Raw genomic sequence first — 115,343 nt, forward strand, 5'->3', positions numbered from 1 at the left:
ATACCCCGCGTCATCAAGCCCGTATTCAGCTGCCCGATCTGTAAACGTGAGGTTATGGTTGTTGATAAACAACTGATTTCGACGTAATGGATCAGATCTTAATCCAGAATAGCATACGTAAATATCAAGCCAGCCATCGGCATTCACATCAGCTAACGTAACGCCCGTTTTCCAGCCACCACTCCGGCCCGACACACCAGCCTTTACGGTTATATCGTCAAAAGTAAAATTGCCTTTATTGATAAATAATTTATTATCGACCTGATTTCCAGTAAAATATAAATCGACACGACCATCATTATTTAAGTCACCAGCCGCGACTCCTGCGCCATTGTAGAAATATTCAAACGCCAGTACATTCTCTTGCTCTGTTTCGTGTAACTGGTTAACAAACGTAACACCTGTAGCTTTTGAATCCGTTTTTTCAAAGAGCGTATCTGTTTTGGTACAGGCAGTCAATGCCAGCAGACTACTTAAAATAAACCACGTTTTCATTAGTATTATCAACGAAAAACAATCACTACAAGTGCTGATTCTAAGTAGGATTACGTATTTTTAATAACTTCTTTAAAAACAAACAGCAGTCCAATCTGGGCTGCTGTTTGTTTTTAAAGAAGTCTACAAGAATTTAGTAGCCAGCGTTCTGTTTCAGATTCGGGTTACTGTCCACACCCTGTTGTGGGATGGGAAACAATACAGCCGTAGCAGGCGATTTGTTCGGGCGCTGATCAACAGGATCAAGGAACGTACCAAAGCGAATCTGGTCGTTCCGACGCCAGCCTTCCCAATACAGTTCATGGCCGCGTTCGGCTAGTAATGTCGTAAGATCAACAGTTGACGCAGCCGAAACACCACGAGTTGCACGCAGATTATTTACAATCTGGGCAGCTGTTTGACCTGATGCGTCGGTACCTCCACGTAGTATTGCTTCGGCTTTCATTAGTAGGACGTCGGCATACCGCAGAAAAACGTAGTCATTAGCTGGATTGTCCACTGCACCTGGCTGAGGTAGGTATTTAATAACACGAATACCTTTGTTCTCCAGGGCATAAGCAATGTTTACGTCAGGAGTAAACTGAAGCGGTTTACCACTGCGATCCAACACTTGGGTAGCCGTTGTAGAGCCAGGTTTAACTACGTACTGTTGACCTACAAGGAAACCAGCGTTTAATCCGGTTGGTGACGTCAAGTCTGCTATCGTACCACCCCGTCGTTCATCTTTAGCATCAAAGCTATTGTAGAAATCAGCCAGAGTTGTAAAACCATTCCAGGCATTTACGTACTGATTGTAGTGGAGTGTCATGTAATAACGATTCCGTACGTTCCCAGGCTGGCTCGCAGCTGTGTTAACAATCGTAAAGATCAGTTCTTTCGACCGCGTATCATTTTCCCAGTGGAAATTGTCGAAATATTTACCCGCTGCCGTTAACGCAAACTTACCTGTGTTAATAACAGCGTTGCTAAAGTAGATAGACGAGTCCATATCTGCTTTAGCAAATGTGAACGGTCCTGCTGGGCTTCCTGGGTCTTGATTGTAAACGGCCCGGTTCAGATACATCTTCGCTAGCATAGTAGCCGCAGCTTCTTTCGTAGCTACGTTTGGAGCGCCTGCTGCTAGGTTATTATAAGCGTAACGCAAATCGCTGATAACATAATTCGATGCGTCTTTGCGGCTGAACACTTTTGGATTGGCATCAGCATCGTCTGTTACTAAGCGAAAAGGTACCTGCCCAAACATATCCACTAAGTAGAACATATAGAACGCTCGAAGAAAGCTAGCTTCTGCTTTCTGTTGCGTAGTGGCTGTTGCTACTGAGATGGTCTGAGTTGCCCGGAAAATACCACTATTTAGGTCATTCCAGGTACCAATGATCAATGGATGGGACGGATCCCAAGTATGCTGGTGCATTTTTCTCCACTGCCCAAAGTCATCCCAGTCTGTACCTCGTGTCGGACCCATCATTTCATCGGATGGGTGTTCTTCCATTGCATAGGTGTTTCCCTGGTTAGTAGCAATCGTATTTAACTGAGAATATACGCCTTGCAATGAACTAACGGGATCGAGTGGAACGGCACTTGACGATGCACTGGTTGCCGATAATTTACCATAAACGGTATCATCGAGATCAGAGCAACCGGCCATACCAAGCAGCATTGCTATGCCGAGTACACCAATTATCTGGTATTTTGAGAAATTCATTTGAATAAAGATGTTAAGTGAACCACTAAATTGTTGTTTACATTTTGCCTTTAGCTAAATAGCTAAAATAGGTATATAGCTATACGAAATATAAACGTTCTTGGTTGCTTAGAAACCAACATTTAATCCTAGCGTGAATGTTCTTGGCGTAGGATAAGGTGTATAATCAATACCCAGCGACGGAATATTATTATACGTCTTCACCGTATTAACATCGGGATTAAGACCAGTATAGCCGGTAAGGAGCAATAGGTTTTGACCACTTACGGAAACAGAAAGCGATTTAGCAAATCCACCCTGTGGCAACTCGAACCGATAGCCAACCGACGCGTTTGTCAACCGAATGTAATCACTCTTTTCTAAGAATCGCGTTGAAACTGAGCCGGAATTTAAGCCACTTTCTGGGCTATTCAGTGCCTCGTATGTCACGTTCTTACCGCTTTTCAGAGGGGCTTTCAGGAAGAGAGCATTGTTCGTGTTATTATAGATATAACCTCCAAACTGACCATTGAAGAACAGACTGGCATTGAATTTGCCAAACGTGAAGTTGTTCGTTAAACCCAGCCGAATCTTTGGCAGTGGACTACCCTGAAAAGACGAAGCTCCGCCGTTTGCATAAGTACCTAGGCCTTCTGTATCATATCCCGTGAAGGTTGGCATGTAGAAGGTAAAAATTGGGTAACCACTAGTAATAACCTGTGCGTAAGCCCCTGATAAGCCCTGCCCACTGATTGTACCGGTCGGAACCGTCGTGCCCAAATCTTTTACCGTGTTGTTTAGGAAGGTCATGTTGTAGAGCACCTCCCATCCAAACTTCTTCTGTTGAACTGCCTGAAAATTCAATGATAGTTCAACCCCCCGGTTAATAATTTCTCCGGGTAAGTTAACCCATCTATACTGCACTGGAGCAGGTTGTGCGTAGAATACCTGGAACAGCGTATTGGTAGACGATTTGTGGAAATAATCAACCGAACCGCCTAACCGGCCCTTCAAAATAGTGAAGTCAATACCGGCACCGACTGTCGTATTTTGCTCCCATTTCAAATTGGGATTGGGGTTGTTCTGTTGCGTTGTAGAACCATCGGCGTTAATGTTAAAAATAATTTTTGAGGCACCACCCGCAAAATCCTGATTACCCGTAACACCGTAGTTAACGCGTAGTTTCAGATCGTCAAAAATATTTTTGGGGATAAATGCTTCTTCTGACAGACGCCAGGCGGCTGCTAATGAAGGGAAATATCCATATTTATTGTTTACCCCGAAACGCGACGAACCATCTACCCGCAACGTACCAGTAAGGATATATTTTTCATTGATGTTGTAGATCGCGCGGCCAAAATACGATTGTAGATCATTACGACCGTTGTCAGATCCTCCACCATACGATGTTCGGTTATTCGCATTAGCAGACCCGATTGCATCAATATAGCTAATTTGACTCTCATCGAATGGGAAATTAGCAGCAGCCAGGTAATTGCCCTGATTCTGGAAAACCTGGTATGAAAAACCAACCAATGCTTCTAAATTACCAATACCAACCTTTTTGTTGTAGTTGGCAGTATACTCGATCAGTTGAGAACTGCGGTAGCGATTCTGAATGTAGGCAAGTCCTCCAAGTTTTGTGTTAGCATCCTGAGGAATACTAACCGTAACCAGGTTTGGGATAAGGGCAAACGTGAAGCCACTATTATTCAATCGAGAATCCAGAGCTGTCCGTCGAACTGCCGTTGAATTATCAATACCAAAATTTGCTTTTACAGATAGGCCATCAAGTATCTTCCAGGTAACGCTGGCGTTGGCCAGTGTCCGGTTTGTCTGTCCCTTATCGTTATCATATGCCAGAATAGCGGCTACGTTACGGTAATCACCGCCGGGCTGATAAAAAGTACCATCTGCATTATAAACAGGGTAAGTCGGGTTAGCCTGAAGCGCAGCGCCAATTAAGCTCCCTTGCGCACCAGCATTGTCACCATTCAACACGTACGTATCCGTTACACCTGAGGTAGTAGCATTTAGATCAATAACTACTTTATCATTGAACAATTCATGCGACGCATTTACCCGACCAGTCAGACGTTTCTGACCTGAGTTTTTGATGATACCTTCCTGATCTTGGTAACCTAGCGAAAAAAAGTAACGTGTATTTTCATTACCCCCTCCAAAACCGAGGTTATACGTCTGTGTAATGCCTGTTCGTAGGATTTGATCCTGCCAGTTTGTATTAGCTCCTTTATTCACTACGCTTGCATCACCACCCGCAGCGGTAACACCAGTCAAAAAATCTGATGCAGTCAATAAGTTATACCGCTTTAAAGGGGTTGCCACACTACCTGATGCCGAAAAAGTCAAACTTTGCTGACCTGCTTTACCTTTACGAGTCGTAATCAAAACAACGCCGTTAGCACCGCGCGAGCCATAAATAGCAGCTGCCGATGCGTCCTTCAATACGGAGATGTTTTCAATATCAGCCGGGTTTAAAAAAGAAAGCGGGTTACGAGCTGACGTAGTACCACCCCCAAAATCAGGGTTGCCATCACTGGTACTACCTCCATCAAGAGGAACACCGTCAATAACAAATAAAGGATTGTTACCACCACGCAATGAAGATGTACCCCGAATCTGCACGTTGATACCAGCACCCGGCTCTCCGCTCGACGGTGTAATCTGAACGCCCGCTACACGCCCTTGCAACATTTGCTCCGGCGACGAGATGACCCCTTTGTTGAAGTCTTTAGTTCCTAAAGACGATACAGATCCAGTAGCATCTTTTACTCGCTGCGTGCCATAACCAACGACTACTACTTCCTGTAAAGCTTTGGTGTCGTCGACTAACTGTACATCTACCGTTGCGCGATTACCCACTGGTACTTCCTGCGTTGCATAGCCAATAAAACTCATTACCAGCGTAGCGCCATCAGGTACATTAGCTATTGTATACGCACCGTTAGCATCCGTATTCGTCCCACGTTGTGTACCTTTAACCTGAACACTTACTCCTGGTAAGCCAAAACCCGTTGGGTCAGTTACTTTCCCCGTCACGGTACGTCCTTGCGCCCATGCTACTGAATTGCCCAGTAGCAGTACCATAGCCAGTATAGACAGAAAGCTAACTAGTGCTTTCCGTCCGAGTGGCTGAGGTTGGATAACTCCAACCTGACCTACGAAACCATTGAAGCGGTTCATTTTGTAGGATTTGTCCATCATAGGTTTACAGTAAAAATTAAACATTTAGTTGTTTTACGGTTAAAGTTTATAATCTATGCCTTCCATAAACTGTATTTTTTAAACTATGTTTTCTCTCAGTTAAATCCTAATTTAGGGTAACCAGAAAACGGTATAATCCTAAATTGTATCAACATGGAGAGAATTTATAGAATGTAAACTTGAACCATTCGGCGAATTACATCATGTTACAATCAAAATACAAATGCTGACAGGTTAAAAATCGGTTATTTACTATCAATATCGTATCATAATATTTCTTAAATAAATACTACCTATTTGTATTATATTAAGTCATAAACAGAGTACTATACCTTGTTATTAATTAATTATCAATTTATTAACTTATAGATATTTATCAGCAAAATGTAACTTTTCCATCAAATGAGTTATTTCATTTTTTACTGTACTAATCTAAAAAAATGTGGTAATTACATCTAATTTTGCTAACTATTTTACAGGCTGAAGATCCATGAACGGCCTATAGGTTTGTATGCGCGCAGAATCTCTTAAAAACTTAGCTAGTCAGTTAACGGGTGACCTTTTCAACGATAGTACGTATCGAACCTTATATGCAACGGATGCGTCGGCATATCGTGAGATGCCAGCTGCCGTTGCTATTCCAAAAACAATTGATGATTTAAAAACGCTGATCGCCTTTGCCAGACAACATAAAACATCTCTGATTCCTCGTACCGCCGGGACCTCTTTAGCCGGTCAGGTGGTAGGCAGCGGCATTGTCGTAGACGTTTCCAAACATTTTACAAAGATTCTGGAGGTCAATCAGGAAGAACGTTGGGTCCGTGTGCAACCAGGCGTTGTACGCGATGAATTGAACCAGCATCTGAAGCCTTACGGTCTCTATTTTGGTCCTGAGACCTCTACGGCCAATCGGGCTATGATCGGCGGGATGGTTGGGAATAACTCCTGCGGCTCCAACTCCGTTGTGTATCGAGCGACGCGTGAACATACGCTCTCCGTAAAAGCGCTTCTGGCAGACGGCTCAGAGGTTGAATTTGGCTCTATGAGCGGTTGGAACTTCACGAAATCAGTTAGCGAAGCCAGCCGAAAAAACGGTTCTGCCACGTTAGCCGATAAGATTCTCCTTAAGACAAATGCCATTCTGTCTAACTCAGCAAATCAGGAAGAAATCCGGCGGAATTTTCCAAAAAAAACCATTGAGCGACGTAACACGGGCTATGCGTTAGATGCACTGCTTGATATGGAACCGTTTACAGCAGATGGAGAGCCTTTCAACCTATCAAAGTTCATCGCCGGTTCAGAAGGTACGCTTTGCTTTCTGACCGAGATAAAGTTAAACCTAGTGCCTTTGCCTCCCAAAGAGAGCGGGTTAATCTGCGTCCATTGCCATTCCATTGACGAAGCGCTTCGTGCTACGCTGGTGGCGTTAACTTACAAGCCCTATGCCGTCGAATTAATTGACGATATTATTCTCGAGCGGGCAGATTCGAATCCAGAACAGAAGAAAAATAGTTTTTTCGTCCAAAAAACACCAACCGACCATTTTCCAATTATTCTGGTTGTCGATCTTTCACGCGATACACGAGCCGAAATTGAGCAACTCTCATCAGCGATGATTGGTGACATGCAACAAGCGGCTCTTGGATATCATTACCCGCTGCTTTTTGGAGAAGATACGAAGAAGATATGGACGTTACGTAAGGCTGGGCTGGGCTTATTGGGCAACCTGCCCGGCGACGAAAAAGCTGTGGCTGTCATTGAAGATACAGCTGTTGATGTAGCTGATCTGCCTGCTTATATCCGTGATTTTAATGAGATTTTGGCGAAACACCACATGCACTCGGTGCATTACGCGCACGCAGGCTCGGGTGAGTTGCATTTACGGCCAATCATCAATCTAAAAACTGAAGAAGGCCATCGACAGTACCGTTTAATTGCCGAAGAAATTGCTACGCTAGTTAAGAAATACGACGGTTCGTTGTCAGGAGAACACGGTGACGGACGACTCCGGGGGGAATTTATTCCGCAAATGGTAGGACCGCATAATTATGAGCTGATGCGGGAAATTAAGCATACGTGGGATCCGGATGGTATTTTCAATCCGGGTAAGATTGTGGAAACGCCCCCGATGGATACGTTCCTGCGGTATGAAGCGGGTCAGCAAACGCCTAATTTCCAGACGTATTTCCGATACAAAGATCAAACTGTTTTGCAACATGCCGAGCAATGTAACGGCTCAGGCGATTGCCGTAAAACAGAAGCATCAGGCGGAACCATGTGCCCAAGCTACATGGCCACACGTAACGAGAAGGACACCACACGGGCGCGAGCTAATATTTTGCGCGAGATGCTAACGCGTTCGCCAAAAGAAAACCGCTTCGACCACCAGGAAATAAAAGATGTATATGACCTGTGTTTATCCTGCAAAGCCTGCAAAAGTGAATGTCCGTCAAACGTTGATGTAGCTAAGCTAAAAGCGGAGTTCCTGCAACATTATTACGATACAAACGGCGTACCGGTTCGATCCTGGTTGATTGCCAATTTTGCCCGACTGTCGAGCCTAGCATCGCTTGTCCCCTGGGCCTGGAACGGCGTATTGGGAACGCCCGCACTTCGGCGTATTGCTAACCGTATGGTCGGTTTCCACCCCGATCGGACAATGCCATTGATGGAAAAAACGACGCTACGTCGTTGGGCTTCAAGCAGAGGGCAAAGGGCAGAGGGTAAAGAGAATAAGATAGATGACAGTTCAATGCGCTCTATGCCCCATGCCCAAAACCCCATGCGCTTTTATCTCTTCTGCGATGAATTCACGAATTTTAATGATGTCGAAGTAGGCCAAAAAGCCATTCAATTATTTGAGCGTTTGGGCTACGAAGTGATTATTCCCGAACAGGGCGAAAGCGGGCGGGCAGCGCTTTCGAAAGGGATGTTGAAGTACGCTAAAACCTTAGCGGAACGTAACGTTAAGTTATTGAAAGGCGTAGTGACTGCCGAAACGCCCTTGGTTGGTCTGGAGCCATCGGCCATCCTGACCTTCCGCGATGAATATCCTGATTTGGTTGATGAGTCACTCGTAGCCGATGCCAAACGTATCGCCGAAAATACGTTGACGTTCGAAGAATTTATCGCCCGTGAGTTAGACGCCGGGCGTATTCGACCCGATCAGTTTACAACTGAAACCAAGCTTATTAAACTTCATAGCCACTGCCAGCAGAAAGCTATATCATCGCAGGTGCCGGGCAAAAAAGCGCTATCGTTACCAAAAAATTATTCAGTACAGTTAATTCCGTCGGGCTGTTGCGGTATGGCGGGGTCATTCGGTTACGAGTCCGAACATTACGACGTATCGATGAAGGTTGGTGAATTGGTATTGTTCCCAACCGTTCGTCAACAGCCTGACGATGTGATCATTGCTGCGCCCGGAACGTCCTGTCGACATCAGATCAAAGACGGTACGGCACGTAAAGCCAGACACCCCGCCGAAATTTTATTTGACGCATTAGCGTAGCGTGGTGAGGTTATGCACTACGCTACGTTTTCTCAAACGGCCATTGTTTTCTAATAACAGCTGATGCGAGAAAGGCTCCGATGCCTGCACCAATCACAATCAGGCCCGATAACATGAATGTTAGGCCGGTTGAAAAGAAGACAAACAACCATACGCTAATTGCTAAGAGTACAGGTAACGGATATAAAGGCATTCGGAAGGGAAACGTAGCGGCTGCTCTTCGGCGATGCAGCAATAATAGCCCAATGGCTTGCCCAACGAACTGAACGACAATCCGCATTGCCAGAATGGCTGTAATGACGTCACCCAACCGGAACAACAAGCTGAATACAAACCCTAAACCTCCCAAAAACAATAACGATACGTAAGGAAATTGTTTCGTCGGATGCAGCCGGGCAAAAATTCGAAAAAACTGACCGTCAGCAGCAGCAGCGTATGGTACTCGTGAGTAGCCCAGTAAAACGGCAAATAAAGATGAAAAGGCGACCAATAGAACCAAAATCGTAGCCAGTTGAGCTGCCTTTGGGCCATAAAGCGTTTCAACGAACGTACTGACAATAAACTCACTATTTTGAGCAATCTGCCACGGCACTACACTTATAACGCTGAGATTCATCAGCAAATACAGACCAGCTATACCCGCAATTGAAATAAACATACTGGCGGGGATATTACGTGTCGGCTGTTTAATCTCTCCCCCTAAGTGGCAAACATTGTAGTAGCCTAGGTAACAGTAAATCGTTTTGACGGATGCCTGCCCTAACCCAGCCGCTAGTAGTCCACCGCTTGCCGAGCCCATGGATTGCAAGGTCTCTGACAGCGGAATCCGACTGTTGCTCAAACCACCAAAGATGATCCAGCCTAGCGTTAAGAGCACTGCCCCCCACATAATCAACCCAATTTTACCAATCGAATCAATTTTTCGGTAGAGTAAAGCAATAATAATGAGCACCACGCCCCCCGAAACAGCCTTTCGTTGCCATTCTTCCAGCGGCATTAGATAAGAGGCATACTGTGCAAAGCCAATGGCGCCGGAAGCCATAACCAACGGTGCCTGAATAAGCGTTTGCCAAACGTACAGAAAGGATAAAAGTCGCCCCCAGCGTTGTTCGCCGTACGAGATTTTCAAAAAATTGTAACTGCCCCCTGCCTGAGGAAAAGCTGCCCCCAGTTCGGCCCACACAAATGCATCAATTAAAGACACAACCGCTCCTAAAATCCAGGCCCACAAAAACTGTGAACCACCAAGCGTTTTAATTACTAAGGGCAGCACCACAAATGGCCCTATACCGACCATGTCGATCATGTTCAGTGCGGTACCTTGCAAAAGAGTTAGCCGCCGAGGAAGGGCAGTTGGTGACGTTTCAGGAAGCTGATCAGAAGACGTAGTGTTGCTCAATAGCGTAGTGGGCTAACGAAGGCCATACAAGGCAGAAACTAACGACTTCTCAACGGTTAGAAACGGGCTAAAAGTTCGGCTCGCCCAACGACTTCTGTAACAAAAACACCCGACTCGCAAACGCAAGCCGGGTGTTTTTTAGCGTAATTAGAGTAGCTTAATTCATCAACTGATCAAACGTCAGGCTAAGGTAGAACATCGAACCAACCGTCGGATTGCCCCAGCCAGTGGTGTATTCTTTCTGAAGAATGTTGCTGCCACCTAACTTAAAAATCGAGTGGATTGCAGAAACCCGTTTACTTATCTGTGCATCAAGCGTTCCAAATGCCGCAATAATCGGTCGGTTATTGATGTCTGAGGTGATGTTGATATTCGGGTTTCCTAATGACGACTGCCACTCAAATGCATCCTGGTAGCGATAAACTACATTAAAGCCCCAGCCGCTGCTTTTGATATTTCGATTTCCGACGCTAACGTTATAGCGGTATTTTGGCGTATTGAATCGAACCTGGAAGCCGTCTTCCAGCGTATTCTTATTCATTTCACCGCTGAACAGACCAACACCACCTGCGTTCAACGTATTGTTTGATACGTTAACGCCTAGCTGGAAGTTTCCTGGTAGGGAGTAATCCAGACCAATGCCAAAACCCTGTGTTTTAATTGGACTTGTATAATTTTTTTGCACTGAATAAACGTTACGTGTGGTAGCACCTGTCGGCTGAATCAAGGTAACCGAACCAATAAAGTCATGATACGTGCTATTGTAATAATATGCATCAATCAACAGTCGGTTGTTAATTAAGCCTTTATAACCAAATTCAATGGTAGAAACGCGCTCGGGTTTAAACGTTGGAAAGTCATACGCTTTCGGTTGACCAGCCAGAATTGATTCGTAGGTGAACGTATTAGCTGACGTAAGATTATACTTTTGAAGTAAAGGGGATAACGCCCCAATCAACCTGGCTTGAGGAGTTAACAAGTCAATATACTGATCTTGGTTCGTCGGAATTCTGAATCCTGTCTGATAGGAAGCCCTGATGTTATTGTTCCGGTCTACACTATAAACGGCCGACAGGCGAGGGTTAAACTGACCCTTGAAATTCTCGTTTTTATCGAAACGCAAGGCGCCAGTTAAGCGCAGCTTATCAATAATAGTTTTTTGTAACTGTGCATATAAGCCGTACTCATTAATCGTCGGTTCTTTACCGTTGTTGCTATAGAAGATCGTACCGCCGGAATTTAACTCATAGATTCGGTAGTTCCCCCCCACAATCACCTCAACCGTTTTGGGGTCAATGATTTTATTGAGGTTATACATAGCTTCGACATGGTATAGGTTTGTACGATCCTGGAACTTTGCCCCTACTCCATTGGCATCTCCCGGAATGGCTTTGCTGGTAACCTCCTTCAGTTTTGCCTCAAACTCCGGTGTTCCAGGTTTAAAAACCTGACCATTGCCAACTACTTGCTGTACCTGATTAAAGTATGCAGTAGAATTGCCCTGGCTGGCAGCTATAGCTGCCTGATAAGCCAGAAGTGGGTTTGTACCCGTTGCTAAGCGAGTTTGAAAATCCGTAACAAAAGCAGGAAAACTAATCCCGGCGTACGTACCCGCTACACTGCCAAAATAAGCAGCCGTTGGCGCGGTATTAACGACGGGGCCACTTGCTGTTTGGTTAACTACCCAGGTATTATTCATACCCAAACCAGCAATACCCACGGCATAAGCATCACCTGACCGCTCCTGGGTTGTATAAGCCCGAACAAAGAAATTTGAGCCACGCACTTCGGCTTTGTACTGCCCCACGTTAAACTTATCCAGATAGTACCGATCGGCACCTGTATATACGGTTGTGCCTGTACCCCAGTTAGCCTGTAAAATAGCTTCTGCATTTTCTCCAATTCGATAGTGCAATGAACCGTTTAGCTTTAAACTATGTGCCGAATAGTCAACTAAATCGCGTTCCCGATAGCCCGTCCGGGTGTAGTTAAAGCCGAGTGGAGTAGAGTACAAATCGGTTAATACCCGGTCATAGGCCTGGGCGGGTGTTAGTCCAGCCGCTGGTCCAAACTGAGTGGCCAACTGCATAATACCCTGATTAAGGGGGAGAAGTGGCGAACCTGAACCCGGCACGGCCTGTGCCAAGGCACTTCTTAGAATTTGATACTGAGTAAAACCTGGATCAGTGTCGCCGTAAATATTGATTCCGTCATAGCCTCGGTTCGTGGCACGTGTTCCCGATAATCCAGATCCATTTACTAAACTTTGATCCCGGTAATCGGTAGCCTGCCAGTCCTGAGCGGTTAAATAACCAACGTTTACCTTAAAGGCGAATTTGTTGTTGAAGGCTTTAGCATACCGTATCGAAAAGTCGGTATACGGTGTTGCGCCAAGCTTTTCCTCACTATACCGCTTTGTTCGATTGCTGGCATTCATCATTCCAACTTTCGCATTGGCACTTAGGCCCTGGTACAAAAATGGACTTTTACTGGTAGTCAATAATAACCCATTGATTGCGTTGGGTCCGTACAGAGCAGAAGCCGCTCCAGGCAGTAATTCGACGCTTTCGACGTCCAGTTCCGACATACCGACGATGTTTGCTACAGAAAAATTCAGGCCAGGGGCTTGGTTATCCATACCGTCCATCATTTGTACGACCCGGTAATTACCATTTCCCGAAAAGCCTCGTGTATTGAAGTTGCTGAACGTAACGCTTTGCGTAGACATTTCTACGCCTTTTAGATTTCGTAGCGCGTCATAAAAACTTGGTGCTGGCGTATTCTGAATGGCGCGAATATCCATTTTCTCAATCGAAACCGGCGACTGCATGACGCTTTCTTCAACCCTCGAAGCAGCGACTACTACCTCTTGACCAAGAATAGGCTGCTCTTTTAAGCTTACGTTTAAATCGGTCCGATTGCCATTAACTATAAACTCCTGGGTTTGAAAACCAACACCCGATACAGCAACCGTAAAGGGTGTTGGCGTAGTTGTTGTGAAGGCAAAATCTCCTTTTTGATTCGTAATCGTTCCAATGACCTTACCTTTTACGGCTATACTGATACCTGCCAATTCGTTTTTCGTACCTTCATCAGTTACTTTGCCTGCAACGCGTGTCTGAGCCAGTGTATCAACGCTTACCCAGAAAAATAAGACCCAGAAAAACGCTGAATAAGTAGTAATTTTTTTCATAAACGGATAGGTAAAAAGTGAGTGAAAATGTCCCTTTAGTGCTTTGTGGCTAAACATACACAGAAATCTGCCTTTTGTACAAATTTTTCTTGCCATTGAAACTTTATTTAGTATACAACGGGTATACATACCAGATATTTTGTGGAGACAAACAGTAAATTATTAGTCGTATAAGCTTCTGTATCAGACAACTTTCTCCATCGAAATTTCTCAACATATGGCTAGCGAATCAAACCAAGATCGCCGGGGATTTTTAAAAAATACGGGCTTACTCACCGGTGGAGCCCTTTTAAGTAGTCTGCCGTTTTCTACTCAGGCCGCTAAAGGCTATCATTTCTCCGTAAATGATACCATCAAAGTAGCGTTAATCGGCTGTGGTGGCCGCGGTACGGGGGCTGCCCAGCAGGCGCTCAACACGAAGCAAAACGTCAAGATTGTGGCCCTGGCCGACACTTTCCGTGATCGTTTGGATTCAGCTTACAAAGCGCTGACGGAACGCGGCCTCAAGGCAGCCGACGGAACGCCAAAAGTTGACATTCCAGAAGACCATAAGTTTGTTGGTTTCGACGCTTACAAGCAGGCTATGGCTTTAGCGGACGTAGTCATTCTGGCAACACCTCCAGGTTTTCGCCCAAGTCACTTTGAAGAAGCCGTACGGCAGGGGAAGCAGGTGTTCATGGAAAAGCCCGTGGCGACTGATGCGCCTGGAGTTCGGCGTGTATTGGCCGCTGCTGAGGAAGCTAAAAAGAAAAAACTAAACGTAGTGGTTGGCTTGCAACGGCGTTATCAACCCAGCTATCGCGACATGATTAAGCGCATTCATGATGGGGCTATAGGCGACATTGTGGGTGGTCAGGTGTACTGGATCAGCGGGGGCGTTTGGCAAAAACCTCGTCAACCAAATCAGACCGAAATGGACTACCAGATGCGTAACTGGTATTACTTTAACTGGCTTTGTGGCGACCATATCAACGAACAGCACGTTCACAATATTGACGTAGCGAACTGGGTAAAAAACAGCTACCCGGTTTCCTGTCAGGGAACGGGCGGGCGGCAGGTACGGACCGGCAAGGATTACGGCGAAATTTTCGATCACCACATTGTTGATTTCGTCTATGCCGACGGCACAACCATCAATAGTCAATGCCGACACTACGAGGGTACCTACAGCCGGGTTGACGAGATGTTCCTGGGTACCAAGGGAAAAATTGAAGGGATGGAAAAGAAAAGCAGCGCATTAATGAGCTATAACGGTCAGCCGATTTATACCCATGATGCCAAAGCCGATGGAAATCCGTACCAGATTGAACACGACGAACTGTTCGAAGCTATCGCCAAAGGTCAATATAAATTCTCTGATGCCGAAAGGGTTGCCAAGAGTACGATGACCGCCATTATGGGGCGTATGGCTACGTATTCTGGAAAAACAGTGAAATGGGATGAAGCGTTGAATTCACAAATTGACCTCTTCCCTGATAAACTGGCCTGGGATGCTATGCCGAAAAGTCTGCCCGACAAAGACGGCTTCTATCCAATTGCGGTTCCTGGTAAAACAACAGCTGTATAGAGCGCCAATTGGATTGACGTTAAAACGGGGTCGACTGCCATTTGCGCAGTCGGCCTTTTTTATTCTCGAGGATCAATAGCTTTACCCCTGAAAATCGCTTCAGTAACCGACGACTTTTGTGAATTCCCGCTATACTGAAAACCTTTGTCAGGGCGTCGGCACGATACCCGTCAGGTGCTAACACGGTTGATCGGACGAAGTAACGCATGCCTAAACCCGAGCGAGGGTTCATAATATGCGAATAGCGATGACCCTTGTATTCTAAAAAACGATACGTATCACCAGAGGTTGTAATAGCCGCATTTTTGAGTGTGATTGTTGTTGTATCGATATCTTCAGGCCGACCCGATCCAATAGATCCAATACCTACTCGCCAGCCAGAAGTGCCTGGAGGAGCATCACTCGCCAAAATATCGCCACCAATGTCAATCAAAGCAGAATGAATACCCAAACGGTTTAAGACGAGAAGGGCTTCGTCAATAGCAAATCCCTGACCAATACCACCAACATCCAACCGCATACCTGCCTTTCGTAAGCGTACGGAATGAGTTGCACTATCTAAATCCATCAGACGATAGCCCACAGCACGTCTGGCTTTTCGGCGCTCTTTTGTAGTTGGAAACTGGTTTCGCCTGACTGCCCGACGCCACAACAATGACAGCGGGCCAATGGTGGCATCAAAACGGCCGTTTGAACGTTGGGCAATGGTTTGAGCCTTTCGTAATACGTTAAATAAGTCCGTTGATACATATACCCATTTCCCTGATCCCGCTGTCGCCGACAACCGATTGATTTCAGAGCCATCTAAATAATCGCTCATGATCTGATTCAGCGAATCCATCCGGGCAGAAACGGCTGCGTTGGCACGTTGGGCGATTAGGCTATCCTGAGCATAGAAAAGTACGTTAAACTGTGTGCCCATTAGCCCTCGGTGGAACGAAAAACGGGATAAAGCTGGTTGCGCAGTAACCAGTCCGCCAAACAGATTCAGGACGACCAGAAAGCAAAAAGACAGACTAAGGTTCAAGACATACAAATGGTTACCATCAAAAATAAATACATACTGCTGGCAGCCGGTTTCTGGTTGTTAGGCATTGCTTTAACGGGTGTGGGTGCCTATGGAAAAAGCCACCAGTGGGAAACAACCGCTACGTTGCTAACAGTCGGTATTTCAGCCCAGGCGGTTGGCTTTGGTTTTCTGGGCTTCGCCATCATGCAAGCCGTTTTCAGAAAAAAATGAGGACTAACTCGCTACGTCAGAATTTATCTTGGTAGTAACATAGCAGATTCTAATGGCGCTGACCAACGTATTGTATTGGTGCTGTATTTATCTCCCAACAGCGCCACTACGTATTGAACAGCTATTAAATCTTAGAAAACTCAGCTTTACTTTTTTCGACATGGGATACCTGATTCCGCAGATACATATCGGCTAGAACTAAAGCAGCCATCGCTTCAACGATCGGCACGGCGCGGGGCACCACGCAGGGATCATGCCGGCCTTTGCCTGATACAGTGACAGGCTGACCGTGAACATCTACACTATCCTGGTCCTGCATGATCGTAGCAACGGGTTTGAACGCCGTGCGGAAATAAATATCCTCGCCATTGCTGATTCCTCCCTGAATACCACCTGACTGGTTCGTTTTTGTTCGAACACGCCCATCAGCGTCGGTATAGAACTCATCGTTGTGCTGTGATCCATATAACTCAGCACCAGCAAAGCCACTACCGTATTCAAATCCTTTTACAGCGTTGATGCTCAGCATGGCTTTTCCCAATTCGGCATGAAGTTTATCGAAAACGGGTTCGCCCCAACCTGCCGGCACTCCCGTTACGATACAATCCACTACACCCCCAATCGAATCGCCCCGCTTGCGGGTTTCATCAATGTACTGAAACATCTGTTCAGCAATTTCCGGGTCAGGGCAGCGAACGGCGTTTTCTTCGGCAAGCGCCAAGTTCATTTCCTGATACGGCTTTTCCACTTTGAGTTTACCCACCTGCGAAACATACGCCTGAATCTGAACGCCCTGTTGAGCCAGCAAAAGTTTCGCAATAGCCCCAGCCGCTACGCGAGCGGCCGTTTCACGAGCTGATGACCGGCCACCACCCCGATAATCGCGGGAGCCGTATTTGGCCTGATACGTATAATCAGCGTGCGAGGGGCGAAACTGTTCAGCAATGTGTCCATAATCTTTACTACGCTGGTCGGTATTACGGATAAGCAGTGCGATGGGCGTGCCCTGTGTTTGGCCGTCAAACACACCCGATAATACCTCAAATTCATCAGCTTCGCGCCGTTGGGTTGTAATTCTCGACTGACCAGGCTTGCGCCGATCCAACTCATGCTGAATAAAATCGGTGTCAAACGAAAGCCCAGCCGGACAGCCATCGACAACCACACCAATTGCGGGTCCGTGCGATTCGCCGAAAGTAGATAGTTTAAATAATGTTCCGTACGTACTGCTCATGCTGCAAATTTCGCGTTTTATCCCGAAATAAAAGGGTAGCTTACTTTCTAAAAAAGACAAAAATCATTCCCAACAGCATAATCACAATTAGCACATTAGCGACTGCACGAACCAATGATGAAATGCTGATTGACTGACGAGTACTGTCCATTGCTTCAATACCCGCATAAAGTGACTTACCCACCGAAGCTTCCGGAGTAATTTCTCTGCTCCCTGTTGTCGCCGTCGGTACTGTTGTATTTGTAGCTGCTAGTGGACTTCGACCGCCAGCCTGTAACTGTAGGTGTGGTCGAAGCGTGTCATAACGGGCGGTCTGCGGGTTAAAATAAATCCACTGAAAATAATTTGTTAACGTAATGGAGCCATGTTGATGCGGCACAATGAAATATGTAAACGATTTTCGGCCCCTAACCTGGTTACTGATGTGACTCAGCAAATGGCGTTCTTCTGGCGGAAATACATCCATATCAGTCCGTTCATTCAGGATAGTAGGAGCCGGAAGCGTAGCGATATTACCTTCTCCTGCTACTGTAAACGTATAACGAACGCTTTGCCCAATCCCGATTCGAGGTCGTTCCAATACCTCCTCTAAGCGGAATAAGCCGACTGGTACCCGCCCCCGTAGTGCATGTGCAGGTAAGGGTTTGACGGCTATAACAAGTGGTTTACTCGTAAATAAAACTTTTTCAGCCTGCGCTGAAGGTGGGCCGATAATCGGGCGGGGACGAATCAGTTGAAGGGATACAGCAGGCAATTGCAACGTTTGGTTCGAGAGTGGAAAGAAAACCGATTGGTAAATGCGGAACTCACGAAATTTCTTACCGCCAATAGTAACGGCGGTAGGCTTTAGCTCATTGATTGCAATGTTTTCTTCCCAGGAGTTAACTGGCCGAATTTTCTTAAGTATTGCCTGTAACTGCTTGTCAAGCGCGGTGAAGTTTAGTACGTAAGGGTAGTTGTCAGCGACAAAAAACGACAAGGTAAGTGCAACGCTCTCACCCGTATAGATTGCAGATTTAGAAGCTCGAAGCGATAAGAAAGCAGACCCTTCCGGCACTACGTTAACCGTATTCTGGGCTAAGTTGGGCATGGATGAGTTCGAAGCAGACGATCTGACAACAAGCGTAGCGCCTTCTGAATAAATGGTTTCGCCATCGACGACCAGGCTGAAGGGCTGTAAGCGATAGCTACCCGGTCCCCGCGCCTGATAACTTTGCGTAATTACTTGACTAATAACGTTTTTTTCATTTATTTCGGTTGACGTTGTGCTGGTAACGATTCCTTTTTTAGTAAATCCAACAATGTCCGGAAAGTTGATTGCCGGCCGCGTCTCGCTATTGGGAATAATCACGGATATAGTAAAGGGCCGCTCAATGGGAAAATCAGTTTGACTAACTTCGATAGAAGTCACATTATCAGTTGATTGCCCAAATAAGACAATAGCTGAATAAAAATATAATACAAAAAATTTACGGAATACTTCAAACAACATTATTATTTTTGAGCAACAAATTTCAAGTTACGGCGTTACGGCTATAGAACGAACCATTCAACCTCTTATAATATCCATAGGCTTCTTTTAACCCCAAATAATAATGTACTATGCTCTCTATGCTTGAGTATATTAAAACGATCCTTCAGAAGGTAAGTTTTGACAAAGGTCTTTTTGAAAAAGAACTGGCCAAGGCCATTAAAATGCTCATTCCTAAGGAGATTAAGCAGCTAAAACGCTGGTGTTACGCTCAATTTGGTAAAGTATATCGTGTTGTGTTAAACCGCTGCTTCACAAGAGTTCCCCGTTTAAGATTTACCTGACATATAGCTAAGCTACCTATAAAAAAGCCCCAGTCATAATGCTGGGGCTTTTTTATAGGTAAAAATTGTACAATTACGCCGTTCGTAAAACGAGTGATAATAAAGCCTGATCATTCGTTAGAGGATTACTTTCTGCTTCATTTCCGGTATTTCAATATGCTGGAATCCGGCATCCTGTAGATGTTGTCTCCAGATGACTTGCTTATCGTATTCACCATGGACTAAAAATACCGTTTTGACCTTTGAGGCATCCTGACAACTCAGGAACAACAACATTTCGCGGTAATCTCCGTGCGCTGAGAAAGAATCCATAATTTCGACTTGTGCCAGTACGGGATAACGTTCGCCGAAAATCGTTACTTCTTTATCCCCTCGCTTTAAAGCTCCACCTAAACTATTTGGTGACGCATAGCCAACCAGTAAGATGGTGGTGTTAGGCTTAGTAATGTTATTTTTGATATGGTGCTTGATACGTCCTGCTTCCGCCATACCCGATGGCGCAATGATAATACATGGTTCATTGAGGGTATTGATTGCTTTTGACTGCTCTACATCGGATACGTAATGCAAATTTGGGAAATCGAACGCATCGCCATCTTTCTTGATATAAGCCAGAATATCGGGGTTAAAATCTTCCTCATGATCACGCATAACATGGGTCGCTTTTACAGACATGGGGCTGTCGATATACACGGGCAGTCGGGGTAGTTTGCCTTCACTCGACAGCTGATCGAGGGCATAAATCAATTCCTGCGTTCGGTCGACGGCGAAAGCCGGGATGATCAGTTTACCACGCCCTTCCACACAAGTTTGCTGAACGATACGTAGTAAATGAGCCTTCATATCCGGTTCAGCTTCGTGGAGTCGATCACCATAGGTCGATTCACAAATAATATAGTCAGCCTGTGGAAATGGATCGGGCGAACGTAGTATCTTGTCATCTGGCCGACCAATATCACCACTGAAGAAGAGGTGTTTTTCAGCTCCATTCTCCCGAATAGTCAGACTAACAGCCGCACTACCGAGCAAATGCCCTGCGTCAGTCAATAATCCCGTCACTTCATCACAGATAACGAACGGTTTATTATAGTCAACGGGCCGCATCTGAGTCAGCGCCTGTTGTACGTCATTTTCGTCGTAAAGAGCCTCGAGCTCAGGCTCACCCCGGCGTTTACGCCGTTCGTTCACACGTTCGAGATCGCGCTCCTGAATACGAGCACTGTCCATCAGCATAACTTCACACAAGTCAATCGTCGACGATGTTGTGTAGATTGGTCCGGAAAATCCTTGACGTACTAATCTGGGAATTAGACCCGTATGATCGATATGGGCATGAGAAAGTACCATGTAATCCACCTGTGCCGGATCGAAACCAAACTCTTGATTTAGTTCGTCGGTATTAATTCCCTGAAACAAGCCGCAGTCGAGCAGGATTTGCGTACCGCTGGCCGTTGTGAGTAGGTGTTTACTACCCGTTACGGTACGGGCTGCACCAAAAAATTGAATGGTCATTGTTTAAATTGCACCGGTAACCCAGTGTGGTTTCGTTGATTAAGGGATTTCGCTATTGTGTTCGTATGCGCTTCTTTTCTGACCCCATCCGATACGAAGAAGTCACAAAGAGTATGACGATGTTCAAGTCAATATTGAGAAACGTTCGCGGCATCGCCAAACGAATCTGGAAATTACGTCTGGTAAAAACTCTTGTCATAGCCATATTGATTTTTTTAGGATTCGATTTTTCATTTCCGCTACGTACCAATGTTCCTTATTCAACGATCGTAACAGCCAGCGACGGTTCTATTCTGCACACCTTTCTCAGCCGCGACGACAAATGGCGAATGTATGCTGAACTTACGGAAATCACCCCTACCCTTCGCGAAGCTATTCTGTTCAAAGAAGATAAATATTTCTGGTATCATCCCGGCTTTAATCCGATAGCGATGGTACGGGCAGCTGTTAAAAACATGCTAACTGGCCAGCGAACTTCAGGTGCTTCTACCGTAACGATGCAGACGGTCCGGCTTCTCGAACCTCGCCAACGAACGTATCGAAGCAAGTTGATTGAATTGTTTCGGGCTATGCAGTTAGAAGTGCATTATTCCAAAGATGAAATTCTGCAACTGTACCTGAATCTGATTCCTTATGGCGGAAACGTTGAGGGACTAAAATCGGCTTCACTACTTTATTTTGGGAAGTTACCAACGTTGCTGAGTCTGGCCGAAATAACAACGCTGACTATAATTCCCAATCGTCCGTCGAGTCTGCAACTGGGCACCCATAACGCCCTTGTCATACAGGAACGTAACGAGTGGCTTGCTCGCTTTCGCACGCGCAAACTCTTTGACGATGCAACCATTGCCGATGCGCTGAACGAGCCACTTGTAGCGTATCGGCGAGCAGCCCCTCAATTAGCTCCGCACTTATCACGTCGACTTCGTACCGAAAATCCCGATCAGCCGATCATTCGTTCAGCGCTTCGTCCAGCGATGCAGGCAACCGCCGAGCGCCTAGTTCAACAGTACGCGAATCGTATTCGGGCTTACAATATCCACAACACTGCCGTGCTTGTTGTGGATAATCAGTCTCACGAAGTGGTTGCTTACATCGGTTCAGCCGATTTTACGAATACGTTTGACGGCGGTCAGGTCGACGGAATTCGTGCCGTTCGGTCGCCGGGAAGTGCTTTGAAGCCCTTGCTCTACGGCCTGGCTTTCGATGCGGGAGTTATTACGCCCAAAACTAAACTTAACGACGTGCCGACTAATTTTAATGGTTACGAACCAGATAATTACGACCGGCGGTTCAATGGCCCTGTTACGGCAGAATTTGCACTGGCCAACTCACTTAACATTCCGGCGGTGGCTTTATTAAAAGAAATCGGCACACCAAATCTCGTTTCAACGCTTCAGAACGCTGGCTTTTCAGCCATAAAAAAACAAGCCAAAGAACTTGGACTTTCCATGATTCTAGGCGGCTGTGGCGTTACGCTGGAAGAAATAACACGCCTGTATACAGCCTTAGCAAATGGAGGCAAACTGGAGCCGTTACGGTTTAATAGTAACGCTACGTCACCCCTTCCCCTTAGAGAAGGGGATATAAATAGAGACTCAGTGTCTTCCTCCTCTTTTTTAAGGGGAGGGGTGACGATTCTCTCTCCAGAGGCTGCTTATCTCGTTACGAATACGCTCACGCAAATTACCCGTCCCGATCTGCCTAATAATTTCGATAATAGCTATCACCTACCCCGTATTGCCTGGAAAACGGGAACATCCTATGGCAGGCGCGATGCCTGGAGTATTGGCTATAACCAACGGTATACGATTGGCGTATGGGTAGGTAATTTTTCTGGAGTGGGCGTAGCTGAACTGAGTGGGGCCAACACGGCGACTCCACTGCTTTTTCAGCTTTTCAATGTGCTGGATTATAATTCAACAACCAGCTGGTTTCAAAAACCCAGGATAAACTCTAAACTTTCGATGCGGCTAATCTGCCCAGAAACGGGCAATGTTCCCGGAGATTTCTGCACGAACCCAGTGACGGATTATTGCATCATGGGCGTTTCGCAGTATCGGCGTTGCCAACACCAAAAAGCCATTTTTACGAACATGGCCGGGACGATTTCCTATTGTGCTCACTGCCTTCCAGACTCGGGATACGTACGTCGACCCTATCCAAATCTGGCGCCGGAACTCGTTGTGTTTTATCAAAATCGTCATATTCCATTTGAAGCAGTGCCAGCGCATAACCCAGCTTGTGAGCGCGTATTTGGAAGTTTGGGGACCGGTCAGGATGGGCCGCTGATTACCAGTTTGACTGATGGCAGTGAGTATTTCATCAACCCTGGCCAACCTGCCGAGATGCAGTTAGCCTGTCAGGCAGCAAATGATGTCCAGACTGTATTCTGGTACCTGAATGACAAATTATATCGCCGGGCTAAGCCCACCGAAGCTTTATTCTTTAAACCTCAGCCAGGTGATCTGAAGATTTCGTGCGCCGATGATAAGGGACGTAGTAAGGACATTCGGGTGATTATACGAAAGGAATAGAGAGTATGTTATCCCGCGTTTCAACTACCCAAACATGCCGATAACCGCTTAGTAAGTTCATTAGGCAAATTTCGACTCGCTCAACAATTTTGACTGGATTTTTCCGTCTATATTCGGCCCCTACCTTTACTCTCATGCGAACGCGAACACTCCTACTTTTGAGCGTATGTTCTTTCCTCCTCTTTCAGTGTTCACGACTGTCTTTCAATGAGGTATCAGTCGTAGGACGCAATTTCGATGATGAGGTGCAGCAGACGCAGAATCTGACCTTTACGCTTAACAAAAATATTGGTCCGACTCACCAGCTCAACGAGTGGGATTCGACTCAGTACGTACGCTTTATACCAGCCGTTCGCGGGAAATTCAAGTGGACAGCGCCAAATGAATTAGTCTTTTCGCCCGCGCGCGCCTTCGACCCAGCCACCGATTACCGGGCCGAGCTAACCGATGATTTGCTGAAGCGCTCGGATAACAAAGACCTAAAACTATCGGGTAATGACATTACGTTCCATACGCCTTATCTGCAATTGAGCGGTATCGAAAACTGGTGGGCACGTTCGCGTGAAACGGGACAGCCCGTGGCTAAAACCCGGCTCAATTTTAATTATCCGATTTCGTCGGCGGAGCTGGCAGGAAAACTAACCGTTGTTACAGATAACAAACTACTGACAGCCCAAACTCTACCAAGCGATACCAGGGATGACGTTACGTTAACCCTGACAAACGCTCCTTCCTTAAAGAACGGACAACCACTGGTTTTTAAAGTCGACAAGGGTCTGAAAGTGCCCAATACGGCTTATGTTAGCAAAGAAATTATTGAAGAAACCAGTACGTTGCCATCGCGCTATAAAGTTGATGTAGCTGATGTACAAACAAGCTTTGAGAACAACCGGGGAGTAATAAAGGTCATTACGACCCAGGAATTGCAACCCGCCGATCTAAAGCAATATTATAGCGTACAACCACAGATTGAAACGACAGCTGAACTAACAGAAAACGGCTTTGTTGTTCGGGGTGATTTTAACGAAACTGATACGTATGTCCTAACACTTACAGACCAGATTCGGGGCGTATTGGGAACCAAGTTAGATGAGCCGGTAACGCATGACCTGTTCTTTGGAAAAATGCCCGCTAGTATCCAGTTTGCTAATAAAAAAGCGCTCTATCTATCCTCCAAAGGCGCCCGAAACATTGGCCTGACTATCGTTAACGTACCGAAAGTACAGGTTAAGATTGCTAAAGTATACGAGAATAACATTCTAAATTACCTCCGCTCGAATCGTTACGAAGAATACAAAGAGAATACCAATGGCGAATGGGGGCCTTCCGGGGCTTTTAATTACAGCAATGATGAATCGGGCGACCTTAGTGACGTACTCGTTAATAAAACTGTCGAAACCACCGATTTGCCCAAAGTACGGGGCGTCTCGGCCCTAAATCTGGCCCTGCCTGATGCCATCCAGCCTGGTCAAAATGACAGTTTCCGAGAGCATCCACTACGGGAGTATCCACTCCGGGGTGTTTATCTGGTATCGGTCGACTCAAAAGACGAAGCGTATTTACAGGCGAATCAATTAGTGTCAGTATCCGATATTGGTTTAGTCGCCCGTCAAACGAAAGACGAGGTGCTGGTCTGGGCAAATTCAATCCAGACGGCCGAGCCTATTCAGGGGGTTGACGTAACACTCGTCAGCAGCAATAATCAGTCGGTTTACACACTCAGAACGGATGGTAGCGGTTTCGTTAGATTCGACAAAGTGCGCCAGGAAGCACCCGGTTTCAAGATAGCGCTCCTAACGGCTCGTACAGACGACGACTTTAATTTTCTGTTTTTACCCGATACACAAGTTGAAACCTCGCGCTTTGAGGTTGAAGGAAAGCGGGATAATGAATCTGGCTTCGATGCGTTCGTGTACGGTGACCGCGACATTTACCGTCCCGGCGAAACCATCCATTTTAATACGGTTATCCGCTCTCAAGCCTGGCAAAGCGTTGGCGAAATTCCGGTACTGATTCGCGTATTGGCGCCTAATGGCCGCGAGTTTCGGGCATTCCGCAAAACGACCAACGCACAGGGGGCCGTAGCAACTGACGTACCGCTGAACCCGGCTGCTGTAACGGGAAGCTACACGGTTGAAGTCTTGAATGCGAACAACGTACTGCTTACTTCACAGGCAATTAGTGTTGAAGAGTTCGTGCCCGACCGGATTAAAGTAGATGTACTCACGGATAGAACGAGCTATAAATCAGGCCAGACGATTAAGCTTTCTGCAACGGCCATGAATCTGTTCGGCCCACCCGCATCTGACCGGGCTTATGAAATGGAACTGCAACTGAAGCGAAAAGCCTTTGCTCCGAAAGGATTCGGGGATTATGATTTTACGATTGCCAATGGTTCGTCAGGGGCCGGCGTATCAGCCAGTGAGCCAGGTAACCGCACCGATGTTTTCCCGAAAGAATTACGCCAGGGACGTACTAACACCAACGGGCAAGCTACTGAGCGTTTTCCGATTTCACCATTGTACCAGGATATTGGTTTGCTCGAAGGAAAGTTATTTGTTACAGTCTTCGATGAAAACGGACGCCCCGTCAATCGACTCCGGCGTTTCGACGTTCTGACACAGGATACATTTTTCGGAGTACGTTTACCCAATCGCTACGTTGCAACGAATGCGCCGGTTGCGGTCGATTTGGTAGCGATTGATCCAGCCGGAACGTTACGTTCCTCAGCCTCGGCACTGGTCAACGTTGTGCGCTATGACTATCAGACTGTGATCGAGAAAAAAGGAGATGGCGAACAGGCACAGGTTAAATACACTACCCGACGACGAGAGAAATCGGTTTATACCAATACGTTAGTTTTCAAAGGAGGAAAATCGGCCCTGCGTTACGTTCCGACCGTTTCGGGTGAGTATGAAATCCGTGTTCGTCGGCCAAATGCACAGGGATATGCAGCCACTGGTTTCTACGCTTATGGCTACGGCAGTACGTCTGCATCATCGTTTGAGGTGAGTCAGGAAGGTCAGGTACTCATGACACTCGACAAACCAACGTATCAAACCGGCGACAAAGCCAACGTACTGTTCAAAGCGCCTTTTGATGGCAGATTACTCGTAACGGTTGAGCGGAATCACGTCATCGAACAGCACTGGCTGAAAACGACCAACAAATCGGCTGAGTGGAATTTTTCGGTCGGCAATGAGCATTTGCCCAATGTTTACGTAACAGCAACGCTCATCCGGGCTATTGATAATCGGGACAACCTTCCGTTAACGGTTGCTCACGGGTTTGCGCCTGTATCGGTGCAGGATGCGGGCACAAAACTTCCCGTCGCGATCACGGCGATTACACAATCGCGCTCCAAAACGAAACAGACCATTCGGATAAAAACGGCGAGTAACGCACAGGTAACCGTAGCGGTTGTCGATGAAGGGATTCTGCAACTCAAGAATTTCAAAACGCCAGACCCGCATGGATTTTTCTATCAGAAACGGGCTCTCGAAGTGGGAAGCCACGATCTTTATGCGCTGCTTTATCCTGAGTTGTCACTGAAATCAGTTTCAAGTACGGGGGGAGACGGCTACGATCTGGAACGGCGAGTTAATCCGCTCAGTAATGGGCGTGTAAAATTAGTGGCGCTCTGGAGCGGTATCTTAAATGCAGGCTCAGATGGCGAGGCCGAATTTACAGTAGATATTCCGCAGTTTTCGGGTGATCTGCGCGTAATGGCTGTTGCCTACAAAGACAATGCATTCGGTTCAGCAAACAGCAACATGAAAGTGGCCGATTCAATCGTAATCAGCACCGGATTACCCCGCTTTCTAACTCCCGGCGACCAACTCGATTTACCCGTTAACCTGAGCAACACAACGAAACAACCAGCGGTTGTAACAGCGCAATTAACCCTGACTGGACCGCTGGCTGCGGATAGCGCTGGCTCGCAAAAACTTACTATTCAGCCCGGACGCGAGAGTCGGGCGATGTTTCATATTTCGGCGAAACAGACGATTGGGGTAGGATCAATAACGGTTATGGTCAAAGGGCTGAATGAAACCTTTATCGAGAAAACAGATATAACCGTTCGCCCGGCGGCCTCCTTGCAGAAAACGACAGTATCGGGCGTTGTCGCTGGTGGAAAAACGCAGATACTGCAGCTAGCTGGTAACCGTGCGACGGACCGTTTCCTGCCCGGTACCGCGCAAGCAAGCGTTACGTTGAGTCGGTCGCCGGTAATGCAGTATGGTCGTGAGTTATCGTATCTACTGGGGTATCCACACGGATGTCTTGAGCAGACTATTTCAAAAGCTTTCCCGCAGATTTATTTCGCGGATTTGGCGAAGCAATTATCGACCAATACGTATTTCGTTCGCGCCGGAGATAGCGACCTGAATCCAGCCACCAATATTCGTCAAGCCATCCAAACGATCGAAGGATTACAAGTGCAGAACGGCGGCTTCACGATGTGGCCGGGCGTTACTCCGTCGGGAACCGGTACGAGATCAAGCCGATCCAATGTAGATGAGTGGGCTACAGCCTACGCAATTCATTTCCTGACCGAAGCCCAGGAGGCCGGCTACGAAGTAAGGCCATCCGTCTTGAGTTCGGCCATTGATTTCCTGACTTCTTTTACAAACAACCCCGCGACCGAAACCGATATTACGTTTGACGAGACCGGCGGACGTAGTGAAAAAAAAGTAGCCAGTCGCACAAGTATCTACGCGCTCTACGCCCTTACCGTAGCTGGTAAGCCAAACCGTTCGGCTATGAATTATTACAAACAGAACGTAGGCTTGCTGACTCCCGATAGTCGCTATTTATTAGCCTCGGCCTTTTTCCGAATTGGCGATACGCGCAATTTCACTACGTTATTGCCTAAACAATTTACCGAAACGTCGGATCGAGGTAGCATAATCCAGCGGCAAACAGGTGGCAGTTATGCCTCACCACTCCGTAACCTGGCTTTAGTTCTTGACGCACTGGTAGACACCGATCGTGATAATTTGCAAATTCCGGTGTTGGCCCGACAATTATCCAGTGCCCTTAAGCAAAGTCGTTACGTAAACACGCAGGAAGCCGTTTTTGCGTTTCTGGCGCTAGGTAAGTTAGCTCGGCAATCGGCTGGTAGTACAGCTACTGCTACGTTAACAACAGGCGGCAAATCGCTAGGCACAATGACCAATACACTATTAAATCTGAAACGCGTCCCAACCAATGCCCCTCTGACGCTGACGGCGAATGGTGCTGGCAATGTTTATTATTTTGCCCAGAGCGAAGGCGTTCCTGCCACAGGGAAGATCATGGAAGAAGACAATGGTTTGCGCGTGCGTCGGGAATACTTGAATCGTCAAGGCCAAAAACTTGCTGAGATCAAACAAAATGATCTGGTTATAGTAAAAGTCACGCTTGTCAGTCTCAATGGTCTTACGGTAGAAAACGTTGTCGTGACCGATTTACTGCCTGCCGGGCTGGAAGTTGAAAATCCCCGATTAACCGAATCCCGCGACATGGCCTGGATCTCGAAGCCCTCCGTACCGGATCACTTTGACCTTCGCGACGATCGGATTAATTTTTACACAACTGCTACTGGCACTCAACAAACGTATTACTATCTGGCACGGGCCGTATCAAAAGGCCGCTTTGTAGTGGGTTCTGTTTCGGCGGATGCCATGTACAATGGTGACTATCGGAGCTATAATGGCGCAGGAATTATAACGATCCGATAAGCCATCCACACGTAAATCGGGTATACTAGTCCACGCTAATTGTGGAATAGAATGCCAACATTTACCTTGTATCATTGGTTATATACACCAAATGTACACTGGTATGCTTTTTGACGTGTCTCAGTTTATCGATGATTAATAAATATACAACGTTATGAAAAGGAAAATATGGGTAGTAGGCGCTTTTCTGGCAGCTGCTGTTGGTCTGTCATCCTGCGCTGCAACAGAAAAATGGCTTTACGGTAACTCGCAAAATAGCCGGGAAGATATAGTACAACAGGACCGGACAAACTCGTCGCGCGATAGCCGGAACTCGCAAGGTCGTTACGCTGACAATGACGGAGGCACAATATTCAGCCGCAGAAACCGGGATGACGATCGCATGAGTCGTAATGAGTCGTCGCGCGATAATGACCGCGATGGTGATACGTACAGCAGTTATCGCAACCCTTATACCAACTCCTATAGATCATCTGACAATCGCAACGATAATGACCGGCCAAGCCGTTCGTCAGGAAGCGATTCGTATAACAACCGCTACAACGACCAGAATAACGATAGTCGGAGTTCATACAACAATCGGTATAACTACTACAACGACCGGTCTGGTAATAGCCGCAACTCGTATGATGATCGGTCATCTGATCGACGTAATTCGTCCAGTGACCGTTATAATGACCGGCAGGACGATCGATCTTCGAACAGCCGCAATTCGTACGACGATCGCGATAGCTACAACAACCGCTCTGATCGCTCTGATAATGACAATTCCCGGTCGGACAGCCGCAACAACGATCGGAACGATAATCGTCGGAATAATGACCGGTATTCATACTCATACAATGACCGCAACAACGATCGATCCGACAATGACCGGAATTCGTACAGCGATCGGTCAGATAGCCGTGACAACCGGAACAATTACAACAATCGCCAAAACGATGACCGGAGTGATCGCCAGATGGACGATCGGGACCGTGACAATCGGAGAAACGATGACCGTCAGATGAATGATCGGGACAATCGTCGCAATGATGATCGTCAACGAGATGACCGGGATAACCGCCGGAACGATGATTCAAATCGTGACAATCGCAACAACTACGATAATCGTGATAGCCGAAATAACGATCGCGATAACAATCGGGACAATGATCAGTCGAACAACCGCTCTTCAGACCGCGACCGTCGCGATTTGACCGATCGTATTTCTGATCAGATGGATAAAGTCGACAAGCAGCTTGACGAAGCGAAGGCTGAGGTGAAGAACGAAAGTCGCAAAGATCGCAAGAAACGGGAGGACCGGGTTAAAGATCTGGAAGACAAGCGTAAACAATTATCAGATTCGTACATCAAAGTACAACGGTCAACCTCTGATGATTTCGATAAAGTGAAAAAAGAAACCAATAAAGTTGTCGATGATATTGGTGACTGGTTTGAAAAAACAGCCGATAAAGTTGACAAAAAGTAAGTTTTAGTTTTCCAATACAGCAAAGGGCGGGTTCAATCGAACCCGCCCTTTGCTGTTATAACGTAGCGGTAACGTTTTCAATAAGCCTATATTTGTGGTATGGCACTATTTAAAGCGGTTCGAGGCATTCATCCAAAATTCGGCGAAAACTGCTGGTTCGCTGACAATTCGACCATCGTCGGCGACGTAACAATGGGACGCGATTGTACCGTTTGGTTCAACGCCGTCGTTCGGGGCGATGTCAACTCGATTACTATCGGCGATCGGACTAACATTCAGGATGGCGCTGTCATTCACTGTACGTATCAGCGGTACAAAACGGCCATTGGCAACTACGTATCCATTGCCCACAACGCCGTTGTTCATGGCTGCACGCTCGAAGATGATGTTCTGATTGGCATGGGCGCTATTGTTATGGATGGTGCTATTGTTGGCGCAGGTAGCATCATTGCTGCCGGAGCCATCGTTACGCAGCATACCATCATACCACCAGGCTCAATCTACGCTGGCAATCCAGCTCGTTTCCTAAAAGCTGTTTCGCCTGAACAGGCTGAGATTTTTAAGCGAACAGCAAACAATTATGTCATGTACGCCGAGTGGTTTAAGGAGTAGCATATGGATGAGTTTTTAATCTATCTTCGTTTAGGCTTTGATCATATTACCGATCCGGGTGGTTACGATCATATTCTATTCGTCATTGCGCTTTGCGCGGTTTATACGCTTCAGCAGTGGCGGCAGGTACTGATTCTGGTTACGGCTTTCACAATTGGTCACTCGATTACGTTAGCTCTGGCAACGTTGCAGCTCATTCATTACAAAACGGAATTAATCGAATTACTTATCCCGATCACCATTCTAATCACCGCCATTGTTAATTTCTTCTTTCAGGATTCGAAAGCCTCTACGAACAAAACTTCGGCAATTAACCAGTCAGGGCGTTACGTGCTTGCTTTATCATTTGGGTTAATTCATGGAATGGGCTTTTCCAACTATCTACGTAGTCTATTGGGACGCGAAGTCAGTATTACGCAACCACTGTTGGCCTTTAACATAGGTCTCGAACTTGGTCAACTGGTTATTGTTGGTATTGTATTAACGCTGACATACGTCGTTCTAACGATAATCCGAAGTAGCCGCCTTCGCTGGACGCTGATTGTATCGGGCATTGTCGCAGGAATGGCTTTATCACTTATTGTCAATAATGAGTATTTGGGCGAGTTGATAAAATAATGGCTCTGGTTCACCTACACGACTTTTATTCGCCTTTCTGTAGAAACCATACAAGTCCTTTTTCGTAATTTTACCCTTTCATCAACAACTACAGCCTGAAATATGCAAAAGATAATTTTGCTAATTGTAAGTTTCGCCATTCCGGCAGGGTTAGTTTTGGCTCAGCGACCCACGCCATCATCACAAAGCGCCAACACACGCTTCGAGCAGTTGGGGCCAAACCTCCCTTCACCCACTACGTTCCGTACAGCAGCCGGATCACCAGGCAAAGATTATTTCCAGAACCGGGCCGATTATGACATCAAAGCGACACTGGATGATACGAAGCAGAAACTAACTGGTACGGAAACCATTACGTATCATAACCGTTCTTCCGATCCTCTGACCTACTTGTGGCTTCAGCTCGATCAGAACTTGTTTCGGCCTGAATCGATTGGTAAGTCTACCCAAACAAATAGTATCGACTCGCACCAGGGTGCTACACTACGACAAATTGATCCCAACGCATCATTGGCGGGAAAAGACTATGGTCATAAGATAACCTCCGTACGTGATCAGGCGGGGAAGCCGCTCAAATACACGATCAATCAGACCATGATGCGGATCGATTTACCAACGGCGGTAGCCTCGGGCAAATCCGTAACATTTTCGATTGACTGGAACTTCAATATTGTTGATGTAAAAGGAGTAGGTGCCCGAGGAGGTTACGAGTTTTTCCCGAAAGACGGTAATTACATTTACGAGATTGCCCAATGGTTTCCGCGACTGTGCTCGTATAATGACGTTACTGGCTGGCAGAACAAGCAGTTTCTGGGCCGTGGAGAATTCACGCTAATCTTTGGTAATTATAAGGTCGCATTAACGGTTCCAAACGACCATATCGTTGGCGCAACGGGTGAATTACAAAATCCGGCCCAAGTCTTGAATGCAACCCAGCAGAAACGCTGGAACGAAGCGAAAGGTCGGGGCGATAAACCCGGCGAAAACCCAGTGCTGATTGTCACACAGGCCGAAGCCGAAGCGGCCGAGAAAGGCAAACCCTCGGGCACAAAGACCTGGATTTTTAAAGCCGACAATGTACGTGATTTTTCGTTTGCCAGCAGTCGTAAATTCATGTGGGATGCTCTGCAACCAAATGTTGAAGGAAAACGGGTCTGGGCAATGTCACTTTATCCGAAAGAAGCCAATCCACTCTGGGGCCAATACTCGACTCGTCTGGTGGCGCATACGCTACGTTCCTACTCCCGTCGCACCATTGCTTACCCGTATCCTGTAGCGTATTCCGTTCACGGTCCAGTTGGCGGTATGGAATATCCAATGATCAGCTTTAACGGCGCCAGACCTGAACCCGACGGTACGTATGCTGTAGGTACGAAGAATTTTCTTATATCAGTGGTAATACATGAGGTGGGGCACAATTTTTTCCCGATGATCGTCAACTCCGATGAACGCCAGTGGTCCTGGATGGACGAAGGTTTGAATAGTTTTCTGGAAGGGTTGGCCTGTCTTGAATGGGATGCCGATTTCCCGGCGCATGGGATCGATCCTCAATACATCGTGCCCTACATGCAGCTTGATTCGACTCAGCAGGTTCCTATCATGAGTAGCTCAGATAATATTCCTGGCAATACGTTTGGTCCGAATGCATACACCAAACCCGCCACAGCGCTAAATATTCTGCGCGAAACGGTGATGGGACGCGAGTTATTTGATTATGCCTTCAAAGAATATGCCCGTCGCTGGGCGTTCAAAAGCCCCGAACCCGCTGACTTCTTTCGGACGATGGAAGACGCTTCGGGCGTTGATCTGGACTGGTTCTGGAAAGGCTGGTTTTACACCGTACAACCTGTCGACCAATCGCTGGTAAAAGTAGACTGGTTTCAGGCCAATTCTCAAAATCCGGACATAACGAAAGCCGAAGCTCGTTCGGCCGCTCAACGTAAACTAAACACGGTCAGTAAACAACGAGATGCGCTCAGCAAAGATCAGACAGTGGTGGCGCAGGATAGCACCATGCTCGACTTTTACAATCGCTATGATCCATATGCCGTTACGGCCGAAGACCGAAAAAAATACCAGGATTATGTAGCCTCGCTAAGCGCAGAAGAACGCTCGTTGGCCGAAGCGGGTACAAATCTTTATACACTCTCTCTGCAAAACAAAGGAGGCATACCGATGCCGGTTATCGTTCGGATGGAGTTTGAAGATGGCACGGATTCAGTAGCCCGATTCCCGGCCGAAATCTGGCGCTTCAACGACGTATCGATTAAGAAAGTCATTGCTACGAATAAGAAGGTAAAGCAATGGACACTTGACCCTTATTACGAGATCGCCGATATTAATACTGAAGACAATGCATTTCCACCGGTTACTCAGCCAACCCGTTTTCAGCTGTTTAAGCAACAACAGAGCAGAAACCCGGCTGGACCAAATCCAATGCAGCAACAACGCAAACAAGCTCCTGCCCAGCAGGGAAGCGGCAAAAATTAATACCCTCTATCAATCTTTCGACAAACTATGAGAAACGTAGTGTTACTGGTCGGACTAACGTTTTGTTCCGCAACGTTGCTGGCACAGACTCCGGCCCCAACTCAGAATGCCAATACGCGCTTCGAGCAACTCGGGCCAATGTTGCCAACGCCAAATACGTTCCGAACGGCGGCTGGCGCACCGGGTAAAGATTATTTTCAGAACCGGGCCGATTACGATATTAAGGTCGAACTCGACGACGCAACCCAAAAAATTATCGGTACGGAGACCGTTACGTATCACAATAACTCAACCGATGAATTGCCCTTCATCTGGCTTCAACTCGACCAGAATCTGTTTGCAAAAGGGTCAATTGGCAGCGTTACGCGCACTGGGGGTGTAAATGAGAGCGGCATGAGTTTCGCTCAGTTACAGAACTTGACTTCTGTGCGGGAACGTAGCAGCCAGCAAGCTTCCGATAAGTATGGCTATAAGATTAACGCCGTTAAAGATGCCAAGTCAGGGAAGCCACTTAAGTACGTTATTAATCAAACCATGATGCGGATTGATTTGCCAGCGGCTTTGAAACCCGGTGGTAGCTACTCGTTTAATGTCGATTGGAACTACTTCATTACCGAATATTACGGACGCAGTGGTATGGAGTTTTTTCCAAAGGATGGCAACTATAATTACTTCATTGCGCACTGGTTTCCGCGTTTGTGCGCTTACAACGACGTCAACGGCTGGCAGAACAAGCAATTTCTGGGTCAGGGTGAGTTCACGCTTATTTTCGGCAATTACAAAGTAGCCATTACGGTACCGAGTGACCATGTAGTCGGAGCAACAGGGGAGTGTCAGAACTACAAACAAGTATTGACGGCTACTCAACAGAAACGCATGGCACAGGCCGCTACGTCGAAAACGCCGATTGTCATTGTAACACAAGCCGAAGCCGAAGCGGCTGAGAAAGCAAAACCGGGAGCTACCAACGGCAAGAAAACTTGGGTGTATAATGCGCAGAATGTTCGTGATTTTGCTTTCGCTAGTAGCCGCAAATTCATTTGGGATGCTATGCAAACAGATGTATATGGCGACGGACGTAAAATATGGAGTATGTCCTTCTATTCAAAGGAGGGAAACCCGCTCTGGGGCCAATATTCAACCCGTGTTGTTGAGCATACGTTAAAATCGTACGGCAATCGCACGATCAAGTATCCATATCCAGTGGCTATTTCCTGTCACGGTACGCCCGGAGGAGGGATGGAGTACCCAATGATTTCGTTCAATGGTGGTCGTCCGGAACCCGATGGTACGTATTCGGCTCAAGTAAAAGCAGGCATGATTGGGGTGATTATTCATGAAGTGGGTCACAATTTCTTTCCGATGATTGTTAACTCCGACGAACGCCAGTGGACCTGGATGGATGAGGGGCTCAATACCTTTTGTCAGTATCTGGCAGAGAAAGAGTGGGATTTTAATTTCCCAAGTCGACGGGGCGAACCACAGGACATTGTTGACTATATGAAGTCGGACAAGGCGGTACTATCGCCCATTATGACTTCCTCCGATAACGTCATTGGTCTTGGACCTAATGCCTATGCGAAACCGGCCACAGCGCTAAATATTCTGCGAGAAACGGTGATGGGGCGGGAGTTATTTGATTATGCCTTCAAAGAATATGCCCGTCGTTGGGCGTTCAAAAGTCCCGAACCCGCTGACTTCTTCCGGACGCTGGAAGATGCTTCGGGCGTTGATCTGGACTGGTTCTGGAAAGGCTGGTTCTATGGCGTAGAGCCCGTTGATCAGGATTTAACAGAGGTTGATTGGTTCCAGGTCGATTCAGGAGATCCCACAATTAGTAAAGCAGCCGCCAAATCCGAAGCTCAACGTCGGGCAGGTACCGTTAGTAAACAGCGGGATGCTGCCACGAAAGCGGAAACGGTCGTTGCTAAAGATTCGACCATGAATGACTTTTATAATAGCTATGATCCGTATGCAGTTACAGATGCCGATAAAAAGAAATATCAGGATTATTTGGCAACGTTGAGCGCAGACGAACGTAAAACGATCGAAACATACGGAGGGACTAATTTTTATACGTTGTCGCTGAAGAATAAAGGTGGTTTACCCATGCCGGTGATTATACGGATGCAGTTCGAAGATGGCACGGATTCAGTAGCCCGTTTCCCCGCTGAAATCTGGCGCTTCAACGACGTATCGATCAAGAAAGTCATTGCTACGAACAAGAAAGTGACCCAATGGACGCTCGATCCGTATCAGGAGATTGCCGATATTGATGCCGAGAATAACTCATTTCCACGCGTGGCTCAGCCAACGCGCTTTCAGTTATTCAAACAGCGTCAGAATGGAACGGCAGCCGGATCAAATCCAATGCAACAACAGCGACGTACTACGCAACCCCCAGCCACGCAGGGAAGCGGTAAGAACTAAGTAGAACGTATAAAGTGTAGAATGAACATTGGAAAAGTATTTGTAAATTTCCTTTATTCTTCATTGTTCATTCTACACTCTTCATTACTTTTGCAGTCCCATTCGGGATGTAGCGCAGTCCGGTAGCGTGCTTGCATGGGGTGCAAGAGGTCGTGGGTTCGAATCCCGCCTTCCCGACTCTGATTATCAGCCACTTACAAACTCAGTAGGTGGCTGTTTTCATTTTAGGTACATCAATTGGTACAACATTTCTTCTCATCCACACCTGTTATGGCTAGCTCTTTCGCTCAAAATCAGTTCGGAAAATCGATTGATCAAGTTACTGCCAGCGATTTAATATCTTTTTTCTCCGAAGAAAGAGATGAATCACTAACACTTGAATTCAAATCTTTTTCTCAAAGAGAAGGCGATATCAAACATAAAGAGAATGCGATACTTAAAACAATCTGTGGGTTTTTGAACTCAAACGGGGGCCTATTGATCTGGGGAGCTCCAGAGGAAGTGAAAAATACCAATGGGCAAAAAGTATTTGCTGACCATCTATCTCCCGTTGAAAAACGTTACACCAGAGACGATTTAATCAGTAAGATATCTAACCGAATCACTCCCTTTGCCGCATCTGTCCAAGTAGAACCAATTGAGGTAGAACATGGCAAATTTGTTTATTTAATCGAAGTCCCCGAAAGCTCAGCTAAACCACACCAATTTGATAATATTTATTACATGAGGCTGGATGGCCAAACTAAGGTAGCTCCGCATTATGTCATTGATGCCCTATTTAAGCAAATCAAATTTCCCAGCTTAAACGTCTTTTTACGGCTGGATGGATTCACTCACCGAAGTGGAGAAGTTACACACAATTCGGTTAATGTACTGATAAGCTGCTTCTTGATAAACTCATCTAAGTTTATCCACGAATACGATCCATACTATATAATAGATTTAGGAGCAGGGGGGTTCATAAATAAGGCAACTAATCAGTTAGAACGGATTCATCATGTATATGATATTCCTAGTTTTAAAACCCTGGCATATAATGTGCCGCTAGTTAGACAGGAGGTTTTTCATATGACAATAGATCAATATCATGAATGGTGCGATAAAAACTTATCCATTCCCATTGCCATAGTCGGCGGTGGTAAACTTTCACCATTAGTTAGCAGCAGCTACAAACTTGAACTTGTATCCGCTAAGGAAAACAAAGAGCTTGTTTTAAATAAGAACGTGCCAGTCGATCGAGTTATAAATTTGAGGCCTATCAGTCTTAATCAGTTCAAGCATGATGAATGGACAGGATCAGAAGAAAAACGGCTAGAATTAATCGTTAACAATACTAAGGTGCCAAAGTAACAGATATTTAATAAAATGAAGCAGTTGCTGTGTTGCTTTTCTGGGTGGTAATGGTAAAGCCCATATATAGGAGTTTACTACCTTGCCACCCAAGAATGAGATATATATTTAGTGTTGACTGAGTATGCCTGATAACTTAATTTCTTGAGATGAATACACTAGAGTGGCCACATAAACATAGCTGGCCACTTTATACCCTCATCGAGTTGGCTGCTAACTCTCCTTCGGGACATGCTTCCTATCGGCAGGAAGTTACCCTGCACGGAGGGAATCAACAATGCACGCATCAGATTTTAAATCAGGTTGCGAAGCGTAATGCCATAGTCAGTTTGCCTGCTATACTGGGGAGTTCCCCGTGTTGCAGGCAACCAAAAAAGATCTCTTATTCCAGCGATTCTCGTATGGGCCGTGGATCAATTGTAATCAACTGTAGCAACTCCTATTGTTGTTAACGCATCTTCCTTTTTTACATAATGGACACGATAGGCACATGCAACAGGAAATAAAACCTCTTCTTCCTCTTTAAACTTAGAAAAAAGTGAAATATCACGAGGATACCTCTTGTCGTTCAAAGACATAGCGCTTTCAGTGAATATTTCAAAAAGCACATTGCCTCCAAAGCATTCCTCCTTAGATTTCGAAGCAGATACGAATGGTGCCCAAACAAACAATTCACTTTCAGTGTATTTCTCTATATCCTCCTGTGATAAATTTGTACCTCTATATACTTTTTGTTCAAACGTCGGCTTCTGCCTAATAGCCACATTAAGTTGTAGTATCCAAGGAGCTAATGCATTATCAAAGCTTTCGGTATCATCGGTATTAAAATTACCATCTTGATATAGATGGCAATCTCTTAAGAATTTATTAACATCATAATATAAGGAGGTTTCATCTGTATACTGCTCTATAATTTTATTATTAAGTTCAATTTCAGTAGAACACAATCCAATTTTTTTTGCCTGCTCTGTATAACCTATCTTTTCAAGGCCTACTGAAATTAACTTCTTTAATGGCTGGAGATCAGCCCTCAAATTATACTGAGGAGGTTTTTTGGATAGAAAGCTCTCAAAGCTGTTTAAATGTTCTATCCAGTGAAAATATTCGTTGCTTTGAGCACAATGATGTAAAATTAAAGGTTCCTCAAAAACCATACCCGTGTATTTTGAGAATGTAAGCGCGTCAGCTATTGGACTTGTTCTTAGCCTCTCCCGGTCCATTGATTATTTATTTATCGCTTAAAACTAAATCTATTTTGTCACATGAAAGTTGCTCCATAATTACTAATTACCAACGCCGAAGGTGATCAGCCGTGGGGCAACTACCGGGTTAGTGTTGATGATGTAGAGCGGCAGACGGGGTATGATTTGCTGTCGAATGTGCCGGGTGATATGCAGCGGGTGATTGAAGCAGGGGTGGATAGGGTTATACCATAATGACTGTAAGTAGATATCATATGACAATTCCCTTTATTGCTAGCACCTTCGTGGGTAGCCCAAAAAGGCTATCTGCATAGAAAATCAGCTGGAAAGATGCTGTTCTGATCTACACCTAAACCTTATGTATCAATGGCAGCATCAAACGCTGACTTCTTTTTAGTTAGAAAAGAGCAATCATTTATAAAAGCCAGTATTGTTTCGAAGTACTTCTGGGTCTGGGCCAAAGTAATGGCCAATCGAGTGGAAGAGTTTTATTACGTCGATCTGTTTTCTGGCCAGGGTAAATATGAAGACGGCTCAGAATCTACTCCTCTATTAATTATTAAAAACGCAATTAGCGATCCTCTTATTCGTACGAAGCTTAGGGTGTTTTTTAACGACGAAAACTCTGAGTATATAGCTAAACTAAAATCTGAAATTGAGGCACTGGCGGGTATAGAATCGCTTAAATATCCGATAGTATATTCCAATAAAGACGTATTTGATATTTCATTAAGTGAAGTTTATCCGAATGGCAATATAAAGCCCACCTTATTGTTCGTAGACCCATTTGGTTATAACGGACTTCAACTGGATTTCTTCAAAGTAATTAAAAGCTGGGGTAGCGAAGTCATATTCTTTTTCAACTACAAACGAATAAATATGGCTATCAGTAATCCAGTTTTCAATAAAAATATGAAACGGTTGTTTGGTGATGATTTATTCAATCAGCTGGCTGAATTTCTGGATGAATCAACACCTAACGTCGAAGATCGAGAAGAAAAAGTAACGGAAACAATTTGCCAGAGAATTTCATCGATTGACGAAAAAATAATCCGCCCCTTACACTACCGTTTTCGGGACGAACGGGGAACCAGAACTATACATCACCTCTTTTTTGCGACCAAACACGAACTGGGCTATGCCAAAATGAAAGAAATAATGATGGGCATGAGCAGCGAACAGCAGGAGGGCGTAGGTATGATGGAATTTAACAAGCTAACCGAGCATCAACCACGTTTACTGCCCGATTTTTCAATTCCAGTCCTTAAAAAACTATTGCTAGAAAAATTCGCCGGAACTAGCCATACTGTAGAGCAGATCTATTTTATCCATAACATTGGCAAGCCATATATCGAAAAGAATTATAAGGAGGCTCTGCGGCAGCTTGAGGCATCAAAACAGATTTCTTGCGAACCCCCACGTAGTAAGCGACGTAGTATAAAAGGCATTGCTACGATGGCAGATAGCGTTATTATTACATTCTTTAAATTATGAAATAATACTTGTTTATTCGAAAAAATAATCTTAATTTAAAGAAAATCAACCACTTAACTAATGGCACAATCGAGTATTGAATGGACAGAAATGACCTGGAATCCTACAACTGGCTGTGATAAATTAACGGCTGGCTGTAAATTCTGTTACGCAGAGGTCATGACCAAACGATTAAAAGCGATGGGTCAGCAAAAATATTCGGCAGGATTTAAAACGGTTGTTACGCACGATTCAGAAATTAATCTACCGTTTTCCTGGAAGAAACCGAAAACGGTTTTTGTCAATTCGATGTCAGATCTTTTTCACAAAAACGTACCGCTCGAATTTATCCAGAAAGTATTCGATACGATGAATCGTTGTCCGCAGCATACGTTCCAGGTTCTAACCAAGCGAGCTGATTTGTTGGAAGCTTACTCCGATCAACTGACTTGGACTGGAAATATCTGGATGGGGGTGTCAGTGGAAGATAATCGCGTTGTTGAACGGATCGATCATTTGCGACGAACGGATGCTAAGATTAAATTTCTTTCGCTCGAACCTTTACTTGGTCCATTACCGAATCTAAATCTAACAGGTATTGACTGGGTGATCGTCGGGGGTGAATCTGGTTTTAGAGCCCGTCCAATGGAGGAGGCTTGGGTGCAGGATATCCGAGTACAATGCGAAGAGCAAGGGGTTAATTTTTTCTTTAAACAGTGGGGCGGGAAAAATAAAAAAGCGACCGGTCGATTATTGAACGGACGGACGTACGACGAAATGCCTGAACGTTTAGTATTAGCCTAGTGATAAAGCCCTGATGCGGCAGTCAGGGCTTTATTATGCATTTTAATTCAGCCAATCATCCCGCCAATATTTTATTAGATTTTTTCGACTAAAGGTGGATTATACGTGCCTGATACTAGCTCCGTATTACAGGACTCAATCCCTTCTTTCAGTTCTGATCTAGCCCGCTTATTTTCCGGCAAATCGGCTAATGCATTCAAAGCCGTTTGCAAGGCTACCTTTCGAGCCCATACCTCTTTAATCTGTTCTTGTGTCATGGTTCTATTTACCGGTTGTTAGGTTCTGCACTGGTTTGTCAGACAGCTTTTTCACATCGTCACTATTGACTAGTTGGGTTGGCCGGTCACCATCGGGTTGTACTTTCAGCTTTCCCGATGGCATCCAATTAATCACGGTGGCTTTGTAGGGCTTACGGGTAAAACCCTTTTTGGTAGGGTTGACTACCACCCGATCGCCTTGGCTAATGACTCGATTCATACCTGTGTCAGCTTACTTCTAATATATCCTCCCACTGCGTCGTGTAGCGTGGCGTAAGCCACTGCGGCTTCATGGGCCACTCGGGATTGTACAGCTGTGAAGCCATCCGGAGCGTGTCGTGTCCGTAGCGCTTATTGACTTTATCCATTGCCCTGGATAATCGAATCAGCCGCTCGTCTGGACCTTGGGTAAACACGCCCGCCTGTCGGTAATCGGCCGGTACCAGGTCCGTCAGCATCACCCCTACCCGGGCATAATGATACCCAAACTTAAAAATAGCTTTCAGACCCGATTCGGCGTATTTGATGATCTCCAGGGTTGAACTGGTTGGATGAGGAAGCCGAACCGTCACGCTGTTGCTGTACTGCTTGGCAGGTTGGCCATTGATTGGTGTCTTTCTGTGTGGGTTCGTGCGAAGCCAAACGGTCACGGCGCCACAGAGCGACTCCTGACGACGTAACTTTTCGCAGATGCGGGAGAGGTGTACCGTTAGCGCATCGTTGATCTGCGAAAGATCCGGAATGACATGACCAAAGCCCGGCTCGGTGCAGATGGATTTTCTCGGTGGCGGGTTCACCTCCAGTAGCTTGCAAGGACGCCCGCGCAGCTCATGCACCAGGCGCAGTCCATTAACGGTCATCACCTGGCGAATCCAGTCATCGTTGACGTCCCGAAGCTGAGCAGCCGTTTTAATGCCTACGTTTCTAAGCTTGGCGGCCGACTGGCGACCCACGCCCCACAGATCTTCCACTGGAAAATCTTCCAGGGCTTCAGTAATCGCTTCGGGTGTATTCAGTACACAAACCAGATCGGGGCTTTTCTTGGCTAGTTTATTGGCCACCTTCGCCAGCGTTTTCGTTGGGGCAATGCCAACGCCCACCGGAATATGTAGCCACTGTTTGATCTTGATCCGGATGTCGCGGCCCAGATCCTGATAGCTCGGATAAATGCCCGTGTATTCTTCCAGTTGCAGGAACGCTTCATCGATCGAGTACACCTCCACGTCGGGCGCAAACTGGGTCAACAGGCTCATTAGTTTAGCGGAAATATCCCCGTAAAACTCGTAGTTGGAAGAGAATACGGTAATCTCGTTCTGCTCGCGAAGTTCTTTGGTTTCGAAGAAAACCTGCCCCATTTTGATACCCAAAGCTTTGGCCTCGTCACTTCTGGCCACCACGTTACCATCCCGGTTCGAGAGGACAATGATAGGTTTTCCTTCCAGGTCCCGACGAAAGATCCGGTGGCAGCTGGCGTAGAAGTTTTTTCCATCAACAAGGGCGTACATACCTGGGCGGTTTGGAGATGATGAAGGTAACCACGCCCAGCACGTCGAAGCGGTCCCGGTCGGGATGCAGATAAATCGGCGCGTACTGGCTGTTACTGGATTCGAGCATGACCATGGGGGCTTTACTCACAAACCGCTTCACGCACCAGCCGTCATTGACGTATGCCACAATGACCTTCCCCGTTTCGACAGGTATTGTCGAGTCGACGACCAAGATCGATCCGGGATAAATGTAGTCGCCTATCATGCTTTCCCCGGTTGCCTTGACAAAGTGGGTACAGTCGGGATGTAGCACGCACAGATCCTGCAAATTGAGCCGCTCCCGAATGTGATTTTCAGCGGGACTGGTGAAGCCAGCGGATACGGGTATGTCCCAAAAGGGAATCAGTTCCCGGCGGCTGGCATCGACTCGAAAGATGTTTTCGGGCGGTATGGGGTCAATCGTGTCATTCATAGCGGTGTCGGTTTCAGGCGTCAAACCGCTATGATATAGTTTTGCTATTACAAATACAAGTAAAATATAAGATGACCGTTCGATAAAGTAGTCGTAGTTGACTTAGAATCATGAACAAAATAGGTCAATTTCTAACGTACATTTAAGTCGTTAGCTCGCTGTAAATAAACCATATACTCCCACGCTTCCATTGACCTGAACATAGATGAATATGAATCGACAGGTAATAAAACCATGAATTCAAAAAAGGCCATAGCCATCCTAATTACTATAGGCTGTCCCCTGTTACTAGCCCTTTTCAAGAATAATGAATTTAATATTCCAATACCTTATGTGATTATTGGAATTGTTGTACTCACTTTGCTTTCATTAGTACATAAACCGAGTACCGCTCAGCTTTATAAAGAAGGACTTAGCGAAGAAGAGAAAACCGTTGAAGAGGTAAAGGCTTCTCAAAAACCACCCGTGTTATATCTACGCTCTTTCCAAGCTGACAGAGATATTGAAACACGTTTTGTCGGAAATTCCATTCAGGTAGAAGAAACCTACGAATACACGCTCACTAAATATTTTGAGCCAATTGGTCCGCTCGTTACCCTGCTCAATAAAAAAACCACTTACATAGGTGGTGCAAAAATCGATAACACCGAAGAGAATTGGCAGGAAGTCTTCCACAGCTACGCAAAAGAATCCACCTATCTGATCTGGTCATGGGGATTAAGTGAAAGCGTACTTTGGGAATTAAAACAGTTGTTGTCGAACGAATACAGACATAAGCTGATCATCTTTTTTCCCGTAGAGGGTATCCCTGTCGAAGTGCGTGAAAGCTATTGGAGTAACACACTAGGTGCATTAAAACAGATGGATGTGAATATTGACTCATTACCCAATACAATTGGAAATTCAATGTTTATTATTTTTCCGGAAGGAAGGTCAGGAGAGCCTATTGATTCAACCCCTTCATTATTAGAAATAATAGCTTCTGTGGGTGCTTGTGACTTATTGGCGATTAGCCTGAGACGACTAACCGATACGTTAGGTTATGATGTGGAGAAGGGGCTGGATAGCGGTTCAAAGTTGGCTGTGCTTCTTTTAGCAATTGGCGCTACGTTCATCTTTATGATGATTATGTTTAATTCGGCTAATCCTATCTGGTTTTATCTTTCGACTGTTGAGATATTTGCTTATGGGTCCCTATTGTGGTGTTTAGTTCTAATAAGCTATAACTGGTACACTACGCGGCAATATAAATTAAGATGGTTAAAGAGTGGGATCCAAACTAGCACATCTATCAACTAAGGATTTACCATACAGCGGCATTTCACCTATCTTTTCTTGGCTCACATAAATTAATTCTGAAAACGCTCAGACGGCTATCCTACAAAACTTATAAAAGGGATGCTTGCCTATGGAGTAGAAGTTACTAATGTTACTCCGCAACCGACTTAAAAGAGGCTTTGCGTGGTTTGACCTCCACCAGAAAAGGCCCCCTATGCACCCCTTTTTCCACTTGTCCACAACTCACCCCAAAACGCTGTGGTTAAAATTCATAAAAAAGGCAAAAAGCGACTGGCAAGCATACTGAACATACTCCGGATCGCCTAAAAAAGAGAGGATTTAACTCAAATATCTTTCCGGCCGTTGGCGCAGGGAATAAAAAAGATTGTTTTATAGCCTGCACATTCTACACTTCCTACACGAATAGAGGCTGCCAATCTTAGTTAGAAAATTGACAACCTCTATTAGAATAGAACACCCTCCTTGGTCAATCGTCAAGTAACTTAGCCAGACCTGCTACCGGTAGAATTTATGGTAGACAAAGTTTGTGCCCGGCGCCCCTTTGGCAAAAACGGATCGATGACTAGCATCCGTTGAAATAACCGCCGGTGAGGAGACAAGCTTAAATTCTTTGTCGACCGCAAACCAGCCTGACCAGCCATTGTCCCAGTACTGTTGCCAAAGGCCACCATCCACTCCCTGCATGTATAAATCAGTAACATTAGTACCTGGAACGATTACTGCAGCAACGTCTCCTTTCACAACACCCTTACCGCCCAGGGATTCCCAGCCGTGCCAACTCCCATCCCAGGCTTTGTGATAGACATTGCCATCTTTCCCTCGGGCGTATATAGCCCGGTGACCGGTGTTCGCTGAAACAGCCGTGGGTGAGGAATCCATTTTGAAACTTGAATCAACGGGAAACCATTCCGTCCAATTGTCATAGCCGGCATTAGTCGAGAAGGTTTGCCATAGGGTATCGTCCGCCCCCCGCACATAGACATCAATCACCTTCGTTCCTGGAATAACAACCGCCGATACATCTCCAACTCCTATCTTGCCCGCTATTTGGCCAGTGAGTAATGTCCAGGGAAGCCAATTATCGCCATTCCACAGTTTGTAATAGGTGCATAAATTCTGACGTTTCCGGGCGAATATAGCCCGGTGGCTGGCATTGACTGAAACCACAACGGGTGACGACGAAGGGTGCATATCAAAGCTTGGATCGACGGACATCCAGCTTGACCACTGACCATTGGCCCAGTACTTTTGATACAGGGTTTGATCACTCCATTGGGCGTAAATATCAACGGTTCTTGTTCCTGGAATCGCCACTACGCCCAAATCATTGATTACCTCACCCCCCAGAAATTGCCAGTATTGCCACCTGGGACCGTAGGCGGGCCATCCGTTGATGGAGGCACTTAGTGGCAGTGTGGTACTCTGATCAAAGACGATCTTGGCCGCATCGAGTACGGACTGCATAGCAACCTGTGGTAAGGATGAATTGTCCTTGGCGTTAAAGCCGTGTTCCCGCATCATTTCATGTAGAACGACAGCTCCAGTGAAATAGGCCAGTACCAGCGCCCCGTGTGCGTTTTCGGGTACAGGTCCACTTGGCGTAAACGCACCGGTTCCCTCCCTGGCGTGTTTGATTATATTATAGAAATGAATTTCGATCGTCTGGCTACCGGAGGAAGTCTCCGCATACTGAGTTTTTGTCAAGTCATCCCCATCGGGGCCTTCAAAGCGTAACCGCCCCGGACTTGTTGATGTATTGTTGTAACGAAACAACCCATAAGCAGAGAGATGCACCTGCTGATCCTCTACGCTAAAGCCATTCCGATAGCCGTTGTTAGCCTTCACAATCAGATGTGATGCAGCAGATACTGCGTTTGTGTAAAGCAAGCCCTTGTTTCCTTTCTCATCTAAAAAGATAAGGCGCATGGCCTGATAGAAAATGCTCGTGAACGACGTTCCAGCAAAGGTCGTCTTGTCCATCCACTTGCGGCAACCTTCACTACGGTACCAGTTACTCCAACTGAGTGCTTCCATTGATTTTAGAATTTAGTAAAATGGTTAATTGGTTGATTGAATCTTAAAATACCTGAGGCTCCCACCGCTCCCTATTAGCTACGATCGGGCAGACAATAATCTGCCTAACGAATCATTAGGAATCTAAGATTTGGGGCAACCTGTATCAATTTTGAGGCAACAGGGTCGCCGCTTTGAGCGAACGGTCAACGTCTGCTGAGTTGGTTAGTCGCAGAAGAACTATTTAAGGCAAACAGATCAATAAAAAAGCCCCGACTATTTGCCGGGGCCATCTTACTGTTAATTAATTCAACCGCCGGGCATGGTTATACAGCTCGGCCGAAAAAAGATGTTTTTGAGCCTGCATTTCTTACATATCCTACATGATCAACTACTCCCAGATTGCCTAACACCTCAACACTGAAGGACTCCAGACCGCTAGGGGTGCAGGTTCCAGGCTACGCAGGTAAGCCGGTTGTTAGCCAGGGTGTGACAAGGTGTAACACCCCTCAATAAAGTGTGCGATTTGAAATCTGACCCGTTATTGAGGGGGAGTAAGTCTGTGCACTCCGTCTAGTAACTATATTCACTGGGTTTATTTATTTGCTGTACTATTGCGGTTTGTCTAAACTTCGCTCAATGAAACATCGCTTACTTACCGCCTTACTCTTACTGATCACGGCAACTACCTATGCTCAGGTGGGCATCGGCACCACCACGCCCGACCCATCGGCACAGCTCGATGTGGTTGCTACCGATAAGGGGGTACTCGTGCCCAGGGTGACTAGCACAACCGCTGTTTCGGCTCCTACTGAGGGATTACTGGTTTATCAAACCGGATCGCCAGCCGGGTTTTATGTCCGACAAGCGGGGGCCTGGGTTAGACTGGTTACTGAAACGGATCTGCCCAGTACTGTACTCCCGTTCTTTTCAGGAACTACGATTACTTTTCAACCCGCTTTATTCTTCGTGGGCCTGAGCAGTAACGGTCCTAATTCGACTATTCATCCGGCCAATGTCTTTTATCCGGCTCTTCCCCGAAGTGGCACCCTTACCGCTTTGACAGTTGGTATTAGTCCATCCTCAAATCAAACTTTAACAGCCCCCTTTTTAATTCTAGCGCAGGTATACCGAGCTGACCTAAATTCCAATTCGTACAGCGCCATTCCAGGAGCACAGACGACCATACTTATCCCCCCTTTCGTTCCTACTGCCGGACGGGTTTTTGAGGCAAAAATTACGGGGTTGTTCACACCCTTAGCCGAAGGGAGCCATTTGCTAATAGGTTTTTCTGCACTCTCACAGGCATCTACCCCACCGACTGGTTATGTCAGTGCAGCCCTATCGATCAAGTAATCACCGCCCCCTATTCGTTAAACCAAACGGAAATTCACTGACAGCCTTTACAGACATAAAAACAGCCGCTTCCCACCTGAGAAGCGGCTGTCGTCAAGTTAACCATTAACAATCAATAGGAATGGTGTCTCAATATTACACGTTACTATTCTCTAGTGCTGGTATTACAATCTAGCGGCAATCAGACCATCCTTTATGAAAAAAAGCAGACCGACACTGTCAGTCTGCTTTCCGTTTCTATCCACACCTAAGGGAAGGTATAGCTCTCCCCGGGAAAAGTTCAAGAGAGTGTTTACTGGATTTGTTCATGCCAACCTAATTCCTGCCAGTAAAGAGAAATTCATCGCCTTTATAGTTAGTCAACCCCCGAACCTGGCTATACAGCTCGGTCGAAAAGGCGACTTCGTGGGGGGTTAAGCGGTTTTATGAATTTGGATGAAGGGGGTGGACTGGGAAGCACCCTGTACGCGCAACATACCTGCCCTGACCATGGCACCGGTCACCCTGACATAATTACGTAATGTCGTCTGAATCGAACTGTGACCAAGTACTTTACTAACCTCTTCGATCCGGTAGCCTTTCCGTAGAAACAAAGCTCCGGCGGTCTTCCGGCATATCTTGACCGTTAGTCGCTCGGTAAACCCAATCTGATCCTGAATGATGGTTGTCCAGCGGTTGATTTCCTGGTTGCTCATTTTGGGGATGCCGCCAGGGTAGTTGGCCAGCACCCGCCCGACTTCAGGCAGTAGCGGTATACAGGCAATCAGACCAGTTTTGCCGCGCGGTATTACGATCATAGGCCCGGCTTCGGTTTCTTCGGTAAAGTTGCCAGGCGATGCTACGTAACGCTCTAAATCCGGCTGATCCATACCCGTGTAGCAGAGTAATAGTAGCCAGTCCCGCGCCAATCCGTGCGATTCGGTTGGCGTCTCTACTTGCCAAAGTTTATCCAGGTGTTCATCCTCCAGAAAATAAATCGGTTTGTCTTTGCCCTTATCGGGAAAATAGTTGGCAATTGGATTTTGAGCGAGCTGCTGAATCTCGACCAGATGATTAAGGCTCGCCCGCAGATATCCCGTATAGCGGGCTGCCGTGGCTAATCCCAGCGGTTTTTTAATCAGGTAATGATAAAAGCCTTCGGCCCATTTATTGCTGATCAGATCACAGGTCAGGCGTTCCGATTTGCTAAGCTTGACGTACTCGGCCAGGTAGTCCATGCCGTTCTTCCACTTGCTCAGGGTGCGTTCCTCCCGGGCTTCGGGTGTCCCTTTTAAACTCCGCAGATACGTGTAGTGCGTCTGAAACGCGTCAAGCAACGTGGGTATCAGTGTAGCCTTTCGGGTCCAGTGCTGCTTGATGGTTTCGGCTGCAGGTAGTAAGGGAATTACCCCTGCGTTATGCAGCCGCATCAACTCGGCCAGCAGGCTTTTGTGTTCAGCCAGAATACTTTCCAGTTCATTATTCGTTTCCTGGGCTAGCTTAGAGTACCCCACTACTTTTTGCTGACTAGAATTCCACTTATCAGGCCTTACATAAACGCCACTAGCGTAGTCGGAGCATTCCACCCCGTCAACTTTTAAGCGAATGTAAAGCTGCCGGGGCTTTTCGCTGGACCTCTGACCCGTGCGCAAGCGGAAGTAAACAGTCATTTTAAGCCGGTTGCGGCGTGTTAACAGAGATGAGGTCTGATTCATGATTAAGCAATTAAGAAGCTTTATAAATGTGCAAGAACGGAGTTACCTTTTGCCCTTGAGCGGGCTCCATGGGGTTAGCCTGCAGTAATTCAGCCGGAAACTCTGACAGCAATCGCTTCGGTCGGGTCTTCCGGTAAGGGGTTAACTCCTTAGCCGCTTTCTGGCCCATCGCTACAATGGTTGCCTCTTCGGATAACTGAAGTTCATTGATACACCAATCCGCAAAGGTTTTCCGAGCCGTGTGAGAGGTGATGCGTTTCTCAATACCCAGACTCAGCATGATCTGACGAAGCAGCGGGTTATAATCGCCCAGCTTGGGCAAAGGCATAACAATACCCTTGTACTTGTCCATTAATTCCCAGACCCGCCGTGAAATGGGAATGCAATACTCGGTGCCGGTCTTCAAGCGCTTACCCACAATGCAATGGCTACCCTCCACGAGCCGAATCGATGCGGGCGTTAGGGCTTTCATATCTTGGTAAGCCAGCCCCGTATGACAGGCAAAATCAAAACAGTCGGCAACTGATCGCAAGGCAGGTATTAGCTTGGCATCTCGCACAAGGGCTAGTTCTTCCTGACTCAAACACTCCAGATTTGGGGTTTTGTCCACTCGGATGCGAACATTTAACAAGGGATTCTTTTGAATATGCTCGTTTTCAGCAGCCCATAATAGCACCGTTTTAACAACCTGACAGGTTTTATCCGCAGACCGTTCTCCGTTGCCGCGCTTGGTGATCAGAAAGGCTCGGTAGCGCTTGAGTGTTCCGGGGGTGAAGTCCTCAGCAGCCTGATCGGTTGTACCCTCCTGCTTAAGAAAAGCCAGCAAGGGTCGAAACTTAAAGCGGTAAGTGTCAAGGGTTGAAGTTCTAGTTTGCAGGGCTGTCCGCTCGGCTAAAAACATAGCTAGCAGATCCGGCAGGGAGGGGCGCATTTTACCCCCTTCACGAACGCACGACTTTACCCCTTTCGAGGTCATTCGTACGTCAAAGCCCTCATGTTGGGCATAGAGCTTGCGAAGTTTCTGTTCGCTCTCGGTAATGGCTTTATTAATGAGAGTAGCCTGAGGGTCTGCAGGTTTTACCCGCTGTTTGGTTTGATCCCAGTTGACACATAGAATCATAATGGATTTAGGCAGATCAAGGCCGGAGATCACCGTAACGGCGCCAAGTGTGATGCGGCTACGATTAACAGTAACTCTGACATAAACGGCACCGTAAGCAGAAGTACGCGTTGACTTTCTTAGATAAAAGTTAATGTGCAAATAATTGACCATGACTTAAGCGGTTTTATGGAGTTGAATAAAGGGGTTTGTATTCCGTGTAGCTGAGTCTCCGACTAACTGGCTAATGTCAACCTTGACCCGCTTCATGCTCCGGTCGATCGAAGCCGCCCGTACCTTGACGTAATGGCGCTCCGTGATGGCAATACTCGCGTGGCCTAGCATTAGACTCACATCGGCAATCCGGTGACCAGCCGCCAGCATCAGACAGCCAAAGGTCTTACGGGCTGTTTTTACGGTGATTCGCCAGGAGATACCCAGCACGGTTTCGATGTGATCGGTGTAGCGATTAACGTACTGGGCGCTGAGCGCATGGGGTCCCGTTGGATAGATGGCAAACAACTGCTCAACCTCATCCAGCAGGGGCAAATGATACTCGTTATGTGGCGGCTTCTTGCGACGGCCAACCAGCTTTAAGCCCTCTGGCCCTATCACTTCATACGCTTTTCGGTTTCGAGCATATGCCAGTGCGTCGGGAAAGTCTAAGCCCGTGCAGCACATCAGACAGAACCACCACAAGGCCATGCCTTTAATACCGGAGTGGTCCATCTGGAGTAGTTGATGAACGTGCCCAGGCTCTAAAAACTGGACTTCTTTATCGGTCGCTTTGGGCCACCGCACTCTGGCAATGGGATTGTCGTGAATCCAATCCTCTTCAATCATCCACCTCAGTACCGCCGATACTTTTAGCACAAAGCGGCTAGCTTGAGCCGCCCCAACTGGCTGGGAGCGGTTTCGCCCTCCGTCCTGAGTCTGTAGCCAGATGTGGTATCGTTTAGCCCAGCCAACACTCACAGATCCGGCCGTTGGCAACTGCTGATTGGTTTGGGCGGCAAACTCATTGAGTAGCCGCAGGCCCCGCTTCCACCGGCCAAGGGATACGCGTGACAAAATCTTATCTGCTCCCTGCTGTTGGAGATGAGCGATGTAGGCGATATAGGCTTCATCGAGTGGGCTGTTGGCCGAAAGGCAGTTGGCATATTGGTTTGGGTTACGACGCTTCGTTTTGTCGTGCAGATAGACCCAGCCGTGTTCACTGGACCACTCGGGTAGTAGCCCCGTCAGGCATTCATTTTGCACGGACTCAACCGAGGGAACGCCACCCGTTTCGCGCTGGCGATGAAAAACGCCTTCAATGTAGGCTTTCATACTAGTGATCTGGGCGTTTACTGGATCGACACGACGGGCTGAGGCTTGTTTATGCACCCGCCAGTCGGCAGGATTGACCAGCAACTTTTGGTTACACCATACAGCCCCAAAACAAACCCGTTGCCGATTGATGGTGATCCAGACCTGCAAAGGATGTTGATTGGAATAGCTACGACCTTTCTTAGGAGGACGCAGGGCAAACCGTATACTGATAGGCATTCGTCTGCGCCAGGTCATTGGACTAATCTGACCCGAAAGGACCATTGGCCCAGTTAAGGCCATACTTTTTAGTTGCGGAGTACTCATAAATTATCTAGGGTATGGGGAAATTCATAAAAACACCTGTACAGTTGCACTACTCGTCGGCAGGACCTGAAGGTGTACTGTCGTCAGTCTTTTCCTCCGTCGAGCTAATGCCATGTTGCGCCAGGAACGCCTGATACTCCTTTTGGTAAAAACGCTGATCCGTTAATCGATTAGCCCGAAACCGCTCATCATCCCCCCGGTAAAAGCCCGCTAAATAGTTCTGATTGGCCAGATCGATCGAGCTAAGTTGCAATTCATCCAGGATGTTCTGCGCCGTCTGGTAATCGTCAAAATCAACGTAGGCATTCTCAAACTCCCCCTCCTGGATGCCTTCCTGATACTGTTTGCGCCGACTATCCCGGTATTCAGTCAAGGCAAAAAAAAGGATCTCGGCCTGAGAGGTGCCCTTATGGTGAGTATTCACCCGAAAGCTATGCGTCAGTGCGTTGGAGTGTTCAGGTGCCTTCTGAGTGGGTATCTTCGCTTTGAGTTGAGGAATTAACTCTTCATACTCTTCTAACTTGGCTTTCATCACCTCCATCACCTCGCCCCGGTTATCCAGCATCAACTTCAGATTAGCGTTCATCTGCACCATAGTCGTATTCATGAACTGCAGGCGGGTTATCCACTCGCGTAGCGAATCAATCTCAGCGATACTGGCAGACGCTTCCATTAGCATCTGGTAGCCTTCGGGCTGGAAAGGATTCTCTAGCATATCCAGCGGTACGGGCTTCTCAGGATTGGGTACAGGTCTTTCTTTATAACGGCCTACCCGCGAGACCATCAGGGCAATACCGCTATGCAAATCGTACACTTTCTGATCCTTACTCGGCTCGGTGATGGCCTGAAACTTCCTGGACAGCATGTATTGAGTTGCGATATCGGAAAGTTGCTGACGGAAGGCTTCGATACCCTCCTCAGAATTGGTCACCTGTTCCAGGTAATCCGAGAGCCGGACATAGGTACGGCCTTCGTAGGTCAGTACGCCACCAATCTGGGTGATGCGGTCAGCGAACAGGGCCGCTAAGGCTTCGTCTTGCATTGGTTTGCCCGTCAGAATCGACTGCAAGGATTCGCCGTTGACTACCTCACTGGGGGCGGCATCGTCTGAGGTTTGAGCGATGTGTACCAGCGCCCGCCTAAGCACGTCAGGTTGATAGTTGCCTGAGTTGACTAAACCGGAGACCAGGGTCTTACCCGTAGCGGAAAGACTCTCAAAGAGGACCAGTTCGTCAAAGTCGAAGGTCTGTGAAATCAGGGTTGGTTTTACCGCTGGGTTAGCGGAATTTGCCGCTAAATCGGGATTTTGAGCCGATTGCTCAAGATTGTTTGCATGGGAGTCCCCCTCCCCGTACTTTTGTCCGGTCAACATTTGAATATAATGTTTAGATGATTGATAAGGAGCCCTAGTAGTGTCTGTTTCTCAGGCGTTCATTACTAGGGTTTACTATTTTTGGGCAATGCGAAATCTACCGGTTCAGCCAGGCAAACCGATTAAGGTTACTATGTGGCTTCTTCCGTTTCGAATTGATAAGCGAAGTTAACATATTTGCGACACAATACAATACTTGTGTCGCATTATTTTCAAGGGACTATTCAGAAGCAAGGTCTTTCAGCCGTTTTTTGCGGTCCTCGTCAAAAAACTTTGCTCGATCTATGTAGTAGGTATCAATGATTTGCTCAAGCATTGATGTTTCACTACGACCAAAAAGGACAGCTACTTCTTTTAATTTACGGCTAGTGTCGGGAGTAAAACGAAACGACTTATGCTGCGTCTCTTTCTTTTTATCGTCGTCTTGGCTTTTCATTGATAGTAAATTTCAGTGAATAGATAAAGCTACGACACAATAAGGCACAAAGCAATACCACTACTAAATTTGGAAAAGAAAAAGCCACACCTGGCGAGGTATGGCTAAGTCGTGAATCAAGCCAGATAATTAACAAACACTATCAGGGGACGACAATGAACGTTGTACTAGCCTGCTGTTGGCTGGTCTTGATCTGAACATAGTACGATCCGGCTCGCAGCGTCGAAAAGCCCGACAGAAAAATTTGCTGATTCGCCCCTAGTACGTAGTTCGGATTCTGATAGATAACCACCCCACGGGCATCAAAGACACTAACCGACAGGCTTTCCCCACTCCTCACCCCCGAGACCAGAAAGCTAAGGTCTCGATGGAAGCCAGGGTTGGGAAAGGCTTTGACCCCTAACACCTCAGTATAGCCCTTGATGGCGATAATGCTACTGTAACTAACCGTGCCATCCCGTTCCACCGGCTTCAGCCGGTAGTAGGTATAGCCCGTGCTGGTATTGGGATCAATAAACGAATACCGGGCGGTTGAACTCGTAGTACCCTGGCCAACAACGGTGCCAATCGCTTCGAATCCAGCGGCCGGATTCGCCGACCGTTCGATGGCGAAATGATCGTTGTTGATCTCGCTGCTGGTACTCCAGTTGAGATTTACCTGGGTTGCATCAAGCCGTTCACCAGTAAAACTAATTAGTGTAACCAGTAGCGGGGCGGACCCACGAATACAGGCACCCGCACAGTCTGATGGGGCTCGTGCCGCCTTTAGGAACGCGTTCGCCTGCCTGGAGTAATAGCCTGGCTTCGTGATGGCCACCAGCCGGTCGACCTCCCGTTGTATAGCCGAAACCGGTGGCGCAATTCGCTGGGCAGGCGTCAAGCGGTGAGCCCCGTTTTGGGCCAGTGCAGTCAGGCTTTGACCAGCTACTAACAAGCCACTTAATAGCAGATGTCTCCTACTCATCATGGTACAAGGTGCTCCCTAAAATTCGGCTCTGTTGGTGATAAAATTCCAGACTACCTGGGGACTTTGGGCCGTAACATTTCCTCTGGTATCCTGCTGATAGTTGGTGATGCGGATGGCGCTGTAAATCAACTGGACCGATTCGCTTGGACAGCAGTCCCCGCTTTGGGCCGCACTGGTATTGAAGTTGGTAACCAGGGCATCTTTCAGCTCAATGAGGGTGATCAAGGCCGGAGCATCGACACCACTAGTTTTTCGGACTACGAGTTGGGCCGTCTGGATGCGTTGACCAGCCAGTATAGCGTTCTGCAGATAAACCGAAGACACATCAAATCGTTTGGTGAGCTCAATCGATGTCGGAACCGCCCTTCCTGCAACTACCCCATTTCTATCAATTGTGCTGGTACTGCTAAATCCATACTGATAAGCCAGTAGCTCCACGTAGTCACTGGTGGTCCCGTTGGTAGGTCTAGGCAGATTAGCTACCGTTGTTCCGCTAGGGGTAATTACCCGCGTGGTGTAGGCATTAAAATAAATGTCTTGCGCGTAAGTTGACAGGCAACCCAGCAGCGACAAGGCAACAAATAAGTAAACTGTTTTCATGCTATTGACTATAATGGTTTTTGATCTGGGACAAATTAGGTATAGTAAACGTAGTTTAAAACTGCGCGTTTCTATTTTTTCTTCGTAGCGTGTCAGCCGTACGATAACACTGGCAGTAAGGGCGTCTAGGATTGGTTATTAGGATACCTGGAACAAGGTGGTCATTGCGGCTCACGCCAGGGCCTGGAATCTAATTAATGAAGATGCTTATAAAGATCTGTCGGAAGTTCAGGAATGAAAGACAGAGGTTTTGGCGGAGTTGAAAATTAAGATGAGCCAGATAGGCGAGATGTTCTTGGAGCTCAAAATGCAAAATGTAAGTAAGGGCCTTTACTAGTACATTGTACGCTACTTATAAGCTGATTCGCCTCATGCTATTCTGATTCGATCAGCTGATCATTACTCATGAATTATTAAAATAATTTATTTATATGATGCTATTTGTATGAATACTGTTTTGTTTAATCTTTGGTAACTATATACACCAACCTATTAAACAAATGGCTACCTATGCAGCACCCTTTCTATAAAATAGTTTCAAAAACATTCGATAGCTCCACCAGCGAAGCTATCCTAATCGATTGGGTCCAGGCGGTAGGCGCTTTTTATCAGGCCTATCAGCAACTGAACACCTACAGGATACAGCCGGATATTCACCTCCTCCAGCCAATGCCAGCCAGCCAGTGCCCACTTGGTCAGTTGGAGATCTTGATGGACGGTATGCAACAGGAGATCGAAAGCTTACTAATCGATATGGGGGCTGCTGAGCCGTCGGCTGCTGGCTTGAGCAGGTACCAGAAGCTTATCGACCATACCGCCCGGTTGAATCGATTGAATCAGCAGGCCCAGACCTTAGGCCTGTTAATGGGGCTATCACCTTCATAGCCGCCCCAATAATCACTATATCGTTACGTTTTTTCCTCCCTAAACTCCTAATTTGATAACATCTGGCCATTCCTTACCGTCCATTCTGGAGCAGTACGTTTTTGTCGTGGCTACCCGGTTTATCGGGCTGGCCTCCCCGGCGGATCAAAGTCGATTGGTAGGCCTCTGCCTGACAGCTATAGCCAGCATACCCCTGCTCCCAATACGGCTACGGAGTCAAGACAGGAGTCGCCCTCACTGACAAGTTGACTGGATTGATTAAATACTACTAAGCGGATAGAGCTAAGCTGATGTAGTCAATTTGACCTGATCTAAATAGGTAGTTAGCCGCTCTGTCCGTTGAAACGAACAAATACAGGTCAGCTTACCATTTTGAGGATCAAAGCAGGCTTCCGCGAAAAAATCACCAAAGCTGTACAAATGGCGGTTTCGGCATAGATCGAACCGATGCACTAAGGGAGTGCCCCACAACCGCAAGGCTCCCTGGCGAATAAATAGCGGTTGTTGGTCAAATAATTCTCGCGTAATTTTCATTAACCTATTTTGTTTTTTATACACTAAAGGCTAATTTAAATTAACGTTGTTTTATTAATTAGAATAGTTAGGTAATGGGTTGACCAAAAAACAGCCACTCCCCAAATGGGCTGTGGCTGTCGATCATCCAACTAATAACATTTTATGAGAATGTAGACTCAATATTACACCCTACTATTAGGTTAGTATGTACATATTAATTAAATGGTAGTTATGCCGCTTGTTGTTATCACAAGAAAGCCAGACTACGTTGTGGACTGGCTTTCTGTCGCACCGCAACGGCAGACCATGGGCGACCCCGTTCTATCCACACCTTCTAAGCATGAGCTTACAGAATAGGCCTTTACTTTCACGTTGGAAGAGCTACAAATGAAAAGTCAACTGCAAAAAGGTAAATACAGTATAAAGGCAGAGGGGCATAAACTTCTTAGATCACTAACTAGCTGAACCGTTAAGTTTATCTAGAAAAATCCGTGTCAAAATTACGCCGAAATACCCCTTGCTCGGATTGCCTTGTTTTGGTTACATCTTTATCTGTTTTGACCTTCACTATATAGTATCATGCCCAATAATGTAGGCCTTGATAGTAGAAAGTCCCACCAATCACTTGAGCGGGGGGGGGTTGGTGTGCACTAACCATGACCAAATCCAGATGTGCTCATATAACGTAAGTTTAGGTTCATCAACGCAACTATGGATACTATAAATTTGCCTGGTTTTTCTAGACCTATCCTGCTGAATGATATTCTTTGGCTAAAAGGGGAGGCTACATATACCCGGATTTATTACAAGGATGGCAGCCATGCCATTGTCACCAAACCGCTTAACTACTTTAGTCAGCACTCTACGTTTATTCGGGTGCACCGATCTATCATGGTTAATTCGATGTATGTACACGGATTAATCCAGGGCAAACCCCGCTCATTGAAGCTTCAACTGTCAACGGGTACCCTACTGGATGTGTCACGCCCTTATTATCAACTTCTGGGCGACTTATTCCCCAGCAAATGATTGGCTTTGGCATTAAAATGAGATCATTTTTAAACATCTTCAGCTAGAGAGGCAGTTAGATACGGGCTGGCTTGACTAACCCGCCAGTTTCTTAACGCTATGAAAAAAGTCATCATTATGGGAGCGTTGCTACTGGGCGTAGCCGCTTTCAGCGCCCAGGCGCAAACACCTAACCCCGGTACAAGTGGTACTGGTAACGGAACCAATGGCTCCTCAACGCTGAGCGGGTCGACCCAGTCCAGTGCGAGTGGATCAAACTCAGGCCGAATGAAAAGCTCGGGCAATAAGGACTCTAAAATGAATTCGGGCTCGATGGATAAAAGCTCGACCAACATGGATAACAGTTCAACATCCAGCCAGTCGGGTACTATGCCTTCCGACAAGACCAACGGTCGCAAAATGAAAAGCGGTAGTGGTACATCAGGCAGCAGTTCAGCGAAGCCTTAGAAGCGGAGTTAAATGTCTTATTTGTTAGAAAGTCGGCTTACATAAGTGGCCGACTTTTTGTTTGTTTGATTACGTGAATAATCTAGGTTCATTAGGCAAGCGTTTGCGCTTAGCAACAAGAAGCTGTTGTCCTACTTTTGCAGAGTAGAAAGCCCCTCAAATCGAACTTATGGGAATCTAACTATAAACCTCCACACGGTAAATGGGACTATTTGATAAAGTGGCTTCCGCAGCTGCTGATAAATTCAACAAGGAAGTTCAGTCTTTACTTATTCAAGGGGAAACGTTGGAAAACATAATGCAACTCTTTGAAGATTACATTGCCTTTACTAACAAGCGTATAATCTTCGTTGATCGGAAATTTATCGGTTCTAGCCGGGCTATTGTGTCAATCCCCTACGCTAAAATATCTGAGGTGGGTATGACTAGTGGAGGCTTTATGAAGTTCTCTCAGGAACTAGCCGTACAGGTTGGGTCACATCGACACGAGTTTAAGGTGTACGATCCCAAAGAAACTGCTGAGGTATATAAAGCATTAGTGGCTAAAATCTGCTAGCCTTCTCTCAATTCAGGTGCATTTGCTTGGCTCCTGTAAGGTCCGCTTTTAGCTCCTCTATTCGAAGGCTCTGATCCTTAACTAATGTTTGATAACTTAGTAGTAGTTCGTGTTGCTGACGGATGTACTTCTCATTGCCGGCCCGCTCTTGCTGGTGATAACTGACTGCATCCCGGTACAGATCGCGCAGCTCAGTGTTACCGCTCAATAGCCTGACCTGCTTTCTGCGAAGTCGGGCAATCAAAACCAGCAGACCGGCAATAATAAAACTGAGCAGACCAATGATGAGCAGAAGTTGAGTTGTAGTATTCATGGATAATACAGATTAGTAGGCTTTTGCAATTCTATACAACAAAGAACGTAAATTATTTACGTTCTCCCTGGATAATGCCTACATTCGTAGCAGGTTAAGGGTTAGAAATACGTTGATGGATTAAGCCAGGCGCAGCAAGTGTCTGGCTTTCTTGTATAGAATTATATAAATGCTTAATTAAGCAATGGCAACAAGAGCGGATAAAACCCGAAACTAGAAAGCGGGTATATGGGGCTTTTTTTTCGTTAGAGCCCAGACAATACATCATCGATCTAACTTGGGGGCTGAGGTTGTGGATCGAAGAAAATATAGGCATTGTGTCCTCTTTTTTCTATTCGATTTACAATGGTCAATTTCACCTCATTTTGTTCCGAAGTGAGACATTGATCCGCGGGTAGGACTACAAAAGGCGTCTAGTCACCGGTAAACCAAAAGCGGCTCTCACATCGCTGAAGAGCCGCCTTGGAGAACCCAATGTAATCGTTTCTACACGTACTTAACGATCTGAATGTTGCCATTCTCGTCGGTGATGCGGAACCGTCCGTCGGGTAGCTGCTCTTTGCTAACACTGTTGCCTTTGCGGGTTTCATCGAGCAGCGCCTGAACGTGTCCGTTTAGCTGCCGTACCTGGCTGTGCAGTTCTGTATCCACGTTGTTGGCCCGGGTCTCATTGATCTGATGGATCAACAACAAATCCTCCTGCCGAACCGACTCCGGCAGGCTTACCCCCGTACCCGCTAGCAGATCCCCCCAGTCACTACTCCGAATGCCCCGCCCTAACTTATTGATCCGGGACAGGAACGATTTGTTGGGTTGATACGACTCCTTACGGGTTACCCCTTCGCCAACCTGTAACCGGGCGTCGATCTCGTCAGCTTTGCGATTGCCTAGTATTGCCCGCTCCCGAGCCGTTTGGTGGGTCACCTCGTCGCCATCGTGGTATTTAGGTAGACTGGAGATTCTGGATATACTCAGGGCAACCGCGGCAAAGAGTGCAGCCACTTCAACACCCGCAGCTATAAGTCCCACAACCGGAATGCCCGCTTCAGATCGAAATATCTTTGCTATGGCCAAGGCTAGTTCCGAGGCTTGCAGGGCGGCATTGATAGTTAGTTGAATCTTCTGGGCAGCCCGTTGACTCTCAACTTCTTTTTGGCGCTGAGCCTGCAACGCACTGTACTCCTGCTGTTTAATGGACACACTATTGGCTAAGCCCTGCTTTTGCAGCTCTAACTCCGTATCAATCTCCCGCTGCTTGGCTTCAAGTTGCCGATCAATTGAGTCAATGTTGGCCTGATCGGTGGCTATTTTTTGATCCAGAATCGCCTGGGCGTTTTCAATCAGAGTATTGGTGGCCTGACCGACCTGCTTGGTCACGTAGTCGGTGATGTCGTTACCCTGCTCGTCTTTGAAGGTCAAGCCGAATAATTCGAACAGGTTGGTAGGTCCCGTCTTGCCCTTTTTTTTGATACCGGCTAGCTGACCCTCTATTTCCTGAATGGCTTCCCGGAATCCTGCCACCGCGTCTTTGTCAGCGAAGGGGTCCTTTTCGGCCAGCGCCAACACCTTATTGTAGTAGTCGAGCTTGATTTGCAATAGTGCTGCCGCCTTGCGGTTCTCGTAATCGATCTCCGATTCGCCCGCCTGCCGGGTTATTTTTTTGGTTTCGTCGACTAGTTTGTTCCGCAGCTCCAGCTCCATGTCTCCCAGCTTCCTTAACCGGTCCATTTGATCCTTTTCCAGCTTATCGGTAAAGTCTGAATCGATCAGATCGGTTAACCGCTTGGTATTGGTTGTGTAGAGGTCGGGCCGGGTGGCATCCCGCATCTGATCCAGTACGTCTTCGGTTCGTTTGGGTAGTTTGTAATTGAGGTCTTTAACTTTGGTGGTCTTACCCGTCTTGGTGTTCAGAACTTCATAACCGTTTCGCTCCTGACCCACGGCAATGAGATGAGCGCGGATCTGCTCGATTTCTTTCAAATCAAACGCCCGCTTTAGCTCCAGGTACTCCCGGCTGTTCTTATCTAGCTTATCCAGTCGCTGTTTGTCGAAATCATCCTGAAGCTTTTGCAGGTCCTCCTCCATTTTCTTACGCCCCTCAAGCAGACTTTTCCGGTTTTTCTCCGCTAAGGCCAGGGCTTTTTTCTCCTCCTCCGTTGAGCCCTCCCCCTGTAAGGATTGTAAAGTTTTCTTTCGCTCAGCATCGGCCTTGCCCAACCGGGCAAGCTCACTATCCGCTTTTGTTTTGGCTGTGGTAGCTGCCAGGATTCGCTTCCGACTCTGGGCGAAATCTTCATTAATACCCGGTCGTTTGGTAGTGGTAGAGGCTTCCAGTTCCTGACGCAACTTCAGATGAGCCGCCTGCGCTTCTTTTAGCTGTTGAGCCTGTTGCTTGGCAATCGTTTCAGCCGCTTTGCGCTGGGCGGCGGGCAGTAGTTCTCCCTGTTTGGTATACAGATCAACCAGATCCTTTGTCTCCCCCGCTACCTGTTGCAAAGCCGCCTGTCGGATGCCAGCGATCTCCGCATTTCGTTTACGAATAACCTCATTGGCATCTGATTGCTGAGAGGCTGCTTTACCGGCAGTAAACAAAGCGCCAATCAAACCGTCGGAATCGTTGCTCAAATAGCTATCAATAAATGTTCTCGCTACGGATTTGCTATTGGAGAGGTTTTGCAGAAACAGCGTGTAGCCCTGGGTCAACCGGCGCAGCAGCCCGTCCTGAGCTTGCCCTAATGACCGAAAGAATCCCGTTGTGGCCGAACCCGCCTTGTCCAGATCGGTGGCCAGGTTGTTGAGGTTGGTTCGCTGCTGCTGGTAGGCAATGTCGGTGCCGGTCAGATCTTTGGTGAGTCCGGCAATTTCGTTGCGGGTATCCAGCACCCGGCGGGCAACCAGAATGTTTTCAGTGCCGAATACTTTGGTTAGCTCAGTGGTCGTGTTGTACTTCTTAGCCGCATTCTCCAGAGCCTTGTCCAGACCCACCACCGAAGGACGCAGGTTTTTATCCGTATCGGTTTCGAGTTTGAGCAGCACGTTCCGTAGACCTGTCCCCGCTTCGGCTCCTTTGATCATTACCCCCGCCAGGGACTGAATTAACGCGTTACCCTGCTCAAAGCTGAGTCCTGCGGCTTTCATGGCCGTACCCGAGTTCTGAAGAGCCTGAGTGGTGTCGTTGATCTCCGAAGCGCCTTTCAGAGCGCCCGCAGCCAGTACGTTGACAAACCGGCTGGCCTGGTCAGCTCCCTCCCCAAACTGGTTCAGTGCTCCCAGCGTTGCCTGGGCCGCTTCGGGTAAGCTGATGGAGCCCGCCTGCGCCAGGGCGACAACTTCCTTAGTGGTATCGGCTAGTGCCTGCTTATTGGCCAGTAGTTCGGGTTGAATCGATCCAACAGCTTTGAAGGTATCCAGAATGGTTGAGGCTACAATACCTGTATCAGCTTCGAGGGCCTGGGCCTGCTGATCTAAAAACGCCAGCGCTTTTCCCGTTGCCCCGGTCAGGGCGGAAAGCTCGGAGAGCTTGCGGCCGTACTCGGCGGAATCGGTTACCGCCCGTCGGATCACCTCCGCCCCCCCTAGCGCCAGTCCCGCCCCCGAGGCCAGAGAACCAATGGTTCCACCAATATCGATCTTACCCAGAATGCCGCCTTTTTCGCCGTTACCGTTCCGCTTCTTGCTAAGCTTATCGATCTGATCATTGGCTTTGTCAATCTGTTTGGTCAGCAAATCAATCTCTTTGCGTAGCTGCTTGATTTGCTCCTGACTTTTTTTCAGATCCAGCGGGGTACTGGCTTTCTGCTGAGCCATTGCCGCCTTGACGTATTCGGCGGCTAGTCGTTTGACTTCCCCTTGCAGGTTCTTCTCCGCCTGAGCTACCTGCCCTATTGCCCTCATGCCTGCCCGAAGCTGATTGTTGTACTTCAGGGCATCGTTGGCCTGCTGTTTGAAGGGGTTTTGCTGAGCGGACTTTTTAGTCGCTTCGTTCAGGTTGTCATACCCGTCAATCATTCTGGCCAGTCCGGAGTCAACTCCCGAGACGTCTAAACTGAAGCTATCGATAATTACATCTGCCACGTCTTTTACCGTTTAAATGTTAAGTTTTCTACAAGTTAGGGTGTTGTAACCCTACTTAAATATACACCTTTTCAATCTGCAATTCAATTCATAATCCTTTGATAATTAGATATTTATGTCAATTTTCCCAGACACCAATTAACCTGTCGCCGTCTAGTTAGAGTGCAGCCGCTTGGCGGCACCCAGACTAGCCGTTAGCTCGGCAATGCGGGCGTTTTTTTCGCCAATGGTATCCTGACTGGCTAGGATGAGCTGATACTGTTCATACTGATGCAGTTGGGAGTCCTGATAGGTTAGCTGCTGCGTTTTGACCGTTGTGCGGTACAGATCGAGCAGTTCCTCGTTCCCTTTGCGTAAGAGGGTCACCGTTTGGCGGAGCCTGACTATCCAGATCGAAAGCACCAGCAGGGCAGTCGTCAGGACAATGCCTAGTGGTAGGGTTAATTGTTCCATATGCATGGGATAGGGCTAGGAATTTTCAAGATGCTCAGGGGGCAGGCTTGTGGTTTGCAGGCCCTGCAGGACCAGCTTGGTAATTTCCTGCTGGACCGTCTGGGGTAACATGCCGAAGGTGATCTGATCGATCTTGACATTGTTGTTGATCTGGATGTAGTTGCTGGTTTGCTTTGGGGCGGGGGACGATTGCGGATCGGACAGACCGCCTACCGCATCCAGATACAGCCGGGCGGCTTTGACGTCACCACTCATAGCTAGCTTAAACAGTTGAATAACCACCTGGGTGGAGAGCATTCGGAGTCCCTGCAACTGCTCCTGATAAACGTCCGATAAATGAAAGTCCCTGAGGTGCTTGCGGATGGTCAGCCGAGATATGCCCGTTTCCTGACTTAATTTATTAATGGTCGGCATGCGGTTTTTCTCGGAGATAAGCCGGTGAATCGCACTGGTCAACTGCCGATGGTTGACCTCCCAGGTTTGATTGCGGATTTCCTGCTTCCGCTCTTCGGTCTGAAAGGGGCTGTCCAGCATCAGCTCGATCAGGGCCTCATTGCGCTCACCTTGCTGCTGGGGGGTAGCGTCTTGGGGTAGTTCGGGATGCAAGGCAAACACCCGATCGGCGTATTCTTTCTGGTTCTGACAACCGGCCAATTCTGGATACTTTTGGATACTTTTTTGGATTGGGTTCATGGCTTGTTGGGTTAGATGCGACGCAAAGGAGACTCGCCGGTTTGGTTGATGTGGGCACTGATGCAGTCGAGTACCTGATCATCTTTCATCATAGATTCGGTGGAGCTGTAGCCCAGACATTCAGCGACGCTGGCGGCATCAAAGAGAATCTCACCGGTTTTGCGGTCGCGCAGAATCTTAACGGGTGTGCCCTCGAAATAGGACAGGTAGTACTCGTAGGTATCGTCGTAATGGGTACGTATCATGATTGTTGTTTGGAATTGAGTGAGGCTAAGCCCAGTTTACTAAAAGGCGATTCTTTGCTACGCTGCCATTCGAAAAAGCTTTGTTTGTCTATTACTTTTATTTCCCGGATTAACGGAATGGTACCGGCGGGGCTGGGTTCGTCTATTTCAGGTGGGTAGCTGTCACAAGACTCAACCGTTAAGCGTTCAATTTGCGATTCAGCAGGTTTGAGAATAGAGCCGGGCGTTGCGGCCCAGTCATCCAGGTTGTCGACTATAAAATTCGGATCGCTTTCAATTTCTACAGGTAGAACGGCATACAATATACGTCGGCACTGCTCGTCAGCATCGAAGGCAAGTGGAGCCGAAGGAAACGCGATGCGTGTCTTGATTTGCTCATTTCGCTTGTTGTCTGGAATGACTACGTATTCTGCAAACTCAGCTGACTTGTCTGACTTCCAATCATCCGTGCTTGACTGCTCAAAAATAAGTTCGTCAGGCTCCTTCGGCGAGTTAATATTGAACCACTGTTCAAATGTGTTTTCGGCGTCTGGAAAGTTACTGCTAGCTGCTAAAGTGCATATAGGGGGTTTGGCAGTAGCAGTAACTTTTCCGGCATCAAAGGAGCGGTTTTGCGGGTAGTTGTCACGCTCGTATTTGGCCTCTGGATAGACGGGGGTTGCCATACCGTAGCGCAGCCCGTCCCGAATGGTTTTCTGGGATTTAGCGAACATTGGCCACTCACTCACTACAGTTTCCAAGGCATAAATCGCCGTCTGTTCATCCAGTCGATTAGCGGCCACAAAACCGCCCGCTAGCTTAGCCGCTTTCAATAACCGACTGTGGCGCTCACCCTCACCTGCTAGCTCCGTATAGCGAACAAGCCGGTGTAAGAGCTGGGTATCATCCTGAGTCGAATCAGGTGTGTACTTTGCTGGAGAAGGCTTTGGGGGTGGCGGGGTGTAGGTTCCAGTCATGACCTTGGCGTTATCATTGAGATAGGGCTCTTCGTCACAAGAGACAAAGCGCAGGTGGGTCGGATTACCGCCTTTGGTTGGATCAAGCTTGATCCCCAGTTTATCCTGGAATAGCTTTTGTAAATACCGAAAATGTGCTTCCAGCGTTTCGGGGGTCTGGTCATCAGGCAAACGAACAACAAACCAGAGTCCACCCCGGACCGAGTAGGCGCAAATCAGAATAAACGGCAGGCGTGTCAAATGCTTTTTCAGCTCGGCCATATCAACCCCCGGGTTATCCTTCTGGTCAACATCGCCCATCATCACCGGCCACTGCTGCAGTATCTTTTCAGCAAACGTGGTGTCCTTTTTACGGTGTTTCAGCAAAGCGACCGGCGTAAAGGCCGACAGGTGTTTTTTCATGTCATCCTGTTTGGTCTTGTCCGTCTCGGCACGAATGTCCTCAATGGGCGCCTGATAATACCGAGTGGTCGCCATCCGCCGGAGTGTGGTCCGCTGGGAAGGGATTGTGGCGAACGTGTTGCGCTGGTGGTCGAATTCAAAAAAGCTGACGGGTGTGTCTAACAGGGTTGGTCGAAAGATTTGATTATCCATACTGCTAACTGCTAAAGTGGGTGCTAATTTGATTTTGGCAGTATCAAAAGTTACTGCTAGCTGCTAACTGCCATATAAGGGGTTTGGCAGTAGCAGTAACTTTCAGTCGGTTTCTTCCTCGATTACTTCGAGCCGGTAATACTGCTGCCTGCCGTCCCGATATTCGCCTAATCGAACCGATCGCCCCTGGTCGTCGGTCATGTACGGCTGCTCTTCGATGACCTGTTTTAGTCGTTCCCGAATCAGGGCGTTACTGGCTTCAAATTCTGATTCGAGCACCTTAAACACCTCCCCTTTGGTCAGTGGACCATCGGCCAGTAGGTTCATCAAGCGGTCAGCAACGGTTTCAGCGTCTGCCTTATGTTTGCGGTAGTTGATGTGGCTGGCAATGGCATCTGCACCAGCGAGAACCAAACCGTTGCTGTCCTTGCAGAATTGCAGATACAACGGATCGGGTCGTTTGCCCCGGCGCAGTTTGAGATAGCGTAGTTTGATCAGTTCGGTATCGTTGCCATTGGCGTCTTTTTCCAGACCGATCTGTAAAACGGTACTGGCTTTATTGGCGGCTTCGGTGCCCGCATGTCCCCGGGCTTTTTCGGTACCGGGATTCTGGTGGATCACCAGCAGAAAAGTGGCATTGTAGTTGTCGCAGAGGTTACCCAGGAAATCGAACAGTTTCATGGATTCCTTCGGGTCGTTAAAATCGCCGATGGCATCAGTCACTACATCGATCAGGCAGAATAAATGTAGGGTGGTCTGCTCGCGAACGTGATGTATAAACGTTTCGATAGCTTTAAACCGGTTGCGCCGTTCTTCACCCTTGATGGAGGTGAAGCGAAACTGATCCGGAGTATCGTTGAGCAGGTAACCCGCCCGTAGCTTGATCCCCTGGATAGCGAAAGGAAGCTCTTCGGTCAGGTTGCGTTCGGTGTCGACGTAACAGATACAGAATCGCTCAAGTGATGCCCGCTTGAAGCCCAGAAACTGGGGATCGTTGCCTTCATTGATCGTGAGCATGAGCGCTGCCAGTAACTCAGCCAGGCGGGATTTATGCGAGCCAAAAGCGCCCTGAATAATATTGACTGTGCCTCGACCAACAACCCCCGTTTCGTCACGACTAATCAAGGGGGGACTAAACACAACGGGCTGAGTAGCTGAAACAGCAATGAACTTTTCTTTATCCAGCAGGCGGGTTAGCATGGCCTGCTGCGGGTCTGCTTTGGTATTGGCCGAATCGGCTTTTTGCTCTTCAGCCGAAAAATCGTAGTCGGCAAAGTCGTTTAACTCTTCGTCCGACTTATTGAAAAATGGCGGCACATACGTATCTTTGTCCTGGTTAGTAGCTGTCATTATAACAAGATTTTTCACCGCCTTCGGCTTGCCCCCGTTGGCGGTTTTGTTTTAGGATTAAGCGAACGGGGGAGTAAGAAATTGGGCGGTAAACCAGTCAGCGAAGGAGTCAAAATCATGTGCTACGAACACGGCAGCGCCAGCGCTTTCCAGTTCAGCAATGGCTTTCTTCTGGTCAGGGCTTAGTGTGTCGCGACCAACTTTTACCTCGACAAAGCATGCTCGGGATTCTACTACGGCTAAGATGTCCGGAAGACCCGTGCGCTGCTGGCTGGGTACGAACTTCTTTAGATCCTCACGGAAGGTGCCGGTTGAGGATAGCCGGGTGGCGAAGTGGCCCCGGTTGCGGATGTGGGTAATAATCCGACGGGTTAAGGCATTTGCCGATTCAGTTTTTGGCCCTTTCTTTCTGGGCTTACGGGCAGTCTGCTCGCCGATGAAGTTCTGGAGTTGGCGGAAGGCGGGTTGCTGGCTCATGCATTCACCTCCCCTTTCTGTTCACGGTTACCTTCTTCCAACCAGGCTAGAAGTTCAGACCGGCGGAACGTTAAACGGTTGCCTCGCTTTTTGTGAGGAATTGCCCGCTTAGATACCAGTGTGTAAATACGAGCTTGCGACAGACGGGTAAGCTGAGCGGCTAACGCAATTCCCCCAACTTCATCAACTGGCTCTTTGGATGTGTTGTCCAGCAGGGCGGTTAAGTAGTCGACCTTGCGACCTAGTTCATATACGAACTCTGGGAGCTGGTCAAATGTAATAGTTTGCTTCTGCATTGCTTATCGTCGTTTGTTTTAGACGATAGCAAAGAGAAGAGGTTATTTATTGGTGAGATAGTGGTTATGGCTCCTCACCAATATAACCAGCAAAATCCCTGTCATATGAATTAGGTGCAGTTGCGAACTTTTGTCTAGTAGTTTTTTTATCAGTCCCACTAAACTGAATAAATACTGTATGAATGAAGTCAATAAAGGACTGTCTTTTAGGCCTTGTACCAAAGAGTACTTTGTGAAGTCGATAGAAAGTATAGCGTATATGCTCATTAGATATGTTTGTGGAAGGAATTGGTAAAACCTCATCTGGCACCTCGTTTACTATTACTAAATGCTCGGTATAAGTAATCAACTGGTCAAAATCTGCCTGGGGCATTATACGTGTTTTCTGTGGGCTAAGCCCGCCTAATGGCGCAATGATTTGTCGAACATATTGTCTCTTTTCGGATTCTGTGAAAGGCTCATTGCGAATATCTCCCTTTGTATAACCTGAATTATTTAACACGTCTGAAATGATGTTTGCGTTCTGACCATCCGATGCCTTAAATTCGATTGGTAAGGATCCGTTATGCCAAACTTCCAGTATGTCTTTCAAATAGGCTTCATAATGTACAATATCCCAGATTTCAGCCAACCTAACGGCTTTTACAAGAGGGTCCTGTTCATTATTAAATAAAAAGTCGTAAGTACGATTTACCTCTAAACTCTGCCGAAGTTCCGCTATGTTTTTGGCAATTACCGGCGTTACATTGTTAACGATTCTACCTGCTGCGTTTATCGAACTTGTTATCGAAGTTAACTCCTGTTGTAGAAGGTCCTTTTTACGTATAGCCGTCGCAAATCTCCGCTGTAGATCTGCTTTCATTGCAGCCAAAGAACAAATGATAAACGCTCCTTTTTGTTTATCATCTTCGCTTGGCTGCCAAGCAAATTTGGGTACCTCCTTACCTGCTTCGATAAACTCTGTTCGGTAATAATTCATTATATACTGATGATATACTCGTCTATCGTCATCAGTTTTAGGCATAAGTTTAAGCGTAAACGAAGTATTCTCTTCGTTTACAAAGATCTCCCCTCCACTTGGAAATTTGTCAACATTCTTAATCCAATACTGTAGTCTATCCTTAAAGGATTCCAAACGATCTAATTGTAGCTTGTGATGCCAGGCGCGGGTATATCGATCTTGATAGGGTTCGGGTTCTGTGGTCATAAGAAAAGAAGAGTTATAGTAAAGCATCAAAAGCAGCGTCCAGCGTATCGGAGGTGAACTCATCCAGATACACCGTCGTCATTTTCTCGGATTTATGACCCAGCATCTGGCCTGTGATAGCGTCAGCTACCCCAGCCCTTCTGAGACTAGTGGCAAAGCTGTGGCGGGCTACGTAGGTCGTTAGGGGTGTATCAATGCCAACCCGCTCGCCTAAAGTCTTCAGGTCGGCATTGACCTGGCCCAAAATCTTGTTGAGCCGGTTATCGATCTGGGTAGCGGTTTTATGAATGTTGGCGTCCAAAATTGGAAAGACGTAATCCGTAGGCTTTATAAAGGTGATAGGCCGGTATTGCTCGATAATGGCCAGGGCCCCCTCGGCTAGTTTGATGTTAAACTTACCCCCCGTTTTTTGACGTACATACTGAAGGCGGGCAATACCTTTCTCATCGGTAGTAATATTCTTCCAGCGAATCTGGCAGAGGTCGACAAAGTTGATACCGGCGGCAAAGAAGGAAAACAGAAATACGTCTTTAGCCCGCTGCATTCGCTCGGTCTCAATGCGGTTTTTCTGCTCGGCATATTTGCCCGTATATATATAGGTAGGCTGGTAGGCTTCGATCTTTCGAATATCCGCCCGGGTAATGGCCCGTTTACGCGTCGAGGTATTAAACTTACCCACGCTGAATTTATGCTTCTCGGTCGTGTTACGGGCAAAGGGGTAGTTCTCCAGTTTAGCGACTCCTTCCGATATAGCCCGGTTATATAGCGTCCGAAGCGTTCGAAAGCGAACCGATAGGGACGTGTCCATATTGCCCCGCTCCCGAAAGAACGACTCAAAGGCGTTGCAGAACTTGACCGTGATGGCCTCAAAGCGAACATCGGTCTTACCCGGATACTGAAGCGGAATAAATTCGGATAGCTGATTTTTGAGATCCTTATAAATAAGACCATTGCCAACCTTACCGGTTTTGCTCATCGTATCGATCTGCTCAAGGAGGTATTCCAGCACACTATAACTACGGGCTCGGCTGCGGTTCTCAATCGCTTTAGCCGCCACGGCACCCGCGTCGTGCACTTCATCAGCTAAGGTTAGCGACTTTGCCGCCTGGGCATACTGGGCTTCTTTGGCCGTTAGACGATTGATCAGATCTTCCCGCAGGGGCTCGGGATAGCTTTTACGGATGGCTTCCTTAAAGCCGGTGTGCTTATCGTTCCAGTGCTTGGGATGCAAAGAGAGACCCGTAGCGATAAATTTTGTCTTACGATCCTTGGTGATGCGGACCCAGAAGGGGTGAGTCCCGTCTTTTAGGGTCTTGCTGGTGCGGTAAATGACTCGTACTGTGGCACTTCCTTCTTTATGCTCGGTGGTTCTGGCCATGTTGTACCTGCTTTGAGTACATCGTTAGGTACAACAAATATAACAAACAACGCCATATTAACAACAAACGCTAACAAACAGAACAAGGCAAATAAGTCTGATTTTCAGACCACTAAGGAAGAATAACAAGGAATAATTAATTACAGAATACTGCATGGGGTGCAAGAGGTCGTGGGTTCGAATCCCGCCTTCCCGACAATTGATAATTATATAAGGAGACACAATCACTGGTGTCTCCTTTTTTATTCCCCCCCTATTAGCGGTTTGCCCAGGCTAAATTCAATTGTTGCGTTTTTGATTTCTAAATAATCATAAAGGCCCATATTTATTATTTTTTTAGGGTTCGTTATGGAATCTCTCTACTTACTGCATCTTCTTAGAAAAGATTCTGTAGAGTGTATTTATTGAAATACTAAACCTTAACAATTATTTTATGATCAACGCCCCGCCCCATTGAATGCAACATGATTAAGGGTATAGCAAATTAGGAGAGATTGGCTGTATTTCAGGAGGGAAATGACGATTTACTTATCTGCCGTATAAGGTTTTTACAACAGCTTGTTCCAGACATCTAACTCCGATTTAGATTGTCTATGAAGGGAATGGTTTGTGAAAGCTCTTAAGCGTTACCAGGTTTTAGTCAGTCAAATCGGATATATCCAACTATTTATTACTGGATTACAATAAAAGTGAAATATTTGACATATAGAATTGTATGGTTTTAATCAGAAAACCATATTTTTGTGGAGGTTTGAAAGCATTTCCGTCAAATATTTGGATGGACAAACCGAAAGAGTCTAAATTTTTCACTTTTTTTACCGGGCAAACCAACTTTTAAATTTTAACCCTACAGTCCAGTTACAATGAAAACACAAACTCCCTCTCCAGCACCTGCCAAAGCACCGGCACCAAAGAAGAAGTCAGGCGGTCTGAACCCAGCGTTGGTAATTCCCGTCCTGCTAATCATTGGTATCCTGACTTACATGTTCGTTTTCGGTGATGGCAGTCACTTTCAGGAAGGCGATAACACAAAAGAACCACTGCCCGGCGATTATTTCGGCACCGTTTACAAGGGAGGTTTTATCGTACCAATTCTGTTTACCTGCTTCTTAACAGTATTAGTATTCTCCATCGAACGGTTCATCACAATTGGCCGGGCTAATGGCTCAGGCTCAATTGATGATTTTGTTCGGAAAATCAAAGGCCAACTTGATCGTAACGAAGTAGCCGCTGCTATTCAGGAATGTGACCGCCAGAAAGGCTCAATCGGTAATGTTGTAAAAACAGCTCTGGTAAAATACCAACAACTGGCTACAGATACCCAGTTGGACAAAGAACAGAAGTTGGTAGCATTACAAAAAGAGGTTGAGGAAGCCACTACGCTCGAATTGCCGATGCTCGAAAAGAACCTGACAATTATCGCTACGTTGGCCTCGGTTTCGACCCTGATCGCTCTGCTTGGAACAGTACTTGGTATGATTCGGGCTTTCGCAGCTATGGGTGCTACCGGTCAGCCTGACACAGGTGCGCTTTCAACTGGTATTTCTGAGGCTCTTGTAAACACAGCTCTTGGAATCGGTACAGCTGCTATTGCCACAATCATGTATAGCTATTTCACCAGCCGTATTGACGTACTGACGTACAATATTGATGAAATTGGCCTTAGCATTCAGCAAAACTTTGCGGCTCACTACTAGGCCGATTAAGACCGTTGATGTAAACTAACCCATCCTGCCCAACCGAATTGGGCAGGAAGAAACAAAATAACTCATGCCAGCAGTTAAAATTAAACGCGCCAGTTCCACAGTCGATATGACAGCTATGTGCGACGTGGCGTTTCTGTTGCTGACGTTCTTTATCCTTACGGCTCAGTTCAGATCACAAGATGCCGCTGCTATCGAAACGCCTTCGTCTATTTCAGGAATCAAAGTACCTGATAGTGACATCATGACCATTGGTCTTGGCAGAGATGGTAAGGTTTATTTTGGGATTGATAATGCGCAAAACCGCATTGCCATGCTGGATAACATTGCTGCAGCGAAAGGTATAACCTTCACGAATAATGAAAAGAAGGAATTTTCGCTGATGTCGAACTTTGGCTTACCTATTAATCAGTTAAAATCGTTTTTAAACCTGCCAAAAGAACAACAGGCAAAAATAAAACAGCCTGGAATTCCAACAGACTCTACTGGTGCAGGTCCAACAAACGAACTGAAAGAATGGGTATATAACTCTCGAAAGGCTAATAACAATTTGCGAATTGCGTTGAAAGGTGATAATCTCGCTAAATTCCCCGAATTCAAGAATGTACTAGCTACGCTACAAGCTCAGAATATCAATAAATTCAACCTTATTACAGGCACAGAAGCCCCGCCTGCTGGTTGGAAAGCTGATTAAACGCTTAGGCGATTGCAACTCAAATCTGATTTTCATCTCGCGAATCTGTTAAGAAAACATGGCAGAAATTAACACTGGCGGTGGTGGTGGTAAGCATGATGGTGGTAAAGTAAGGTCCAAAAAAGCGTCAACTCGTGTAGACATGACGCCTATGGTTGACCTGGGATTTCTCCTAATTACCTTCTTCATTTTGGCCACTACCTTGAGCAAGCCATCTTCGATGACGCTCAACGTGCCAGATAAAACACAAAAGGAAGAAACGGAACCTATCAAGGCTTCCAACGTAATGACAATCTTTCTAGGGAAAGATAATAAGGCGCACTACATTTTTGGTAAAGCGGCCAATGAAGATCCCGAAGTAAAGACGGTTGGCTATGGGTATGAATTTCGTCAGGCACTTACAGAAAATGCCAAGAAAGTAGGTGGTGAAAAATTTGTTGTGGTTATTAAGCCCACCAAACAATCAACTTACAAGAATATGGTTGACGTACTGGATGAAATGGCGATTACTAAACTTAAGCGCTATGCTCTGGTAGATCAGTTAACTGCGGACGAAAAGAAGCTACTTAAAGACAAAGTAAAACTAGACACATAAACACCATGGCAGAATTAGACTCCAAGGCAACACTCGATGATATCGTGTTTGCCAATCGGAACCAGGCGTATGGTGCGTATTCGTTGCGTAAGGAATACCCTAAGACTGTAACACGTGCCCTAATAATCGGTGGCATTTTGTTCACGCTTGGTGTACTTGCGCCAACGATTATCACGGCACTGACTCCAGAACCTGAACAGCAAGCGATGGTTGAAGTGGACTTGATGAAGCTTCCTCCGCCACCTATTGATCCGAACGAACCGCCACCGCCACCACCACCACCAGTAGAGGTGCCGAAAGTGAATACGGTAAAATTCCTACCGCCGGAAGTAAAACCGGATGAGGAAGTTCCTGAAGAGACACCACCCCCTGCTGTTGAAGAGTTAAAAGAGGCTGTTGCCGCTGAAAAAACTCAGGAAGGTGATCCAAACGCTGAAGAGGTAATTGCTGCCCCTGAAGCTACAGCAGCGCCAACGAAAGTGGAGGTTGCTGTAGAAGCTGCGCCAAAAGAAGAGGAAATCTTTACGGTTGTGGAGCAGCAGCCGGAATTTACAGGCGGTATGGCCGCTTTAGGTCAATATTTACAGAAGAATCTACGATATCCAGCCGCTGCCCAGCGTGCTAACGTATCGGGGCGGGTATTCGTAAGTTTCGTAGTAAATACTGACGGTAGTATTCAAGACGTACAGGTCTTAAAAGGCCTGGGTTTCGGGACAGATGAAGAGGCCCAACGTGTGGTGAAAGGAATGCCTAAATGGCGTCCGGGTAAGCAATCAGGTCGTCCGGTTCGTGTAAAATATAACTTACCGATCAACTTTACGCTGGAATAACTTTTCTATGCGCAAACAAAATGGTGGGCCGGCACAGCTGACTTTGTATATTTCAATATTGGCTTCGCTGGCATATTTGGGAGGAGGCATCGCACTGATTGCCTCCTCTCAGTCTTTTGGGATGTTACCCGAGCCGGGAATTCTCCGATATAGTATGGGCTTACTTTTACTTATATATGGAGGTTTCCGTGCTTATCGAGCCTATCAACGTTTTAAAGAAAATGACTAATCGATTTCTCGTAACTGTAGGCTTGTTAATTTCTGTATTAGGTTGTAATGGTGATAAACCCCCATTAGATAATCCTTCACAAGGTACTATTGTTGTTGCTGCCGATGAGTCTTTTCATCCTTTAGTAACTCAATTAACCTCTGCCTATTCCGGTATCTATCCTAACACACATTTTAAAATCGTTTTCAAACCGGAACAGGAAGCAATTAATATGATGCTTCATGACAGCGCCAGGCTCGTTTTCGCAACACGTACCTTAAAACCTAATGAGCGGGCCATGTTAGATCAACGGAAAATAAAAGGAGCTACCGAGAAGATCGCAACTGATGGAGTCGCTTTGATTATTAACAAAGCGAATTCAGATAGCTTAGTTACGATGAACGAATTGAGTCAAATCTTTAGTGGGAAGATTAAGCAATGGTCTCAGTTGAAAGGTGGTAATCAAACAGGCCCCATCACTTTAGTATTTGACAACAACAATTCCAGCAATTTAGAGTTTGTATTAAATAAATTTAATACAAAGGATGTCCGTAACTTACGTATTTATACTACGCGATCAAATAAGGAGGTAATTGATTTCGTCCGTAAGAATCCATCGGCATTAGGATTTATTGGTGTTAACTGGATTAGCGATAGTGACGAGCCTCTTTCGGTGGAATTAGCACAGGATCTTCACGTAATGGGTGTCTCACCAAAAGATAATCCATTAAAACGAGACGATTATTTTCAGCCTTTTCAGGAAGATCTAGGCATGCAGCGATATCCACTACGTCGACCGGTATATATTTTAAGCCGTGAAACGCATCCTGGTTTAGGAGGAGGATTAATTAATTATATAGCTAGGGACGCCGGTTCGTTAATCATTCGTAAATTGGGACTTTGGCCAAGAATACCGTATGATCGCGTGATAAACTTGACGAAATGACCATGTTTTTTTGGTTTAAGCGCAATTTTTTAATTTTGAGAATTGTTTAATTAACACTAACCTTTTTTCAATTCCAACTTGATTTACATGATGAACAATCAAAAGCAATCGTTGATGACTCTCCTGCTTATTGGAACGACTATAACCGCTCCTCTAATGGCACAGGATCTTCCAACAGCTTTAAGTGATATAGAGGCTGAACGATATCCAAAGGCAGAGAAGGCCTTAACTCAACTGGCCACTAGTTCGCCAACAGCCGATAATCAATTTTATCTTGGCTATTATTATCTTAGAAGTGGGCAGTTGGACAAAGCAAAAGCAACATTTGAAAAAGGCGCTGCTGCTGACGCTAAAAATCAGTTAAATAATGTTGGCCTTGGTGGTGTTGCCTTAGCAAAGGGGGATGGTGCTACAGCTAAATCTTTAATTGATAATGCAGTTGGGCAAACAAAAAGCAAAAACCAAGATGTGCTAATTAGGGGCGCAGAGATGTATACGCTTTCTGACAAGCCAAAACAGAACGATCCAGCTGCCGCTCTCGCTTTGTTAGCTACTGCTGACGAAAAAGACAAGAAAAATGAGAATGCAGAGATCGAGATGCTAATGGGAGATGCTTATTTTCTGAAAAATGATGGTGGTAATGCCATTACAAAGTACGAAAATGCATTAGCTATTAATCCGAAACTAGCCGAGGCTAATTATAAAATAGGTCGGCTGTACCTGCGTGGTAAGAACTACCAGAAGGCACAAGATTATTTTAAGCAGGCGATTCAAACGGATGCTGAATTTGCGCCTACTTATCGGGGATATGCAGATGCTCTAGCTAACTCACGAGCTTATAAGAGTGCAGCACAAAACTATGAATTATACATTCAAAAGAGCGGCACTACTGATCCTGAGTTGTTGCTTGATGTAGCCCGTTACAAGTTTTTAGCTGAAGATTACCAGGGCGCTATTTCCTATCTGGACCAGCTGAAAGGCAAAATCAATAATCCAATTATTGATCGTATGTATGGCTGGGCTTACAGCGCTTTGGGTAAAAATAATGAATCTGTTGAATCTCTTAATCGGTTTATCTCGACGGCTCCCCAAAAAGTAATCTATGATGATTACAAATACTTGGGTCGTGCTCAAGGGCAATTAGGAACCCCTGAAGGTGACTCACTTAGCGTTGTTAATTTAGAGAAAGCAGCTCCATTAGATACAACAGAGAACCTTTATCGTGAGATCGGCGAGAAATACTATAAGACGAAAAAGTACGATAAGGCAGCTACGTATTACGCTAAGACTATTGCTAACGACAAAAAGCCACAAAACAACGATTTTTTGTGGTTAGGTCTTGCCAATTATCAGTATGCTCCCCGTGTTGGTCGTGACAGTACAGCTGCCCCTATAGATACTGCTCAGATTCCGCAGGTAAAACAACAGTATTATTTAAGAGCCGATTCAGCTTTCGCCCTGATGTCGCAAAAAATAGAAGCAGATGGCAAAAAATACCCACTAGCTTACTATTACCGGGCAGGTGCTAATTATTATGCATATCCGAACGAAAAAGAAAAGGGTGCTGAATTAGCGACACCACTCTATGAAAAATTCATTGAGCAGGCTATGTCTCCAGATTCAGCAGATAAAACGGATTATAAAAGGTACCTTATCACTTCTTATAAAGCATTGGCGGGATTTAGTCTTCTGAAGAAAGATGATGCTAAAGCTAAAGAATATTTTAATAAGGTATTGGAGCTAGATCCTAACGATGAAAGTGTTAAAAAGGCACTAGAAGGGCCTAAAGCACCACCTGCATCGACGAAACCAACTGCAAAACCAGCTCCTAAGGCTCCGGCAAAAAAGAAAGTAGCCAGTAGGTAACGGTCTGTCAAATTGAGTAAAAGAAAAGCGCAGTCATGATGTCTGCGCTTTTCTTTTTGTTTCCAGATAATAAAACACGTGACTACCAACGCTATTATTTTCCAGAGGTATCTTAACTTTGCGGGCGCAATTTTTGATTAAACAAGATTACTACTAAAACCGTATGCTTAACCTTGTACTGTTTGGCCCTCCAGGAGCCGGAAAAGGTACCCAAAGCGAGAAACTTATTCGTAAATACAATCTAGTTCATTTGTCAACCGGCGATTTGTTAAGATCGCAGATTGCAGCCGGTACAGAACTAGGTTTACGGGCCAAACAGTTGATGGACCAAGGATTACTCGTTCCGGACGAAGTTGTCATTGGTATGATCGATAATAAATTACGGGAGAACCAGGCTGCTCAGGGTTTCATTTTTGATGGATTTCCACGTACTGTTTTACAAGCAGAAGCGCTTGATCAGTTACTAAGTCTGTATAAAGCTCCCATTACGATAATGGTTGCTTTGGTCGTAAACGATGAAGAATTAATTCGTCGGCTGCTAAAAAGAGGGGAAACATCCGGTCGTCCAGACGATCGGGACGAGGCTACTGCCCGTCGACGCGTGAGTGTATACAATAAGGAAACTATGCCCGTAGCTGATTATTATGGTCAACAAGGGAAATTCGCAGCGATAGACGGCATTGGTGAGATTGATGATATCTTCCAGACAATCTGCCAAAAAATTGAAGAGAGTAGGTAATGTGAGGTAGGAATAGAGACTAATTATGGCTTCATCTAATTTTATTGATTACGTAAAAATAAATTGCCGGTCAGGCGCTGGTGGAGCTGGATCAGTTCATTTTCGACGGGAGAAACATACTCCAAAAGGAGGTCCTGACGGTGGTGATGGCGGTCGAGGTGGTCATATTATTCTACGGGGAAATTCTCAGCTCTGGACACTTCTACATTTAAAATACCGCAAACATATTAAGGCTGAAAACGGTACAGCAGGTGAAGGAGGCAGACGAAGTGGTGCGCAAGGAGAAGACGTTATCCTGGAAGTACCACTCGGTACTATTGCCCGAGAGCCTGATTCGAGTAAAAAATTAGCTGAAATAACCGAAGATGGTCAAGAGATTATTCTCTTTGCTGGTGGTCGGGGCGGTTTGGGCAACGATCATTTTAAATCATCAACCCAACAGGCACCTTATTACGCCCAAACCGGGGAGGCTGGCCTGGAAGAATGGGTTGTGTTAGAGTTAAAACTTCTGGCTGATGTAGGTTTAGTCGGTTTCCCCAATGCAGGAAAATCTACATTATTGTCTGTGTTGTCAGCAGCCCGTCCAGAAATTGCTGATTATCCGTTTACAACCCTTGTACCTAATTTAGGGGTCGTAGCGTATAGAGATTATAAATCATTCGTTATGGCCGATATTCCTGGTATAATCGAAGGAGCATCGCAGGGTAAAGGGCTAGGATTACGCTTTCTACGACATATAGAGCGCAATTCGGTACTTCTATTCATGATTCCAGCAACTACCGAAGATATTCGTCAGGAATACAATACGTTGTTAAATGAGCTACGCGAGTTTAATCCAGAATTGATGGATAAAACTCGCTTACTAGCAATTACTAAAACTGATCTTGTTGATAATACAGCACTAACTCAACTTAAGAAAAGTTTACCTAAGAAAGTACCTGTTGCTTTTATTTCTTCGGTTAGTCAACAGGGGTTAGATGAACTAAAAGATATTATTTGGCAAAGCTTAACGACTACAGCACCAGTTTAATCGTATATATAGCTAGTAGAATATACTATTAAAGTACTCACCGGTCACGTTTTAACTACTATGAACCATTTTTACAGGGCTTTTAAAACAGTACTGTTATTGTTATTTCCTTTTATTGCATTATCCCAAGTTCAAGTATCTTTTCCCACTTCCCGAGCAGTTTTCCAACGGGATAAAGCGAATCAGGCAACGATTCGTATTACGGGTTATTACACATCCACAGTTACACGAATAGAAGCCCGATTACAGGCACGTGACGGACAAGGCGCATCAATCGATTGGCGTACTATTCAGGATAATGTCACTGGCGGTGTATATGCCGGAGATTTAACAAGCCAGGCTGGTTGGTACAATCTTGAAGTACGAGGAATGAATGGTAATCAACAGGTTGGTAACGTCGCCACAACTGAACGAGTTGGTATTGGCGAAGTGTTTATCATAGCTGGCCAGTCGAATGCCCAGGGTGTTCATCAATCTGCGCCCAACCCGTCTAATGATCGAGTTAACTGCGTAAACTATCAATATCCCGGAGATGGCTATCCAAATGATCCACCAACGCCTGTTTTTACCCAACTTGACAATTCACCGGGTTTTACAATTTCACCAAGAGGCACAGGCAGTTGGTGTTGGGGACAATTAGGCGATCTTTTGGTTAAGCGTCTGAATGTTCCCGTTATGTTTTTCAATGGTGCCTTTAGTGGTACTCCTGTTCAAAACTGGCGTCAAAGTGCCCCAGAAGGTGGTACGGCATATAGTGTCTATAATGGTCAACCTTATCCACCCCGGCAACCCTACATCAATCTTAAACTTGCGCTTCAATTTTACGCCAATGTATTAGGAGTTCGCGCTGTTTTATGGCATCAGGGAGAGGCAGACAATTTACTTAATACTTCCACTAGTCAATACGTCAGTGATTTACAATTTGTTATAAATCAGACCCGACAGGATTATAACAGAAATATGTCATGGGTGGTATCCAGAGCTACTTACGGTGACAATATTGGTGGAGTAGATCCGGCGATTATAGCCGCGCAGGATATTGTAATTAACTCTACCGGGAACGTATTTGCGGGACCTAATACGGACGGTATTCAGGTACCAAGAAAGCGCCCTCCTTTATTCGATGTCGATGCCATACACTTTGATTATGATGGCCTGTTAGAAGTAGCCAATGCTTGGAATAATAGCTTAAATGATTCTTTCTTTCAAAATTCAAATCCCGTTAGTCCGGCTCCCACACCTACTCTTTCGGTTGCCTGCGCAGGTAATAACAGTTTACGGATTAGCGTTAACGGAAATTATTCGAACGTTCAATGGAGTTCAGGAGAGATGGGAAATACAATCACTAAAAGTGGAGGTATATACCGGGCAAAGATTAAAGATAATTTAGGTAATACCTTTTTCTCAGCACAAGTAAGTGTTCCAAACGTAACAGCTACGGTAGCTAACAATGGACTTCCGTTCGTCTGTGCGGGCAATAGTTTAAGCCTAGTTGCGAATTTCGATGCAAATGTAACATGGGTTAATCAGCAGACGAATGCGGTAGTAGGCAATGGACCAACGTTTTCAACAAGTGTTGAAGGGAATTTTTACGTTCGCTATCGTGATGTAAGTGGTTGCGACTTCACATCAAATGTTATTAACGCTACGATCAAACCGTTACCCAGCACCCCTGCTATCAGTAATGACAAGCCTACCACATTCTGTCAAGGAGATAATACGGTTCTACGTACCAGTACTGATATCACCCGCTATAATTGGAGCGATGGTCAACAGGGCAAATCAGTTACTATCAGTAATTCAGGCTCTTATTTTCTAACGGTAACTGATCAGTTCGGCTGTACGTCAGCACAGTCGAATACAATTAGCGTAACTGCAAATCCAGTTCCGGTTAAGCCTGTGATTGCAACCAACGGTCCAACTACGTTCTGCGCAGATCGAAACATTACGCTTACAGCTCCCCAGAACGTAGCTTACCAATGGACGAGTGGTCAAACGACACAAAGTATTACCATAAATGAATCGGGCAACTTTGCCGTTGTTACCCGTAATCAGTTCGGTTGTTCTTCTGTACAATCAGATATAACTACAATTAAGGTTAATCCATTGCCAGCATCTCCTTCTATTTCAGCGGGGGGAGCCACAACATTTTGTGATGGCAACCGCGTTACGCTAACGGCGGCCAGTCCACTTGATGTAATCTGGTCTAGTGGACAAAATGCCAAATCAATTGTAGTTACCTCATCTGGAAATTATGCAGTACAGGCCCGCGACCAGATCGGCTGTTTGTCACCTTACTCAACCGTCATAACTGTTAGGGTTAATCCACTGCCGCCTACTCCAACCATTCTTGCTAATCCAGACCGTATTATTTGCGAAGAAGATAAAGTTACATTACGTGTTGAAGGCCCATATACTGTATTTTGGAGTACTGGTGATTCGACACAGCGTATTGTTACAGGTGCTGCTGGTATATATTCAGCTAAAGTCCGGGATGTGAATGGCTGTATTTCCGCCCAGGCCGGTAGCACAACTGTTGAATTAAGGCCTTTGCCCGCCCCGCCAACAATAAATATTATCGGTACATATACGCTTGAAGCAGTCAGTTCTGCAAACGGAAACCAATTCCGCTGGTATCGAGGGACTGATTCTTTGGCCTTTCAATCATCGATCATAAAAGCCAATCAGTCTGGTCTCTACACTGCCCGCTCATCTACTGTCTATTCGCCAATATTAACTTGCTTTTCTCGCCCCTCTACACCAATTTCATTTACTGTAGATTTAAGCAATAGAGGGCTCAGCATTTATCCTAATCCTAACCCTAATAAGGTTATTATCCTGGAAACACTGGAAAATTTGGCGAATGCAACCGTAACGCTTTTTACTTTATATGGTCAGCAGGTTTTCGCAACAACTGTTCCCCTATTTGATGAACGAAAACAGTTCGTTTTGACAGGGCTGCCTTCCGGTCCTTATATACTACGTGTTCAGGCTGCCAGCTTCAATGTTTCAAAGCGAATTATACTAGGATTGTAATATTAATTCTGTATATACCGTTTAATCTAAAAAAATAGCTTTAATATTGCACTTTACCGGGAAAGTCTAATCATATATTAGCCGTCTGAATGACTACGATTAGATCTATTCTAATCACTTATTTAGGGCGATTTTCGTCTTAACTGTTAGAAGACCGGGTGTAGATTATTGATCAATAAAAATGAGAAACTATTATCTTTTACTGCGTCTATTTATATTCGGTCTGATAATTATCAGTTCGCAAGTAATAGCTCAGACTACGCAAGTAGTTAAAATTACATATCCAGCCAGTAGAGCAATTTTTCAACGCGAAAATAATAATACCAGCATAATTTATTTATCAGGCAGTTTATATCAGCCTACTGATAGTGTTCAGGCTCGAGTGCAGGTAGAAGAAAATGGTCAGGGATTTAATACCGATTGGATTACGATTCAGCGAAATCCGCAGGGAGGTCTCTTTCAAGGCTCAATAACAGCCAGAGGAGGATGGTATCGGTTAGAAGTACAAAACTTCTCGGGTGGTAGAGTGATCGGAAGCGATGTCGTCCGTAAAATTGGGATTGGTGAAGTTTTTATTATTACAGGTCAATCGAATGCACAGGGTTTCCTAAACTATGGAGCAGTAGGAGCTGCAGATGATCGAGTTAATAGCGTCACGTACGACAATAGTACAGCAAATTCACTTAATGACCCGCCAGCACCCACCTTCCAACAGCTTAGTGCGAATTCTTTAATTGGACCTCGTGGCCAAAGTGCGTGGTGCTGGGGTGTATTGGGTGACCTGCTCGTAAAACAATTCAACGTACCAGTTTTGTTCATAAACACAGCTTGGGCGGGCACCACTATAAAAAACTGGGCAGAGAGTTCTACCGGTCAGATTACCAAAAACATATTTGCTATAGGCACTGCCAACGAAAACTTTCCCGCAGGGATGCCTTATGCTAACTTAGTAATTGCACTGCATTATTATTGTTCACTGCAAGGATTACGTGCCGTATTGTGGCAACAGGGTGAAACGGATAATACGCCATTGAATTCTACTCGGAAAGAATATGGCGATGCTATGCAATTTATAGTGAACAAAACGCGCGCTGATACGGATCGTTACCCTGCCTGGGTGTTGGCAAGATCGTCCTTTAATTTGGGGAAAGTCAATGAAAATATTATTCAAGCCCAAAATGACGTAATCAATACCTATAATAACAACGTTTTTGCTGGTCCTTTTACCGATAATATCCAAATTCCACGTTTCGACGACGTCCATTTTGGTAATAGACCGACCAATAATCCTGGCGATAAAGGCTTAAACGATTTAGGTCAGGCATGGTATGAAAGCTTAAACGCTGTTTTTTTTGCCAGTTCACGGCCCTTAGCGCCATTGCCTCCTCCTACAGTAACTGTTACGTGTTCTGCTACAAATAATAGTTTAAACGTTAGCCTTCCAGCTGCTTACAGATCCTATGCCTGGAATTCTGGACAGGCTACGCAAAATATTTCAGTTACTCAGGCAGGGGTATACAGAGCTACGATAAAAGACAGAGTAGGAAATACTTTTCTTTCCCCTGCTATTGATGTACAAAGTCCAATTCAGCCGGTAACACCAACTGTCTCTTTAGCTCGCGATCCAAGCAAGGTTGCAGATAGGCTACAACAAATCTGTACAGATTCCACCCTATCATTGCTCGCTAACGTAGCATCGAATAGTATAGGCCTTTGGAGTAGTGGTACGGCAGTTACTACGGGGCGTACTTTCACAGCAACTAAAGCAGGAGACTATTCCTTGCAGGCGCAAAATGTATATGGCTGTAAATCCGCACAATCACCTTCTATCAATTTGACCGTACGGCCAAAAGTCGCAACGCCAACAATTGAACAGATTGGGGCTTATACGTTGCAGGCGGTTCTACCAACCCCAACTGGCGGTCAACCAGATTTATTCGACTGGCAGCGAGGGGGTGAAGTGATTCCACAGAATAGTGCTGTTGTGAAAGTGGCTGTATCGGCTAACTACTCAGCGCGAGCGAAAACTACTTTCAGCTTATCCAATGGCTCTAACCTGTCTTGCTATTCCGATTATAGCTCACCGAAACTATTTACATTTGATCAGTCGAATGGCGGACTAAGTATTTACCCTAATCCTTCGGCAGACGGTAGAGTTACAATTGAAACGATTGAGAATCTGCAAAATGCCGATGTAGATGTATTTTCACTTAGTGGTCAGTTACTTTTCTCTACCCAGGTTGCCTCGTTTAACGAACGTAAAGCGCTTAATCTTACCGGGTTAGCACAAGGCGTCTATCTGATCCGAGTACGATCTGCAGGTTTTGATATTTCCCGGCGCGTTATTATAAACCGTTAACGTTTAATTTATTAATCATATCAGAAGCCTTTCCACCCGGAGAGGCTTCTGTCGTTAAAGGGAACAGAACTTCAACATTACATTTTTGAGTGTATATTTGATGTATTGCGGTAACGATGGACTATCACAGTTCTATTGGTTTTATCGCTACCTTTGTGTTTATATTCTCAACCTAATCTATGAACGCAACTTACGTCCCGGCTGATTACCTGCCGGTGCTTATTCAACTCGGTTTAGCACTGGGATTTATTGTAACAACAATGCTGGTTACCCACTCGATTGGGCCAAAACGTAACAGTCAGAAGAAGGATGATCCTTTTGAGTGTGGCATTCCGGTTCAAGGGGATGCCCGTACGCCGATTTCTATCAAGTATTTCCTGATTGCTATCCTGTTTGTGCTTTTCGACGTAGAGGTGATCTTTTTATACCCCTGGGCCGTTAATTTCAAGGGGTTGGGTATGACTGGTTTTATTGAGATGGTTCTGTTTATGGGATTACTCTTAGCCGGCTTTTATTACATTATTCGAAAAGGCGTTTTGAAATGGGAATAAGCCTCTAAATGTGAATTTTAGAGCAGGTTTATTCGTTGTTAGAGTAAGCAATCACAACGTTTTATGGCAACTGATATTAAGCTGGCTGAAGCTCCTGCTAGTTACGACGGACCAGGCTTTTCGGCTACTTCCTTTGATAAAATAATTGGACTCGCTCGGGCGAACTCGCTCTGGCCATTACCATTCGCTACGTCCTGCTGTGGTATTGAGTTCATGTCAACAATGGCTTCAACATACGACTTAGCTCGATTTGGTTCAGAGCGTCCCAGCTTTTCACCACGTCAGGCCGATATGTTGCTGGTAGCGGGGACCATCGCAAAAAAAATGGGGCCAATCTTGAAGCAAGTTTACCTGCAAATGGCCGAGCCTCGCTGGGTTATTGCTATAGGGGCCTGCGCTTCAAGTGGTGGTATTTTTGACACCTACAGCGTACTGCAGGGAATTGATCGTATTATTCCGGTTGATGTCTATGTTCCTGGTTGCCCACCACGCCCTGAACAGATCCTGGACGGTGTTATGCAGGTGCAGGAATTGGCCAGGAACGAATCGTTACGTCGCCGTAATACAGAAGAGTATCAGAAATTACTGAATTCGTATAGTATTCAATAAGTAATGAACGAGCGGATGCATAGCTAATGTCTCAAGTGACAACTCTCTATCTCATCCACTCATTCGTAACTCACTCATTCACTCATTGCCAATGCTGATCAACGAAGAAGTTGCGCAGACAATTATCAACCAATTTGGCGAAGCCGTTACCGACTTCGATGATCCGTATAACCTGCTGACGTTTTCAACTACCCGCGAGCAGATTATTCCGCTAATTACATTCCTGAAATCCCATCCGACGTTACAAGTTGGTTTTCTTACGGATATTACGGCCATACATTATCCTGATTCGGTCGGCAAAGAGTTCTGTGTGGTATATCACTTACACAGTCTAACAAACAATTTCCGATTACGTATCAAAGTATACTTAACGGCCGATGATGTCCACATTCCGACAATGACTCCTCTTTTTGCCAGCGCAAATTGGATGGAACGCGAAACATTTGATTTGTTCGGTATTATTTTCGACGGTCATCCTGATTTGCGCCGGATTCTTAACATGGAAGAAATGGATTATTATCCGATGCGAAAAGAGTATCCACTTGAAGATGGGACTCGGGAAGATAAAATTGACGCCTTGTTTGGACGATAAATAATTAGTGGCCAAGCGAATGAGTAAGTTAGCAGCAGCAAAGCTATCAGTTACCCATTTGCTCAGTCACTCAGCCACTAACTAGTATGGTTTCTGAAGAACTCGACATAACTAATAAAAATCTGCCAGCCGAACAAGGACCGGTGCAGTACGTCAACGAATTAACGACGCTTAACCTTGGCCCAACTCACCCTGCAACACACGGTATTTTCCAGAACGTTCTGCAAATGGACGGTGAGAAGATCGTATCGGGTGAGCAAACGATCGGCTACATTCACCGGGCATTCGAAAAAATCGCCGAGCGTCGGCCGTTCTACCAGATTACAACGCTTACTGACCGGATGAACTATTGTTCGTCGCCCATTAATAATATGGGCTGGCACATGACGGTCGAGAAGTTGTTGGGTATTGAGATTCCTAAACGAGCGCAGTACATTCGGGTTATTATGATGGAACTGGCCCGGCTGGCTGATCATCTAATCTGTAATGGTATTCTGGGTGTAGATACAGGTGCTTTCACCGGTTTTCTGTACATATACCAGGAGCGCGAAAACATCTATGAAATCTACGAAGAAGTCTGTGGAGCCCGATTGACGACCAATATGGGACGTATTGGCGGCATGGAACGTGATCTTTCTCCAACAGCTATTCGTAAGATCAAAGAATTGCTCGTACGCTTTCCTAAAGTACTACGTGAGTTTGAAAACCTCTTCAACCGCAACCGGATCTTCATGGATCGTGTGATCGGTGTTGGTGGTATTTCAGCTGAACGAGCGTTGAGCTACGGTTTCACGGGACCAAACCTACGAGCTGCAGGCGTCGATTACGATGTACGGGTTATGAACCCTTATTCATCGTACGAAGACTTCGAGTTCGATATTCCTGTTGGCCAAAGTGGCGATACGTATGACCGCTTTATGGTTCGGAATGAAGAGATGTGGCAAAGTCTGCGTATCCTTCAACAAGCCATCGATAATCTACCCGAGGGACCTCACTACGCCGATGCGCCACAGTATTATTTGCCTCCGAAACAGGAGGTCTATAAGAATATGGAAGCGCTTATTTACCACTTCAAAATTGTGATGGGTGAGATCGACGCACCTGTTGGTGAAGTATATCATGCCGTGGAAGGAGGTAATGGTGAGTTAGGCTTCTATCTCATTAGCGATGGCGGTCGTGCTCCCTATCGACTCCATTTCCGACGGCCCTGTTTTATTTATTATCAGGCTTACCCAGAAATGTGCAAAGGCCTGACACTTTCTGATGCTATTGTGATTATGAGTAGCATGAACGTAATTGCTGGTGAGCTGGATGCGTAAAACCTATGACAACTGAGACAAACAATTCCGCTGTAGAGTTTACACCTGATCGTTTAGAAAAGGCAAATGAAATTATAGCCCGCTACCCTGAAGGCAAGCAGAAATCAGCTTTATTGCCCCTACTCCATCTCTTGCAGGAGCAGGAGGGGTGGACTAGTCCTGAAGGGATGGACTACGTAGCACGTATGCTTGATATCCAACCGATTGAAGTGTACGAAGTCGCTACGTTCTACACGATGTATCATATCAATCCGGTTGGCAAACACGTTATCGAATATTGCCGCACGGGTCCTTGCTGTTTAATGGGTGGCGAAGAAGTTTATTCACACCTGAAGCAGCGATTAGGTATTGAAACAGGCCAAACGACTGTAGATGGTCAGTTTACGTTAAAAGAAGTTGAGTGCCTTGCTGCCTGTGGTATGGGGCCTGTGTTTCAGGTTCGGGAAAAGTACTATATGCACTTGACAAACGAGCGTGTAGACGAAATCATTGACGAGTTATCGAAATAACGTACAATGGCTATCAAGATATTAACTGAGCATATTAACGTTCCGGGCATCGAAAGTTTCGATGTTTATCGGAAACAGGGTGGTTATACGGCTGTTGAAAAAGCCATAAAGACGATGACGCCCGATGCCATTGTTGAAGAAGTAAAAAAAGCCGGTGTTCGGGGCCGGGGCGGAGCAGGTTTCCCAATGGGGATGAAATGGAGCTTTCTAGCTAAACCCGAAGGTGTTCCCCGTTATCTGGTCTGCAATGCTGATGAATCGGAGCCTGGTACGTTCAAGGATCACTACCTGATGAAAAACATTCCTCATCTACTGATTGAGGGAATGATTATTTCGTCTTTTGCACTGGGCGCCAACAAGTCGTTCATCTACGTACGAGGTGAACTGATGTATGTAATTCATATCCTCGAAAAAGCCATTGCCGAAGCTAAAGCAAAAGGTTTTCTTGGAAAAAATATCTTGGGCAGCGGTTATGATCTGGAATTGGTAGTTCAACCCGGTGGAGGAGCTTACATCTGTGGTGAAGAAACCGCTTTGCTTGAATCGCTGGAAGGAAAGCGAGGCAATCCACGTAATAAACCGCCATTTCCAGCTGTAAAAGGTCTTTATCAATCCCCCACTGTTGTCAATAACGTTGAATCGATTGCCACCACGGCATGGATCGTTAATAACGGTGGTGATGCGTATGCGGCTGTGGGTATTGGACGTAGCACCGGTACAAAACTCATTTCGGCTTCGGGTCATATTAACAAACCTGGAGTTTATGAAATTGAGCTCGGTGTTCCTGTCGAAGACTTCATTTATGCCGATGAGTGGTGCGGAGGTATCCGGACAGGTCATAAATTTAAGGCGCTTGTCGCTGGCGGTTCATCCGTCCCCATTTTACCCGCGAATCTGGCCCTGACTCTGGCTAATGGTGAAAAGCGCTTGATGTCTTATGAATCGTTGTCGGACGGCGGGTTTGCGACGGGTACGATGCTAGGTTCGGGTGGTTTCATTGTCTTTGATGAAACGTCTTGTATAGTACGTAACACGTGGAATTTCTCGCGATTCTATCATCACGAATCCTGCGGACAATGTAGCCCCTGCCGCGAAGGAACTGGCTGGATGGAAAAGGTATTACACCGTATCGAATACGGCCATGGGCATCAGCAGGATATTGATTTATTGGTCGACGTATCGAAAAAAATTGAAGGAAATACCATTTGCCCATTAGGCGACGCGGCCGCATGGCCTGTCGCGAGTGCTATTCGACATTTCCGCGATGAGTTCCAATGGCACATTGACCATCCTTCCGAAGCAACTCAGCCGGGCGCTGTGTACAAGGGCGAAATGGCATTAGTATAACGTAACGCGGCTGGAAAGCCGTGATCCAATAATGAAATTGCGCGGCTTTCCAGCCGCATTAATGATATGGAAGACGTAAAGCCGCAATTAGTAAAGGTCACGATTGACGGAATTGAGGTTGAAGTGGAGCCAGGTACAACTATTTTGCAAGCCGCTCGTAAGATTGGACCTGCTGTAGCACCACCGGCTATGTGTTACTACCAGCCTCTGAAAGGTAGCGGTGGTAAATGTCGTGCCTGCTTAGTCCGAGTGGCCGCTGGATCAGCTAAAGATCCTCGTCCAATGCCTAAATTGGTGGCATCGTGCCTGACGGCTGTGCAGGATGGTATGGTTGTAGAGAACGAAACCAATCCTCAAGTAATTGATGCCCGGAACGGTATCGTTGAATTCCTGTTACTGAATCACCCGCTTGACTGCCCCGTTTGTGATCAGGCTGGCGAATGTGATCTTCAGAACTTCGCCTTCGACCACGGCAAAGTGACAACTCGCTACGAAGAAGACCGGCGGACATTCGAAAAACAGGACATTGGCCCCTATATTCAGCTACACATGACTCGTTGCATTCTGTGCTACCGTTGTGTGTTTACAGCCGATCAGATCACCAATAAACGTGTTCACGGTGTATTAGGACGTGGTGATGCATCTGAAATCGGTACGTATATCGAGAAAGCAATTGATAACGATTTCTCTGGTAACGTAATTGATGTATGCCCAGTAGGAGCATTAACGGATAAAACGTATCGCTTCAAAAACCGGGTTTGGTTTACCAAGCCGGTTGATGCGCACCGCGATTGCCCAACCTGTTCAGGAAAAGTTACGCTCTGGTATCGGGGAGAAGACGTAATTCGGGTTACGGCTCGAAAGAACGAGTGGAATGAGGTTGAAGAGTTTATCTGCAACACCTGCCGCTTCGATAAAAAGAAAACTAGTGACTGGACGATTGAAGGACCAACGAAAGTTTCTCGGAGTTCCGTGATTTCAGCCAACAAATATCGCGCGGATACGATCAAGCCAAGCTTTGGTCAACGGTTAGCGGCTGCAGAATACAAACCCATTCATGATGAGCGTGATACGTCGCAACTAGACATACAACAGTTGCCGCCGGAACGTTTTGCCAAAGTGCTGCCGTCGGCTATGGAGCCCGAGCCTTGAGAAGTTTAACGTGGTGTCGGATTCTTAGACCCGACCCTTTACTTATTAAATAGTGCCGGGTTTAAGAACCCGAAATCACACTAAAAATGGACTTAACCATATTAACCGCCAAAGGGATAATCATCCTTGTGATTTTCGCCGTAACACTTGGCATTGCGGCCTATTCAACGTACGCAGAACGGAAGGTGGCCGCTTTTCTGCAAGACCGTATCGGTCCGAACCGGGCGGGTCCCTGGGGGTTGCTTCAACCGATTGCGGATGCTGGCAAAATGTTCTTCAAAGAGGACTTTATTCCGTCACAGGCTAGCAAATGGCTCTTTATTCTCGGTCCTTGCTTAGCCATGCTAACTGCTCTGATGTCGAGTGCTGTCATTCCATTTAGCGATACGATACGGTTTGCCTGGAATAAAGTTAATTACGAGGTTCCTATTCAGGCCATCGAAATTAACATTGGTGTTCTGTACATCTTTGGCGTAGTGTCGCTGGGCGTTTATGGCATCATGGTTGGTGGCTGGGCTTCGAATAACAAATTTTCTTTGCTGGGAGCTATTCGGGCTGCATCGCAGAATATCAGTTATGAAATTGCACTAGGCCTGTCATTGATTGCCATTCTGATGATGACAGGTTCTCTTTCGTTACGTGCTATCATCAATGAGCAGGCTACTTTTTTCGAATGGAACGTTTTCACGCAACCACTAGGTTTCGTCATTTTTCTGACCTGCGCTTTTGCCGAGTGTAACCGTACACCATTCGACTTACCTGAGTGTGAAACGGAACTGGTTGGTGGGTATCACACCGAATATAGCTCGATGAAATTGGGCTTTTATTTATTCGCTGAATACATCAACATGTTTGTTTCGTCGGCATTTATCTCAGCGCTGTACTTTGGTGGTTTTCACTATCCATTCATGAGTGTAGTTAATGGAGCGCTGGAAAATTCCTTAGGAGCTGTGACGGGTCACAACATAGGGACAATCATTAGTCTGGTCGTTTTCTTCGGTAAGATTTTCTTCTTCATTTTCTTTTTCATGTGGGTTCGGTGGACGCTGCCTCGCTTCCGTTATGACCAACTGATGAATTTGGGTTGGAAAACATTTATTCCGCTGGCTATACTTAACGTAGTGATAACAGGAGCTGGCTTGTTGTATAATTTCAAATACTCAAGCTGGTTGATCGCTATCGTTATGATTGTATTAGCCGTAATGTCAACAAGCCGTGCTCCTAAGCGGGAGGTTATTCCGCAACAGTCATAAATCGTGTTTGAAGGTTAAGAGTTAAATGAATAATAGATTTTAGCTCTTAAACGACAAATTCCAAACGAATCCTATGCAATTAACGAACCGCTCCAAACAAGTCAGCAATAAGGAAATGACGCTGGCGGAGAAGATGTATTTACCCGCCGTTATTAGTGGGCTAGCGATTACAATTAGCCACTTCTTTCGGAAGAAGCCGACGATACAATATCCAGAAGTAAAACGCTATCTGGGACCAATTTATCGCGGCCATCATATTCTGAAGCGCGATGAACAAGGTCGTGAGCGTTGTACTGCCTGTGGGTTGTGCGCTGTGGCCTGCCCAGCGGAAGCTATTTCGATGGTAGCTGCTGAGCGTAAGAAAGGGGAAGAAAACCTGTATCGCGAAGAGAAGTACGCGGCTGTGTATGAGATTAACATGCTACGTTGCATTTTCTGCGGACTGTGTGAGGAAGCTTGTCCCAAGCAGGCCGTTTACCTGCGTCATGATCGTATGGTCCCTGTTTTTCTGGAACGCGACGAAGTAATCTACGGAAAAGATCGGCTTGTTGAACAAATGGATGATCGGTACATTCGCTCCAATAATTCTGAAGTCAAAACAACGCCCACAGAACCTAGTTTGACTCGGGCCGCTACGTAGTAAAATGTCATTCGGAACCTTGGGTTGTCATTTATGGACTTTCTGTAAATGACAACCTAATAGCAACAATGACTAGTTAATGACCATTAAACTATGAGTGAGACACTTACTTTCCTTAAAAGCCTGACCCCTACCGGATATTTGTTTCTGGCATTGACGGTCATTACGTTATTTAGTGCTATTGGTGTTGTAACAGCGAGAAACCCGATTTACAGCGTCTTAGCCCTGATTGCTACATTCTTTTGTCTGTCTGGCCACTATATTCTGCTAAATGCTCAGTTCTTGGCGGCTGTTAATATTATTGTCTACGCTGGGGCTATTATGGTTTTGTTCCTATTCACGATCATGTTCCTGAATCTTCGGAAAGAGGACGAAGAATCGAAGACTAATCTGACCAAAATGGCATCGGTCGTCGTGGGCGGGATATTGATGGTTATGCTTATCACGATTTTTCGGGCTAAAAGCGCACAGGTGCCGACAGTAAGTAGCCAAACATTTGATGCCAAAACGGGCTTAGTCGAAAACTTAGGGCAGTTGCTTTATAACGATTACATCCTGCCTTTCGAATTGGCATCGGTATTATTTCTGGTGGCGATGGTGGGTGCCGTTATGCTTGGCAAGCGCGAGGCTGGTGACCGCCATTTCTAATCTGAATTTATGAGATTTTCCTGATTATTTTTGAAGCCGCTCAATGAGCGGCTTTTTTTCAATAAAATTTCACGACTCTTAACCAACCCTTCCCATGCGTTGTACAACACAACTTGTGCTCTGTTTATGTCTACTTAGTGCGAAGCTGGCTTCAGCGCAAAATCAGTTATTGACCGATTCCGTTTTAGTCGAAGGCCATTATCGAATCTTTCATTTTGTCAAATCGCCCAAGCCCAACGCTACGTTGATATTTGTTCTGCACGGGTCAGGGGGAGATGGTATAGGCGTTCGGAAAGGCGCTAGCAAACTGGAGGAAAAAATAGACTCAGAAAACCTGCTGCTGGTTTATCCAGATGGATACAAGCGATACTGGAACGAATGCCGGAAAACAGCCAATTCACCCGCGAATCTGGAGAACGTTAATGAGAACGCCTTTTTCGAAGACATGATCAACTATTTCGACAGGAAATACCTGATCAACACAAACCAGGTTTTTGCGGTCGGTACGTCGGGAGGAGGTCACATGGCTTACAAGCTAGCATTAACAATGCCCGAAAAGCTACGAGCTATTACAGCGCTCATTGCCAGTTTGCCGGATACGAATAATATGGACTGTGCCGAGAAGCAAGTTGCAGTCCCTGTACTTATTGTCAATGGAACCGATGATACAACAAATCCATATGAAGGTGGCGAAGTCAAAACAGGGAACATCAGTATGGGTCTGGTACGTTCGACGGAACGTACGTTCCGGTACTGGGCTGAGTTAGCAGGTTACAAAGGCCAGCCTGCAAAAGAAGCTTTACCCGATACTGACCCTAGTGATAAAAAAACAATTGAGCGCTACACCTACAAAGAGAAAGGGAAACCCGAGGTTACGTTATTGAAAGTTATCGGCGGCCATCACGATTATCCAAATGACATCAATGTCTATCTCGAAGCGCTGAATTTTTTCAAGCGTCAGCTAAATCCCTAAAGCGATATTGTCGTTTCCAGGAAAAATAGTATGCTTGCATAATAATTCTGAACATTGTAATTATTCGTATCGAAAACGAGTTATTACGGTAAGTTTTTTGCTAAATCAGTAATTAACATAGCCATTATGGATGCATACATTGTAGCCGGATACCGTACCGCTGTGGGCAAGGCTCCGCGTGGAGGTCTTCGTTTTACCCGCCCCGATGACATGGCGGCTGAAGTTATCAAGCATTTATTGAGCCAGGTTCCTAATCTTGATCCGGCTCAGGTAGAGGATCTGATTGTTGGTAATGCTGTTCCAGAGGCTGAACAGGGCATGCAAATTGCTCGTTACATTGCCCTGCTGTCATTACCGAAAAGCGTACCGGGTATGACAATCAACCGCTATTGTGGCTCTGGATTGGAAGCGATCGCCATTGCTTCAGCTAAAATCCACTCTGGATTGGCGGATTGTATAATTGCCGGTGGTACAGAGTCAATGTCATTAGTGCCCGTAATGGGCTGGAAAACAGCCCTTAATTACGAAATCGCAAAATCTCATCCCGATTATTACATCGGTATGGGTCTTACTGCCGAGCAAGTCGCTCAACAATTTAAGATCAGTCGCGACGCCCAGGACGAATTCGCTTTTGAATCGCACCAGAAAGCATTGGCCGCGCAGAAAGACGGTAAGTTCACCGATGAGATCGTTCCAATTAAGGTCAGCGAAACGTACTTCGACTCAGACAGTAATAAAAAGAAAACCCGTGAGTGGACGGTCGCCCAGGACGAAGGGCCACGCAAAGACACCAGCGCTGACGGTTTAGCCAAGTTGAAACCTGTATTTGCTGCGGGGGGATCCGTAACAGCGGGTAATTCATCGCAAACATCGGACGGAGCCGCGTTTGTAATTGTTATGTCGGAACGGTTGGTAAACGAATTGAATTTACAGCCCATTGCCCGAATGGTTTCATACGCTACAGCTGGTGTTGAGCCCAAAATCATGGGTATTGGTCCAGTGGCCGCTATTCCCATTGCCCTCAAAAAAGCTAGCTTAAAGCAAGATGATATTGACCTGATCGAACTAAACGAAGCTTTTGCCGCTCAGTCACTGGCTGTTATTCAGGAACTGGGTCTTGACCGTAGTAAAATCAATCCAAACGGTGGGGCCATTGCGCTTGGGCACGCGCTCGGTTCAACGGGCGCACGACTTTCGGTTCAGTTGCTGAATGAAATGCGTCGTCGTGATCAGAAATACGGCATGGTTTCGGCCTGCGTGGGTGGTGGTCAGGGCGTTGCGGGTATTTTTGAGCGACTGAATTGACCCAAAAAGTTCAACCAATATGTACTCTACGACCGCTTAGCCTGCTAGATATGAGCTAAGCGGTCGTCGTTTTTTATAAACGAATTCTTCTTGTTAAAATATTATTAGTATGCTTGCATACTATTTTTAAAATGGCTTTATTTGTTAACGAATTAGTATGCAAGCATAACAAACTTCCCTAAAGATGATTGCAACAGAGCCTAAAGCCTCTATTAAGGGTGGCGAATTTCTGATCAAAGAAACCGAAGCGGCACAGGTTTTTATCCCTGAAGAATTTACAGAAGAGCAACAAATGATTGCGGCAACCTGTCGTGAGTTTTTGGAGCGTGAAATATGGCCGCGCTTAAATGAAATTGATAATGCGAAATCGCCTGAGCTAATTTCATCATTGATGGACAAAGCGGGCGAATTAGGTATATTAGGTACGTCGGTTCCCGAGCAGTACGGCGGTTTTGGGACGAATTTCAATACATCGATGCTGGTTGCCGAAGTAACCGGTGCAGGGCACTCCTTCTCGGTAGCGTTGTCGGCGCACACGGGTATCGGTACGTTGCCCATTGTCTATTACGGCAACGAAGAACAAAAAGCGAAATACCTGCCTAATCTGGCTAGTGGCGAATGGAAAGCCGCTTACTGCTTAACTGAGCCCGATTCAGGCTCTGACGCCAATTCTGGCAAAACAAAGGCTGTTCTGACCGAAGATGGTAAACATTACGTCCTGAATGGACAGAAAATGTGGATCACAAACGGCGGCTTTGCTGATGTCTATATCGTTTTCGCCAAAATTGACGAAGACGGTAAAACTGACAAAAACCTCTCGGCTTTTATTGTTGAGAAGGGCTATGAGGGCATTACGATGAATGAGCCGGAGCACAAAATGGGCATTAAAGGGTCTGATACGCGTCAGATTTTCTTTAATGATGTGCATGTACCCGTTGAGAATCTGCTGTCAGAACGGGGTAATGGGTTTAAGATTGCGGTAAATATCCTGAATATTGGACGTATCAAACTAGGTATTGCAGCAGTTGGTGGATCAAAAGAAGTCATCAATAACGCGGTACGATATGCCAACGAGCGCAAGCAATTTAAAACGCCCATTTCCCAATTTGGTGCTATTAAGCACAAACTGGCTGAAATGGCGTTGAAAGTGTATGCTTCCGAAACGGCTTCGTATCGTGCCGGTCAGAACATTGATGATCTGATTGAAGACCTCAAGGCAAACGGTACCGAGGATAGCGCGGCCAAACTGAAGGCGCTGGAGCAATTTGCTATTGAGTGCGCCATCATGAAAGTGCATGGTTCAGAAGTGCTGGATTACGTTGTCGATGAAGGTGTTCAGGTGTATGGCGGCATGGGGTATTCGGCCGATGCGCCGATGGACCGTGCGTACCGTGATGCCCGTATCAACCGGATTTTCGAAGGCACGAACGAAATCAACCGGATGCTGATCGTCGACATGATGCTGAAGCGCGCGATGAAAGGAGAACTCGATCTGATGACTCCAGCCATGGCCGTTGCTAAAGAGATTATGTCGATTCCTGATTTTAATACGGACGAGGAGGAAGGGATATTCATCGCCGAGAAAAAAGTCCTGAAAAATCTGAAGAAAGCGGCTTTAATGGTGTCCGGTGCCGCTGTTCAGAAGTTCATGATGACGCTATCGAACGAGCAGGAGATTCTGATGAACGTAGCCGACATGGCTATTGAAATCTATGCTGCCGAATCGGTGCTGCTACGTGTCGAAAAGCTGATTGGCCTCAAAGGTGAAGATGCCGTTACGTTACAGAAACAAATGGCGTTAGTTTATCTGCATGAAGCTGTCGAGAAAGTGAATAACGCCGGTCGGGCGGCTGTTACGTCGTTTGCTGAAGGTGATGAATTACGCGGCATGCTGATGGGTATGAAGCGGTTCACGAAAATTGAACCAATGAATCTCAAAGACGCTCGTCGTCAGATTGCCGATGCTATGATTGCCGAGAATAAATACATTTTCTAGTTACTATCAATAACTAAATGATCGCGAGCCAGCCCATAAGGTTGGCTCGCTGCTTTTTATAAAACCCTACTGACATACGGCTGTCACCATGTGAAGCGACCTTTGTTGCAGTCATTCACCAATCCCCAATAACCCATGACAACGCAACTGTCGATTCCAGAAAACGCTTTATCTGTAAAAGAAACGCAGCCGTTTACCGCCCTCACGTTCACTACGCGCACTACGTTGCTAACCCTATCGCAATACGTGCCTAGCGTTGCTCAACATCTATATCAGGAAGCCTCTCGCCTTAATCTTCATGCTGCCGGCCCCATTCAATGGATTTATACAGGTGCCAACAGCGATGAAACCAATGAATTTCAGTTGGAGATTGTCTTACCCATTAATCAACCGGGCGAGCCTACCGAGGAATTTTCGTATAACATATTTCCAGCCTTTCGGTGCGCAACTTATGTCTATACAGGCCCCTGGAGCGACTTTGGTGAGGTGTACGATGCGCTGTTTGCTCAACTTTATCGGAAGGGTTATCAGAGTGATGGTCACGTTCGGGAGATATATTCTGTTGTTGATCATGCGAATCCAGCGAACTGTGTGACAGAAATACAGATTGGTCTCGTTTAAACTCAGTTTTGAACCGTAAACATGTAGCCCCGAAACTGGTAGAAATTCCAGCTTTGGGGCTTTTTATGGAATCTGGTACGTATTCCATCTTGCGTAGCTTTATGACGTTCAACAACCGACAGTTCATGAAAAATCAGCAATCCAATTCCCGACGAACTTTTCTACGCAATCTGGGTGCAGGTGCATCGGCCTTATCACTCCCACTTCTCGGTTATGCCGATAATCAATTTGTCCAGCATGAATCCAGTGGACTTTACTCATTACGTACTGAGCTTGACGCTATGGGCTTAGCTCAGCCGGGACGAAAGCTAGGTATAGCACTCGTGGGCTTAGGCGGCTACAGCACAAACCAGTTAGCTCCAGCTTTGCAACAAACCCAGAATTGCCGCCTGGCGGGGATTGTAACAGGCACTCCATCCAAGGCAGAGGAGTGGATGAAGAAATATAATATTCCGAAGGCTAATGTCTATGATTACAAAACCTTTGATCGGATTGCTGATAACAAAGATATCGACGTCGTCTACGTCGTGCTGCCTAACTCGATGCACGAAGAATACGTAGTGCGGGCGGCTCAAGCGGGCAAGCATGTCATCTGCGAGAAGCCTATGGCTATTATGCCGAAAGCTTGTCAGAATATGATTGATGCCTGTAAAAAGGCAAACAAGCAATTGGCAATCGGTTACCGCCTTCATTACGAGCCATTTACGAAGGAAATAATGCGCTTGGGCCAGGAAAAAGTATTTGGCCCGGTTAAATTCGTAGAGAGTAGCGATGGTTTCCGGAGTGGCGATCCGAATCAGTGGCGTTTAAAGAAAAGTATGGCCGGTGGTGGGCCGCTTATGGACGTAGGCATCTACGCCGTGCAGGGCGCGCGTTACGTAACAGGCGAAGAGCCTATTTCGGTGACGGCACAATTTGCGCCAAAAACAGATCCACAAAAGTTTAAGGACGTTGAGGAAACAATGTTCTGGCAGTTCGAATTTCCAAGCGGAGCAGTCTCCAATTCAACGACTAGTTACGCAGCAGGCGTTGAACGCCTTTACGCTTCCTGTGAAAAGGGCTGGTTTGAACTGGCACCTGCGTTCGGGTATGGCCCACTTAAAGGCCGAACCAGCAAAGGACCGATTGAACAACCCGTCGTAAATCATCAGGCTGCGCACATGGATGGTGTCTGTAAAGACCTGCTCGATGGCAAAAAACTCCCTAATCACGTAACGGGTGAGGAAGGACTACGGGATGTTCGCTTGTTACAAGCCATTTACCAGGCCGCTGAAACGGGCAAAAAAATCAACCTGAAAGCTTAAGATTCTGATAAACGAGCGACTCGCTTCTCTAAAAATAGCCCTCCTACAGAGGGCTATTTTTTTGGCTATAGCATTCTGGCACGCTGATCGTTTTTAGTAGGTATATAATTTAATAAGACAAATTCTAAATAATATTTGATTTCACAATCACGTTTTCTTTACCTTTACGCACTATTTATAATGAGTCTACATATTGATAGCTAGATTTAGGTGATCAGTTGGTAATACTTATGAGCAATACATGTACCTATTTTCTCCTGCAACTAGGCTTACTTCTGTTTATGAGCGTACCTACGCTTCGGGCGCAGCAAACGGATGGGATTGGCATTGAAGGTATCATTTTATTACCGGATGGTACGCCGGGAGCATTGGCAACGGTGCAGATAAAAGGGACTAAGAAAGGAGCAACAGCCGACGGAAATGGGCATTTTTTCTTGTCTGACATAGCTCCAGGAAAGCACGAATTACTCATCTCAATGGTCGGTTATGAGAGCGTTCGAGAACCTGTGTTTCTAGAAAAAGATAAACATACTCAATTTACAACCCGCCTGAAACCGGCTAATACTCAACTAAATGAAGTTGTTGTAACAGGACAGTACGAACCTCAATCACTCAAAAAGTCGGTTTATAATGTACGCGTAATCGATAGTGAGCGCATTCGCTTGCGAGCTGCCGTGAACGTAATGGGTGTGCTGAATAACGAATTGGGTTTTCGCTTTTCTAATGACCTTACGTTAGGAACCAACGATGTGCAGCTAATGGGGATGTCGGGACGTAACGTAAAAATTCTGCTGGATGGCTTGCCCATGGTCGATCGGGGTGATACACGCGAAAGCCTGAATCAGATCGATATTAACAGTATCGAACGTATCGAAATCGTAGAAGGACCCATGTCGGTTTCGTATGGGTCCGATGCGTTGGCCGGTGTTGTCAACATCATCACCAAAAAACCAGGTGCTGAACGGCTTGGCATTACCGCCCGAGTCCAGGAAGAAACGGCTAACCAGGACTATAATTTTCTGGCTAATCAGGGAGTACACATTCAGAATGCGGGCGTTACGTGGCAACAGAAAGGCTGGAATGCATCGGCTGGTATTACCAATAATACGTTTGGTGGCTGGCAGGGCCAATCTCTAGGCCGCACGAAAGACTGGCTCCCCAAAGATCAGTTGTTCGGTCATGGTAAGTTCGGCTACCGTACGGATAATACAAACATTTATTACCGGCTGGATGCGCTGAAAGAGAACTTGCTAAGTCAGGGGCCCGAAAATGAAAATACACACCAGGCTCGCGACCAGAAATATATAACGTATCGTTATGTCCATCAACTTCAGGGAGACTGGAAGCTCAGCGATCGGCTGCAACTAAATGGCCAGGCTTCCTACACGGATTACCAGCGCCGGACGCAAACGACGATTCTGGATGTAACAACGGGCCGACGTACACTTTCATTGGGTGAAGGCGAGCAGGATCTATCAAAATTTGCCAGTCAGACGTATCGCGCTACGGTATCCTATAAAGTTTCGTCGGCCGTTTCGTTGCAACCGGGTATTGACATTAATCTGGACGCAGCTTCGGGCGCGCGTATTTTGGGGGCGCCGACTATTAACGATTATGCTTTTTTCGTCTCTTCGACGCTCAATCCAACAGCCAACATCAGCATTCGTCCGGGTTTGCGGTTCATCAAAAATTCGGTTTACGACGCCCCACCGGTTATTCCTTCCCTTAACACCAAATTCGCCCTCACGAAAAACCTGGATCTGCGCTTAGCTTACGCCCGCGGGTTTCGGTCGCCCGCGTTACGTGAACTGTATTTCAATTTCTTCGATGCCAGCCACTCGTTACGGGGAAACCCGAATCTGAAAGCTGAGCATTCGAATAGCTTCAATGGATCGCTGGTTTGGCAGGGAAGTGCCTGGTTTAAATCGACGCTCGGCTTTTTCTACAACGTCTTCAATAATCTGATCAGCTACGGTACCGACCCCAGCGACCCCCGCATTCAGATGAATATCAACATCGACAAATTCAAAACGACGGGTGCTACGTTGGAAAACGTATTCAGTTGGAAAGACCTCAGTGCTACCGTAGGCTTCTCTTACATTGGTCGCTACAATAACTTACTGACGGCTCCTGACACGACAATGTATGCCAATCAGGTTCCTTCCTTCCTATGGTCGCCAGAGGTCAATTCGAACTTCACCTATGTCCTGCGAAAGATCGATACAAAGCTTAGTCTTTTCTACAAATACTCAGGAAAACGCCCAACGTATCTGGCAACGGTAAATACCGACGGAGAAGTGAGGGCAACCCTAACTGAAATAGCACCTTTCCACTGGGCCGACTTCACAATCACCAAAGGTCTTGGTAAGTGTCTGACACTCACGACTGGAATCAAGAACCTGTTCAACATTACGCGTCTAGCCAATACATCTACCGATACAGGCGGGGCTCATAGCTCGAGCGGCCCGGCTCCTGTAAGTTACGGGCGTTCGTACTTCCTTGGCCTTACGTTCCAGTGGTATAAAAACTAATCATTCCTGACGAAACCGGACGCTTAACCACCAATTAATAAACCTAATTATCAAAGTTCCAGTCCCACAAAAAGTTAACTCATATGAAACGGATTATTGTATTCATGCTCGTTCTGGCGATAAGTGCGTTAAATGCCTGTAAGGAGAGTGATCCACCACTACCAGACAACGTAGTACAGTTTGAAAGCGCCGAACAGGGCCTGGATGCTGCCACGAAAGAAGCGACGATCAAGCTAAAATTGTCACGTGCTGTTGATGCCGCTACGCCCATAACCGTTCAGATAACGCCAACCGGTATCGCCTACGGAACCCAGTTTACAACCACCCCGGCAGCGAATGGTAATGTCCTTGCACTAACGGTGCCAGCCGGTAGTAGCGAAACGTCGTTTAAACTGACGAAAACTGACAATATCTTCCTCAGTGGCACAGAAACGGTCGATCTGGCCATCGCGTCGGCAACAAGCCCCGTTTTAGTCGGTACGACGAAAAGCCTCAAAGTTAAATTCACCTCGATTGTTTCAACGGGTACTACGTTGACGCTTGACGGCGGAACAGGCGGTTCCAGCGCCGTAAACTCGGTGTTTGCCGATTTGAGCAATAATACTTCCACACCAATACGTCGGGCAGCCTGGGATTTAGGCTTTTATTCGGGTACCGACTTCCGGGTGATTCTGAATAACATGACGGGGGCAGCTGCTACGGCACTGAACAAGACTGACTTGGCGCAGGTAACAGCCGCCGATACGGTAGGGCTGAATCTAGCTTTTAGCGGTACGAATCCCGATCCAGCAACGATGGTGCTGCTTGACGATGTATCAGGCGATCTAACCAAAACGGTAATTGCACCCGTTTCGGCAACTGACGCCGAAAACAAAGTATATATCATCAACAGGGGTACGAGTGGCGGAGTAGCGGCCAAGGGCTGGATGAAAGTGCGCATACTACGTAATGGCACTACGGGCTATACGCTACAATATGCAGGAATTAAGGAAACGACATTCAAGACCGTTTCTGTACCAAAAGATGCGGCTTATAACTTCAAATTCGTGTCATTCGATACCGGAGCGGTAGTAGATGTAGAGCCTGCCAAGGCTCGATGGGATTTCGTCTGGACGGGTGCCATGTACAAAACCAACTTTGGCACTGCTGATGTTCCATACTATTTCGCCGATCAGATATTCATTAACCATCTGGGTGGTGTTACGGCTGCTGAAGTCATGACCAGCGCTGTTACGTATGATGCTTATGCCGAAAGTAACATTGCCACCACTACGTTCAAAAACGACAAAGTGGTTATTGGTTCGAACTGGCGAGTGGCTAGCCCGACACAAACGGGCGTAAGAACGGATCGGTTCTACGTCATCAAGGATGCCACTGGAAACGTTTATAAGCTGAAATTCATCAGCTTCGCTACACAAGACGGTGGCGAACGCGGCAAGCCTAAGGTTGAATTCAAGCTGGTTAAACAAGCAATCTAACAATACGTAGCGTGGCTCTTCAGGCCGCGTAGCCGTCGGGCTAATGGGGTAGCCGAAAATTTTTAGCCTGACGGCTACGCGGCCTGAAGAGCCACGCTACATAAATACTATAAAACGATATTAATGATGAAAAAACTGTCTGTCTTTACTACGTGGCTGGGTTGCCTGCTGATGGGTTTGCTCGTCAGTAATCAGCCTGCTCTCGCGAATAAATCACCGAAAGAGGAACCCATTCGAATCGTCTCGCTGGATGGTACGGTGAGTGAAATTCTTTGTGATTTGGGCTTACAATCGCATTTGATCGGTGTCGATGTGACCAGTACGTATCCCGAGTCTCTGCAAAAGCTGCCAAAAGTTGGTCACAACCGGAACATTTCGGCTGAAGGTGTTATTTCCTTAAAGCCTACACTCGTACTGACTTCCGTGAATGCCGGAACGAAACCCGAAGTAATTGAGCAGATCAAATCGGCGGGCATTAACGTCATTACGTTCCAGCAGGAGTATAGCGTAGCCGGAACAAAGAAACTGATTCAGGATATTGCCAATACGTGTCAGGTAACGTCGAGAGCCAAACCGCTGATCAAGAAACTAGACGCCGATCTGGCACAGGTTAAGAAAGCGGTCGGTAATCCGAAAGTGCTGTTCATTTATGCGCGTGGTACGGGTACGATGATGGTATCGGGCAGGGGGACGCAGGTTGACAAAATGATTGAACTGGCGGGTGGCGTCAACGCTACGTCCAGTTTCGATAATTACAAACCACTTACCGCGGAAGCCCTTGTTACGGCAAATCCCGACGTTATCTTACTGTTCGACAGCGGTTTGGAAAGTCTGGGCGGATCTGAGGGCCTGGCGGAAGTTCAGGGTATTGCTCAGACGAATGCCGGCAAAAATGGACGTATCATCGTTATGGATGGTCATCTGCTGACGGGTTTCTCTCCTCGTTTAGGAAAAGCGTTGCAGGAATTGACCCAAAAGATTTCGCAGAAGCCTAAAGTATAAGTTTGATGGATACCACGGCAACAATCCGTTCTTCTCCCACTACGCACCAGGCATCGAAATCGGTTATCAAAACGGTTATCAATCCGTGGCTGATGCCAGCTTTGGTCGTTACGTTGCTGGTAACGCTCATCGTATCGGTTGGGGTGGGTGCCCTATACGTAACGCCTTATGAGATCGGACTGATTATTGTGAAATCGTTCGGCTATTCCGTCGAAGTTGATTCAACAAAAGAGGCTATCCTTTTGGCCATTCGGCTGCCCAGAGTCTGTCTGGCGGTGCTTATTGGCGCTGGTTTAGCCATTTCCGGCGCGGCCATTCAGGGACTTTTCCGAAACCCACTCGCCGATCCGGGTCTGATTGGCATTTCGTCAGGAGCATCGTTAGCCGCCGTGATGATGATTGTGCTGGAAGTGAAGCTTTTCCAGACAATGACGGGTGTACTGGGCATGTATGCTTTGTCGGTAGTGGCGTTTGCGGGCGCTTGTGCCACCGCTTTCTTAGTGTATCGTATCGCTCGTGTGGCGGGGAAAGACGTGATCACAACCATGCTGCTAACGGGTATTGCTATTAATGCGTTATCGGGGGCACTGACCGGTATCATGACGTACCTGGCCACTGACGAGCAACTACGTAACATTACGTTCTGGAGCTTAGGGAGTCTGGGCGGTGCGAGCTGGACATCCGTGCTGGCTATTTTACCCTTTACCGCTGTCGCCCTGGTGTGCATTCCCCGCTTAGCGAAATCGTTGAACCTATTAGCCTTGGGCGAAAGTCAGGCGAGTATGCTCGGCGTTAATTTAAAGAGTATCAAGCGTCAGGTCATTATTTTTTCCACAATGGCGGTTGGTACGTCCGTAGCTGTTGCGGGCATTATCGGCTTTGTGGGTCTGGTGATTCCGCATCTAATACGGATGGGAGTCGGTTCCGACCATCGCCGTGTACTGACAGGATCAGCTTTGGGCGGGGCTATCGTACTGACGCTGGCTGACTCATTGGCGAGAACGCTGGTGGCGCCAGCCGAACTACCGATTGGCATCCTGACCGCTTTAATCGGAACGCCGGTGTTTTTGTGGATTTTGTTTCGGGAAAGACGTCGGACAATCGCGTAAATCAATATGCTGGAAGTCAGAGATATATCGTACCAGATACGAAATCGAAAATTACTCGATGGCGTTACGTTCCGCGCCAATCCGGGTGAATTGCTGGCGATTGTTGGGTCGAATGGAGCGGGAAAATCGACACTGCTCAAGTTGTGTACCCGCGAACTGAAAGCGTCTGGTGGCGAAATCCGCCTTCTCGACAAAGGTATTGATACGTATTCGGAGAAAGAGCTTTCGGTGTTCCGAGCCGTTCTACCGCAGCAGAATTCAGTCGTCTTTCCATTTTTAGTGAGTGAGCTGGTCCTGATGGGCCGGTATCCTCATTCAGATTTTCACCCGTCGGAGCATGATTACTTTGTTGCCGAAATGGCACTCAAAAAAGTAGGCATGTGGGAGTTTGCATCCCGCGTTTTCACGACGTTGTCGGGGGGTGAGCAACAGCGGGTGCAACTGGCCCGCGTACTGGCACAAATCTGGGACGTACCTAGGGGCATTTTATTTCTGGACGAACCCACTACGGGCCTTGATCTTCTGCATCAGCACCAGATGCTGGAACTGGCTCGTGAGTTTACCCAAAAAGGCTTTTGTGCCATAGTGATTCTGCACGACCTGAATTTAGCAGCTCAATACGCTGATCAAATCGTGATGCTACGTTCCGGTAAGGTGGAGGCCATCGGTGCTCCCCAGGACGTAATTACGGTGGACATTATTAAGCGTGTATTTAATCTGAATGTGTGGCTCGTTGAGCATCCCGAAATGGATTGCCCGATGGTGATTCCGCAGCAAAATCAATTTTCTGATCGTTACTGACCAAACCATTAATACGAAATGATTACAACACAAGCCCTTAAGGAACGCTGGGATGCGTTCAAAGAAGAGAATCCGAAATCCAGAATTCGGGATGCCGCCAAACAACTGGGCGTGAGTGAAGCCGATTTGCTGGCTACGCAACTTGGCGAAACGGTCCAGCGATTAGAAGGCGATTTCCGTGAACTACTGAAAGATGTACCAACACTGGGCTATGTCATGGCGCTGACACGTAACGACAACATCGTACACGAACGGAAGGGCGTATACGAAAAGGTTTCGTTTAACGATCATACCGGTCTGGTACTCGGTCCGGACATTGACCTGCGTCTGTTTATGTCGCACTGGCATTTTGGGTTTGCCGTCGATGAAAATGGTCGAAAAAGTCTTCAGTTTTTCGATCAGGATGGGACTGCGGTACATAAAATTTACTTAACCGACAATTCAGACGTAGCGGCTTATGACGCACTCGTCCAGAAATATCTTGCCGCTGACCAAACAGAAACCATCGTTACGGTGCCTTATCCGGAAAAAGAAGCGGAGACGTCTAAGGAAGATGTTGACGTTCAGGCATTTCAGGAGAGCTGGTTAGCGATGCAGGATACCCACGAATTTTTTGGTCTTCTGCGGAAGTATAAACTTGATCGGGAAGAGGGCATTCGTCTGGCGCCGGAAGGCCATTCGGAACAAATCTCCGTCGATCAACTCAAAAAGATCTTCGAAACGGTTGCCGAGCGTGAATTACCGATCATGATTTTTGCGTCGAGTCCGGGCTGTATTCAGATTCATACCGGTCCGGTTAATAAGCTGGTTAGTATGGGACCATGGTACAACGTACTGGACCCGGAGTTCAACATGCACCTGCGCGAAGATCAGATCAACAGCATCTGGATAACCCGCAAACCAACGAAGGACGGTATCGTAACGGGCCTCGATCTGTTTGATAAAGAAGGGAATAGCATTGCGCTGGTGTTTGGTAAACGTAAACCCGGCATCCCCGAAATGAAAGAGTGGCAGGACGTAGTCAATGAAGTGAGTGCTGCATAATATGTGGTGAATATGTAAAAAAGGAATGCCAGAGCTCTCAACTCTGGCATTCCTTTTAAGGCTCTTCGTGATGATGTTCTTCCTCTTCGCCAGCGGGTACCTGAATTTGTTCCCGTAGGCCACTAGCCCAACTAGCGATTAGTTTAGCCTCCTCGGGTTTGAGTTTGGCGTCCTGATGAATCCAGAGATAGGAACCCAAAGGCATCCAGCCATCCGTAACAGCCTCGCCCACTTCTTCGAGTTTATGGCGTGCTTTCTTGGGCGGATACGTAGCAAATTCTGAAAAATTGAGTTCGCTTTTGCCTTCTTTGATGTGATTGGCCAGAAACCAGGCCACAGGTTGAATATTGTCGTACCACGGGTAGGTCGTGTTATTGGAATGGCAATCGAAACATGACCTCTTCAAAACACCCTGAACATTGGCGGGTACGGCATATTTCGTCGTGATGTCATTGGGCGATAACCCTTCGGCCTGGTTTTTCTCGGGTCTGAAAAATTGAATGAAGACTAAAATGCCAAGAAGCGTAAGTAGAACGTTACGGAGCATAGAGTGTACGATGGATTGGGTTAAGCAAGTCTAAAGATAACGATTTGACTGTAACCTGATTCATTCAATTACTCTACTGATTGTATCAACGTATTGGCTTTGCGTATAGTAGTATTAATCCGGTCCGTTTCAACCAAGCCGTCGCGTAACCGGACAATGCGGTGGGCATATTCGGCGATGTCCTCTTCGTGGGTTACCATGATAACCGTATTGCCTTTGCTATGAATCTGATCGAAAAGATCCATGATTTCGTAGGACGTTTTGCTATCCAGGTTACCTGTTGGTTCATCGGCAAGCAAAATGCTTGGGTCATTCACCAGAGCCCGCGCTACAGCCACCCGTTGCCGCTGTCCACCCGACAGTTCGTTCGGGCGGTGACCAGCCCGATTCTCCAGACCAACGTTCTTCAGCGCAAGCATCGCTTTTTCGGTACGATCGGCTTTGTTGTAGCCTGCATAAATAAGTGGTAACGCTACGTTCTCGAGCGACGTTTGGCGGGGTAGTAGGTTAAAGGTCTGAAAGACGAAGCCAATTTCTTTGTTACGTACCTCGGCCAATTCATTCTCACCCATGCCGCTAACGTCCTGATTATTCAGAATATACTGGCCCGACGTGGGCGAATCCAGACAACCGACGATGTTCATCAGGGTAGACTTACCTGAGCCAGACGGACCCATAAACGCTACGTATTCGCCTTTCTGAATGCTAATTGTAATGGACTTGAGGGCATCAACCACTTCGGTACCCATTACGTAGCGTTTGGCGATAGTACGAGTTTCGATAATATTCATATACACTGAGTTTATCTGACGGCAGCACCGGCGGCTGCTACTCCGGCAAGTCGTCTACGGCGACGTTGAAAATAATTTCGAATAAACAGACCCGTTAAAATAATAACTTCGGTAGTGGGCGTCAACGCGTTTTCATTAACGATAATATCGCCGTGATCTTCAAAGAACCGGCGCGTTAAGTCATAATTGATGAGTTCTTTTTCGGGCGCTCCATCGGCGGTTTCCCGAATCATATCCCACTCCCGCATCAATACGTTATGCCGTTTCCAAAGATAGCTCCCGCCCGATGACAAGTTAAGCTCAGCCCGCTTGCCGAAGCTAAATTCAATCTGACCAATAATCTGATTATCAGCATTTAGATCGTGAACGTTGACCGAGTGAACTAAAAATCCTGTTACGTCGAACCGAAGGTGAGTTTCGTTCAAATGAGCCTCTACATCCTGACCGAACCAATCTCGGTGCATACCACCAATTGCCTGCTCATTTTGCAGAATACTAACCTCGTGGCTAAAAGCTTCTTTTACCCAAGTCAATTTCCGGCTCATCTGACGTTCGTTTCGGTGTAAACAAAGCTACTCTATTGCAGGAATTTCTGTCGACTGTTTTCGATTGACGCTAATTTCTGCTGATAAGTTACCAAAAACGCCTGATAATCGGTGGGTGTGGTTGCGGCTCGTAACTTTTCCAGGCCCGTTTCGGCATAATCGAACAAACTCAAATCCAAACATAACGTAACGTATGTTTTAAGCAGGTCTGCCTTGTCTTCGTTGAACGGTAGGGCTGTCAGTACCAACTCATAAGCCTTTCGGGTTTGTTTCTGCTGCTGTTCGAACTGCGCAACCGACGTAACAATCTGAGCATTTAACGGCGCTAATTTCAGAGCTTGCTGATACGCTTGTCGGGCCTGTGAAACCCGGTGTGTACGTTCATAGGTCTGGCCCAGCCAATAATCACGCTCGGCCTGATAATTGGGCAAAATAAGCTTCTTCGCCATAGTTTCAGCAGCACCAACACTTCGTCGGAAGGCCGCCAAACGTATCGCGACGACGTTACGTTGCGACAAAGCAACCGGACTGACCTGTGAAGAATCGGGAATACCAGCCAAAACCAGTTGCGCATTTCGCCATTGGAGCTGATCCAGAAAATTGTTTGTCAGCGCAACGCCCGCAACGGTTTTCAGACTCGGTTCCTGAATCGTTTCCCAATAGGCACCCCGGTTTGGGTCGTCGAGTCGATACGTAGCATAAAAGGCTTTTTCTACATCTGTTTGTGGCTTACGCTCCTGATAATACACCTGTTTAATGGCAGCTACTGCAGGATCGCTTTTGGCGGCTGCTTCCCAAAGCGACTGCGCCAGGACGGGATCATTCGCTTTCGTTAGCGCCATAGCCCGGTAATAAATCGACGTCGTGTCGGAGTTGTAACTAAATGTGTCAGCCGCCCGATGGTAAAGCCCTTGCTCCAATAACCATAAGCCGGTTATCGAACGGTAGGCAGCGCCATTCTGCTCGTCACCTTCTGCCAACTGCCCCATCAGATCGAACGCGACCGGATGATTGTGGCGTTTGTATTCAGTGACAGCACGGGCCAGCAATAAATCATCCGTAAAATCCTGATTGACAGGATCGATCGAAAGCCGTTGCAACGTATTTGTCAGCGTTGAATCAGCACGTTTATTCGCCAGGGCGTAGTTGTACAAACTGGCAAATCGACCGACGCTCAGACCTTGTTTCGCTGATTCACCCGTTAACCATTCTGGCTGGCTGGGCTGTGTTGTGTCGATTTGAGCAACCAACCGAAGTGCCAGCGTATTCGCCTGATATGATTCGTAGGAAGACTCCGTTGCACTGTTGGCCAGCGTTGAATCCGCAGCCAGGACTTTCGGGTTACGAGCATAAAAAGCCAATAAATTCGACTCCGGTACGTCATCCTGATCAGCATAATCAGCGGCAGCTTTGAGATAATAATAAGCTGAATCGGCTATGCTGGTTCGGGCGTAAAGGAAACCCAGGTTATTCTGCAATTCGCCATTTTTTGGAAATGCCCGAATGCCTCGTTGTAGCGTTTTAACGGCCTCAAAAAACAGGTTTGTCTGAAGATACGTCTGACTCAGTCCAGCGTAGTCCTGCGGATTAGGTTGCTTCAACAAAGCCTGCTGGTAATAATAAGCGGCTGCCGTCTGGTTATTCTGCGTTAACGCCAGGGACGCCAGCGAATAATTCGATTTATGATTCTGAAACTCCTGTTCCAGCGCCTGCTGATAAAATGCCGTTGCCGATGCTAACTCATTACTCACTGTGTAATAATCGCCCAGACCGTTGTAATAACCCGCTACTCCTTGCCGGAACGTAATCAAGCCCCCAGACGCGAGCAGAATAATAAAACCGACGAAACCGACAATTCGGAAAAGGCTAAGTTCGAGCCGTTTCGGTTTGTACAAAATCCGATAAACCGGCAGATTCTGTTGATAGATTGGCCAGAAGTTGATCAGTACGTATGCCACAAACACGATACCCATGGCTAAATGCGTGTAAACAATCACATCCTCGAACATTTCTACCAGTGGGTCATTCGCTGTGGCAAATGCGTAGGTCATCGTGAGGGTCGTTAGTAAAGCGAAACCTGCATACAAAAAAGCTCCTCCGTCACGGAAAGACACTACGTCCTGTTGCTGAATTAATCGTCGGAATCCCCAAATGCCCAGCACTAACGAAATCAGATAAAGGACAAATGGACTAATCGCCAGTACGTCCCAATCAATGTATTTTGTGTTTTTAAGCCAGATCAGCGCCAGATTGACCAAATATAATCCACTGATAAACAATAAGTTGTTGATACCCAAGACACGTCTTGAACTTATAGGCGTATTGTTTTCTTCCGAGCGTCCGACGGTTGTCAGCCAGACTAGTGCGGCAATGATTTCGGTGGCGATAAAGAAAATAAACCCCGCACTGAAAGCCAGCAATACAGGCATTCCATAACTCACGATTATCAGGGCCGGGAACTTCACGGGCGATAACGCGCCTAAACCGACTGAAACAAGAAGTGTCAGCAGACAAAACGTAGCGAGTCGGATAATGATCGGATAGTCGGAACGGAAGGCATGAAAATAATAGCTCAGTGAGCCAAACAGGAAAGCTAATAGTAAGAACAGATAATTGCCCCCTAAGCCGGGAATTTCGAGCATTTCCCACCGAAAAAAAGCCAGACCCAGAATTAAAATACCCATGCTAACTAGATACCGGAGTCGGTCGAATCGGGTGATGGCGCTCATCAACAAGACAAACGCTATGCTTATTCCAACTAGAAAAGCAGTCGCTACGTCCGGGCGCACGTGCATGGCTCCCGCCACAAATTGTTCGGAAACGGCATAGGCTTTTCCATTCACGGCATAGTCGAGAAGACCGTCAGAGAACGTGTGGAACGTAACGGGTAGCTCATTCAACTCGCTCAATACGTCCCAGCGGACAACGTTACCCAGGCCCCGAGCCCAGGCAATAGCGAACAGAATGATACTGATAATGAATAGAATGAGGCTGGCTACGTATGCAAATCGGTACGGACGACTCCAGTCTTTCCAGAAAAATAAAGATGACATGAAACAAAAACGCGCTGAACAGTTAGTTAGTGCCTTGTAGGTAAACACCCCTATGAACCGTCAAAATTGGTGAGACGCAGCCATACTTTACTAAACAAAAAAATACCGTTTCACTTTTACTAAAGGATTTCAACTTTTTAATGAGGACATATGGACTATAGACAACTGGGCGATTCTGATTTACAGATTTCTGCCATTACGTTCGGCGCCTGGGCAGTTGGTGGATGGATGTGGGGCGGCACTGAACGGAAAGATGCCATCAACGCGATCAAAGCATCCTACGATCTCGGCGTTACGTCTATTGATACAGCACCCGTTTACGGACAGGGCGATAGCGAAGAAATTGTTGGGGAAGCGATTAAGGGGATACCACGTGACAAAGTGCAGATTCTGACAAAATATGGCATGCGCTGGGATTTAACCAAAGGTGATTTTGGCTTTAAAAGTCAGGACAATGCGGGTAACCCGATTGATGTTTACAAATACTCTGGCAAGGAAAGTATCATTAAAGAATGCGAAGACAGCTTAAAGCGGTTGGGTACGGATTATATCGACTTGTACCAGATGCATTGGCCGGATAAAACCACACCTATTGAAGAGAGCATGGAGGCCATACTGCGGTTAATTGAGCAGGGAAAAATACGGCAGGCCGGTGTGAGCAACTACACGGCGGAACAAATGCAACGCGCTGAAAAGGTCGTGAAGCTGGCGTCTAATCAGGTGCCCTTTAGTATGCTCAATCAGAGTATTGATGAAACGCTGGTGCCGTATTGTCTTGAAAATAGTAAGGGAATTCTGGCCTATAGCCCGATGGAGCGGGGTTTACTGACTGGAAAAATAAAACCCGATCACCAGTTTGCGGAAGGAGATCACCGGACGAATTATCGTTTTTTCAAACGGGAGAACATTATCCAGGCGGATAATCTTTTAGACAAATTAAAGCCGTTGGCCAACGAAAAAAACGCGAGTCTGAGTCAATTGGTCATTCGCTGGACTATCGAACAACCTGGTATTACAGCAGCTTTGGTCGGTGCGCGAAATGAGGAACAGGCCATTCAGAATGCAAAGGCTATTAACGTTACGCTTTCTGATGATGAATTGGCATTCATAGACCAGCACTTGCAGGAGTTGGAACTGGTTTGACGTAACAGTTTTAGCGCAAGCGGGCTGAGTGGTGTTGAGTGGTGTCAGGTTCAGAACCTGACACCACTCAACACCACTCAGCCCGCTTGCGCTAAAGCTATTTATCCCCTTCCTGTCATTCGGGTCAGCTTCAATAATTTTGTCGCTACGGCTTTCGTCAACTGACCCGGTTGTAAGCGCCATTGCCAGCTACGTCCACCCAAACCCGGCGTATTCATCCGGTTTGTTTCGTCGAGATTCAGAATATCCTGAACGGGCATAATGGCCAGACGAGCCACCGACTGCATCGTCAATCGACAAACCTGATCCACTACGTTCTTCTCCGTGATTTTAAAGCCGAGATAGTTATTCATTCGCTGACGGTGCATCTCATCAGATTCCCGGAACCAGCCCAGGGTCGTATTGTTGTCGTGCGTTCCTGAATACACTACAAAATTTTCGGTATGATTGTGAGGAGCATACGTCGATGTCGCCATGTCGTGGCCAAACCCAAACTGAATGACGCGCATCCCCGGAATACCATAGTGCCGTAGATAGGGCTGTATTTCAGCCGCTTTGGCCCCCAGATCTTCGGCAATGATGGGCAAATTCACAAATTGTCGGTGCATGGAATGCATAAACGCTTCGATCGGCGCTTTTATCCACTCCCCTACTCGAGCCGTTGGTTCATTAGCGGGTATTTCCCAGTAAACGGCAAAACCCAGGAAATGGTCAAGCCGCGTCAAGCTGTACA

At 46.5% G+C, this 115,343-nt stretch carries 91 protein-coding genes and 1 tRNA gene (2 of these 92 running past the window's edge); 53 read left to right on the plus strand and 39 right to left on the minus strand.

Annotation, left to right across the window (positions count from 1 at the left end; genetic code table 11):
* The 3 genes from IC230_RS03665 to IC230_RS03675 form a co-directional block, all read right to left on the minus strand.
* A protein-coding gene (locus tag IC230_RS03665) for a VCBS repeat-containing protein (RefSeq protein WP_223860247.1) crosses the window boundary here: on the minus strand, nucleotides 1-495 show its 5' portion. The gene continues 2,736 nt to the left of window position 1, outside the view; 495 of the gene's 3,231 nt are visible here — the first part of the coding sequence; the start codon lies at nucleotides 493-495; its stop codon lies off the left edge, out of view.
* Between the two features lie 133 nt (nucleotides 496-628).
* The gene (locus IC230_RS03670; protein WP_191037597.1) at nucleotides 629-2,200 is read right to left on the minus strand and encodes a RagB/SusD family nutrient uptake outer membrane protein; all 1,572 of its coding nucleotides are present in this window, start codon (nucleotides 2,198-2,200) and stop codon (nucleotides 629-631) included.
* A gap of 108 nt (nucleotides 2,201-2,308) precedes the next feature.
* Nucleotides 2,309-5,404, minus strand: a complete 3,096-nt coding sequence (locus tag IC230_RS03675) for a SusC/RagA family TonB-linked outer membrane protein (RefSeq protein ID WP_191037598.1) — start codon at nucleotides 5,402-5,404, stop codon at nucleotides 2,309-2,311.
* Nucleotides 5,405-5,915: 511 nt separating this feature from the next.
* Between IC230_RS03675 and IC230_RS03680 the strand changes: the two genes are divergently transcribed.
* On the plus strand, nucleotides 5,916-8,915 hold the full coding sequence (locus IC230_RS03680) for an FAD-binding and (Fe-S)-binding domain-containing protein (RefSeq protein ID WP_191037599.1): 3,000 nt from the start codon (nucleotides 5,916-5,918) through the stop codon (nucleotides 8,913-8,915).
* A 22-nt stretch (nucleotides 8,916-8,937) separates the two neighbouring features.
* Here the strand turns inward: IC230_RS03680 and IC230_RS03685 are convergent, their stop codons facing one another.
* Both IC230_RS03685 and IC230_RS03690 read right to left on the minus strand, forming a co-directional pair.
* Nucleotides 8,938-10,242, minus strand: coding sequence for an APC family permease (locus IC230_RS03685; RefSeq protein WP_262893143.1), 1,305 nt, complete (start codon nucleotides 10,240-10,242; stop codon nucleotides 8,938-8,940).
* A 229-nt stretch (nucleotides 10,243-10,471) separates the two neighbouring features.
* On the minus strand, nucleotides 10,472-13,507 hold the full coding sequence (locus tag IC230_RS03690; RefSeq protein ID WP_223860249.1) for a TonB-dependent receptor: 3,036 nt from the start codon (nucleotides 13,505-13,507) through the stop codon (nucleotides 10,472-10,474).
* 217 nt (nucleotides 13,508-13,724) lie between these two features.
* Between IC230_RS03690 and IC230_RS03695 the strand changes: the two genes are divergently transcribed.
* Nucleotides 13,725-15,074 carry a Gfo/Idh/MocA family protein gene (locus tag IC230_RS03695; protein WP_191037602.1) on the plus strand — a complete coding sequence of 450 codons (1,350 nt, stop codon included), beginning with the start codon at nucleotides 13,725-13,727 and terminating at the stop codon, nucleotides 15,072-15,074.
* A gap of 19 nt (nucleotides 15,075-15,093) precedes the next feature.
* Here IC230_RS03695 and IC230_RS03700 read toward each other — a convergent pair whose 3' ends face one another.
* Nucleotides 15,094-16,101, minus strand: a complete 1,008-nt coding sequence (locus IC230_RS03700; protein ID WP_223860251.1) for an FAD:protein FMN transferase — start codon at nucleotides 16,099-16,101, stop codon at nucleotides 15,094-15,096.
* Between the two features lie 9 nt (nucleotides 16,102-16,110).
* Between IC230_RS03700 and IC230_RS03705 the strand changes: the two genes are divergently transcribed.
* The gene (locus tag IC230_RS03705) at nucleotides 16,111-16,314 is read left to right on the plus strand and encodes a hypothetical protein (RefSeq protein WP_191037603.1); all 204 of its coding nucleotides are present in this window, start codon (nucleotides 16,111-16,113) and stop codon (nucleotides 16,312-16,314) included.
* 124 nt (nucleotides 16,315-16,438) lie between these two features.
* On the opposite strand, the gene aroC is transcribed toward IC230_RS03705, so the two are convergent.
* Together aroC and IC230_RS03715 are read right to left on the minus strand one after the other, a co-directional pair.
* On the minus strand, nucleotides 16,439-17,548 hold the full coding sequence (aroC, locus tag IC230_RS03710) for a chorismate synthase (protein ID WP_191037604.1): 1,110 nt from the start codon (nucleotides 17,546-17,548) through the stop codon (nucleotides 16,439-16,441).
* A gap of 40 nt (nucleotides 17,549-17,588) precedes the next feature.
* Entirely contained in the window at nucleotides 17,589-18,959 is a 1,371-nt protein-coding gene (locus IC230_RS03715; protein ID WP_317171755.1) for a BatD family protein, read from the minus strand.
* Between the two features lie 191 nt (nucleotides 18,960-19,150).
* On the opposite strand from IC230_RS03715, the gene IC230_RS03720 reads away from it, so the two are divergent.
* Nucleotides 19,151-19,363 (plus strand): hypothetical protein, encoded by a 213-nt coding sequence (locus IC230_RS03720; protein WP_191037606.1) that lies wholly within the window; start codon nucleotides 19,151-19,153, stop codon nucleotides 19,361-19,363.
* A 117-nt stretch (nucleotides 19,364-19,480) separates the two neighbouring features.
* Here IC230_RS03720 and IC230_RS03725 read toward each other — a convergent pair whose 3' ends face one another.
* Nucleotides 19,481-20,875: an MBL fold metallo-hydrolase RNA specificity domain-containing protein gene (locus IC230_RS03725; protein ID WP_191037607.1), complete on the minus strand. Its 1,395-nt coding sequence runs from the start codon at nucleotides 20,873-20,875 to the stop codon at nucleotides 19,481-19,483.
* A 119-nt stretch (nucleotides 20,876-20,994) separates the two neighbouring features.
* Here IC230_RS03725 and pbpC point away from each other — a divergent pair, with 119 nt between their 5' ends.
* The 9 genes from pbpC (at nucleotide 20,995) to IC230_RS03770 (ending at nucleotide 38,106) form a co-directional block, all read left to right on the plus strand.
* Nucleotides 20,995-23,412 carry a penicillin-binding protein 1C gene (pbpC, locus tag IC230_RS03730; protein WP_191037860.1) on the plus strand — a complete coding sequence of 806 codons (2,418 nt, stop codon included), beginning with the start codon at nucleotides 20,995-20,997 and terminating at the stop codon, nucleotides 23,410-23,412.
* Between the two features lie 134 nt (nucleotides 23,413-23,546).
* Nucleotides 23,547-29,135 carry an alpha-2-macroglobulin family protein gene (locus tag IC230_RS03735; protein ID WP_191037608.1) on the plus strand — a complete coding sequence of 1,863 codons (5,589 nt, stop codon included), beginning with the start codon at nucleotides 23,547-23,549 and terminating at the stop codon, nucleotides 29,133-29,135.
* Nucleotides 29,136-29,289: 154 nt separating this feature from the next.
* Nucleotides 29,290-30,606, plus strand: a complete 1,317-nt coding sequence (locus IC230_RS03740) for an ATP synthase subunit B family protein (protein WP_191037609.1) — start codon at nucleotides 29,290-29,292, stop codon at nucleotides 30,604-30,606.
* 99 nt (nucleotides 30,607-30,705) lie between these two features.
* Nucleotides 30,706-31,218 (plus strand): gamma carbonic anhydrase family protein, encoded by a 513-nt coding sequence (locus IC230_RS03745; protein WP_191037610.1) that lies wholly within the window; start codon nucleotides 30,706-30,708, stop codon nucleotides 31,216-31,218.
* 3 nt (nucleotides 31,219-31,221) lie between these two features.
* Complete coding sequence (locus IC230_RS03750) at nucleotides 31,222-31,836, plus strand: HupE/UreJ family protein (RefSeq protein WP_191037611.1); 615 nt, start codon at nucleotides 31,222-31,224, stop codon at nucleotides 31,834-31,836.
* A 102-nt stretch (nucleotides 31,837-31,938) separates the two neighbouring features.
* Nucleotides 31,939-34,326, plus strand: coding sequence for a M1 family metallopeptidase (locus IC230_RS03755; RefSeq protein WP_191037612.1), 2,388 nt, complete (start codon nucleotides 31,939-31,941; stop codon nucleotides 34,324-34,326).
* A gap of 27 nt (nucleotides 34,327-34,353) precedes the next feature.
* Nucleotides 34,354-36,756 (plus strand): M1 family metallopeptidase, encoded by a 2,403-nt coding sequence (locus tag IC230_RS03760; RefSeq protein WP_191037613.1) that lies wholly within the window; start codon nucleotides 34,354-34,356, stop codon nucleotides 36,754-36,756.
* Nucleotides 36,757-36,859: 103 nt separating this feature from the next.
* Nucleotides 36,860-36,933, plus strand: a tRNA-Pro gene (locus IC230_RS03765).
* A 93-nt stretch (nucleotides 36,934-37,026) separates the two neighbouring features.
* Entirely contained in the window at nucleotides 37,027-38,106 is a 1,080-nt protein-coding gene (locus tag IC230_RS03770; RefSeq protein ID WP_191037614.1) for an AlbA family DNA-binding domain-containing protein, read from the plus strand.
* Nucleotides 38,107-38,519: 413 nt separating this feature from the next.
* On the opposite strand, the gene IC230_RS03775 is transcribed toward IC230_RS03770, so the two are convergent.
* Entirely contained in the window at nucleotides 38,520-39,260 is a 741-nt protein-coding gene (locus IC230_RS03775; protein ID WP_191037615.1) for an ADP-ribosyltransferase domain-containing protein, read from the minus strand.
* 414 nt (nucleotides 39,261-39,674) lie between these two features.
* Between IC230_RS03775 and tcmP the strand changes: the two genes are divergently transcribed.
* Both tcmP and IC230_RS03785 read left to right on the plus strand, forming a co-directional pair.
* Entirely contained in the window at nucleotides 39,675-40,802 is a 1,128-nt protein-coding gene (gene tcmP, locus IC230_RS03780) for a three-Cys-motif partner protein TcmP (RefSeq protein WP_191037616.1), read from the plus strand.
* A 60-nt stretch (nucleotides 40,803-40,862) separates the two neighbouring features.
* Entirely contained in the window at nucleotides 40,863-41,585 is a 723-nt protein-coding gene (locus tag IC230_RS03785) for a DUF5131 family protein (RefSeq protein ID WP_191037617.1), read from the plus strand.
* A 74-nt stretch (nucleotides 41,586-41,659) separates the two neighbouring features.
* On the opposite strand, the gene IC230_RS03790 is transcribed toward IC230_RS03785, so the two are convergent.
* The 4 genes from IC230_RS03790 to IC230_RS03805 are packed head-to-tail and all read right to left on the minus strand — an operon-like array spanning nucleotide 41,660 to nucleotide 43,801.
* Nucleotides 41,660-41,842: a hypothetical protein gene (locus IC230_RS03790; RefSeq protein ID WP_191037618.1), complete on the minus strand. Its 183-nt coding sequence runs from the start codon at nucleotides 41,840-41,842 to the stop codon at nucleotides 41,660-41,662.
* A gap of 4 nt (nucleotides 41,843-41,846) precedes the next feature.
* Entirely contained in the window at nucleotides 41,847-42,062 is a 216-nt protein-coding gene (locus IC230_RS03795; RefSeq protein WP_191037619.1) for a hypothetical protein, read from the minus strand.
* A 7-nt stretch (nucleotides 42,063-42,069) separates the two neighbouring features.
* Complete coding sequence (locus IC230_RS03800) at nucleotides 42,070-43,347, minus strand: Y-family DNA polymerase (RefSeq protein ID WP_191037620.1); 1,278 nt, start codon at nucleotides 43,345-43,347, stop codon at nucleotides 42,070-42,072.
* A complete protein-coding gene (locus IC230_RS03805; protein ID WP_191037621.1) occupies nucleotides 43,331-43,801 on the minus strand; it encodes a LexA family protein in 471 nt (156 codons plus the stop codon). Before IC230_RS03805 ends, IC230_RS03800 begins: the two co-directional genes overlap by 17 nt.
* A 234-nt stretch (nucleotides 43,802-44,035) precedes the next feature.
* On the opposite strand from IC230_RS03805, the gene IC230_RS03810 reads away from it, so the two are divergent.
* Complete coding sequence (locus tag IC230_RS03810) at nucleotides 44,036-45,100, plus strand: hypothetical protein (RefSeq protein WP_191037622.1); 1,065 nt, start codon at nucleotides 44,036-44,038, stop codon at nucleotides 45,098-45,100.
* Nucleotides 45,101-45,595: 495 nt separating this feature from the next.
* Here IC230_RS03810 and IC230_RS03815 read toward each other — a convergent pair whose 3' ends face one another.
* On the minus strand, nucleotides 45,596-47,134 hold the full coding sequence (locus IC230_RS03815) for a hypothetical protein (RefSeq protein WP_191037623.1): 1,539 nt from the start codon (nucleotides 47,132-47,134) through the stop codon (nucleotides 45,596-45,598).
* Between the two features lie 618 nt (nucleotides 47,135-47,752).
* Between IC230_RS03815 and IC230_RS03820 the strand changes: the two genes are divergently transcribed.
* Nucleotides 47,753-48,469, plus strand: a complete 717-nt coding sequence (locus tag IC230_RS03820; RefSeq protein ID WP_191037624.1) for a hypothetical protein — start codon at nucleotides 47,753-47,755, stop codon at nucleotides 48,467-48,469.
* 413 nt (nucleotides 48,470-48,882) lie between these two features.
* On the opposite strand, the gene IC230_RS03825 is transcribed toward IC230_RS03820, so the two are convergent.
* The 7 genes from IC230_RS03825 to IC230_RS03855 all read right to left on the minus strand — a co-directional run bounded on the left by IC230_RS03825 (nucleotide 48,883) and on the right by IC230_RS03855 (nucleotide 56,272).
* Nucleotides 48,883-50,118: a tyrosine-type recombinase/integrase gene (locus tag IC230_RS03825; RefSeq protein ID WP_191037625.1), complete on the minus strand. Its 1,236-nt coding sequence runs from the start codon at nucleotides 50,116-50,118 to the stop codon at nucleotides 48,883-48,885.
* Nucleotides 50,119-50,173: 55 nt separating this feature from the next.
* Nucleotides 50,174-51,436, minus strand: a complete 1,263-nt coding sequence (locus IC230_RS03830; protein ID WP_191037626.1) for a phage integrase SAM-like domain-containing protein — start codon at nucleotides 51,434-51,436, stop codon at nucleotides 50,174-50,176.
* A 3-nt stretch (nucleotides 51,437-51,439) separates the two neighbouring features.
* Complete coding sequence (locus tag IC230_RS03835; RefSeq protein WP_191037627.1) at nucleotides 51,440-52,897, minus strand: tyrosine-type recombinase/integrase; 1,458 nt, start codon at nucleotides 52,895-52,897, stop codon at nucleotides 51,440-51,442.
* 49 nt (nucleotides 52,898-52,946) lie between these two features.
* Nucleotides 52,947-54,269 carry a hypothetical protein gene (locus tag IC230_RS03840; protein WP_191037628.1) on the minus strand — a complete coding sequence of 441 codons (1,323 nt, stop codon included), beginning with the start codon at nucleotides 54,267-54,269 and terminating at the stop codon, nucleotides 52,947-52,949.
* A 220-nt stretch (nucleotides 54,270-54,489) separates the two neighbouring features.
* Nucleotides 54,490-54,705 carry a hypothetical protein gene (locus tag IC230_RS03845; RefSeq protein WP_191037629.1) on the minus strand — a complete coding sequence of 72 codons (216 nt, stop codon included), beginning with the start codon at nucleotides 54,703-54,705 and terminating at the stop codon, nucleotides 54,490-54,492.
* 142 nt (nucleotides 54,706-54,847) lie between these two features.
* The gene (locus tag IC230_RS03850; protein ID WP_191037630.1) at nucleotides 54,848-55,672 is read right to left on the minus strand and encodes a T9SS type A sorting domain-containing protein; all 825 of its coding nucleotides are present in this window, start codon (nucleotides 55,670-55,672) and stop codon (nucleotides 54,848-54,850) included.
* A 15-nt stretch (nucleotides 55,673-55,687) separates the two neighbouring features.
* Nucleotides 55,688-56,272, minus strand: a complete 585-nt coding sequence (locus IC230_RS03855; RefSeq protein ID WP_191037631.1) for a type VI secretion system tube protein Hcp — start codon at nucleotides 56,270-56,272, stop codon at nucleotides 55,688-55,690.
* Between the two features lie 510 nt (nucleotides 56,273-56,782).
* On the opposite strand from IC230_RS03855, the gene IC230_RS03860 reads away from it, so the two are divergent.
* Nucleotides 56,783-57,157 (plus strand): hypothetical protein, encoded by a 375-nt coding sequence (locus IC230_RS03860; protein ID WP_191037632.1) that lies wholly within the window; start codon nucleotides 56,783-56,785, stop codon nucleotides 57,155-57,157.
* Nucleotides 57,158-57,439: 282 nt separating this feature from the next.
* On the opposite strand, the gene IC230_RS03865 is transcribed toward IC230_RS03860, so the two are convergent.
* Nucleotides 57,440-57,691, minus strand: a complete 252-nt coding sequence (locus IC230_RS03865; RefSeq protein WP_191037633.1) for a hypothetical protein — start codon at nucleotides 57,689-57,691, stop codon at nucleotides 57,440-57,442.
* A gap of 693 nt (nucleotides 57,692-58,384) precedes the next feature.
* Here IC230_RS03865 and IC230_RS03870 point away from each other — a divergent pair.
* From IC230_RS03870 to IC230_RS03880, 3 genes are all read left to right on the plus strand, one after another.
* On the plus strand, nucleotides 58,385-58,702 hold the full coding sequence (locus IC230_RS03870) for a LytTR family DNA-binding domain-containing protein (protein WP_191037634.1): 318 nt from the start codon (nucleotides 58,385-58,387) through the stop codon (nucleotides 58,700-58,702).
* A gap of 99 nt (nucleotides 58,703-58,801) precedes the next feature.
* Nucleotides 58,802-59,149: a hypothetical protein gene (locus IC230_RS03875; protein ID WP_191037635.1), complete on the plus strand. Its 348-nt coding sequence runs from the start codon at nucleotides 58,802-58,804 to the stop codon at nucleotides 59,147-59,149.
* 202 nt (nucleotides 59,150-59,351) lie between these two features.
* A complete protein-coding gene (locus tag IC230_RS03880) occupies nucleotides 59,352-59,705 on the plus strand; it encodes a PH domain-containing protein (RefSeq protein ID WP_191037636.1) in 354 nt (117 codons plus the stop codon).
* A gap of 7 nt (nucleotides 59,706-59,712) precedes the next feature.
* Here IC230_RS03880 and IC230_RS03885 read toward each other — a convergent pair whose 3' ends face one another.
* From IC230_RS03885 to IC230_RS03935, 11 genes are all read right to left on the minus strand, one after another.
* Entirely contained in the window at nucleotides 59,713-60,018 is a 306-nt protein-coding gene (locus tag IC230_RS03885; RefSeq protein ID WP_191037637.1) for a hypothetical protein, read from the minus strand.
* Between the two features lie 486 nt (nucleotides 60,019-60,504).
* The gene (locus IC230_RS03890) at nucleotides 60,505-64,092 is read right to left on the minus strand and encodes a phage tail tape measure protein (RefSeq protein ID WP_191037638.1); all 3,588 of its coding nucleotides are present in this window, start codon (nucleotides 64,090-64,092) and stop codon (nucleotides 60,505-60,507) included.
* Nucleotides 64,093-64,245: 153 nt separating this feature from the next.
* A complete protein-coding gene (locus tag IC230_RS03895) occupies nucleotides 64,246-64,545 on the minus strand; it encodes a hypothetical protein (RefSeq protein WP_191037639.1) in 300 nt (99 codons plus the stop codon).
* A gap of 15 nt (nucleotides 64,546-64,560) precedes the next feature.
* The gene (locus IC230_RS03900) at nucleotides 64,561-65,238 is read right to left on the minus strand and encodes a hypothetical protein (RefSeq protein WP_191037640.1); all 678 of its coding nucleotides are present in this window, start codon (nucleotides 65,236-65,238) and stop codon (nucleotides 64,561-64,563) included.
* A gap of 11 nt (nucleotides 65,239-65,249) precedes the next feature.
* Entirely contained in the window at nucleotides 65,250-65,483 is a 234-nt protein-coding gene (locus IC230_RS03905; protein WP_191037641.1) for a BRO-N domain-containing protein, read from the minus strand.
* A complete protein-coding gene (locus tag IC230_RS03910) occupies nucleotides 65,480-67,033 on the minus strand; it encodes a hypothetical protein (RefSeq protein WP_191037642.1) in 1,554 nt (517 codons plus the stop codon). The genes IC230_RS03905 and IC230_RS03910 overlap by 4 nt, the downstream gene beginning before the upstream one ends.
* Nucleotides 67,034-67,135: 102 nt before the next feature.
* Complete coding sequence (locus tag IC230_RS03915) at nucleotides 67,136-68,383, minus strand: hypothetical protein (RefSeq protein ID WP_191037643.1); 1,248 nt, start codon at nucleotides 68,381-68,383, stop codon at nucleotides 67,136-67,138.
* A 57-nt stretch (nucleotides 68,384-68,440) separates the two neighbouring features.
* Nucleotides 68,441-68,860, minus strand: coding sequence for a VRR-NUC domain-containing protein (locus IC230_RS03920; RefSeq protein WP_191037644.1), 420 nt, complete (start codon nucleotides 68,858-68,860; stop codon nucleotides 68,441-68,443).
* Nucleotides 68,857-69,156, minus strand: coding sequence for a helix-turn-helix domain-containing protein (locus IC230_RS03925; protein ID WP_191037645.1), 300 nt, complete (start codon nucleotides 69,154-69,156; stop codon nucleotides 68,857-68,859). The genes IC230_RS03920 and IC230_RS03925 overlap by 4 nt, the downstream gene beginning before the upstream one ends.
* Before the next feature lie 64 nt (nucleotides 69,157-69,220).
* Nucleotides 69,221-70,363 (minus strand): hypothetical protein, encoded by a 1,143-nt coding sequence (locus IC230_RS03930; protein ID WP_191037646.1) that lies wholly within the window; start codon nucleotides 70,361-70,363, stop codon nucleotides 69,221-69,223.
* A 13-nt stretch (nucleotides 70,364-70,376) separates the two neighbouring features.
* Nucleotides 70,377-71,741, minus strand: a complete 1,365-nt coding sequence (locus IC230_RS03935) for a site-specific integrase (RefSeq protein WP_191037647.1) — start codon at nucleotides 71,739-71,741, stop codon at nucleotides 70,377-70,379.
* Between the two features lie 863 nt (nucleotides 71,742-72,604).
* Between IC230_RS03935 and IC230_RS03940 the strand changes: the two genes are divergently transcribed.
* The 31 genes from IC230_RS03940 (at nucleotide 72,605) to IC230_RS04090 (ending at nucleotide 108,531) form a co-directional block, all read left to right on the plus strand.
* On the plus strand, nucleotides 72,605-73,438 hold the full coding sequence (locus IC230_RS03940) for a MotA/TolQ/ExbB proton channel family protein (RefSeq protein ID WP_191037648.1): 834 nt from the start codon (nucleotides 72,605-72,607) through the stop codon (nucleotides 73,436-73,438).
* 73 nt (nucleotides 73,439-73,511) lie between these two features.
* Complete coding sequence (locus IC230_RS03945) at nucleotides 73,512-74,138, plus strand: ExbD/TolR family protein (RefSeq protein ID WP_191037649.1); 627 nt, start codon at nucleotides 73,512-73,514, stop codon at nucleotides 74,136-74,138.
* A 58-nt stretch (nucleotides 74,139-74,196) separates the two neighbouring features.
* Nucleotides 74,197-74,733 carry an ExbD/TolR family protein gene (locus IC230_RS03950; protein WP_191037650.1) on the plus strand — a complete coding sequence of 179 codons (537 nt, stop codon included), beginning with the start codon at nucleotides 74,197-74,199 and terminating at the stop codon, nucleotides 74,731-74,733.
* Nucleotides 74,734-74,738: 5 nt separating this feature from the next.
* Entirely contained in the window at nucleotides 74,739-75,563 is an 825-nt protein-coding gene (locus IC230_RS03955) for an energy transducer TonB (protein WP_191037651.1), read from the plus strand.
* A 221-nt stretch (nucleotides 75,564-75,784) separates the two neighbouring features.
* Nucleotides 75,785-76,717 carry a PstS family phosphate ABC transporter substrate-binding protein gene (locus IC230_RS03960; protein ID WP_191037861.1) on the plus strand — a complete coding sequence of 311 codons (933 nt, stop codon included), beginning with the start codon at nucleotides 75,785-75,787 and terminating at the stop codon, nucleotides 76,715-76,717.
* A gap of 87 nt (nucleotides 76,718-76,804) precedes the next feature.
* Nucleotides 76,805-78,583 (plus strand): tetratricopeptide repeat protein, encoded by a 1,779-nt coding sequence (locus tag IC230_RS03965; protein ID WP_191037652.1) that lies wholly within the window; start codon nucleotides 76,805-76,807, stop codon nucleotides 78,581-78,583.
* Nucleotides 78,584-78,746: 163 nt separating this feature from the next.
* Entirely contained in the window at nucleotides 78,747-79,322 is a 576-nt protein-coding gene (locus IC230_RS03970; protein WP_191037653.1) for an adenylate kinase, read from the plus strand.
* Nucleotides 79,323-79,347: 25 nt separating this feature from the next.
* Nucleotides 79,348-80,352, plus strand: coding sequence for a GTPase ObgE (gene obgE / locus IC230_RS03975; protein WP_191037654.1), 1,005 nt, complete (start codon nucleotides 79,348-79,350; stop codon nucleotides 80,350-80,352).
* A 60-nt stretch (nucleotides 80,353-80,412) separates the two neighbouring features.
* The gene (locus tag IC230_RS03980; RefSeq protein WP_191037655.1) at nucleotides 80,413-83,388 is read left to right on the plus strand and encodes a sialate O-acetylesterase; all 2,976 of its coding nucleotides are present in this window, start codon (nucleotides 80,413-80,415) and stop codon (nucleotides 83,386-83,388) included.
* A gap of 181 nt (nucleotides 83,389-83,569) precedes the next feature.
* Complete coding sequence (locus tag IC230_RS03985) at nucleotides 83,570-85,747, plus strand: T9SS type A sorting domain-containing protein (protein ID WP_191037656.1); 2,178 nt, start codon at nucleotides 83,570-83,572, stop codon at nucleotides 85,745-85,747.
* A 179-nt stretch (nucleotides 85,748-85,926) separates the two neighbouring features.
* Nucleotides 85,927-86,298, plus strand: a complete 372-nt coding sequence (locus tag IC230_RS03990) for an NADH-quinone oxidoreductase subunit A (protein ID WP_191037657.1) — start codon at nucleotides 85,927-85,929, stop codon at nucleotides 86,296-86,298.
* Between the two features lie 63 nt (nucleotides 86,299-86,361).
* On the plus strand, nucleotides 86,362-86,907 hold the full coding sequence (locus IC230_RS03995; RefSeq protein WP_191037658.1) for an NADH-quinone oxidoreductase subunit B: 546 nt from the start codon (nucleotides 86,362-86,364) through the stop codon (nucleotides 86,905-86,907).
* A 91-nt stretch (nucleotides 86,908-86,998) separates the two neighbouring features.
* Nucleotides 86,999-87,499: an NADH-quinone oxidoreductase subunit C gene (locus tag IC230_RS04000; protein ID WP_191037659.1), complete on the plus strand. Its 501-nt coding sequence runs from the start codon at nucleotides 86,999-87,001 to the stop codon at nucleotides 87,497-87,499.
* A gap of 86 nt (nucleotides 87,500-87,585) precedes the next feature.
* Nucleotides 87,586-88,818 (plus strand): NADH dehydrogenase (quinone) subunit D, encoded by a 1,233-nt coding sequence (gene nuoD, locus IC230_RS04005; protein ID WP_191037660.1) that lies wholly within the window; start codon nucleotides 87,586-87,588, stop codon nucleotides 88,816-88,818.
* 5 nt (nucleotides 88,819-88,823) lie between these two features.
* Nucleotides 88,824-89,327, plus strand: coding sequence for an NADH-quinone oxidoreductase subunit NuoE (nuoE, locus tag IC230_RS04010; protein ID WP_191037661.1), 504 nt, complete (start codon nucleotides 88,824-88,826; stop codon nucleotides 89,325-89,327).
* 6 nt (nucleotides 89,328-89,333) lie between these two features.
* Complete coding sequence (gene nuoF / locus IC230_RS04015) at nucleotides 89,334-90,674, plus strand: NADH-quinone oxidoreductase subunit NuoF (protein ID WP_191037662.1); 1,341 nt, start codon at nucleotides 89,334-89,336, stop codon at nucleotides 90,672-90,674.
* Between the two features lie 66 nt (nucleotides 90,675-90,740).
* Complete coding sequence (locus tag IC230_RS04020; protein ID WP_191037663.1) at nucleotides 90,741-91,826, plus strand: 2Fe-2S iron-sulfur cluster-binding protein; 1,086 nt, start codon at nucleotides 90,741-90,743, stop codon at nucleotides 91,824-91,826.
* 86 nt (nucleotides 91,827-91,912) lie between these two features.
* On the plus strand, nucleotides 91,913-93,079 hold the full coding sequence (nuoH, locus tag IC230_RS04025) for an NADH-quinone oxidoreductase subunit NuoH (RefSeq protein ID WP_191037664.1): 1,167 nt from the start codon (nucleotides 91,913-91,915) through the stop codon (nucleotides 93,077-93,079).
* Between the two features lie 73 nt (nucleotides 93,080-93,152).
* Complete coding sequence (locus tag IC230_RS04030) at nucleotides 93,153-93,719, plus strand: NuoI/complex I 23 kDa subunit family protein (protein ID WP_191037665.1); 567 nt, start codon at nucleotides 93,153-93,155, stop codon at nucleotides 93,717-93,719.
* A 93-nt stretch (nucleotides 93,720-93,812) separates the two neighbouring features.
* Nucleotides 93,813-94,367, plus strand: a complete 555-nt coding sequence (locus tag IC230_RS04035; RefSeq protein ID WP_191037666.1) for an NADH-quinone oxidoreductase subunit J family protein — start codon at nucleotides 93,813-93,815, stop codon at nucleotides 94,365-94,367.
* 94 nt (nucleotides 94,368-94,461) lie between these two features.
* A complete protein-coding gene (locus tag IC230_RS04040) occupies nucleotides 94,462-95,340 on the plus strand; it encodes an alpha/beta hydrolase family esterase (RefSeq protein ID WP_191037667.1) in 879 nt (292 codons plus the stop codon).
* A 126-nt stretch (nucleotides 95,341-95,466) separates the two neighbouring features.
* On the plus strand, nucleotides 95,467-96,645 hold the full coding sequence (locus IC230_RS04045; protein ID WP_191037668.1) for an acetyl-CoA C-acyltransferase: 1,179 nt from the start codon (nucleotides 95,467-95,469) through the stop codon (nucleotides 96,643-96,645).
* Between the two features lie 184 nt (nucleotides 96,646-96,829).
* On the plus strand, nucleotides 96,830-98,641 hold the full coding sequence (locus IC230_RS04050) for an acyl-CoA dehydrogenase family protein (RefSeq protein ID WP_191037669.1): 1,812 nt from the start codon (nucleotides 96,830-96,832) through the stop codon (nucleotides 98,639-98,641).
* 135 nt (nucleotides 98,642-98,776) lie between these two features.
* Complete coding sequence (locus IC230_RS04055; RefSeq protein ID WP_191037670.1) at nucleotides 98,777-99,262, plus strand: GyrI-like domain-containing protein; 486 nt, start codon at nucleotides 98,777-98,779, stop codon at nucleotides 99,260-99,262.
* A 125-nt stretch (nucleotides 99,263-99,387) separates the two neighbouring features.
* On the plus strand, nucleotides 99,388-100,566 hold the full coding sequence (locus IC230_RS04060) for a Gfo/Idh/MocA family protein (RefSeq protein WP_191037671.1): 1,179 nt from the start codon (nucleotides 99,388-99,390) through the stop codon (nucleotides 100,564-100,566).
* Nucleotides 100,567-100,796: 230 nt separating this feature from the next.
* The gene (locus tag IC230_RS04065; RefSeq protein WP_191037672.1) at nucleotides 100,797-103,097 is read left to right on the plus strand and encodes a TonB-dependent receptor; all 2,301 of its coding nucleotides are present in this window, start codon (nucleotides 100,797-100,799) and stop codon (nucleotides 103,095-103,097) included.
* Between the two features lie 83 nt (nucleotides 103,098-103,180).
* The gene (locus tag IC230_RS04070) at nucleotides 103,181-104,575 is read left to right on the plus strand and encodes an HmuY family protein (RefSeq protein ID WP_191037673.1); all 1,395 of its coding nucleotides are present in this window, start codon (nucleotides 103,181-103,183) and stop codon (nucleotides 104,573-104,575) included.
* Nucleotides 104,576-104,698: 123 nt separating this feature from the next.
* Nucleotides 104,699-105,577 (plus strand): heme/hemin ABC transporter substrate-binding protein, encoded by an 879-nt coding sequence (locus IC230_RS04075; protein WP_223860255.1) that lies wholly within the window; start codon nucleotides 104,699-104,701, stop codon nucleotides 105,575-105,577.
* A 5-nt stretch (nucleotides 105,578-105,582) separates the two neighbouring features.
* Nucleotides 105,583-106,686, plus strand: a complete 1,104-nt coding sequence (locus IC230_RS04080) for a FecCD family ABC transporter permease (protein WP_191037674.1) — start codon at nucleotides 105,583-105,585, stop codon at nucleotides 106,684-106,686.
* Nucleotides 106,687-106,692: 6 nt separating this feature from the next.
* On the plus strand, nucleotides 106,693-107,487 hold the full coding sequence (locus IC230_RS04085) for a heme ABC transporter ATP-binding protein (RefSeq protein ID WP_191037675.1): 795 nt from the start codon (nucleotides 106,693-106,695) through the stop codon (nucleotides 107,485-107,487).
* An 18-nt stretch (nucleotides 107,488-107,505) separates the two neighbouring features.
* A complete protein-coding gene (locus IC230_RS04090) occupies nucleotides 107,506-108,531 on the plus strand; it encodes a hemin-degrading factor (protein WP_191037676.1) in 1,026 nt (341 codons plus the stop codon).
* A 55-nt stretch (nucleotides 108,532-108,586) separates the two neighbouring features.
* On the opposite strand, the gene IC230_RS04095 is transcribed toward IC230_RS04090, so the two are convergent.
* The 4 genes from IC230_RS04095 to IC230_RS04110 form a co-directional block, all read right to left on the minus strand.
* Nucleotides 108,587-109,078, minus strand: coding sequence for a heme-binding domain-containing protein (locus IC230_RS04095; protein WP_191037677.1), 492 nt, complete (start codon nucleotides 109,076-109,078; stop codon nucleotides 108,587-108,589).
* Between the two features lie 68 nt (nucleotides 109,079-109,146).
* Complete coding sequence (locus IC230_RS04100) at nucleotides 109,147-109,869, minus strand: ABC transporter ATP-binding protein (RefSeq protein ID WP_191037678.1); 723 nt, start codon at nucleotides 109,867-109,869, stop codon at nucleotides 109,147-109,149.
* 11 nt (nucleotides 109,870-109,880) lie between these two features.
* Nucleotides 109,881-110,414 (minus strand): hypothetical protein, encoded by a 534-nt coding sequence (locus IC230_RS04105; RefSeq protein WP_191037679.1) that lies wholly within the window; start codon nucleotides 110,412-110,414, stop codon nucleotides 109,881-109,883.
* 32 nt (nucleotides 110,415-110,446) lie between these two features.
* Entirely contained in the window at nucleotides 110,447-113,467 is a 3,021-nt protein-coding gene (locus IC230_RS04110; RefSeq protein WP_191037680.1) for a tetratricopeptide repeat protein, read from the minus strand.
* 150 nt (nucleotides 113,468-113,617) lie between these two features.
* On the opposite strand from IC230_RS04110, the gene IC230_RS04115 reads away from it, so the two are divergent.
* A complete protein-coding gene (locus IC230_RS04115) occupies nucleotides 113,618-114,610 on the plus strand; it encodes an aldo/keto reductase (protein ID WP_191037681.1) in 993 nt (330 codons plus the stop codon).
* 101 nt (nucleotides 114,611-114,711) lie between these two features.
* Here IC230_RS04115 and malQ read toward each other — a convergent pair whose 3' ends face one another.
* Nucleotides 114,712-115,343, minus strand: partial view of a 4-alpha-glucanotransferase gene (malQ, locus tag IC230_RS04120; RefSeq protein ID WP_394355465.1) — the 3' portion only. Its footprint extends 973 nt past the window's final position; 632 of the gene's 1,605 nt are visible here — the last part of the coding sequence; its start codon lies beyond the right edge, outside the window — the gene reads right to left on this strand; it ends in the stop codon at nucleotides 114,712-114,714.

This window comes from Spirosoma validum (assembly GCF_014699035.1).
In the GTDB taxonomy this organism is placed as follows: Bacteria; Bacteroidota; Bacteroidia; order Cytophagales; family Spirosomataceae; genus Spirosoma; species Spirosoma validum.

Bases quoted from the DNA above. Each gene is read 5' to 3' on its own strand.
- IC230_RS03670 (WP_191037597.1), bottom strand. From the start codon at position 2,200: ATGAATTTCTCAAAATACCAGATAATTGGTGTACTCGGCATAGCAATG.
- IC230_RS03675 (WP_191037598.1), bottom strand. From the start codon at position 5,404: ATGATGGACAAATCCTACAAAATGAACCGCTTCAATGGTTTCGTAGGT.
- IC230_RS03680 (WP_191037599.1), top strand. From the start codon at position 5,916: ATGCGCGCAGAATCTCTTAAAAACTTAGCTAGTCAGTTAACGGGTGAC.
- IC230_RS03690 (WP_223860249.1), bottom strand. From the start codon at position 13,507: ATGAAAAAAATTACTACTTATTCAGCGTTTTTCTGGGTCTTATTTTTC.
- IC230_RS03695 (WP_191037602.1), top strand. From the start codon at position 13,725: ATGGCTAGCGAATCAAACCAAGATCGCCGGGGATTTTTAAAAAATACG.
- IC230_RS03705 (WP_191037603.1), top strand. From the start codon at position 16,111: ATGGTTACCATCAAAAATAAATACATACTGCTGGCAGCCGGTTTCTGG.
- aroC (WP_191037604.1), bottom strand. From the start codon at position 17,548: ATGAGCAGTACGTACGGAACATTATTTAAACTATCTACTTTCGGCGAA.
- IC230_RS03720 (WP_191037606.1), top strand. From the start codon at position 19,151: ATGCTCTCTATGCTTGAGTATATTAAAACGATCCTTCAGAAGGTAAGT.
- IC230_RS03725 (WP_191037607.1), bottom strand. From the start codon at position 20,875: ATGACCATTCAATTTTTTGGTGCAGCCCGTACCGTAACGGGTAGTAAA.
- pbpC (WP_191037860.1), top strand. From the start codon at position 20,995: ATGTTCAAGTCAATATTGAGAAACGTTCGCGGCATCGCCAAACGAATC.
- IC230_RS03735 (WP_191037608.1), top strand. From the start codon at position 23,547: ATGCGAACGCGAACACTCCTACTTTTGAGCGTATGTTCTTTCCTCCTC.
- IC230_RS03740 (WP_191037609.1), top strand. From the start codon at position 29,290: ATGAAAAGGAAAATATGGGTAGTAGGCGCTTTTCTGGCAGCTGCTGTT.
- IC230_RS03745 (WP_191037610.1), top strand. From the start codon at position 30,706: ATGGCACTATTTAAAGCGGTTCGAGGCATTCATCCAAAATTCGGCGAA.
- IC230_RS03750 (WP_191037611.1), top strand. From the start codon at position 31,222: ATGGATGAGTTTTTAATCTATCTTCGTTTAGGCTTTGATCATATTACC.
- IC230_RS03755 (WP_191037612.1), top strand. From the start codon at position 31,939: ATGCAAAAGATAATTTTGCTAATTGTAAGTTTCGCCATTCCGGCAGGG.
- IC230_RS03760 (WP_191037613.1), top strand. From the start codon at position 34,354: ATGAGAAACGTAGTGTTACTGGTCGGACTAACGTTTTGTTCCGCAACG.
- IC230_RS03770 (WP_191037614.1), top strand. From the start codon at position 37,027: ATGGCTAGCTCTTTCGCTCAAAATCAGTTCGGAAAATCGATTGATCAA.
- IC230_RS03775 (WP_191037615.1), bottom strand. From the start codon at position 39,260: ATGGTTTTTGAGGAACCTTTAATTTTACATCATTGTGCTCAAAGCAAC.
- tcmP (WP_191037616.1), top strand. From the start codon at position 39,675: ATGGCAGCATCAAACGCTGACTTCTTTTTAGTTAGAAAAGAGCAATCA.
- IC230_RS03785 (WP_191037617.1), top strand. From the start codon at position 40,863: ATGGCACAATCGAGTATTGAATGGACAGAAATGACCTGGAATCCTACA.
- IC230_RS03790 (WP_191037618.1), bottom strand. From the start codon at position 41,842: ATGACACAAGAACAGATTAAAGAGGTATGGGCTCGAAAGGTAGCCTTG.
- IC230_RS03795 (WP_191037619.1), bottom strand. From the start codon at position 42,062: ATGAATCGAGTCATTAGCCAAGGCGATCGGGTGGTAGTCAACCCTACC.
- IC230_RS03800 (WP_191037620.1), bottom strand. From the start codon at position 43,347: ATGTACGCCCTTGTTGATGGAAAAAACTTCTACGCCAGCTGCCACCGG.
- IC230_RS03805 (WP_191037621.1), bottom strand. From the start codon at position 43,801: ATGAATGACACGATTGACCCCATACCGCCCGAAAACATCTTTCGAGTC.
- IC230_RS03810 (WP_191037622.1), top strand. From the start codon at position 44,036: ATGAATTCAAAAAAGGCCATAGCCATCCTAATTACTATAGGCTGTCCC.
- IC230_RS03815 (WP_191037623.1), bottom strand. From the start codon at position 47,134: ATGGAAGCACTCAGTTGGAGTAACTGGTACCGTAGTGAAGGTTGCCGC.
- IC230_RS03820 (WP_191037624.1), top strand. From the start codon at position 47,753: ATGAAACATCGCTTACTTACCGCCTTACTCTTACTGATCACGGCAACT.
- IC230_RS03825 (WP_191037625.1), bottom strand. From the start codon at position 50,118: ATGACTGTTTACTTCCGCTTGCGCACGGGTCAGAGGTCCAGCGAAAAG.
- IC230_RS03830 (WP_191037626.1), bottom strand. From the start codon at position 51,436: ATGGTCAATTATTTGCACATTAACTTTTATCTAAGAAAGTCAACGCGT.
- IC230_RS03835 (WP_191037627.1), bottom strand. From the start codon at position 52,897: ATGAGTACTCCGCAACTAAAAAGTATGGCCTTAACTGGGCCAATGGTC.
- IC230_RS03840 (WP_191037628.1), bottom strand. From the start codon at position 54,269: ATGTTGACCGGACAAAAGTACGGGGAGGGGGACTCCCATGCAAACAAT.
- IC230_RS03845 (WP_191037629.1), bottom strand. From the start codon at position 54,705: ATGAAAAGCCAAGACGACGATAAAAAGAAAGAGACGCAGCATAAGTCG.
- IC230_RS03850 (WP_191037630.1), bottom strand. From the start codon at position 55,672: ATGATGAGTAGGAGACATCTGCTATTAAGTGGCTTGTTAGTAGCTGGT.
- IC230_RS03855 (WP_191037631.1), bottom strand. From the start codon at position 56,272: ATGAAAACAGTTTACTTATTTGTTGCCTTGTCGCTGCTGGGTTGCCTG.
- IC230_RS03860 (WP_191037632.1), top strand. From the start codon at position 56,783: ATGCAGCACCCTTTCTATAAAATAGTTTCAAAAACATTCGATAGCTCC.
- IC230_RS03865 (WP_191037633.1), bottom strand. From the start codon at position 57,691: ATGAAAATTACGCGAGAATTATTTGACCAACAACCGCTATTTATTCGC.
- IC230_RS03870 (WP_191037634.1), top strand. From the start codon at position 58,385: ATGGATACTATAAATTTGCCTGGTTTTTCTAGACCTATCCTGCTGAAT.
- IC230_RS03875 (WP_191037635.1), top strand. From the start codon at position 58,802: ATGAAAAAAGTCATCATTATGGGAGCGTTGCTACTGGGCGTAGCCGCT.
- IC230_RS03880 (WP_191037636.1), top strand. From the start codon at position 59,352: ATGGGACTATTTGATAAAGTGGCTTCCGCAGCTGCTGATAAATTCAAC.
- IC230_RS03885 (WP_191037637.1), bottom strand. From the start codon at position 60,018: ATGAATACTACAACTCAACTTCTGCTCATCATTGGTCTGCTCAGTTTT.
- IC230_RS03895 (WP_191037639.1), bottom strand. From the start codon at position 64,545: ATGGAACAATTAACCCTACCACTAGGCATTGTCCTGACGACTGCCCTG.
- IC230_RS03900 (WP_191037640.1), bottom strand. From the start codon at position 65,238: ATGAACCCAATCCAAAAAAGTATCCAAAAGTATCCAGAATTGGCCGGT.
- IC230_RS03905 (WP_191037641.1), bottom strand. From the start codon at position 65,483: ATGATACGTACCCATTACGACGATACCTACGAGTACTACCTGTCCTAT.
- IC230_RS03910 (WP_191037642.1), bottom strand. From the start codon at position 67,033: ATGGATAATCAAATCTTTCGACCAACCCTGTTAGACACACCCGTCAGC.
- IC230_RS03915 (WP_191037643.1), bottom strand. From the start codon at position 68,383: ATGACAGCTACTAACCAGGACAAAGATACGTATGTGCCGCCATTTTTC.
- IC230_RS03920 (WP_191037644.1), bottom strand. From the start codon at position 68,860: ATGAGCCAGCAACCCGCCTTCCGCCAACTCCAGAACTTCATCGGCGAG.
- IC230_RS03925 (WP_191037645.1), bottom strand. From the start codon at position 69,156: ATGCAGAAGCAAACTATTACATTTGACCAGCTCCCAGAGTTCGTATAT.
- IC230_RS03930 (WP_191037646.1), bottom strand. From the start codon at position 70,363: ATGACCACAGAACCCGAACCCTATCAAGATCGATATACCCGCGCCTGG.
- IC230_RS03935 (WP_191037647.1), bottom strand. From the start codon at position 71,741: ATGGCCAGAACCACCGAGCATAAAGAAGGAAGTGCCACAGTACGAGTC.
- IC230_RS03940 (WP_191037648.1), top strand. From the start codon at position 72,605: ATGAAAACACAAACTCCCTCTCCAGCACCTGCCAAAGCACCGGCACCA.
- IC230_RS03945 (WP_191037649.1), top strand. From the start codon at position 73,512: ATGCCAGCAGTTAAAATTAAACGCGCCAGTTCCACAGTCGATATGACA.
- IC230_RS03950 (WP_191037650.1), top strand. From the start codon at position 74,197: ATGGCAGAAATTAACACTGGCGGTGGTGGTGGTAAGCATGATGGTGGT.
- IC230_RS03955 (WP_191037651.1), top strand. From the start codon at position 74,739: ATGGCAGAATTAGACTCCAAGGCAACACTCGATGATATCGTGTTTGCC.
- IC230_RS03960 (WP_191037861.1), top strand. From the start codon at position 75,785: ATGACTAATCGATTTCTCGTAACTGTAGGCTTGTTAATTTCTGTATTA.
- IC230_RS03965 (WP_191037652.1), top strand. From the start codon at position 76,805: ATGATGAACAATCAAAAGCAATCGTTGATGACTCTCCTGCTTATTGGA.
- IC230_RS03970 (WP_191037653.1), top strand. From the start codon at position 78,747: ATGCTTAACCTTGTACTGTTTGGCCCTCCAGGAGCCGGAAAAGGTACC.
- obgE (WP_191037654.1), top strand. From the start codon at position 79,348: ATGGCTTCATCTAATTTTATTGATTACGTAAAAATAAATTGCCGGTCA.
- IC230_RS03980 (WP_191037655.1), top strand. From the start codon at position 80,413: ATGAACCATTTTTACAGGGCTTTTAAAACAGTACTGTTATTGTTATTT.
- IC230_RS03985 (WP_191037656.1), top strand. From the start codon at position 83,570: ATGAGAAACTATTATCTTTTACTGCGTCTATTTATATTCGGTCTGATA.
- IC230_RS03990 (WP_191037657.1), top strand. From the start codon at position 85,927: ATGAACGCAACTTACGTCCCGGCTGATTACCTGCCGGTGCTTATTCAA.
- IC230_RS03995 (WP_191037658.1), top strand. From the start codon at position 86,362: ATGGCAACTGATATTAAGCTGGCTGAAGCTCCTGCTAGTTACGACGGA.
- IC230_RS04000 (WP_191037659.1), top strand. From the start codon at position 86,999: ATGCTGATCAACGAAGAAGTTGCGCAGACAATTATCAACCAATTTGGC.
- nuoD (WP_191037660.1), top strand. From the start codon at position 87,586: ATGGTTTCTGAAGAACTCGACATAACTAATAAAAATCTGCCAGCCGAA.
- nuoE (WP_191037661.1), top strand. From the start codon at position 88,824: ATGACAACTGAGACAAACAATTCCGCTGTAGAGTTTACACCTGATCGT.
- nuoF (WP_191037662.1), top strand. From the start codon at position 89,334: ATGGCTATCAAGATATTAACTGAGCATATTAACGTTCCGGGCATCGAA.
- IC230_RS04020 (WP_191037663.1), top strand. From the start codon at position 90,741: ATGGAAGACGTAAAGCCGCAATTAGTAAAGGTCACGATTGACGGAATT.
- nuoH (WP_191037664.1), top strand. From the start codon at position 91,913: ATGGACTTAACCATATTAACCGCCAAAGGGATAATCATCCTTGTGATT.
- IC230_RS04030 (WP_191037665.1), top strand. From the start codon at position 93,153: ATGCAATTAACGAACCGCTCCAAACAAGTCAGCAATAAGGAAATGACG.
- IC230_RS04035 (WP_191037666.1), top strand. From the start codon at position 93,813: ATGAGTGAGACACTTACTTTCCTTAAAAGCCTGACCCCTACCGGATAT.
- IC230_RS04040 (WP_191037667.1), top strand. From the start codon at position 94,462: ATGCGTTGTACAACACAACTTGTGCTCTGTTTATGTCTACTTAGTGCG.
- IC230_RS04045 (WP_191037668.1), top strand. From the start codon at position 95,467: ATGGATGCATACATTGTAGCCGGATACCGTACCGCTGTGGGCAAGGCT.
- IC230_RS04050 (WP_191037669.1), top strand. From the start codon at position 96,830: ATGATTGCAACAGAGCCTAAAGCCTCTATTAAGGGTGGCGAATTTCTG.
- IC230_RS04055 (WP_191037670.1), top strand. From the start codon at position 98,777: ATGACAACGCAACTGTCGATTCCAGAAAACGCTTTATCTGTAAAAGAA.
- IC230_RS04060 (WP_191037671.1), top strand. From the start codon at position 99,388: ATGAAAAATCAGCAATCCAATTCCCGACGAACTTTTCTACGCAATCTG.
- IC230_RS04065 (WP_191037672.1), top strand. From the start codon at position 100,797: ATGAGCAATACATGTACCTATTTTCTCCTGCAACTAGGCTTACTTCTG.
- IC230_RS04070 (WP_191037673.1), top strand. From the start codon at position 103,181: ATGAAACGGATTATTGTATTCATGCTCGTTCTGGCGATAAGTGCGTTA.
- IC230_RS04075 (WP_223860255.1), top strand. From the start codon at position 104,699: ATGATGAAAAAACTGTCTGTCTTTACTACGTGGCTGGGTTGCCTGCTG.
- IC230_RS04080 (WP_191037674.1), top strand. From the start codon at position 105,583: ATGGATACCACGGCAACAATCCGTTCTTCTCCCACTACGCACCAGGCA.
- IC230_RS04085 (WP_191037675.1), top strand. From the start codon at position 106,693: ATGCTGGAAGTCAGAGATATATCGTACCAGATACGAAATCGAAAATTA.
- IC230_RS04090 (WP_191037676.1), top strand. From the start codon at position 107,506: ATGATTACAACACAAGCCCTTAAGGAACGCTGGGATGCGTTCAAAGAA.
- IC230_RS04095 (WP_191037677.1), bottom strand. From the start codon at position 109,078: ATGCTCCGTAACGTTCTACTTACGCTTCTTGGCATTTTAGTCTTCATT.
- IC230_RS04100 (WP_191037678.1), bottom strand. From the start codon at position 109,869: ATGAATATTATCGAAACTCGTACTATCGCCAAACGCTACGTAATGGGT.
- IC230_RS04105 (WP_191037679.1), bottom strand. From the start codon at position 110,414: ATGAGCCGGAAATTGACTTGGGTAAAAGAAGCTTTTAGCCACGAGGTT.
- IC230_RS04110 (WP_191037680.1), bottom strand. From the start codon at position 113,467: ATGTCATCTTTATTTTTCTGGAAAGACTGGAGTCGTCCGTACCGATTT.
- IC230_RS04115 (WP_191037681.1), top strand. From the start codon at position 113,618: ATGGACTATAGACAACTGGGCGATTCTGATTTACAGATTTCTGCCATT.